Source organism: Superficieibacter sp. (assembly GCF_032071645.1).
Taxonomy (GTDB): domain Bacteria; phylum Pseudomonadota; class Gammaproteobacteria; order Enterobacterales; family Enterobacteriaceae; genus Superficieibacter.
Map to the genome: position 1 here is coordinate 166,624 of NZ_DAMAPU010000003.1, position 113,953 is coordinate 280,576.

General features: G+C 54.3%; 110 protein-coding genes, 3 tRNA genes and 1 other RNA gene (2 of these 114 running past the window's edge). 66 read left to right on the forward strand and 48 right to left on the reverse strand.

The window, feature by feature from the left end:
* From RT197_RS07545 to RT197_RS07590, 10 genes are all read left to right on the forward strand, one after another.
* A protein-coding gene (locus RT197_RS07545) for a hypothetical protein (RefSeq protein WP_312948868.1) crosses the window boundary here: on the forward strand, positions 1-137 show its final stretch. The gene continues 694 nt to the left of window position 1, outside the view; only the last 137 of its 831 coding nucleotides appear in the window; its start codon lies off the left edge, out of view; its stop codon occupies positions 135-137.
* Positions 119-664, forward strand: a complete 546-nt coding sequence (locus RT197_RS07550; RefSeq protein ID WP_312948870.1) for a hypothetical protein — start codon at positions 119-121, stop codon at positions 662-664. Before RT197_RS07545 ends, RT197_RS07550 begins: the two co-directional genes overlap by 19 nt.
* A 146-nt stretch (positions 665-810) precedes the next feature.
* Positions 811-2,190 carry an ATPase, T2SS/T4P/T4SS family gene (locus tag RT197_RS07555; RefSeq protein WP_312949472.1) on the forward strand — a complete coding sequence of 460 codons (1,380 nt, stop codon included), beginning with the start codon at positions 811-813 and terminating at the stop codon, positions 2,188-2,190.
* Complete coding sequence (locus tag RT197_RS07560) at positions 2,177-3,214, forward strand: type II secretion system F family protein (protein WP_312948872.1); 1,038 nt, start codon at positions 2,177-2,179, stop codon at positions 3,212-3,214. Before RT197_RS07555 ends, RT197_RS07560 begins: the two co-directional genes overlap by 14 nt.
* 21 nt (positions 3,215-3,235) lie before the next feature.
* A complete protein-coding gene (locus RT197_RS07565; RefSeq protein WP_312948874.1) occupies positions 3,236-4,054 on the forward strand; it encodes a prepilin peptidase in 819 nt (272 codons plus the stop codon).
* A 173-nt stretch (positions 4,055-4,227) separates the two neighbouring features.
* The gene (locus RT197_RS07570; RefSeq protein ID WP_312948876.1) at positions 4,228-4,857 is read left to right on the forward strand and encodes a M23 family metallopeptidase; all 630 of its coding nucleotides are present in this window, start codon (positions 4,228-4,230) and stop codon (positions 4,855-4,857) included.
* A gap of 155 nt (positions 4,858-5,012) precedes the next feature.
* Complete coding sequence (locus RT197_RS07575) at positions 5,013-6,089, forward strand: hypothetical protein (protein WP_312948878.1); 1,077 nt, start codon at positions 5,013-5,015, stop codon at positions 6,087-6,089.
* Positions 6,090-6,310: 221 nt separating this feature from the next.
* A complete protein-coding gene (ldtD, locus tag RT197_RS07580) occupies positions 6,311-8,116 on the forward strand; it encodes a L,D-transpeptidase (RefSeq protein WP_312948880.1) in 1,806 nt (601 codons plus the stop codon).
* 186 nt (positions 8,117-8,302) lie between these two features.
* Positions 8,303-8,854, forward strand: a complete 552-nt coding sequence (locus RT197_RS07585; protein WP_312948882.1) for a YcbK family protein — start codon at positions 8,303-8,305, stop codon at positions 8,852-8,854.
* 27 nt (positions 8,855-8,881) lie between these two features.
* Complete coding sequence (locus tag RT197_RS07590) at positions 8,882-9,529, forward strand: MBL fold metallo-hydrolase (protein ID WP_312948883.1); 648 nt, start codon at positions 8,882-8,884, stop codon at positions 9,527-9,529.
* A 61-nt stretch (positions 9,530-9,590) separates the two neighbouring features.
* Here the strand turns inward: RT197_RS07590 and RT197_RS07595 are convergent, their stop codons facing one another.
* The 4 genes from RT197_RS07595 to pncB all read right to left on the reverse strand — a co-directional run bounded on the left by RT197_RS07595 (position 9,591) and on the right by pncB (position 15,406).
* Positions 9,591-10,781 (reverse strand): amino acid aminotransferase, encoded by a 1,191-nt coding sequence (locus RT197_RS07595; protein WP_312948884.1) that lies wholly within the window; start codon positions 10,779-10,781, stop codon positions 9,591-9,593.
* 183 nt (positions 10,782-10,964) lie between these two features.
* The gene (gene ompF / locus RT197_RS07600; protein ID WP_312948886.1) at positions 10,965-12,038 is read right to left on the reverse strand and encodes a porin OmpF; all 1,074 of its coding nucleotides are present in this window, start codon (positions 12,036-12,038) and stop codon (positions 10,965-10,967) included.
* 591 nt (positions 12,039-12,629) lie between these two features.
* Entirely contained in the window at positions 12,630-14,030 is a 1,401-nt protein-coding gene (asnS, locus tag RT197_RS07605) for an asparagine--tRNA ligase (RefSeq protein WP_312948887.1), read from the reverse strand.
* 173 nt (positions 14,031-14,203) lie between these two features.
* The gene (pncB, locus tag RT197_RS07610) at positions 14,204-15,406 is read right to left on the reverse strand and encodes a nicotinate phosphoribosyltransferase (RefSeq protein WP_312948888.1); all 1,203 of its coding nucleotides are present in this window, start codon (positions 15,404-15,406) and stop codon (positions 14,204-14,206) included.
* A 265-nt stretch (positions 15,407-15,671) separates the two neighbouring features.
* Between pncB and pepN the strand changes: the two genes are divergently transcribed.
* Complete coding sequence (gene pepN / locus RT197_RS07615) at positions 15,672-18,284, forward strand: aminopeptidase N (protein ID WP_312948889.1); 2,613 nt, start codon at positions 15,672-15,674, stop codon at positions 18,282-18,284.
* 76 nt (positions 18,285-18,360) lie between these two features.
* On the opposite strand, the gene ssuE is transcribed toward pepN, so the two are convergent.
* Positions 18,361-18,936, reverse strand: coding sequence for an NADPH-dependent FMN reductase (ssuE, locus tag RT197_RS07620; RefSeq protein ID WP_312948891.1), 576 nt, complete (start codon positions 18,934-18,936; stop codon positions 18,361-18,363).
* 237 nt (positions 18,937-19,173) lie between these two features.
* Here ssuE and pyrD point away from each other — a divergent pair, with 237 nt between their 5' ends.
* A complete protein-coding gene (pyrD, locus tag RT197_RS07625; protein ID WP_312948893.1) occupies positions 19,174-20,184 on the forward strand; it encodes a quinone-dependent dihydroorotate dehydrogenase in 1,011 nt (336 codons plus the stop codon).
* A 161-nt stretch (positions 20,185-20,345) separates the two neighbouring features.
* Positions 20,346-20,885: a cell division protein ZapC gene (gene zapC, locus RT197_RS07630; protein ID WP_312948895.1), complete on the forward strand. Its 540-nt coding sequence runs from the start codon at positions 20,346-20,348 to the stop codon at positions 20,883-20,885.
* Here the strand turns inward: zapC and RT197_RS07635 are convergent.
* The gene (locus RT197_RS07635; protein WP_312948896.1) at positions 20,882-21,988 is read right to left on the reverse strand and encodes a YcbX family protein; all 1,107 of its coding nucleotides are present in this window, start codon (positions 21,986-21,988) and stop codon (positions 20,882-20,884) included. The two genes, zapC and RT197_RS07635, sit on opposite strands and share 4 nt — an antisense overlap.
* Before the next feature lie 101 nt (positions 21,989-22,089).
* On the opposite strand from RT197_RS07635, the gene rlmKL reads away from it, so the two are divergent.
* The 6 genes from rlmKL (at position 22,090) to rmf (ending at position 30,015) form a co-directional block, all read left to right on the forward strand.
* Positions 22,090-24,198: a bifunctional 23S rRNA (guanine(2069)-N(7))-methyltransferase RlmK/23S rRNA (guanine(2445)-N(2))-methyltransferase RlmL gene (gene rlmKL, locus RT197_RS07640; protein ID WP_312948898.1), complete on the forward strand. Its 2,109-nt coding sequence runs from the start codon at positions 22,090-22,092 to the stop codon at positions 24,196-24,198.
* A 12-nt stretch (positions 24,199-24,210) separates the two neighbouring features.
* On the forward strand, positions 24,211-26,118 hold the full coding sequence (locus RT197_RS07645) for an ABC transporter ATP-binding protein (RefSeq protein WP_312948900.1): 1,908 nt from the start codon (positions 24,211-24,213) through the stop codon (positions 26,116-26,118).
* Positions 26,119-26,131: 13 nt separating this feature from the next.
* Complete coding sequence (gene pqiA, locus RT197_RS07650; RefSeq protein ID WP_312948902.1) at positions 26,132-27,388, forward strand: membrane integrity-associated transporter subunit PqiA; 1,257 nt, start codon at positions 26,132-26,134, stop codon at positions 27,386-27,388.
* Between the two features lie 2 nt (positions 27,389-27,390).
* Positions 27,391-29,031: an intermembrane transport protein PqiB gene (gene pqiB / locus RT197_RS07655; protein WP_312948904.1), complete on the forward strand. Its 1,641-nt coding sequence runs from the start codon at positions 27,391-27,393 to the stop codon at positions 29,029-29,031.
* Positions 29,028-29,591 carry a membrane integrity-associated transporter subunit PqiC gene (gene pqiC, locus RT197_RS07660; RefSeq protein ID WP_312948906.1) on the forward strand — a complete coding sequence of 188 codons (564 nt, stop codon included), beginning with the start codon at positions 29,028-29,030 and terminating at the stop codon, positions 29,589-29,591. The genes pqiB and pqiC overlap by 4 nt, the downstream gene beginning before the upstream one ends.
* 256 nt (positions 29,592-29,847) lie before the next feature.
* Complete coding sequence (rmf, locus tag RT197_RS07665) at positions 29,848-30,015, forward strand: ribosome modulation factor (protein WP_312948908.1); 168 nt, start codon at positions 29,848-29,850, stop codon at positions 30,013-30,015.
* Between the two features lie 55 nt (positions 30,016-30,070).
* Here the strand turns inward: rmf and fabA are convergent, their stop codons facing one another.
* Entirely contained in the window at positions 30,071-30,589 is a 519-nt protein-coding gene (gene fabA, locus RT197_RS07670; protein WP_312948909.1) for a bifunctional 3-hydroxydecanoyl-ACP dehydratase/trans-2-decenoyl-ACP isomerase, read from the reverse strand.
* A gap of 68 nt (positions 30,590-30,657) precedes the next feature.
* The gene (locus RT197_RS07675) at positions 30,658-32,418 is read right to left on the reverse strand and encodes a Lon protease family protein (protein WP_312948911.1); all 1,761 of its coding nucleotides are present in this window, start codon (positions 32,416-32,418) and stop codon (positions 30,658-30,660) included.
* 183 nt (positions 32,419-32,601) lie between these two features.
* On the opposite strand from RT197_RS07675, the gene matP reads away from it, so the two are divergent.
* Positions 32,602-33,054 (forward strand): macrodomain Ter protein MatP, encoded by a 453-nt coding sequence (gene matP / locus RT197_RS07680; protein WP_312948913.1) that lies wholly within the window; start codon positions 32,602-32,604, stop codon positions 33,052-33,054.
* Positions 33,055-33,121: 67 nt separating this feature from the next.
* On the opposite strand, the gene ompA is transcribed toward matP, so the two are convergent.
* Complete coding sequence (ompA, locus tag RT197_RS07685) at positions 33,122-34,180, reverse strand: porin OmpA (RefSeq protein WP_312948915.1); 1,059 nt, start codon at positions 34,178-34,180, stop codon at positions 33,122-33,124.
* A gap of 352 nt (positions 34,181-34,532) precedes the next feature.
* Complete coding sequence (gene sulA / locus RT197_RS07690; RefSeq protein WP_312948916.1) at positions 34,533-35,042, reverse strand: SOS-induced cell division inhibitor SulA; 510 nt, start codon at positions 35,040-35,042, stop codon at positions 34,533-34,535.
* Between the two features lie 217 nt (positions 35,043-35,259).
* On the opposite strand from sulA, the gene RT197_RS07695 reads away from it, so the two are divergent.
* Complete coding sequence (locus RT197_RS07695; RefSeq protein WP_312948917.1) at positions 35,260-35,883, forward strand: TfoX/Sxy family DNA transformation protein; 624 nt, start codon at positions 35,260-35,262, stop codon at positions 35,881-35,883.
* 250 nt (positions 35,884-36,133) lie between these two features.
* Here the strand turns inward: RT197_RS07695 and yccS are convergent, their stop codons facing one another.
* Both yccS and RT197_RS07705 read right to left on the reverse strand, forming a co-directional pair.
* The gene (yccS, locus tag RT197_RS07700; protein ID WP_312948919.1) at positions 36,134-38,263 is read right to left on the reverse strand and encodes a YccS family putative transporter; all 2,130 of its coding nucleotides are present in this window, start codon (positions 38,261-38,263) and stop codon (positions 36,134-36,136) included.
* A complete protein-coding gene (locus RT197_RS07705; RefSeq protein ID WP_312948921.1) occupies positions 38,257-38,571 on the reverse strand; it encodes a hypothetical protein in 315 nt (104 codons plus the stop codon). Before RT197_RS07705 ends, yccS begins: the two co-directional genes overlap by 7 nt.
* Here RT197_RS07705 and helD point away from each other — a divergent pair.
* Complete coding sequence (gene helD / locus RT197_RS07710; protein WP_312948922.1) at positions 38,570-40,624, forward strand: DNA helicase IV; 2,055 nt, start codon at positions 38,570-38,572, stop codon at positions 40,622-40,624. The genes RT197_RS07705 and helD overlap by 2 nt on opposite strands.
* Here helD and mgsA read toward each other — a convergent pair whose 3' ends face one another.
* Positions 40,625-41,083 (reverse strand): methylglyoxal synthase, encoded by a 459-nt coding sequence (mgsA, locus tag RT197_RS07715; RefSeq protein ID WP_312948923.1) that lies wholly within the window; start codon positions 41,081-41,083, stop codon positions 40,625-40,627. It lies immediately after the preceding gene.
* Between the two features lie 178 nt (positions 41,084-41,261).
* Between mgsA and RT197_RS07720 the strand changes: the two genes are divergently transcribed.
* Positions 41,262-41,675 carry a CoA-binding protein gene (locus tag RT197_RS07720; RefSeq protein WP_312948925.1) on the forward strand — a complete coding sequence of 138 codons (414 nt, stop codon included), beginning with the start codon at positions 41,262-41,264 and terminating at the stop codon, positions 41,673-41,675.
* Between the two features lie 43 nt (positions 41,676-41,718).
* On the opposite strand, the gene hspQ is transcribed toward RT197_RS07720, so the two are convergent.
* Together hspQ and rlmI are read right to left on the reverse strand one after the other, a co-directional pair.
* Positions 41,719-42,036 carry a heat shock protein HspQ gene (gene hspQ, locus RT197_RS07725; RefSeq protein ID WP_312948926.1) on the reverse strand — a complete coding sequence of 106 codons (318 nt, stop codon included), beginning with the start codon at positions 42,034-42,036 and terminating at the stop codon, positions 41,719-41,721.
* 61 nt (positions 42,037-42,097) lie between these two features.
* Positions 42,098-43,288, reverse strand: coding sequence for a 23S rRNA (cytosine(1962)-C(5))-methyltransferase RlmI (rlmI, locus tag RT197_RS07730; protein WP_312948927.1), 1,191 nt, complete (start codon positions 43,286-43,288; stop codon positions 42,098-42,100).
* 149 nt (positions 43,289-43,437) lie between these two features.
* On the opposite strand from rlmI, the gene yccX reads away from it, so the two are divergent.
* Positions 43,438-43,731, forward strand: a complete 294-nt coding sequence (gene yccX, locus RT197_RS07735) for an acylphosphatase (protein ID WP_312948929.1) — start codon at positions 43,438-43,440, stop codon at positions 43,729-43,731.
* On the opposite strand, the gene tusE is transcribed toward yccX, so the two are convergent.
* Both tusE and yccA read right to left on the reverse strand, forming a co-directional pair.
* Positions 43,728-44,057, reverse strand: coding sequence for a sulfurtransferase TusE (gene tusE / locus RT197_RS07740; protein WP_312948931.1), 330 nt, complete (start codon positions 44,055-44,057; stop codon positions 43,728-43,730). The two genes, yccX and tusE, sit on opposite strands and share 4 nt — an antisense overlap.
* A gap of 89 nt (positions 44,058-44,146) precedes the next feature.
* A complete protein-coding gene (yccA, locus tag RT197_RS07745) occupies positions 44,147-44,806 on the reverse strand; it encodes an FtsH protease modulator YccA (RefSeq protein ID WP_312948933.1) in 660 nt (219 codons plus the stop codon).
* Positions 44,807-45,076: 270 nt separating this feature from the next.
* Here yccA and RT197_RS07750 point away from each other — a divergent pair, with 270 nt between their 5' ends.
* Positions 45,077-46,717, forward strand: a complete 1,641-nt coding sequence (locus RT197_RS07750; protein ID WP_312948935.1) for an ABC transporter substrate-binding protein — start codon at positions 45,077-45,079, stop codon at positions 46,715-46,717.
* A gap of 119 nt (positions 46,718-46,836) precedes the next feature.
* A tRNA-Ser gene (locus tag RT197_RS07755) sits at positions 46,837-46,924 on the forward strand.
* A gap of 74 nt (positions 46,925-46,998) precedes the next feature.
* Here RT197_RS07755 and RT197_RS07760 read toward each other — a convergent pair.
* The 4 genes from RT197_RS07760 to RT197_RS07775 all read right to left on the reverse strand — a co-directional run bounded on the left by RT197_RS07760 (position 46,999) and on the right by RT197_RS07775 (position 49,792).
* Positions 46,999-47,565, reverse strand: coding sequence for an antA/AntB antirepressor family protein (locus RT197_RS07760; protein ID WP_409529683.1), 567 nt, complete (start codon positions 47,563-47,565; stop codon positions 46,999-47,001).
* Between the two features lie 384 nt (positions 47,566-47,949).
* The gene (locus RT197_RS07765; RefSeq protein WP_312948939.1) at positions 47,950-48,429 is read right to left on the reverse strand and encodes a DUF2778 domain-containing protein; all 480 of its coding nucleotides are present in this window, start codon (positions 48,427-48,429) and stop codon (positions 47,950-47,952) included.
* Complete coding sequence (locus RT197_RS07770; RefSeq protein WP_312948941.1) at positions 48,426-48,908, reverse strand: Hcp family type VI secretion system effector; 483 nt, start codon at positions 48,906-48,908, stop codon at positions 48,426-48,428. Before RT197_RS07770 ends, RT197_RS07765 begins: the two co-directional genes overlap by 4 nt.
* Before the next feature lie 149 nt (positions 48,909-49,057).
* Complete coding sequence (locus RT197_RS07775; protein ID WP_312948943.1) at positions 49,058-49,792, reverse strand: metallophosphoesterase; 735 nt, start codon at positions 49,790-49,792, stop codon at positions 49,058-49,060.
* Between the two features lie 133 nt (positions 49,793-49,925).
* On the opposite strand from RT197_RS07775, the gene RT197_RS07780 reads away from it, so the two are divergent.
* The 3 genes from RT197_RS07780 (at position 49,926) to RT197_RS07790 (ending at position 51,992) form a co-directional block, all read left to right on the forward strand.
* Positions 49,926-50,024 carry a hypothetical protein gene (locus tag RT197_RS07780; RefSeq protein WP_312948945.1) on the forward strand — a complete coding sequence of 33 codons (99 nt, stop codon included), beginning with the start codon at positions 49,926-49,928 and terminating at the stop codon, positions 50,022-50,024.
* 142 nt (positions 50,025-50,166) lie between these two features.
* Complete coding sequence (agp, locus tag RT197_RS07785; protein WP_312948947.1) at positions 50,167-51,408, forward strand: bifunctional glucose-1-phosphatase/inositol phosphatase; 1,242 nt, start codon at positions 50,167-50,169, stop codon at positions 51,406-51,408.
* A 251-nt stretch (positions 51,409-51,659) separates the two neighbouring features.
* Positions 51,660-51,992, forward strand: a complete 333-nt coding sequence (locus RT197_RS07790) for a hypothetical protein (RefSeq protein ID WP_312948949.1) — start codon at positions 51,660-51,662, stop codon at positions 51,990-51,992.
* A 207-nt stretch (positions 51,993-52,199) separates the two neighbouring features.
* Here RT197_RS07790 and RT197_RS07795 read toward each other — a convergent pair whose 3' ends face one another.
* The 3 genes from RT197_RS07795 to RT197_RS07805 all read right to left on the reverse strand — a co-directional run bounded on the left by RT197_RS07795 (position 52,200) and on the right by RT197_RS07805 (position 53,775).
* Positions 52,200-52,427 carry a YccJ family protein gene (locus RT197_RS07795; protein WP_176920730.1) on the reverse strand — a complete coding sequence of 76 codons (228 nt, stop codon included), beginning with the start codon at positions 52,425-52,427 and terminating at the stop codon, positions 52,200-52,202.
* Between the two features lie 20 nt (positions 52,428-52,447).
* On the reverse strand, positions 52,448-53,044 hold the full coding sequence (gene wrbA / locus RT197_RS07800; RefSeq protein WP_312948952.1) for an NAD(P)H:quinone oxidoreductase: 597 nt from the start codon (positions 53,042-53,044) through the stop codon (positions 52,448-52,450).
* Between the two features lie 197 nt (positions 53,045-53,241).
* Entirely contained in the window at positions 53,242-53,775 is a 534-nt protein-coding gene (locus RT197_RS07805; RefSeq protein WP_312948954.1) for a helix-turn-helix transcriptional regulator, read from the reverse strand.
* 187 nt (positions 53,776-53,962) lie between these two features.
* Between RT197_RS07805 and RT197_RS07810 the strand changes: the two genes are divergently transcribed.
* A complete protein-coding gene (locus RT197_RS07810; RefSeq protein WP_312948956.1) occupies positions 53,963-54,244 on the forward strand; it encodes a helix-turn-helix domain-containing protein in 282 nt (93 codons plus the stop codon).
* Positions 54,245-54,537: 293 nt separating this feature from the next.
* Positions 54,538-54,714 (forward strand): general stress protein, encoded by a 177-nt coding sequence (locus RT197_RS07815; protein WP_312948958.1) that lies wholly within the window; start codon positions 54,538-54,540, stop codon positions 54,712-54,714.
* A 126-nt stretch (positions 54,715-54,840) separates the two neighbouring features.
* Here the strand turns inward: RT197_RS07815 and RT197_RS07820 are convergent, their stop codons facing one another.
* Together RT197_RS07820 and putA are read right to left on the reverse strand one after the other, a co-directional pair.
* The gene (locus RT197_RS07820; RefSeq protein WP_312948960.1) at positions 54,841-55,236 is read right to left on the reverse strand and encodes a lysozyme inhibitor LprI family protein; all 396 of its coding nucleotides are present in this window, start codon (positions 55,234-55,236) and stop codon (positions 54,841-54,843) included.
* Positions 55,237-55,292: 56 nt separating this feature from the next.
* A complete protein-coding gene (putA, locus tag RT197_RS07825) occupies positions 55,293-59,249 on the reverse strand; it encodes a trifunctional transcriptional regulator/proline dehydrogenase/L-glutamate gamma-semialdehyde dehydrogenase (RefSeq protein WP_312948962.1) in 3,957 nt (1,318 codons plus the stop codon).
* A 405-nt stretch (positions 59,250-59,654) separates the two neighbouring features.
* On the opposite strand from putA, the gene putP reads away from it, so the two are divergent.
* The 5 genes from putP (at position 59,655) to phoH (ending at position 65,926) form a co-directional block, all read left to right on the forward strand.
* Positions 59,655-61,160 (forward strand): sodium/proline symporter PutP, encoded by a 1,506-nt coding sequence (gene putP, locus RT197_RS07830; protein WP_312948963.1) that lies wholly within the window; start codon positions 59,655-59,657, stop codon positions 61,158-61,160.
* A 209-nt stretch (positions 61,161-61,369) separates the two neighbouring features.
* Complete coding sequence (gene efeU / locus RT197_RS07835; protein WP_312948965.1) at positions 61,370-62,194, forward strand: iron uptake transporter permease EfeU; 825 nt, start codon at positions 61,370-61,372, stop codon at positions 62,192-62,194.
* Between the two features lie 37 nt (positions 62,195-62,231).
* Positions 62,232-63,359: an iron uptake system protein EfeO gene (gene efeO / locus RT197_RS07840; RefSeq protein ID WP_312948966.1), complete on the forward strand. Its 1,128-nt coding sequence runs from the start codon at positions 62,232-62,234 to the stop codon at positions 63,357-63,359.
* 4 nt (positions 63,360-63,363) lie between these two features.
* Positions 63,364-64,650: an iron uptake transporter deferrochelatase/peroxidase subunit gene (gene efeB / locus RT197_RS07845; protein ID WP_312949474.1), complete on the forward strand. Its 1,287-nt coding sequence runs from the start codon at positions 63,364-63,366 to the stop codon at positions 64,648-64,650.
* Between the two features lie 487 nt (positions 64,651-65,137).
* Positions 65,138-65,926: a phosphate starvation-inducible protein PhoH gene (phoH, locus tag RT197_RS07850; RefSeq protein ID WP_312948967.1), complete on the forward strand. Its 789-nt coding sequence runs from the start codon at positions 65,138-65,140 to the stop codon at positions 65,924-65,926.
* Positions 65,927-66,035: 109 nt separating this feature from the next.
* Here phoH and RT197_RS07855 read toward each other — a convergent pair.
* From RT197_RS07855 to RT197_RS07865, 3 genes are all read right to left on the reverse strand, one after another.
* Positions 66,036-66,173, reverse strand: a non-coding RNA gene (locus tag RT197_RS07855) — RtT sRNA.
* Between the two features lie 47 nt (positions 66,174-66,220).
* Positions 66,221-66,308 (reverse strand) — tRNA-Ser (locus RT197_RS07860).
* A gap of 282 nt (positions 66,309-66,590) precedes the next feature.
* Positions 66,591-66,678 (reverse strand) — tRNA-Ser (locus tag RT197_RS07865).
* A gap of 265 nt (positions 66,679-66,943) precedes the next feature.
* On the opposite strand from RT197_RS07865, the gene ghrA reads away from it, so the two are divergent.
* From ghrA to RT197_RS07900, 7 genes are all read left to right on the forward strand, one after another.
* Positions 66,944-67,882: a glyoxylate/hydroxypyruvate reductase GhrA gene (gene ghrA / locus RT197_RS07870; protein ID WP_312948968.1), complete on the forward strand. Its 939-nt coding sequence runs from the start codon at positions 66,944-66,946 to the stop codon at positions 67,880-67,882.
* A 73-nt stretch (positions 67,883-67,955) separates the two neighbouring features.
* Entirely contained in the window at positions 67,956-68,693 is a 738-nt protein-coding gene (locus RT197_RS07875) for a phosphatase (protein ID WP_312948969.1), read from the forward strand.
* A gap of 21 nt (positions 68,694-68,714) precedes the next feature.
* Complete coding sequence (locus tag RT197_RS07880) at positions 68,715-69,269, forward strand: molecular chaperone (protein ID WP_312948971.1); 555 nt, start codon at positions 68,715-68,717, stop codon at positions 69,267-69,269.
* Between the two features lie 102 nt (positions 69,270-69,371).
* On the forward strand, positions 69,372-69,854 hold the full coding sequence (locus RT197_RS07885; RefSeq protein ID WP_312948973.1) for a DUF1097 domain-containing protein: 483 nt from the start codon (positions 69,372-69,374) through the stop codon (positions 69,852-69,854).
* 226 nt (positions 69,855-70,080) lie between these two features.
* On the forward strand, positions 70,081-70,398 hold the full coding sequence (locus RT197_RS07890; protein WP_312948975.1) for a hypothetical protein: 318 nt from the start codon (positions 70,081-70,083) through the stop codon (positions 70,396-70,398).
* Positions 70,399-70,494: 96 nt separating this feature from the next.
* Entirely contained in the window at positions 70,495-71,037 is a 543-nt protein-coding gene (gene ymdB / locus RT197_RS07895) for an O-acetyl-ADP-ribose deacetylase (RefSeq protein ID WP_312948977.1), read from the forward strand.
* Complete coding sequence (locus tag RT197_RS07900) at positions 70,970-72,457, forward strand: phospholipase D family protein (protein ID WP_312948979.1); 1,488 nt, start codon at positions 70,970-70,972, stop codon at positions 72,455-72,457. The genes ymdB and RT197_RS07900 overlap by 68 nt, the downstream gene beginning before the upstream one ends.
* 29 nt (positions 72,458-72,486) lie before the next feature.
* Here RT197_RS07900 and mdoC read toward each other — a convergent pair whose 3' ends face one another.
* Positions 72,487-73,647: a glucans biosynthesis protein MdoC gene (gene mdoC, locus RT197_RS07905; RefSeq protein ID WP_312948980.1), complete on the reverse strand. Its 1,161-nt coding sequence runs from the start codon at positions 73,645-73,647 to the stop codon at positions 72,487-72,489.
* A gap of 251 nt (positions 73,648-73,898) precedes the next feature.
* Here mdoC and mdoG point away from each other — a divergent pair, with 251 nt between their 5' ends.
* Genes mdoG through RT197_RS07920 form a run of 3 tightly spaced genes read left to right on the forward strand, consistent with a single transcriptional unit; the run spans position 73,899 to position 78,257 of the window.
* Complete coding sequence (mdoG, locus tag RT197_RS07910) at positions 73,899-75,452, forward strand: glucans biosynthesis protein MdoG (protein ID WP_312948981.1); 1,554 nt, start codon at positions 73,899-73,901, stop codon at positions 75,450-75,452.
* Positions 75,445-77,982, forward strand: coding sequence for a glucans biosynthesis glucosyltransferase MdoH (mdoH, locus tag RT197_RS07915; RefSeq protein ID WP_312948983.1), 2,538 nt, complete (start codon positions 75,445-75,447; stop codon positions 77,980-77,982). Before mdoG ends, mdoH begins: the two co-directional genes overlap by 8 nt.
* Positions 77,983-78,029: 47 nt before the next feature.
* On the forward strand, positions 78,030-78,257 hold the full coding sequence (locus RT197_RS07920; RefSeq protein ID WP_312948985.1) for a YceK/YidQ family lipoprotein: 228 nt from the start codon (positions 78,030-78,032) through the stop codon (positions 78,255-78,257).
* 28 nt (positions 78,258-78,285) lie between these two features.
* Here RT197_RS07920 and RT197_RS07925 read toward each other — a convergent pair whose 3' ends face one another.
* The 3 genes from RT197_RS07925 to RT197_RS07935 all read right to left on the reverse strand — a co-directional run bounded on the left by RT197_RS07925 (position 78,286) and on the right by RT197_RS07935 (position 81,078).
* A complete protein-coding gene (locus RT197_RS07925) occupies positions 78,286-78,663 on the reverse strand; it encodes a MysB family protein (protein ID WP_312948987.1) in 378 nt (125 codons plus the stop codon).
* A gap of 116 nt (positions 78,664-78,779) precedes the next feature.
* On the reverse strand, positions 78,780-80,009 hold the full coding sequence (gene mdtG, locus RT197_RS07930) for a multidrug efflux MFS transporter MdtG (protein WP_312948989.1): 1,230 nt from the start codon (positions 80,007-80,009) through the stop codon (positions 78,780-78,782).
* 148 nt (positions 80,010-80,157) lie between these two features.
* Positions 80,158-81,078 (reverse strand): Kdo(2)-lipid IV(A) acyltransferase, encoded by a 921-nt coding sequence (locus RT197_RS07935; protein WP_312948991.1) that lies wholly within the window; start codon positions 81,076-81,078, stop codon positions 80,158-80,160.
* 221 nt (positions 81,079-81,299) lie between these two features.
* Between RT197_RS07935 and RT197_RS07940 the strand changes: the two genes are divergently transcribed.
* Positions 81,300-82,349, forward strand: a complete 1,050-nt coding sequence (locus RT197_RS07940; protein ID WP_312948993.1) for a rhodanese-related sulfurtransferase — start codon at positions 81,300-81,302, stop codon at positions 82,347-82,349.
* Between the two features lie 38 nt (positions 82,350-82,387).
* Here the strand turns inward: RT197_RS07940 and RT197_RS07945 are convergent, their stop codons facing one another.
* The 9 genes from RT197_RS07945 to mdtH all read right to left on the reverse strand — a co-directional run bounded on the left by RT197_RS07945 (position 82,388) and on the right by mdtH (position 89,733).
* Entirely contained in the window at positions 82,388-82,963 is a 576-nt protein-coding gene (locus tag RT197_RS07945; RefSeq protein WP_312948995.1) for a YceI family protein, read from the reverse strand.
* A gap of 1 nt (position 82,964) precedes the next feature.
* Entirely contained in the window at positions 82,965-83,531 is a 567-nt protein-coding gene (locus tag RT197_RS07950; protein WP_312948997.1) for a cytochrome b, read from the reverse strand.
* 327 nt (positions 83,532-83,858) lie between these two features.
* Positions 83,859-84,977 (reverse strand): N-methyl-L-tryptophan oxidase, encoded by a 1,119-nt coding sequence (gene solA, locus RT197_RS07955; protein WP_312948999.1) that lies wholly within the window; start codon positions 84,975-84,977, stop codon positions 83,859-83,861.
* 113 nt (positions 84,978-85,090) lie between these two features.
* Positions 85,091-85,345, reverse strand: a complete 255-nt coding sequence (bssS, locus tag RT197_RS07960; RefSeq protein WP_312949477.1) for a biofilm formation regulator BssS — start codon at positions 85,343-85,345, stop codon at positions 85,091-85,093.
* 283 nt (positions 85,346-85,628) lie between these two features.
* Complete coding sequence (gene dinI, locus RT197_RS07965) at positions 85,629-85,874, reverse strand: DNA damage-inducible protein I (protein WP_312949001.1); 246 nt, start codon at positions 85,872-85,874, stop codon at positions 85,629-85,631.
* Between the two features lie 72 nt (positions 85,875-85,946).
* On the reverse strand, positions 85,947-86,993 hold the full coding sequence (pyrC, locus tag RT197_RS07970) for a dihydroorotase (RefSeq protein WP_312949003.1): 1,047 nt from the start codon (positions 86,991-86,993) through the stop codon (positions 85,947-85,949).
* Between the two features lie 138 nt (positions 86,994-87,131).
* A complete protein-coding gene (locus RT197_RS07975) occupies positions 87,132-87,692 on the reverse strand; it encodes a lipoprotein (RefSeq protein WP_312949005.1) in 561 nt (186 codons plus the stop codon).
* Positions 87,693-87,813: 121 nt separating this feature from the next.
* The gene (gene grxB, locus RT197_RS07980; protein WP_312949007.1) at positions 87,814-88,461 is read right to left on the reverse strand and encodes a glutaredoxin 2; all 648 of its coding nucleotides are present in this window, start codon (positions 88,459-88,461) and stop codon (positions 87,814-87,816) included.
* A gap of 63 nt (positions 88,462-88,524) precedes the next feature.
* Positions 88,525-89,733, reverse strand: a complete 1,209-nt coding sequence (mdtH, locus tag RT197_RS07985; RefSeq protein ID WP_312949009.1) for a multidrug efflux MFS transporter MdtH — start codon at positions 89,731-89,733, stop codon at positions 88,525-88,527.
* A 229-nt stretch (positions 89,734-89,962) separates the two neighbouring features.
* On the opposite strand from mdtH, the gene rimJ reads away from it, so the two are divergent.
* The 4 genes from rimJ (at position 89,963) to murJ (ending at position 93,778) form a co-directional block, all read left to right on the forward strand.
* Positions 89,963-90,547 carry a ribosomal protein S5-alanine N-acetyltransferase gene (gene rimJ / locus RT197_RS07990; RefSeq protein ID WP_312949011.1) on the forward strand — a complete coding sequence of 195 codons (585 nt, stop codon included), beginning with the start codon at positions 89,963-89,965 and terminating at the stop codon, positions 90,545-90,547.
* Positions 90,548-90,557: 10 nt separating this feature from the next.
* Entirely contained in the window at positions 90,558-91,205 is a 648-nt protein-coding gene (locus tag RT197_RS07995) for a YceH family protein (protein ID WP_312949013.1), read from the forward strand.
* A gap of 2 nt (positions 91,206-91,207) precedes the next feature.
* Positions 91,208-92,134: a Gfo/Idh/MocA family oxidoreductase gene (locus RT197_RS08000; protein ID WP_312949015.1), complete on the forward strand. Its 927-nt coding sequence runs from the start codon at positions 91,208-91,210 to the stop codon at positions 92,132-92,134.
* Positions 92,135-92,242: 108 nt separating this feature from the next.
* On the forward strand, positions 92,243-93,778 hold the full coding sequence (murJ, locus tag RT197_RS08005; RefSeq protein ID WP_312949017.1) for a murein biosynthesis integral membrane protein MurJ: 1,536 nt from the start codon (positions 92,243-92,245) through the stop codon (positions 93,776-93,778).
* A gap of 54 nt (positions 93,779-93,832) precedes the next feature.
* Here the strand turns inward: murJ and flgN are convergent, their stop codons facing one another.
* The 3 genes from flgN to flgA form a co-directional block, all read right to left on the reverse strand.
* Positions 93,833-94,255, reverse strand: coding sequence for a flagella biosynthesis chaperone FlgN (gene flgN / locus RT197_RS08010; protein ID WP_312949019.1), 423 nt, complete (start codon positions 94,253-94,255; stop codon positions 93,833-93,835).
* Between the two features lie 4 nt (positions 94,256-94,259).
* Positions 94,260-94,553, reverse strand: a complete 294-nt coding sequence (gene flgM / locus RT197_RS08015) for a flagellar biosynthesis anti-sigma factor FlgM (RefSeq protein ID WP_312949021.1) — start codon at positions 94,551-94,553, stop codon at positions 94,260-94,262.
* A gap of 92 nt (positions 94,554-94,645) precedes the next feature.
* Complete coding sequence (flgA, locus tag RT197_RS08020) at positions 94,646-95,305, reverse strand: flagellar basal body P-ring formation chaperone FlgA (protein WP_312949022.1); 660 nt, start codon at positions 95,303-95,305, stop codon at positions 94,646-94,648.
* 157 nt (positions 95,306-95,462) lie between these two features.
* Here flgA and flgB point away from each other — a divergent pair, with 157 nt between their 5' ends.
* The 11 genes from flgB (at position 95,463) to flgL (ending at position 105,345) form a co-directional block, all read left to right on the forward strand.
* Positions 95,463-95,879 carry a flagellar basal body rod protein FlgB gene (flgB, locus tag RT197_RS08025; RefSeq protein ID WP_312949024.1) on the forward strand — a complete coding sequence of 139 codons (417 nt, stop codon included), beginning with the start codon at positions 95,463-95,465 and terminating at the stop codon, positions 95,877-95,879.
* A gap of 3 nt (positions 95,880-95,882) precedes the next feature.
* The gene (gene flgC / locus RT197_RS08030; RefSeq protein WP_312949026.1) at positions 95,883-96,287 is read left to right on the forward strand and encodes a flagellar basal body rod protein FlgC; all 405 of its coding nucleotides are present in this window, start codon (positions 95,883-95,885) and stop codon (positions 96,285-96,287) included.
* An 11-nt stretch (positions 96,288-96,298) separates the two neighbouring features.
* The gene (gene flgD / locus RT197_RS08035; protein ID WP_312949028.1) at positions 96,299-96,985 is read left to right on the forward strand and encodes a flagellar hook assembly protein FlgD; all 687 of its coding nucleotides are present in this window, start codon (positions 96,299-96,301) and stop codon (positions 96,983-96,985) included.
* A 13-nt stretch (positions 96,986-96,998) separates the two neighbouring features.
* Positions 96,999-98,270, forward strand: a complete 1,272-nt coding sequence (flgE, locus tag RT197_RS08040; RefSeq protein ID WP_312949029.1) for a flagellar hook protein FlgE — start codon at positions 96,999-97,001, stop codon at positions 98,268-98,270.
* 20 nt (positions 98,271-98,290) lie between these two features.
* The gene (locus RT197_RS08045; RefSeq protein WP_312949030.1) at positions 98,291-99,046 is read left to right on the forward strand and encodes a flagellar basal body rod protein FlgF; all 756 of its coding nucleotides are present in this window, start codon (positions 98,291-98,293) and stop codon (positions 99,044-99,046) included.
* A 13-nt stretch (positions 99,047-99,059) separates the two neighbouring features.
* On the forward strand, positions 99,060-99,842 hold the full coding sequence (gene flgG, locus RT197_RS08050; RefSeq protein WP_312949032.1) for a flagellar basal-body rod protein FlgG: 783 nt from the start codon (positions 99,060-99,062) through the stop codon (positions 99,840-99,842).
* Positions 99,843-99,897: 55 nt separating this feature from the next.
* Positions 99,898-100,596 carry a flagellar basal body L-ring protein FlgH gene (locus RT197_RS08055; protein ID WP_312949034.1) on the forward strand — a complete coding sequence of 233 codons (699 nt, stop codon included), beginning with the start codon at positions 99,898-99,900 and terminating at the stop codon, positions 100,594-100,596.
* A gap of 11 nt (positions 100,597-100,607) precedes the next feature.
* Positions 100,608-101,702, forward strand: a complete 1,095-nt coding sequence (locus tag RT197_RS08060; protein WP_312949036.1) for a flagellar basal body P-ring protein FlgI — start codon at positions 100,608-100,610, stop codon at positions 101,700-101,702.
* Positions 101,702-102,652, forward strand: a complete 951-nt coding sequence (gene flgJ / locus RT197_RS08065; RefSeq protein WP_312949038.1) for a flagellar assembly peptidoglycan hydrolase FlgJ — start codon at positions 101,702-101,704, stop codon at positions 102,650-102,652. Before RT197_RS08060 ends, flgJ begins: the two co-directional genes overlap by 1 nt.
* A gap of 75 nt (positions 102,653-102,727) precedes the next feature.
* Complete coding sequence (gene flgK, locus RT197_RS08070; protein ID WP_312949040.1) at positions 102,728-104,377, forward strand: flagellar hook-associated protein FlgK; 1,650 nt, start codon at positions 102,728-102,730, stop codon at positions 104,375-104,377.
* Between the two features lie 14 nt (positions 104,378-104,391).
* Positions 104,392-105,345, forward strand: coding sequence for a flagellar hook-associated protein FlgL (gene flgL / locus RT197_RS08075; RefSeq protein WP_312949042.1), 954 nt, complete (start codon positions 104,392-104,394; stop codon positions 105,343-105,345).
* A 34-nt stretch (positions 105,346-105,379) separates the two neighbouring features.
* Here flgL and RT197_RS08080 read toward each other — a convergent pair whose 3' ends face one another.
* On the reverse strand, positions 105,380-106,585 hold the full coding sequence (locus RT197_RS08080; RefSeq protein ID WP_312949044.1) for an MFS transporter: 1,206 nt from the start codon (positions 106,583-106,585) through the stop codon (positions 105,380-105,382).
* 108 nt (positions 106,586-106,693) lie between these two features.
* Here RT197_RS08080 and RT197_RS08085 point away from each other — a divergent pair, with 108 nt between their 5' ends.
* The gene (locus RT197_RS08085) at positions 106,694-107,629 is read left to right on the forward strand and encodes a LysR family transcriptional regulator (RefSeq protein WP_312949046.1); all 936 of its coding nucleotides are present in this window, start codon (positions 106,694-106,696) and stop codon (positions 107,627-107,629) included.
* A gap of 46 nt (positions 107,630-107,675) precedes the next feature.
* Here the strand turns inward: RT197_RS08085 and rne are convergent, their stop codons facing one another.
* Complete coding sequence (rne, locus tag RT197_RS08090) at positions 107,676-111,008, reverse strand: ribonuclease E (protein ID WP_312949048.1); 3,333 nt, start codon at positions 111,006-111,008, stop codon at positions 107,676-107,678.
* A gap of 571 nt (positions 111,009-111,579) precedes the next feature.
* On the opposite strand from rne, the gene rluC reads away from it, so the two are divergent.
* Positions 111,580-112,533 carry a 23S rRNA pseudouridine(955/2504/2580) synthase RluC gene (rluC, locus tag RT197_RS08095; RefSeq protein WP_312949050.1) on the forward strand — a complete coding sequence of 318 codons (954 nt, stop codon included), beginning with the start codon at positions 111,580-111,582 and terminating at the stop codon, positions 112,531-112,533.
* A gap of 40 nt (positions 112,534-112,573) precedes the next feature.
* On the opposite strand, the gene RT197_RS08100 is transcribed toward rluC, so the two are convergent.
* Entirely contained in the window at positions 112,574-113,158 is a 585-nt protein-coding gene (locus tag RT197_RS08100; RefSeq protein WP_312949052.1) for a nucleoside triphosphate pyrophosphatase, read from the reverse strand.
* 143 nt (positions 113,159-113,301) lie between these two features.
* On the opposite strand from RT197_RS08100, the gene yceD reads away from it, so the two are divergent.
* Entirely contained in the window at positions 113,302-113,823 is a 522-nt protein-coding gene (gene yceD / locus RT197_RS08105) for a 23S rRNA accumulation protein YceD (RefSeq protein ID WP_312949054.1), read from the forward strand.
* 51 nt (positions 113,824-113,874) lie between these two features.
* Positions 113,875-113,953: the 5' portion of a 50S ribosomal protein L32 gene (gene rpmF / locus RT197_RS08110; RefSeq protein WP_058913977.1), read on the forward strand. It continues 95 nt past the right edge of the window; only the first 79 of its 174 coding nucleotides appear in the window; it begins with the start codon at positions 113,875-113,877; its stop codon lies off the right edge, out of view.

Below are 113,953 nucleotides of genomic sequence, written 5' to 3' on the forward strand. Positions count from 1 at the left end.
ACAAAAACATCAGCTTTACACAGCTAGTGTCTGTCCTTGCCAGACAAAAAATTGCACAAGCATTTGTGATTAAATCAATCGAACTTAAAGACAAATTTACACTGAGCGGGGAGCTGGTATGCAAAAAAGGACTTTAATCATTTCAGGACTGTTTATGGCTCCGGCTATTGTCATGGCTGAGGGAACATCAGCAGTAAAACCTGCTCAGGAAATCGTGGCTAAAGTTTTAGATGATGCTTCACAGCAAGGATCCGAGAATCAGTCCAGAATGCAGGATCATGTTATCACTTTGATGGAAGATGATTTTGCTTTCGAAAAACAGAGAAAAAAATTATCGAACGAACTCGCGCTGGAGAAGCTGCGTAGTGATATCCGTAAATTAAAAGGAGAAGGTAGCCGTATGGCAGCACCTTCAGTGCCATCTGGCAATCAAGCGGTGACTGAATCTACGGATACGGATGAACAGTCCGTTTCGGTTAATGCACCTGCATTACGTGCTTTACTCATCTCTGAAATCGCTGGACAGAAACGTGTTGCAGTAACGGGTGGAGGTGGTGGAATTAAAATGGTTCCTCTCAATCAACGTTTTAGCTATGCAGGCTACAATTACATAGCTCAATATGTTTCTGGTGATATTGTAAATATCAAGGAAGCTTCAAGGTGATATTAGATTATATCCAACTAGCTGATGAGAGCATTAATTCTGAAGAATGGCATTTTTTAGAGTTTGATGACTCTATACTCGTCGCTCAACGCGAAGAGGAATTTTGGCTTATTGAGTATACATTACTAATTGATAATTTGAGTTCAATGCAGGCGATCATTCATCGTCTGCAGGTCACTCATAACATAACCGTAAAGGGCATAGCGCAGATCAACGAAAGCGTTTATTTTAAAATTATTGAAAAAATAACGTCTACCGATCTACGCTTGCTTGAGCAAGATTCAAGTAATACTCAGGTTTATCTGGAGAGTTTATTACAGCGTGCCGTCGATATGGGGGCAAGTGATTTACATATCACACGAAATGACGTCGTCGCTCAGGTTGAACTCAGAATAAATGGTGTTTTATGTCCATTTATTCAAATGAAAGCTTTACGTTGCGATGAATTGGTTTTCGTTCTCTATAACGTTGAAGCCAGTACACGCGATACTACCTGGAACAGGCATATTTCTCAAAATGCGAATATTCTTTATAACTTAAAAGGCAGAAGCTATCGTTTTCGTTACGCACATTATCCGATCTTTGGTGAAAGTAGTGATTGCTACCACGCAGTTTTGCGTATTATTCCATCGGGGTTAGATAAGGCATCGGTGGCGAGCCTGGATAAACTAGGCATCACTGATGCAGAAATATCTGATCTTAAACGTATCCTCAGCAATCCCTATGGGGCATATATTATTGCGGGTACCACAGGATCGGGTAAATCAACGACACTGAAGAACTTGATGGAATGGATGCAGATTCATCGTTATGACGATCGTGGCTGTTTTTTGACGGTAGAAGATCCCGTTGAATATCAAATTTATGGTGCCAAACAGAGTTCCGTAGTGAGCGGTGAGTCGGGTGGGTTTCATTCTGCGATCAAATCATCACTTCGCCGTGATCCCGATGTTCTGATGGTGGGTGAGATAAGGGACAATATTTCTTCAAATGCACTGGCAGGGGCGGTAGAGAGTGGACACTACTGTTTCACGACGGTTCATGCCGGGAATATTGTTTCTTTATTACAACGTCTTTCCGCGTTGGGTATAACCAGTGACAAATTATCAACGCCTGGTTTTATCGCAGGATTACAATGCCAGAAGTTGATTCCGTTGTTGTGTCCTGATTGTAAACAATTAACATCACCTTTATCAGTGGGTAAGCGTGATTTCATTCGTTATAAAAAAAATAGCGACGGATGTGCTCGATGTAAGAATACGGGCATTGCGGGTAGACAATTGGTTGTTGAATATCTGCTACCTGTTTACGACGAACTGGAAGCAATTGCCGAACAAAAATGGTTAAAAGTATATAACATCTGGCGAAAGAAACGTTTCAATTCTCCAGCGCTGGCGGAGGGTTTTGATATCCGTGAGAAAACCCTGGCGACTGTGCTGCAAGGCAGAGTGTGTGCAGAATGGTTCCAGATGGAGTTTGGTCAGCTAGCGACAGAGGATTTGGAGGTATTGGTTGAAAAAATTTAGCAAGAATCAACGTGTCTATTTATATCAATTTTGTGCTGATATGATTAGTGCAGAGTTGCCCCTGTATGATGCTATTCAGAAATTACGGCATGAAGGGAAATCGTTACTGGGGGGCGGGTTTGTCAAAAAACTGGATGAACTGGTCTTACGCATGGCGAAAACAACTTCAATTGCTCAGGTTTTTGAAGGGGCTGTTCCTGATACTGAATTGAGTACAATCAATGCCGCAGAGCGAAGTGGGAGCCTGGACGATGGCTTTAAATCGCTGGTAAGTGTGATTAATTATAATAGTGAACTGCAAAAAAAACTCATTGGTGCAGTGACATTCCCGTTGATTATGTTGGCATTATCCCTTGTCGTCATTGCCGGTTACTCTTATAAGGTCTTCCCGGCATTCGCCAGCGTGCTGCCTGTAGAAAAATGGCCTAAAGTGACAAGTGTGTTATACACCTTTGGCATAGCATTATGCGAAGGCTTATGGGTATATATTTTGGTTGCCGCAGTGATGATTGTTTTTTTTATAAGATTTATTATGACGCAATTTTCGGGGGACATTCGCAACAAGATTCTTGACCGAATAATGCCATTTTCAACATACAAACAATTATCAGCCTCAGTTTTTTTGAACATATTGGCGTTGCAATTACGAAATGGCATCCCAATTCATGATGCGTTGACTATTATCTCCACGAATTCAACTCGCTGGTTACGTTGGCACATTTCTTATATGCAGAAAAAAATGACAACGGGGGCAACTTATGGTGAAGCGCTCAACTCGGGCCTTTTAGGTGCTGACGCGTTGCTTAATATTAGTCTTTACTCCTCATTGCCTTCATTTAACGAAGTATTGGCAGCGGTCTCTGAGAAATCACGAGAGCAGATTAAAGAGTATATGAACAAAATATCAAGTTTGCTTAAATCACTTTCGACCCTTGTTTTAGGGTTGACTGTTATATGGGTATTTGCTGCGCTATTTTCGCTTAGTGATAAACTCGCCACAATGGGCTCCAGTGGTTCTTTCTGATTATTTAAAGGGAACAATGATATGGATATTTTGCAACCCCTTATGCCATGGTTTCTTCTGATTATCGGCCTTTATTTTGGCAGCTTTGCAAATGTGGTTATCTATCGTTTGCCAATTATGATGGGGATCGTGGAGAGCACGGATGGACGGGGGATTAATCTCTGGTGGCCACCTTCACATTGTCCACATTGTAAAGCGGGAGTAAAACCCTGGGATAATATTCCCGTTGTCAGTTGGCTTCTTCTGCGAGGTAAATGTCGCCAATGCGCGCAGCCCATCGCTGTTATCTATCCTTTGTCTGAAGCGCTGGTTGGATTTGCGTGGTTTGCCCTTGCATGGTTTTTCCCCGATGCAAAAGATATCTATTTATTAACAGGATTGTGTAGTCTGTTCACTGTCTTTTATATTCTGGCAGTGATCGATTGCAAATTTTTATTACTTCCTGACAGCCTGGTATTTATGGCGCTGTGGGGCGGATTACTGCTTGCAGCCTCAGGCAAGACAACGGTGAGCATCCAAAGCGCTATATTTGGGGTCGCGCTGACCTGGCTCTTACTGTGGGGGGTAATGTATACCTGGCTTAGGCTGAGAAACTATCACGGACTGGGACAGGGCGATGTCAAACTCTATGCGGCTTGCAGTGCCTGGCTGGGCTGGGAATCACTGCCGGTGTTGCTGTTGGCCTCGGCTACGCTTGGGGGGCTATTTTGGCTGATTGTACGCTTCGTCGACAATAATAATGAATCCGATGATACTGATGCAACGCCATTTTATATTCCATTTGGTCCCTCCATTGCAGTGAGTGCTTTTTTGATGATTTTTATCACGGAGTATTGGTGATGTCTTTGTGCCTGATATGGAGTTTATGGCTGAGCGTTTCACCGCTGTCAATTCCAGACATGTGCGCATCACCTTCAAAAAGGGATGAGTTGCGTAATCCGATCTCTTTTATATTGAAAAAAAGAAATCGATATGCGGAACGTAAACCAATATATCTGGACCGGGATAACGACATGGTCCAGTTTGAGTCTCCGGTGAGTCACTATACAAAAATTTCTTCGGGATTTGGTATGCGTGATCATCCCATTCTGGGGAGAAAGATCCACCATAACGGTGTAGATTTTGCGCTACCTATTGGAACTTCAGTGCAGGCGGTTGCGAAGGGAAAAGTGATCTCATCTGGATTTAAACGCACCGCAGGAAAATATATTACATTGTACCACGCAGGAGGCTGGTATAGCCGTTATATGCATCTTTCGGCGATTAAAGTGATGCCTGGTCGTGAAATTGAAGCGGGTGAAACCATTGCCTTATCGGGTAATTCCGGGCGGTCAACGGGAGCACATTTGCATCTCGAAATTGGATATCGCGGTGTGCCTCTGGATCCTCTGGCATTTCTTGATGTTGGCGAGGATAACCCATTCAGAATGTTACCACGTAATATTCGCCAGCAAAAAAAAGCTAATGTAAAAGAAGAGGCCCAGCCCAGAATTATCCTGGTTTCCGGTGAGAAGACAAATACTCGTATCTCGGTAAAATGGAATCATCTTCGTAAAACGGTTACGCCGGGGTCAGTCGTATTTGGAAAATATCGCGTTATCTCTGGCCGTAACGGTCGTTATGAATTAGTTGTGGTGATATAAACATAAGGATATAAAATGAAAAAAACTCCGTCTTATACCGCTGCTTCTCTTTTTTTAGGGGGGCTTCTCTTAATAACCAGTCCGGGTTATGCGGCGTACAATGCAGAATTTGCTTCAATACGCGTACCCCTCCGCCATCGGAGCATTATCTTGTTGTGGATGTTTTTGCTGATCCCGGAACTCGCGGTAACAGTCAGGGGGCCGGTTATAATGTGTACTGGAAAGTTAAAGGGAACGATGCGAATAAAGGAAGGAAGGAAGTCAGAACAAATAATAATGGCGACTACAGATTTCTACGAAGCATTTTTGAGCCTAATTTTCCCGCTTCGGGCTGTGATTTCTATTCTGACAGTGCTTGCCATTATAAAAACAGCTCATATCCAATGAATCACGATCTGTCACACCAGGACCAGAACATAGAAGCCTTGTTCAGATACTCAATTGATATATCAAATGCACCAGTTCCGGTATTGGGGGAGTCGCTCAACTCTGATTTTTACCGGCACCGCTTCCCGGAGGCTACTTTAGCTAATTTCCGAAGCAGTAGTACTACTTGGGGGCCAGAAGATAACGAGGTATCGTTGTCTGGTTATTTTTTCGTGGAGTCTCATGATACCTGCAGGAATGCCGGAGAGTATTGTGGCGGCGATACTTCAACTAAGCAAAGTGGGCCAATTAAGCCTTTAAGAACTCAGGAGATATTCATCCCTTCCAATAATCTCGAGTTCCTGGTTATTGAAGTTTTTGGTTTTGAGTACAACGATGTTGTAATGGATAAAAAAGATTATTTTTATGATATGCCCGTGGCGGTCATTAAGTTTACTCCTGCGCCGACAAAGACACAGCCCTTCAGAATGTTGGCACGTCTGACACCTGAATTGAAAAGTGATCCAAATGAGCGTTATCCAGATGGGACTCCAGGCTTTAATGGATTCAGTAACTTTGTTGATGGGACAGGTTATCTGGACTTTAATATTTCTAACATAATCTACCATCCAGATAATTCAGAGACTACTGAAACCCGCACATTTAAAGAATGGGGTGATGGTCGATATTTTGATTTCGGGCAGACAGACAGAATCAGTGTCAGAACGTATCAGGGCAATGGCGTCCCAAGCTGGGGTGAGGATGGCTGGCGAGTATATGTTGAACAGAGCATTCTGAATTGTGCAGATCAATCAAAACTGTGCCCTTACCCACGGCAACCAGTACCGAGCATACCCGTGGAGTGACCTGTAGTCTGGGGGCCACTTGCTTATCTCTGTGACCTGCTGGCGCGGTGCTGTAAAAAGGCGACGATAATGTCGCCTTTCTCTTTTGCTCTTTATGGGTACTGTCAAGCGTAAAGTCTTTAATCTTCTTTACATTTGATCAGGCAAAAGTATTCTTGTCTTCATATACTAAGAGTAAGCCCCGGTTAGTGCGGGCAGCAATGAATAACAGGGGGCAAGGGATGTTGCTAATACGTAATTATGGTCGTCGATTGTCAGCGCTGAGTATCTGTCTGACTCTCGCATTTGCTCCACTGTTCAGCGTGCAGGCCGATGAGCCTGAAGTTGTTCCGACAGACAGCTCGGCAACGATGGGCGAAAACGCCCAGGCGTTCGCCACGCCTCTGGCTCAATCCAGCGCGGTGGTGATGCTAATGGGGGAACAGCCGTTCCCGGTAAATCGTTCGCCTGAAGCGGCGCGGGCCGATATTCAAAGCCAGCTTCCGGCGGGCTATACGCCCGTATACATCAACGCGCTTTCAGCGCTGTATGCCGCGCGTGACATGAAACCCATGTGGGATAACCGCGATGCGGTCAAAGCATTTCAGCAGCAACTGGTGGAAGTAGCGATTGCAGGCTTCCAGCCGCAGTTTACCGCCTGGGTGCAACATCTGACCGATCCGGCAGTGACCGGCATGGCGCGCGATGTGGTGCTTTCGGATGCCATGATGGGCTACCTGCATTTTGTCAGCAATATTCCGGTGAAGGGCAACCGCTGGCTGTACAGCACCAAACCTTATGCGCTGGCAACGCCGCCATTGTCGGTGCTCAATCAGTGGCAGCTGGCGCTGGATAACGGCTCCCTGCCGCAGTTTATCGGCGGGCTGGCTCCGCAGCATCCCCAGTATGACGCCATGCATCAGGCGCTGCTGGCCCTGACCGAAGATCGTCGTCCATGGCCGCAACTGACGGGTAAAGCCTCGCTACGTCCGGGGCAATGGAGCAATGACATCCCTGCGCTACGCGAAATACTTCAGCGTACCGGAATGCTGGACGGCGGACCGGACATCGTGCTGCCGGGCGACGACAGCGCGGCGGTGAGCACGTCGGCCGCACCTGCCACCAAACCGCAGCCCGTACGCGCCGCGTATGATAAAACCCTGGTTGAAGCCGTGAAGCGTTTCCAGGCCTGGCAGGGACTGGGGGCAGATGGCGTGATTGGCGGTGCTACCCGCGACTGGCTGAACGTCTCTCCGTCGCAGCGCGCAGGCGTGCTGGCGCTCAACATTCAGCGTTTGCGTCTGCTGCCGGGCAAACTTTCTACCGGCATCATGGTCAACATCCCGGCCTATTCGCTGGTCTATTATCAGAACGGCGATCCGGTACTGGATTCGCGCGTGATTGTCGGTCGACCGGATCGTAAAACGCCGATGATGAGCAGCGCGTTAAACAACGTCGTGGTTAATCCACCGTGGAACGTGCCGCCGACGCTGGCCCGCAAGGATATTCTGCCGAAGGTATGGAACGATCCGGGGTATCTGGAGCGTCACGGTTATACGGTGATGCGCGGCTGGAACAGCAACGAAACCATCGATCCGTGGAACGTTGACTGGGCGACCATCACCCCGTCAAACCTGCCGTTCCGTTTTCAGCAGGCACCCGGCGCGCATAACTCGCTTGGACGCTACAAATTTAATATGCCCAGCTCGGACGCTATCTATCTGCACGATACGCCGAACCATAATCTGTTCCAGCGTGACGCCCGTGCGCTCAGTTCCGGCTGCGTGCGCGTTAATAAAGCCTCGGAACTGGCTAACATGTTATTAACAGACGCGGGCTGGAACGACGCGCGTATTTCCGGTGCGTTAAAGCAGGGTGATACCCGCTACGTTAATATCCGTCAGGATATTCCGGTGAACCTTTACTATTTGACCGCCTTTATTGGCGCTGATGGTAAGGCGCAGTATCGTACAGATATTTACAATTACGATCTCACCGCGCGATCTGGCGCACAAATTATGGAAAAAGCCGAACAATTAATCAGGTAAATGAAGAAGTTCAGTCCAGGTAAGTGTCGAAAGTATCAGTAAAAAAACGGGCCTGCATCGCTGCAAGGCCCGTTTTTACTGGATTTGGCGGTATTGACGCCAGATGTAATGCCCGGTAAGGTGCCTTCGTGCGCCAGAAATGCATAAATTCCCGACACTAATACTTTTACTGTAGACCTGATTATCATGGACAAATTTGACGCTAATCGCCGCAAGCTGCTGGCGTTAGGTGGCGTTGCGCTGGGCGCAGCGGTCATCTTACCATCGCCAGCATTTGCCACCCTCTCGACCCCACGTCCGCGTATTTTGACGTTGAACAACCTGCATACCGGTGAGTCAATTAAAGCGGAGTTCTTCGATGGCAGAGGCTATATTCAGGATGAATTAGCAAAACTTAACCATTTTTTCCGTGACTATCGCGCGAATAAAATTAAGTCCATCGACCCAAAATTATTCGATCAGCTTTATCGCCTTCAGGCGTTACTGGATACGCGTAAACCCGTGCAGCTCATTTCCGGCTATCGCTCGTTAAATACTAACGATGATCTGCGCAAACGCGGCAGCGGCGTGGCGAAAAACAGCTACCACACCAAAGGTCAGGCGATGGATTTCCACATTGAAGGTCTCTCATTAAGCAATATTCGCAAAGCGGCGTTATCTATGCGCTCAGGTGGTGTAGGATATTACCCGAGTAGCAACTTTGTGCATATTGATACCGGGCCGGTCCGGCACTGGTAATCAGGCGCTTAATGAGACAGGAGCAGCATGAACTATCGCATTATTCCGGTAACCGCTTTTTCTCAGAACTGTTCATTAATCTGGTGTGAACAGACCAAACTGGCGGCGCTGGTCGATCCTGGCGGTGACGCCGAACGTATTAAACAGGAAGTCGCGGCGTCAGGCGTGACGCTGATGCAAATTTTACTGACTCACGGTCATCTGGATCACGTGGGTGCCGCTGCTGAACTGGCAGAACACTATGGCGTGCCGGTAATCGGACCGGATAAAGAAGACGAGTTCTGGCTACAGGGACTGCCTGCCCAGAGCCGGATGTTTGGCCTGGATGAATGTCTGCCGCTGACGCCGGATCGCTGGTTAAGCGAAGGCGACAATGTCAGCGTCGGCAATATCAGTCTTGACGTTTTACACTGTCCGGGGCATACACCAGGACACATTGTCTTTTTTGATGCGGCTTCCCGGCTGCTGATTTCAGGCGATGTCATTTTCAAGGGCGGTGTAGGGCGCAGCGATTTTCCGCGCGGCGATCACAGCCAGCTGATTGATTCCATCAAGCGTAAGCTGCTGCCGCTCGGTGATGACGTGACCTTTATTTCCGGGCACGGACCGATGTCCACCCTCGGTCATGAGCGTCTGCATAATCCTTTCCTGCAGGATGAATTGCCGGTCTGGTAATTAACGTCCCGCAATAAAAAAGGCCGCAACATGTTTGCGGCCTTTTGTCTTTATGATGTTATTACAGGACTGCGACAATAGCCTCGCACAGCGGGGACATATTGTCCGGCGTCATGCCCGCCACGTTCACGCGCCCGGAAGCGACGGCGTACACGCCAAACTCTTCGCGCAGACGCAGCACCTGCTCTTTGGTCAGACCGCTAAAAGAGAACATGCCATTTTGCCGGGTGATAAAGCTGAAGTCGCGATTCGCGCCTTTTTCCTGGAGCGTATTCACAAACAGCAGGCGCATACGCTGAATGCGCTGGCGCATATCGTTCAGTTCCTGCTCCCAGATGGCACGCAGGGCGTCGTTGCTCAGAATTGTTGCTACCACTGCCGCACCGTGAGCCGGTGGGTTAGAGTAGTTAGCGCGAATGGTGGACTTCATCTGGCTGAAGGCACGGTCGGCGGTGGCCGCATCTGCTGCAACCAGCGTACAGGCACCTACGCGCTCATTATACAGGCCGAAGTTTTTCGAGAAGGAGCTGGCAACAATCAGTTCCTGATGCAGCGCGGTGAACGCGCGCAGGCCTTCTGCGTCTTCTTCCAGACCACGGGCAAAGCCCTGATAGGCGAAGTCAAACAGTGGCAGCCAGCCTTTTGCAACAGAGAGCTGCGCCAGCTGTTGCCATTGCTCCAGCGTCGGATCGATACCCGTCGGGTTATGGCAGCAGCCGTGGAACAGAACCACGTCGCCCGCCTGGGCTTCATTCAGGCTTGCCAGCAGACCGTCAAAATCCAGCGCGTGGTTAGCGGCGTCATAATAGTTATACTCGCGAACCTCAAGGCCCGCCGCGTTGAATACGCCCTTATGGTTAGGCCAGCTCGGATTACTCACCCAGACGCGTTTAGCATCGGTATTTTTAGCAATAAAGTCGGCAGCGACGCGCAGTGCGCCCGTACCGCCCGGCGTCTGTGCCGTGCGCGCACGTTTGTCGCTGATAATGGCGCTGTCTTTACCAAATAACAGTTCCTGCGTGCAGCGGCCAAATTCCGGGATACCGTCAATTCCGAGGTAATTTTTTGTTGTCTCGTTTTCCAGCAGATATTGTTCTGCTTTTTTCACGCTGGTCAGCACCGGCGTCTTGCCAGTTTCATCTTTATAAACACCAATACCCAGATTGATTTTTCCCGGGCGGTCATCGGTACGAAACAGATCGGCGAGGCCCAGAATCGGGTCGGCAGGGGCTGCGGTAATGTTCTCAAACATGGCGACGTTCCATTATGATTACGAAGGGAGATCCGCTATCAGGTTAACGGGAGATGAGACAAATGCCAACCGTTTGCGACAAAAAGCGACGGTCTTTTTAAAAGAGAAAACTTTTTACTGGCAGGCATAAAAAAACAGGACCGAAGTCCTGTTTTTCAAGCATATACCAAAGGGATATAGCGATTAGAACTGGTAAACGATACCCACTGCAACAGTATCATCAGAACCAATGCCCAGCTCGTTGTCGCTGTCGATCTGGTTGATGATGTAGTCTACGTAGGTAGACATGTTTTTGTTGAAGTAGTAGGTCGCGCCCACTTCGAAGTAGTTCACGAGATCAACATCGCCCACGCCTTCGATGTCTTTGCCTTTAGACTTGGTGTAGCCCAGGGACGGACGCAGGCCGAAGTCGAACTGATACTGTGCAACCAGCAGCACGTCTTCAGTTTTGTTAGCGTAGCCGCCAGGGATACGGGTCGCGTTACGGGTTTCGCTGTAGGTACCGGCCAGGTAGATGTTGTTCGCATCATACTTAACGGAAGTTGCCCACTGTTCAGCGGTATCACCATGACCCCGCAGGGCAGGATTCTGCTGATCGTTAGTGCGGTCAGCGGCACCGTAGCCACCCACAACGCCGAAGCCGTCAACTTCGTAGCTCAGAGAGCCAGCCCAGCCGTCGCCGTTAGAACGGTTAACGGTAGAACGCTCGTTTTTACCCAGGTACTGGGCAGCGAAGTTCAGGCCGTCAACCAGACCAAAGAAGTTGGAGTTACGGTACGTTGCCAGACCGCCGTTACGACCAGCAAAGAACTGGTCAGCGCTTGCAGTGTCGCCGCCGAATTCTGGCAGCATATCGGTGTAACCCAGTGCGTCGTAAACCAGGCCATAGTTACGACCGTAGTCGAAAGAACCTGCATCGCCGAATTTCAGACCGGCAAACGCCAGACGGGTTTTGTTACCGTTCTGGGCATCAGCGCCTTCAGAGTTGTTACCGTTGAACTGATATTCCCACTGACCATAACCAGTCAGTTGGTCGTTAATCTGAGTTTCCCCTTTGAAACCAAGACGGGCATAAGTCTGGTCGCCGTTACCGCCGTAGCTGTTGTCACCATTGTCTTTAGAGAAATAGTGCAGACCGACCGCTTTACCGTAAATATCAACCTTGTTGCCATCTTTATTATAAACTTCGGCAGCGTTAGCTGCGCCCGCTACCAGCAGGGCAGGGATTACCACTGCCAGGATATTGCGCTTCATCATTATTTATTACCCTCATTGGTTTTTTTTGAACACCTGCCACTGCCGCCAATAAATTCTGTCAATATAAATTTACGGAACCATTGATGAGAGTTTGGTGTCTTTCTGTGTCTGAAGGCATCTTTCCATTCATAACAACGTTTCGCTAGCCTGAAAGTGCTACAAATGTCTTAAATAAGTAACAAAAAGAAATAATGTGTAAGAATTTATTAATTTTGAGGAACTTTGTGAGAGACCTCAAACTTCCGAACTAATCGATGACTAAATCGGCACTGTGTATCCTATATATATGAAATGCTTATATTTAATTTAGATAAAAGCCTTTCTTATCGTAAAGTCGGTCCAATCTCTGTTTTTCCTCTGTTTGCATTTAGCCATCTGGATTTCCGCAATAAGCTGAATTTTTCTGCTATGTATTAAGATTTAGCTTAACCGCAATAAGAATGTGGGGAATTTTTTGTACAGTTTTGTAACGCCGAAACAGAGTGTTACAGGCTGGGGGAGAAAGGGGGTTGAATGCGAGATTTACTGAAGGTTGACTGACAAAAGTTCACAAAGCGAAGAAAAAGCCAGCCGAAGCTGGCCTTGAGAATTTTAGAAGGTTGCGTTGCGCGGCGTGCGCGGGAACGGGATCACGTCACGTACGTTCTGAACACCGGTCACGTATGCGATCAGGCGTTCAAAGCCCAGACCAAAACCGGCGTGCGGTACGGTGCCATAACGACGCAGATCGCGATACCACCAGTAATCTTCTTTGTTAAGGCCCATTTCGGCCATGCGCGCGTCCAGGACGTCCAGACGTTCTTCACGCTGGGAACCCCCAATGATCTCACCGATGCCCGGCGCCAGCACGTCCATCGCGGCGACGGTTTTACCGTCGTCATTCAGGCGCATGTAAAACGCTTTGATCTCTTTCGGGTAGTTTTTAACCACTACCGGGGCCTTGAAATGTTTCTCGGCAAGATAACGTTCATGCTCGGAAGAGAGATCCACGCCCCAGTAGACCGGGTTTTCAAATTTCTGTCCGCAGTTTTCAAGGATGGTCACCGCGTCAGTGTAATCCACCTGGGCGAAATCGGCAGCAATGAAGCGCTCCAGTCGTTCAATAGCGTCTTTATCCACGCGTTCAGCGAAGAATTTAAGATCGTCCATTCGCTCGTTGAGCACTGCCTGGAAGACATATTTCAGCATGGCTTCTGCCAGACGGGCGTTATCCTCAAGATCGGCGAAGGCCACTTCCGGCTCCAGCATCCAGAACTCGGCCAGATGGCGGCTGGTGTTGGAGTTTTCCGCGCGGAAAGTAGGACCAAAGGTATACACTTTGGACAGCGCGCAGGCGTATGTCTCAGCGTTCAACTGGCCGGAAACGGTCAGGAACGCTTCTTTGCCGAAGAAGTCTTTATCGAAATCGATTTTACCCTGATCGTTACGCGGCAGGTTTTCCAGATCCAGAGTGGAAACGCGGAACATTTCGCCTGCGCCTTCGGTGTCCGAGGCGGTGATTAGCGGAGTAGAAACCCAGAAGAAACCCTGCTCGTGGAAGAAACGATGCAGCGCCTGCGCCAGGGTATGACGCACGCGGGCCACGGCACCGATCATATTGGTGCGCGGACGCATATGCGCGACTTCACGCAGGTATTCGATGCTGTGACGTTTTGCGGCCATCGGGTAGGTATCAGGATCGTCAACCCAGCCAGTCACTTCTACCGAGGTTGCCTGAAGCTCAAAAGCCTGGCCCTGACCCGGCGAAGCGGTCACCACGCCGGTAACGATGACGGAACAACCGGTAGTCAGACGCAAAACGTCATCATTGTAATTAGGCAGAGAATTATTAATGACGGCCTGTACAGGATCAAAGCAGGAACCGTCATAAACGGCGAGGAAGGAGATGCCAGCTTTTGAATCTCGGCGGGTACGTACCCATCCGCGCACGGTGACTTCACTGTCAACGGCAACGCGGCCCTGGAGTACGTCGGCTACAGGCACAACGCTCATAAATAGTCTCTCTGTTATCTGTTAAGTAGTCCAATATACACATGAATTCCCCCGCAGCGGGGGGACACCTATGTTACCTGTCATCGGCGGACAGACAAATAAAATTCGCAGTGTGGAGGTAAGAAATTGGAAAATAACAACAGCAAAGGGAGCGCGATGGCTCCCTTTTTGTACTAGCTGGCTTTTTTGACTTTGGGCAGGTCGAAGGCTTTGCGCAGGGCGCGGACAAAGGCTTTGTCGTGGCAGATGGTTTTGCCAGGACTGTCGGAGAGTTTTGCCACTGGCTTGCCGTTACATTCCACCAGCTTAATGACGATATTCAGCGGTTTCACCTGCGGGATGTCGCAGGTCAGACGCGTGCCGATGCCGAAGCCCAGATTCACCCGCGCCGCAAAATGGCGATAGAGATCGAAGGCTTTGTTTAAATCGAGATTATCTGAGAACACCAGCGTTTTGCTCAGCGGATCGATACCCAGTTTCTGGTAGTGGGCGATAGCCTTTTCTCCCCATTCTGCCGGGTCGCCGGAATCATGGCGCAGCCCCTGATAGCGGGTGGCAAATTCCGGGCCGAAATCGCGCAGGAAAGCGTCCATCGTAATGCAGTCAGTCAGCGCGATGCCCAGTTGATCCGGGTATTCATTGAGCCAGGCGGCAAGAGCTGCGCGCTGACTGGTGGCGAGATCCGGGCTAATTTGCTGGTGCGCCTGGAACCACTCATGCGCCTGGGTGCCCATCGGTGTCAGCGACAGCCGCCGGGCGAGATCGTAATTGCTGGTGCCGACAAACCACGGCTCCTGCTGTAGACGGTGGACGATAGCCTGCTGTACGTCGCGGGAGAAACGGCGGCGGGTTCCGAAATCCATCAGCCGGAAGGCGGACATATCGGTATCAGCGGTTAAGCGAGAAAAGGCCGCCAGCTTCTGCTCAAGGGTGTCGAGCGCCATCCGGGTGGTGGCTTCCGGGGAGCGGTAGCGATGAACCAGTTCACTGACCACGGCGAGCAGCGGGACTTCCCACATAATCACTTCCCGCCACGGCCCGCTCAGGCGAATATTCAGCCTGCCGTCTTCATTGCTGACGGTTACCTGGGTGGGGTCATAGCGAAAATCGCGCAGCCAGTCGAGATAATCTTTTTTAAAGAAGGGAAGGCCGGACAGCCACTGGTATTCGTCATCTTGCAGGCTGAGCGACTGCATCGCCTCAACCTGTTCACGAATGGCATCTGCATAAATACCGAGCAGATCGTCTCCACGGCAGCGGAATTCCGCAGCGACCTGAACATCATAGTAGTGGTGGAAAACCGCCTGCTGCATATGCAGCTTGTAGGCGTCCGTATCAAGCAGCGAGTGCAGAATAGGGGAAGCGAATTGTATCATGGTGCGCTGTAGCGTCCTCTCACAGGAGCGTTTCCATCTCAAACCAGGCAGATAAAAGACGCAGGAGTATACCCTGATTATCTGTTTATTAAACCCCGATCACAACACAAGCTGACAATTGGATCGAGAGCAATTTGTGCCTATGTTATATAAATGTAGCAATTAACGCCCTGGCTCCCGAAAAGATGATGATTCTGCATAGCGCGATCCTGGCAACAGGAATAGACTGGGGTCGATACATAACTGAAGATGCTAAAGGTTTTTTATGACACAACAGCCACAAGCCAAATACCGCCACGATTATCGTGCGCCTGACTACCTGATTAGTGATATTGACTTGACCTTTGACCTGGATGCCACAAAAACCGTTGTAACGGCGGTAAGCCAGGTGACTCGCCAGGGGGCGTCTGAGGTTCCACTAAAACTGGACGGCGAAGAGTTGACGCTGGTGTCCCTGCATATCAACGACCAGCCGTGGACGGATTACCAACAAGAAGACCGCCATCTGGTTATTTCCGGTCTGCCGGAGCACTTTACGCTGCGCATCGTCAATGAAATCAGCCCATCGGCCAATACGGCGCTGGAAGGTCTGTACCAGTCGGGCGAAGCGCTGTGTACCCAGTGCGAAGCTGAAGGTTTTCGCCATATTACCTGGTATCTCGACCGCCCGGACGTGCTGGCGCGTTTTACCACCAAAATAATTGCCGACAAAACCCTGTATCCGTATTTGCTCTCCAACGGTAATCGCATCGATCAGGGCGAGCTGGAAAATGGTCGTCACTGGGTGCAGTGGCAGGACCCGTTCCCGAAACCTTGCTATCTGTTTGCGCTGGTCGCCGGTGATTTTGACGTGCTGCGCGACTCCTTTACGACCCGTTCCGGGCGCAAGGTAGCGCTGGAGCTGTTTGTCGATCGCGGTAATCTTGACCGCGCGCCGTGGGCGATGACCTCGCTGCAAAACTCCATGAAGTGGGATGAAGACCGCTTCGGTCTGGAGTACGACCTCGACATCTATATGATCGTGGCGGTGGATTTCTTCAATATGGGGGCAATGGAGAATAAAGGGCTCAACGTCTTTAACTCCAAATATGTGCTGGCCCGTACCGACACCGCGACCGATAAAGACTATCTGGATATCGAACGGGTTATCGGTCATGAGTATTTCCACAACTGGACCGGAAACCGCGTTACCTGCCGCGACTGGTTCCAGCTAAGCCTGAAAGAAGGGCTGACCGTATTCCGCGATCAGGAATTCAGCTCCGATCTCGGCTCGCGCGCCGTGAATCGTATTAATAACGTTCGCACCATGCGCGGGCTTCAGTTTGCCGAAGACGCCAGCCCGATGGCGCATCCGATCCGCCCGGATAAAGTTATTGAAATGAATAACTTCTATACCCTGACGGTATATGAAAAAGGGGCGGAAGTTATCCGTATGCTGCATACGCTGCTCGGTGAAGAAAACTTCCAGAAAGGTATGCAGCTTTATTTCGAACGTCACGATGGCAGCGCGGCCACCTGCGATGATTTTGTTCAGGCGATGGAAGACGCGTCAAACGTCGATCTGTCTCATTTCCGCCGCTGGTACAGCCAGTCCGGTACGCCGGTTGTTACCGTACGCGATGACTACAACGCGGAAAACAGCCAGTACACGCTGACCATCAGTCAGCGCACGCCAGCAACCGCAGAGCAGCCGGAAAAAGCGCCGCTGCATATTCCGTTTGATATCGAACTTTACGACAGCGAAGGGAAGGTTATCCCGCTGCAGAAAGGCGGGCATCCGGTCCACCATGTGCTGAACGTTACCGAAGCGGAACAGAGCTTTATTTTCGATAACGTTGAGACGCCACCGGTGCCATCACTGCTGCGCGAATTCTCCGCGCCGGTGAAGCTGGAATACAAATGGAGCGATCAACAGCTGACGTTCCTGATGCGCCACGCGCGTAACGACTTCTCCCGTTGGGATGCGGCGCAAAGCCTGCTCGCGATCTGGATCAAACTCAACGTCGCCCGCTATCAGCAGGATCAGCCGCTGTCACTGCCCATCCATGTGGCTGACGCCTTCCGTGGCATTTTGCTGGATGAGCATATCGACCCGGCGCTGGCTGCGGAAATCCTGACGCTGCCTTCTGCAACCGAGATCGCCGAGCTGTTCGAGATTATCGATCCAGTGGCGATTGTGGCGGTACGTGAAGCGCTGACCCGCACGCTGGCCACCGAGCTGGCCGATGAATTCCTCGCCGTCTATAACGCTAACAAGCTGGCAGCGTATCGGGTGGATCACGGCGATATCGGCAAACGCACTCTGCGTAACGCCTGCCTGCGCTATCTGGCGTTTGGCGACGAAGCGCTGGCGGTGAAACTGGTCAGCGATCAGTATCATCATGCGGACAATATGACTGATGCGCTGGCGGCGCTCTCCGCTGCCGTCGCGGCCCAGTTGCCGTGCCGCGATGCGCTGATGCAGGAGTATGACGACAAATGGCATCAGGATGGCCTGGTCATGGATAAATGGTTTGTGCTGCAAGCCACCAGCCCGGCGCAGAATGCCCTGCAAACCGTGCGCAGCCTGCTGAATCATCGCTCGTTTACCCTTAGCAACCCGAACCGTATCCGTTCGTTGATTGGCGCATTTGCCAGCAGCAACCCGGCGGCGTTCCACGCGGAAGACGGCAGCGGCTATGCGTTTATGGTTGAAATGCTCACCGAGTTGAACAGCCGTAATCCGCAGGTGGCCTCACGGCTGATCGAACCGCTGATCCGCCTGAAACGCTACGACGAAAAACGTCAGGCGCTGATGCGTGCTGCGCTTGAGCAACTGAAAGGGCTGGAGAATTTGTCGGGTGATTTGTACGAGAAGATCGCCAAAGCGCTGGCCTGATCGTTATAAACTCACTGCAAGCCGGGCAACGTTCGCGTTGTCCGGCTTTTTTTATCCTTATCGGATGATCCGCAATTTATACCTGGACTACTCCGGCTGGCGCACCGAAGACGGGGACATGACTATCCCGGCGGTGCAGCGCCTGCCAGAAAGTGTCCAGCGCGTTATCCAGTCGGCTTTGCAGCCCCGGCGTAAAGCGCGGGCGGTGCTCGTAATCGGTGACCTGGGTATCGTCGGCAAATACGCCGTGTAAAATTTCCTGTGCTTTCAGCGCGCTTAGCACGGGTTTCAGGGCGTAATCCACTGCCAGCATATGAGCGATCGTTCCGCCGGTTGCCAGCGGCAGCACCACTTTGCCCTCCAGCGCTCGCTCCGGTAGCAGATCCAGCAGTGTTTTCAGCGCCCCGGAATAGGCGGCTTTATACACCGGGGTGGCAACAATCAGTCCCTCGGCACCCGCCAGTTGCTCATTGAGCGCCAGCAGCGCAGGGCTGTCAACGCGGGCATACAGTAAATCTTCGGGGGCGAAATTTTGCAGATGCCAGTGACAAACTTCAACGTTTACCGCCGACAGTTTCTCGCGGACATATTCCAGTAAAGCACTTGAGCGGGAAGGAAAGCGGGGGCTGCCCGCGAGGGTGACAATACGCATATCCACTCCTTATAACCAAAAGTTTGAATGGTTTGGGTGCTAATAACCGTGGAGAGGAGAGTCGCACAAGCCCGATGCGCAAAGAAATAATTTATCCGCCGATCAATACCCGGAAAACGCATAACCAGCGCCTTTTCAGGTAAACGTTTGCTTTTATTGCCGCAGGTCAATTCCTTTTTCGACGCGGATCGCCCATAATACGCCCCCGGTTTGCACACCGGGAATCCAGGAGAGTTCATGTACTACCCCTTCGTTCGTAAAGCCCTTTTCCAGCTCGATCCAGAGCGCGCTCATGAATTTACCTTTCAGCAATTACGCCGTATCACCGGAACACCCTTACAGGCGCTATTGCGTCAGAAAGTGCCGGCAAAACCGGTAACCTGTATGGGACTACAGTTTAAAAATCCGCTAGGGCTGGCGGCCGGGCTGGATAAAAATGGTGACTGCATCGATGCCTTTGGCGCGATGGGATTTGGTTCCGTTGAAATTGGTACCGTCACGCCGCGTCCGCAGCCAGGTAACGATAAGCCGCGCATTTTCCGCCTGGTTGACGCGGAAGGGCTGATCAACCGGATGGGTTTTAATAATCTCGGCGTAGATAACCTGGTTGAAAACGTTAAAAAAGCCCATTTTGATGGCGTCCTCGGGATTAATATCGGTAAAAATAAAGATACCCCGGTAGAGCAGGGAAAAGATGACTACCTGATTTGCATGGAAAAGATTTATCCCTACGCCGGATATATCGCCATTAATATATCTTCTCCTAACACTCCCGGCCTGCGCACGCTGCAATATGGCGAAGCGCTGGATGATTTATTACAGGCGATAAAAAATAAGCAGGCGGAACTCCAGGCGCGGCATCATAAATATGTGCCGGTGGCGGTTAAGGTTGCCCCGGATCTTTCCGTGGAAGAACTGATTCAGGTGGCTGATAGTTTAGTGCGCCATAATATTGATGGCGTTATTGCCACCAATACTACGCTGGATCGTTCTTTGGTACAGGGAATGAAAAACTGTGATCAAAGTGGCGGTTTAAGCGGGCGTCCTTTACAGCTAAAAAGTACGGAAATTATCCGTATGTTATCTGCGGAATTAAATGGACGTTTGCCCATCATCGGCGTGGGCGGCATTGATTCGGTCATCGCCGCGCGGGAGAAGATCGCAGCTGGCGCAACGCTGGTGCAAATCTATTCAGGATTTATTTTTAAAGGCCCACCGCTGATTAAAGAAATCATTTCTCACATCTAATCTCGCTATTGTAGCGCTCCAGGGCTTTATTTTCGGCCCTGGTTGATTTATATTCCCCTCTTGTTGCTTATTTAAACGTTATGGTCTTTTATTATTATGGCAACAAGCGAAGCGGCAAAAGGACGAGGCCGAAATCCAAATCTGAAGGGGACAGGAAAACAATGAGATTTAAACCCGACGATAACTGGCGCTGGTATTATGACGATGAGCATGACCGGATGATGCTCGATCTGGCGAATGGAATGCTTTTTCGTTCGCGCTTTGCGCGGCGGATGCTAACGCCGGATGCTTTTGAACCCTCCGGTTTTTGCGTTGATGATGCCGCGCTCTATTTCTCCTTTGAAGAGAAATGTCGCGACCTGGAACTCTCAAAAGAACATCGTGCTGAACTGGTGCTGAATGCGCTGGTGGCGATTCGCTTTCTGAAGCCGCAAATGCCCAAAAGCTGGCATTTCACCACCCATTCCTTCCGCTGGATGCCACAGACCGGAGACGCTGCCTGCGTCTGGTTGAGTGATACCCTGGAGCAGGTCAATCTGCTGGTGGTTGAGCCTGCTGAAAATGCCGCGCTGTGTCTGATTGCCCAGCCGGGAGTGGTGATAGCCGGGCGAACGATGCAACTGGGTGATGCTATTAAAGTGATGAATGACCGACTGCGTCAACACACCTGCATCGCCAGCTATCTGGAGCAGGCTGTTTAATTTTGCAGGCGTAACGCTGTTTTCGGTACGCAGCTACAGCACAGGATGGTTCCGTCCTGGGCGATAGCCCCTTTGCGTAATTCACTGACTTCTCCCTCTACCAGCCGGATACGGCAACTGCCGCACAGACCGGCCCGGCAGGAATAGGGGATCCGAATGCCCTGCTGTTCCAGTTGTTCAAGCAAGATCTGCTGATTGTTACCGCTGAAGCGCTGTCCCTGCCAGTCAATTTCCACTGCGGCATCCGCCGCTCGTTCGACCGCCACGTTTTCCACTACGCGACCCGCGCCGTAAGGTCGGGCAGGGCCGGTGGCAAGCACGCTGATTTCATCGCCAACGCGGATCACGCCGCTATTGCGCGCAATGAGATTTTGCCCGAAATCAACGTCGCCGTTGTCGGCCGTGCGAAAGGTTTGCAGCGTAGCCAGCGGTTCACCGGACGGATGCTTTTGCCCGCGCTCCGGGCTAACGGTCGTGAAAATACAGCGGCTACAGGGCTTGACGATATCAAATACCACCTCGCCGATGCGAATGGTTTTCCAGGTATCTTCCTCCCACGGCTGCGTACCCGCCACCACCAGATTGGGGCGAAACTGTTCCATTTTGATCCCTGCCGGGCAGCGCTGCTGAACGTCGCGCAGCGAGGCTTCACAGGTCAGCAAAAACGGAAAGCCATCGGCGAAGGAGAGCGGGACCGATTCAAAACGCTTGACCCGGCGCGTAGGCTCGGTGCCCACCCAGCGCAGCTGGACGTCGCGGGAAAAAAAGCCGGACAGCCAGCGGTTAATTTCCGCTGGCGCAATGAGTGCGGTAAAATGATTGCCCCACACTTCAGTGGGCTGCCCCTGTGGCGCGAAATCCGCATAGCGGACCAGCGCACTACTGCCATCGGGTGCGGTAAGATGCAGACCATCATGCAGCGGTGCTGGCGTAAAGCGCACCATCTGCGGATACTGACGTGCGGTAATGAACGTTCCATCGGGTTCGGTGAGCATAAAAATACGGTCACACGCCAGACCGCTGATATCCGCAAACGCGTGCGTCAGGCCAATGCCGCGCATGGATTTCACTGGATGGATAAAAAGTCTGGATAACGTAGCCACTACACCTGCCCCTTACGCATGAAAATAAGCCTTCAACTTTATGACATAGCGTTGATATTGGCTATAATGCGCAACAATTTTATTAGAGTAAAAGTGACATTATGAATTCTCTGTTTGCCAGTACGGCCCGTGGGCTGGAAGAGCTGTTAAAAACTGAACTGGAAGGACTTGGCGCGAGCAACTGCCAGGTGGTTCAGGGTGGCGTCCATTTTGAGGGTGACACGCGGCTCTTGTACCAAAGCCTGATGTGGAGTCGTCTGGCTTCGCGCATCATGATGCCGCTTAGCGAATGCAGCGTGTACAGCGATCTCGATCTCTACCTCGGCGTGCAGGCGATCCCATGGACGGAGATGTTCAGTCCTGACGCCACCTTTGCGGTCCACTTTAGCGGGCTGAATGACAGTATTCGTAATAGTCAGTACGGTGCGCTGAAAGTTAAAGATGCGATTGTCGATGCGTTCACGCGGAAAAATCTGCCGCGCCCGAATGTCGATCGTGAATCGCCGGATCTGCGCGTTAACGTCTGGCTGAATAAAGAAACCGCGCATATCTCACTCGATCTTAGCGGCGAAGGTCTGCACCTGCGCGGCTATCGCGATCGCACCGGCATTGCGCCGATCAAAGAAAACCTCGCCGCCGCCATCGTCATGCGCTCAGGCTGGCAGCCGGGCACGCCGCTGCTCGACCCGATGTGCGGCTCCGGTACGCTGCTGATTGAAGCCGCGATGCTGGCAACCGACCGCGCGCCGGGTCTGCATCGCGGACACTGGGGCTTTAATGGCTGGGCGCAGCACGACGATGCGCTGTGGAAAGAGGTAAAAGCCGAAGCGCAGACCCGCGCCCGTCAGGGGCTGGCGGATTACGGCTCGCGTTTTTACGGTTCGGACGTTGATAGCCGGGTGATTGAACGCGCGCGCAGTAACGCCCGCCGCGCCGGGATCGGCGAACTCATTTCCTTTGACGTTAAAGACGTGGCGCAACTGACCAATCCGCTGCCGAAAGGGCCCTATGGCACTGTCATCAGCAACCCGCCGTATGGCGAGCGTCTGGAAAGCGAACCCGCACTGATTGCCCTGCATAGCCTGCTGGGCCGCATTATGAAAAACCAGTTTGGCGGCTGGAATCTGTCGATGTTCAGCGCTTCCCCGGATCTGCTCAACTGTCTGCAACTTCGCGCCGATCGCCAGTTTAAAGCCAAAAACGGTCCGCTGGACTGCGTGCAGAAAAACTATCATCTGGCGGAAAACGACGGCAGCGGTAAACCGGCTACGGTGGCGGAAGACTACGCCAACCGCCTGCGTAAAAACCTCAAAAAACTGGAAAAATGGGCGCGTCAGGAAGGCATCGAATGCTACCGCCTGTACGATGCCGATCTGCCGGAATACAACGTGGCGGTTGACCGCTATGCCGACTGGGTCGTGATTCAGGAATATGCACCGCCGAAAACCATCGACGAGCATAAAGCACGTCAGCGCCTGTTCGATATTATCGCCGCCACGATTTCAGTGCTGGATATGCCGCCGAACAAGCTGATCCTGAAAACCCGCGAACGGCAGAAGGGCAAAAACCAGTATCAGAAGCTGGGCGAGAAGGGCGATTTCATCGAAGTGGGCGAGTATAACGCCCGGCTGTGGGTGAACCTGACCGACTACCTGGATACCGGCCTGTTTCTCGACCACCGTATTGCCCGCCGGATGCTGGGGCAGATGAGTAAAGGCAAAGATTTCCTGAACCTCTTCTCCTATACCGGCAGCGCCAGCGTTCACGCCGGTCTTGGTGGTGCTCGCTCAACAACTACCGTGGATATGTCGCGTACCTACCTCGAATGGGCCGAGCGTAACCTGCGCCTTAACGGGCTGACCGGGCGTCCGCATCGTTTGCTCCAGGCTGATGTGATGGGCTGGCTGAGCGAGGCCGATGAACAGTTTGACCTGATCTTTATCGACCCGCCGACCTTCTCTAACTCCAAGCGTATGGAAGAGACGTTCGATGTGCAGCGCGACCATCTGCGACTGATGAAAGATCTGAAACGTCTGCTGCGTAAAGGCGGCACGATTATGTTCTCCAACAACAAACGCGGTTTCCGCATGGATCACGACGGGCTGGCTGAACTGGGCTTAAAAGCACAAGAAATCACCCAAAAAACGCAGTCCCAGGACTTCGCCCGCAACCGTCAGATCCACAACTGCTGGCTGGTTACCGCCGCCTGAAAGGAAAAGTAAATGTCATTAATTAGTATGCACGGTGCCTGGCTGTCATTCAGCGACGCGCCGTTGCTCGATAACGCTGAACTGCATATCGAAGATAACGAACGCGTGTGTCTGGTCGGTCGTAACGGCGCGGGTAAATCAACGCTGATGAAGATCCTCAATCGCGAGCAGGGGCTCGACGACGGGCGCATTATTTATGAGCAGGATTTGGTCGTGGCGAGACTACAGCAGGATCCGCCGCGTAATGTCGAGGGCAGCGTATACGATTTTATCGCCGAAGGTATTGCAGAGCAGGCCGAATACCTCAAGCGCTATCATGACATTTCTCGCCTGGTGATGACCGATCCCAGCGATAAAAATCTTAACGAGATGGCGCAGGTGCAGGAACTGCTGGATCACCATGGCTTGTGGCAACTGGAAAACCGGATCAATGAAGTGCTGGCCCAGCTTGAGCTGGATGCCAATACCCCGCTGGCGTCGCTTTCCGGCGGCTGGCTGCGTAAGGCGGCGCTGGGACGCGCGCTGGTCAGCAATCCACACATCCTGCTGCTTGACGAACCGACCAACCATCTGGATATCGAAACTATCGACTGGCTGGAAGGCTTCCTGAAAAGCTTTAACGGCACGATAATTTTTATTTCGCATGACCGTTCGTTTATCCGCAATATGGCGACGCGCATTGTCGATCTCGATCGCGGCAAGCTGGTGACCTATCCTGGCAATTACGATCAGTATCTGCTGGAGAAAGAAGAGGCGCTGCGCGTTGAAGAGCTGCAAAACGCCGAGTTTGACCGCAAGCTGGCGCTGGAAGAAGTCTGGATCCGTCAGGGGATCAAAGCCCGTCGTACCCGTAATGAAGGCCGGGTGCGCGCGCTGAAAGCGATGCGCCGCGAGCGCGGTGAACGCCGTGAAGTGATGGGCAGCGCCAGAATGCAGGTCGAAGAGGCGACCCGCTCCGGTAAAATCGTCTTCGAAATTGAAAACGCGAATTATCGGATCGGCGAGAAAACGCTGGTGAAGGATTTTTCCTCCCAGGTACAGCGCAGCGACAAAATTGCGCTGATTGGTCCTAACGGCTGCGGTAAAACCACGCTGCTGAAACTGATGCTCGGTCAGCTTAAGGCCGACAGCGGGCGCATTCACGTCGGCACAAAGCTGGAAGTGGCTTACTTCGACCAGCACCGCGCGGAACTCGATCCCGATAAAACGGTGATGGATAACCTGGCGGAAGGTAAGCAAGAAGTCATGGTTAACGGCAAGCCGCGCCATGTACTGGGCTATTTGCAGGACTTTTTATTCCACCCGAAGCGTGCGATGACGCCGGTGCGCGCGCTGTCCGGCGGCGAGCGTAACCGCCTGCTGTTGGCGCGTCTGTTCCTCAAGCCCAGCAATCTGCTGATCCTCGATGAACCGACCAACGACCTGGACGTTGAAACTCTGGAACTGCTGGAAGAACTGATCGACGGCTATCAGGGCACCGTGCTGCTGGTCAGCCACGACCGTCAGTTTGTCGATAATACGGTGACGGAATGCTGGATCTTCGAAGGCGATGGCAAAATCGGCTGCTATATCGGCGGCTACCACGACGCGCGCGGTCAGCAGGCCCAGTCACTGACGCAAAAAACCGTGGCGCCGGGCAAAACGGCAGAGTCTGCTGCGCCAAAGGCTGAAAATGCTAAGCGTAATGCGGGTAAGTTAAGCTATAACCTACAGCGTGAGCTGGAACAGCTCCCGCAAAAGCTGGAAGCGCTGGAAGCCAACCTCGAATCTTTACAGGCGCAGGTCGCTGATGCCGCCTTCTTCAGCCAACCGCACGACCACACGCAAAAAGTGCTGGCCGATATGACCGCCGCTGAACAGGCGCTGGAAGAGGCTTTTGAGCGCTGGGAATACCTGGAAGCGCTTAAAAACGGCGCATAACTGAGGATCGAATATGTGCGATAGTCACCACGCGGGACGGCATATATTATGCTCGCAGTGCGATCTGCTGGTGGCCTTACCGCCGCTGGCTCACGGTCACAAGGCGGCGTGCCCCCGCTGCGGCACAACGCTGACGACGGAATGGTTTGCACCCAGACAGCGTCCTACCGCCTATGCGCTGGTGGCGCTGTTTATGCTGCTGCTGTCGAATCTGTTCCCGTTCGTGAACATGAACGTGGCGGGTCTGAAAAGCGAAGTGACGCTGCTGCAAATCCCGCGCGTGATGTTTTCTGAAGATTACGCCAGCCTCGGGACATTTTTTATTGTCTTTGTGCAGATGGTGCCAGCATTTTGCCTGATCGCCATCCTGCTGCTGGTCAACCGTGTAGCGATGCCGGAAAAGTTGACCGTTGCGCTGGCGCGCGTCCTGTTCCAGCTAAAAAGCTGGGGTATGGCGGAGATTTTTCTCGCCGGGGTGCTGGTCAGCTTCGTCAAGCTGATGGCCTATGGGGACATCGGTATCGGCAGCAGTTTCATTCCCTGGTGTCTGTTTTGCATCGTGCAACTGCGGGCGTTTCAGTGCGTTGACCGCCGCTGGCTGTGGGATGATATCGCCCCGATGCCAGCCGTGGCGCAGCCTTTAAAACCGGGCGTCACCGGGCTGCGGCAGGGGCTGCGTTCCTGCCCCTGCTGTACAGCGATTCTGCCCGCCGATCAACACATCTGCCCGCGCTGCCATACGGTGGGCCACGTGCGGCGTAAAAACAGCCTGCAATGGACGATGGCGCTGCTGGTAACGTCCATTCTCCTGTATTTACCCGCCAACATTATGCCGATCATGATCACCGATCTGCTGGGTGATAAAATGCCGTCCACTATTCTGGCGGGGGTGATCCTGCTGTGGAGCGAAGGGTCTTATCCGGTAGCCGGAGTGATTTTTATCGCCAGTATTATGGTGCCGACGCTAAAAATGCTGTCGATTGCCTGGCTGTGCTGGGACGCGAAAGGCCACGGAAAACGTGACCGGGAGAGAATGCACCTGATTTATGAAGTGGTGGAATTTGTTGGCCGCTGGTCAATGATTGATGTATTTGTAATTGCGGTCCTCTCTGCGCTGGTGCGCATAGGAGGGCTAATGAATATTTATCCTGCGATGGGCGCATTGATGTTTGCGCTGGTAGTGATAATGACCATGTTCTCGGCCATGACCTTCGATCCGCGTTTGTCCTGGGATCGGGAGCCGGAAGAAAGCCATGAGGAGTCGTTATAAGCATGGAAACGAAAAAGGGTGAGGCCCAGGTGCAGAAAGTGAAAAACTGGTCCCCTGTCTGGATATTTCCGATCGTCACCGCGCTCATTGGCGCGTGGATCCTGTTTTACCACTATAGCCATCAGGGGCCGGTAGTGACGCTGATCACTACCAACGCCGAAGGGATCGAGGGTGGAAAAACCACCATTAAAAGCCGCAGCGTCAACGTTGGGGTCGTGGAAAGCACGACGCTCACCGACGACCTGACCCACGTTGAGATCAAAGCGCGTCTTAATGCCGGAATGGAAAAGCTGCTGCATAAAGATACCGCGTTCTGGGTAGTCAAACCGCAGGTCGATCGCGAAGGTATCAGCGGTCTGGGGACGCTGCTGTCCGGTGCGTATATTGAGCTACAGCCGGGCAATAAAGGCAGCGAACCGGCGAGCTATGAGTTGCTGGATGCGCCACCGCTGGCACCCCCGGACGCGAAAGGTATCCGCGTGATCCTTGACAGCAAAAAGGCCGGTCAGCTTAGCCCCGGCGATCCGGTGTTGTTCCGTGGCTACCGCGTTGGCTCGGTGGAAACCAGCACCTTTGATACGCAAAAACGTTCCATGAGCTATCAGCTGTTTATCAATGCGCCAAACGATCGTCTGGTCACCAGCAACGTCCGTTTCTGGAAAGACAGCGGGATCGCCGTCGATCTTAACTCGGCGGGGATGCGCGTTGAAATGGGCTCGCTGACCACCCTGTTCAGCGGTGGCGTAAGTTTTGACGTGCCGGACGGGCTTGAACTGGGTCAGCCGGTGGCGGAAAAGAGCGAATTTAATCTGTATGACAGCCAGAAAAACATTCAGGAATCGCTCTATACCGATCACATTGATTATCTGATGTTCTTCAAAGATTCGATCCGTGGGCTTCAGCCGGGCGCACCGGTGGAATTCCGTGGTATCCGCCTTGGCACCGTTGGTGAAGTACCGTTCTTTGTACCGGGTCTGCGTCAGGCGCTGAATGACGATTACCGCATTCCGGTGCTGATCCGCATTGAACCTGAGCGTGTTGCCAGCCAGCTTGGAGAAAATCCGGACCTGGGGAGTCATCTGTCCGATCTGCTGAAGCGCGGCCTGCGTGGCTCGCTCAAAACCGGCAACCTCGTAACGGGCGCGCTGTACGTTGACATGGATTTCTATCCAAAAGCCACGCCGGTGACCGGTATGCGTGAGTTTGGCGGGTATAAAGTCATTCCGACCGAAAGTGGCGGGCTGGCGCAGATCCAGCAGCGTCTGATGGAGACGCTGGATAAAATTAATAATCTTCCGCTTAACCCGATGCTCCAGCAGGCGACCAACACGCTGACAGAAAGCCAGCAGACGCTGCGCCGCCTGCAAACCACGCTGGATAACCTGAACAAGCTGACCGCCAGTCAGTCGGCGCAGGAACTGCCTGCGGATATGCAGAAAACGCTGCGTGAGCTTAACCGGAGTATGCAGGGCTTCCAGCCTGGCTCTGCGGCCTATAACAAAATGGTGGCGGATATGCAGCGCCTGGATCAGGTACTGCGTGAGTTACAGCCGGTACTGAAAACCCTGAACGATAAGAGCAACGCGCTGGTCTTTGAAGCGAAAAGCAAAAAAGATCCTGAGCCGAAGAGGGCAAAACAATGAAAAAGTGGCTGATGGTCGCAATGGCGCTGGCGTTATCCGCGTGCAGCAGCAGTGAGGACGCAAAAACCTGGTATCAGTTGCCGTCGGCGCAGCACACCACCCAGAGCGTCGCCAGTCAGGGAAGCCGTCTGCTATGGGTTGAACAGGTGACGGTGCCGGATTATCTCGCCGGAAACGGCGTGGTGTATCAGACCACCGACGTGCAGTACGTTATCGCCAATAACAACCTGTGGGCCAGCCCGCTTGATCAGCAACTGCGTACCACGCTGGTGGCTAATCTCAGCAGTCAGTTGCCGGGCTGGGTGATCGCCTCCCAGCCGCTGGGTAACGATCAGGATACCCTCAACGTGACGGTGACGAGCTTCCACGGACGTTATGATGGTCACGTGATTGTCAGCGGTGAATGGCTGCTGAACCATCAGGGACAACTGATCAAGCGCCCGTTCCATGTGGAACTGGCGCAGCAAAAAGATGGTTATGATGAGATGGTGAAAGTGCTGGCACAGGCGTGGAATCAGGAAGCCACAGCCATTGCCAGTGAGATCAAACGTCTGCCATAAGTAAAATTAATAATGTTAAAGGCGCGTCGGAAATCTTTTCCGCCGCGCCTTTTTTTATTTTTATCATCAGTCCGTTACTGGCTTTACGTCACAATTTTTTCACAAATGAAAGTTTGCTTAGCTCACAAATATGACATCGGTATGAAATTTGCGCATTGACGATCAACTTTTTTCAGGTTATTCGTTACATGTGGTTGCGCGCTTTGTAGCCACTGTTTTCTTTTCCACCAGACCAAAAAGATGAGGGAAACGAGGCATGAAGAGACAAAAACGAGATCGCCTGGAACGGGCACATCAAAGAGGGTATCAGGCGGGTATTGCCGGACGCTCAAAAGAAATCTGCCCCTATCAGGCGCTGAATCAGAGGTCATACTGGCTTGGAGGCTGGCGAGAAGCCATGGAGGACAGGGCCGTTATCGCCTGATTCTGTCTCTTTAAACAAGAAACCTCCGCGCGCGGAGGTTTCGCCTGTTAACGCATCAGAACGCCGAAGTATCCTGGAACAGACCGACTTTAAGGTCGGTAGCCGCATAAATCTGACGACCATCAACCAGCACTTCGCCATCGGCGAGGCCCATAATCAGACGGCGGTTTACGATCCGCTTGAAGTGAATACGATAGGTCACTTTCTTCGCGGTCGGCAGAACCTGACCGGTAAATTTCACTTCGCCCACGCCCAGCGCGCGGCCTTTGCCTTCACCGCCGAGCCAGCCGAGATAAAACCCTACCAGCTGCCACATCGCATCCAGACCCAGACAGCCAGGCATGACCGGATCGCCGATAAAGTGGCAACCGAAGAACCACAGGTCAGGATTGATATCCAGCTCGGCTTCAACATAGCCTTTATCATAGTTGCCGCCCGTTTCGGTCATTTTGACCACACGGTCCATCATCAGCATATTGGGAGCGGGTAACTGCGGGCCTTTCGCACCAAACAGTTCACCACGGCCAGAGGCAAGAAGGTCTTCTTTTGTATAGGATTCGCGTTTATCTACCATGTTCTCAGTAAGCCTTATTTTAGTGAAGCACGCAGGATAGCTAACACGTGTACGCTGAACAAGTCCGATCAGTTTGAACCGAACCCGCCGAGCCAACGCAGCGGCCAGGGATAGCGATGACGCGCGTCCGGCTGAAGAGCCTGGGCTATCCGCTCCTGTATCGTTTGCAGAAGGGTGGTCTGCCCCTCACCGTCCCAGGGGAGCCGGGTCAGTAGAGGAAGCGCATCGGTAACATCATCGATCGCCCAGATAAAGAATTGTTCCGTCGCGACGGCGTCCAGAACCGGCTGTGCAAGGCTTAAGTGTCGCACATTGGCCGCCGGGATAATGATCCCTTGCTGCCCGGTCAGGCCGCGCTGCTGGCAAATCGCAAAAAAACCTTCGATTTTTTCGTTCAGGCCGCCCACCGGCTGGGCGCGACCAAATTGATCCACTGAACCGGTAATGGCCAGATTCTGACCAATTGGCGCATTTGCCAGCGCGCTAATAAGCGCGCACAGCTCGGCCATGGACGCGCTGTCGCCATCCACTTCGCTGTAGGATTGCTCAAAGGTCAGCGAAGCAGAGAAGGGGATTTGCTGATCGAGTTCCAGTTCTGTCATCAGAAACGCCTGCATGATCATCATGCCCTTGGCGTGAATGTTACCGCCCAGCTCGGCTTTACGCTCGACGTCGGTAAACTCGCCGTCGCCAACGTGAACCACGCAACTGATGCGTGATGGCTCGCCAAACGCGCGCGGATGGCCTGGGAATTCCACCACTGAAAGAGCATTAATTTGCCCGACCTGCTCGCCATCCGTTTCAATCAGGATTTGCTCCAGCAGAATTTCATCCTGAATGCGCTCGGCAAGGAACCCTTCACGCCATTCACGCTGAACCAGCATGGTCTGCAATTGCTCCGCATTAAAGACGTTACCGTCAGTAAAAGCAGACACTTCACGCAGCTGGCGGGTGATCCACAACGGACACAGCGGAAGCGTATCCCGATCACCGGTGTACCTCACCGCTTCGCGAATGAATATGGGCCACGCGTCGGCGGCAGGCGCTGGAAGCTGGCGATCGGCGGCAACCTGGCAAATCCACTGGCACCATTGCTGCATATCTTCCGCGTCAACGACCTGGAAGTTATCTTCAAATTCGCTGTAGATCGCGTTTTCAGCCAGCTCCGGCTCCATCTCCTGGAAGTCAGCCAGCGAGTCGCGCTCGCCCACGAGGATCACTTTCAGCGACAGCGGCATAGAGGGAACGCTGACCGGCAGCGGACGGGATTCGTCAAAGGCAACCCAGTCAAAACGCTGGAGGGCAACGATCATCTTCAGGCGCATCCACAGCAGCGGTTGTGCCAGCAGGGTGCGCAGCGAGACTATCAGTACGCCGCCGTTGGCCTGATGGACCAGACCCGGATGCAGAGAAATTTCACCATTGAACTGACGCACGCAGCCGAAAAGCTGCTCGGCCTCTATCCATTCCGCACACACGGTTTTACCGGTACCGGCAAAGTTATCGTCCGGCGAACGGGCTGGCTGAAAAGTGACGTGGCTCCCGTTTACCTGATACTGAACGCCGGTGAGTTTGCCCTGCGGCGGGTAAAGCTGCGTCGCTGTCGCCGCCAGCAGATGCAGATACTCGATCTCTTCCGGGGCTTTTACCAGCATAAAAGGGGATACCGACTGCGGACGCAGTAACTGCTCCAGCGCATAGAGCAGACGGTCCTGGGTGCCGTTTAACAAAGCGTCGTCTTCAGATGCAAAATCTGGCTGCGCAAACACATCCTGATAGCTTTCCGTATCGGGAGTCAGATCGCGCCATGCAAGTTTATTTATGGTCAAAGTCGATAGTTTTTAGTCAGATTCAAAGCGCGCGATTATACCGCATGGCGCAGTGGAGCACACGGAGAATAGATAACCAACGTGCGGTAAAACTGATTTCGAATTGTCGCAGGCGATTTCTGCTCAGCACATCCTGAAAAAACTGTTATCCTGAATGAGTTACACGGTCACATTGAGATCGCGATGAAATATCAACAACTGGAAAATCTTGAGAGCGGCTGGAAGTGGAAGTACCTGGTGAAAAAGCACCGGGAGGGTGAACTGATCACTCGTTATCTGGAAACCAGCGCCGCCAGAGAAGCCGTCGATTTATTGCTAAAACTCGAAAATGAACCGGTTCAGGTGAATAGCTGGATAGATCAGCATATTAATCCCACGCTGTTGAACCGCATGAAGCAAACGATTCGCGCGCGGCGCAAACGACACTTCAATGCTGAGCATCAGCATACGCGTAAAAAATCGATCGACCTGCAATTTGCGGTCTGGCAGAGGCTGGCGGGACTCGCCCAGCGACGCGGTAAAACGCTGTCGGAAACGATTGTGCAGCTTATCGAAGATGCTGAGAATAAAGAAAAGTATGCCAGCCAGATGAGTAGCCTGAAGAGCGATCTTAAGGCGCTGTTGGGAAAAGAATAGAACTTTTGATCGACGATCGACAGGCATAAAAAAACCCCGCAGGGCGGGGTTTTTTATTGACGATAACTTAAGCCTGCGGCTGAGTTACAACGTCTTTGATACCTTTAACTTCGATCTCAACGCGACGATCCGGAGCCAGGCAATCGATCAGGGCAGCGCGAGGTTTCACGTTGTCACAGGTGTTGCCAGTAACCGGGTTGGATTCGCCCATACCACGTGCGGAGATCTTGTTAGCCGGGATACCTTTGGAGATCAGGTAATCAACAACAGACTGAGCACGTTTCTCAGACAGACCCTGGTTGTAAGCGTCAGAACCGATGCGGTCGGTGAAGCCCAGAACCACGACAGAACCGTCTTTCGGATCCAGGTTGCTCAGCTGGCTGTACAGCTGATCCAGTGCCTGCTGACCTTCCGGTTTCAGAGTTGCTTTGTTGAAGGTGAACAGAACGTCAGACTTCAGAGTGAAGTGTTTGGTCTGTACTTCAGGTGCCGGAGCCGGTGCCGGAGCAACTACCGGTGCAGCATCTTCCTGCTGGCCGAAGCGGTAAGAAACACCCAGGCTCAGCAGACCGTTGTCCGGACGAGTACCAACGGTGTTAGCGTCGCCGATGTTGTTGGTCCACTGGTATTCCAGACGGGTAGCAACGTCACGCGTTACAGCCCATTCCAGACCACCTGCGAAGACCGGAGAAACACCGGTATCGTGATCTTTGAAGGTGTCGCCGCTTACGCGAGACTGAGCTTTAGCGTCTGCACGCCAAACCATACCACCCAGACGGGTATAAACGTCCAGATCGTCAGCTACCGGGTAGCTCAGTTTGGTGGTCAGCTGAATGCCCTGTGCTTTGAAAGCGCCATTAACATTGTCGCCTTTGTACGGCATACGGCCTAACCAGTCATAACCCAGTTCGAAACCAACGTACGGGTTAACCTGGTAACCACCGAAGGCACCAGCACCAAGCTGGCTTTCGTGGGTCGGACCATCGTTCGGGATAAACCCGGTGTCATGGTACTGGGACCAGCCCAGTTTAGCACCAGTGTACCAGGTTTCGTCTTTCGGAGCGGCCTGCGCTACGGTAGCGAAGCCAGCCAGTGCCACTGCAATCGCGATAGCTGTCTTTTTCATTTTTTGCGCCTCGTTATCATCCAAAAATCGCCATGAATATTCAAAGAAACTCACGGTTAAATCCTTCACCGGGGGCGTGTCTCAAAAATTACGCTGCCGATATTAACGGCTTAGGTCGAGCACCCCTGGCGATGTAAAGTCTACAACGTAGTTGGAAACTTACAAGTGTGAACTCCGTCAGGCATATGAAAAAAAAGAGTTGCTGAACATATTATGAAACATTTAAGCACGATTTTTGGACAGTGAAACAGCCCGGAAACCGCACCAGACAAGCATTGTCGCGAATTTTACCTGTATAATAAAAAGGTTGCTGACATATTAAAAAAAATGCCAGGAAAAGTCTTAAATGGGATTAATGATACAAATTTGAGTGAATTTTTAGCCCATTGAAGTGTCTGCCGCTTTGATTACTCCCCCTGATGGGACGCATCACAAAGCCCATTGCATGACCTTCCTCAGCCGCCATCACCAGGCGTGAATATTCTTCTTCGGTCAGCTCGTCTGTCAGCCAGCCAATAACCACGCTGTAGTTACCGGTACGCAATGCCCTGATCATGGATTCCAGGGTATTGCACGGTGACATTTGGCTAATTTGCATCACTTTGGTTAAGGGCAATCCGGCAGCCTGAACCCATTCCCGGCTCAGTTTTTGCTGCGGCGTCAGCCAGAGCTGCCAGCGCGATTGCTGACCGAGCTGCTGGAGCAGGGGCAGTAAAAGCAGTTGGGTCATCATGGGCTGGTCTTCACGATAGACAACTTCGCTGATTAAGCCGGTAGAGGTTTGCTCATTAGCAGCATAGACCCTGGGGCTTGCCGTTGACGAAAAAGAAGACCTGCGATTTGCATAACCTGAAGTGTACATAATCAATCCAGCCCTGTTGGTTACTGTATGCATATACAGTATCCCGGTTGCGTATAAAGATCAACCTCATTTTCTGAAAGCGACTCGCAAATTTGGACTTAAGTCATCCTGAAAACGAAATTCATCTTGCCGCGCGGCTCGAAGTTGCCTATTTTCCTGATTAGCGGATCCGTTAGTATAAGTAATGTTTTATCTACATGATTTTTAAGGATTAATCATGAACGATGTTTCTTACAAACGGATTTATCAGTCGCAAGAATACCTTTCATCTTTGGGGGATGTTCGTTATCGGGCGCTCTTTGGCGGTTATAGTCTGGCCATTGATAATACGGTCTTTGCCATGGTGGCTAAAGGGGAACTGTATCTGCGGGTGTGCGAAGAAAGCGCACCCTATCAGGTAAAACATGCAGCGTCACTGCTGACGCTGTTTAAACGCGGTCGTCCGATTTTACTTAACTATTATCGGGTCGATGAATCCCTCTGGCGAGATCCACAAACGCTTGTCCACCTCAGCTCTTTTTCACTACAGGCCGCCCGGCAGGAGAAAGTTCAGCGCCAGCATGAAAAAAGGCTTAAGGATTTGCCAAATATCACCTGTCATCTGGAAGTCATGCTGATGGAGGCCGGAATTGGCACTCAGGAAGAACTGCGTGCGCTGGGTGCGCAGCAGGCATGGCTTAGGATCAGAAAGAAGAAAAAATATTTATCGGTAAAGCTGCTTTATGCGCTGGAGGGGGCGATTGCTGGCGCACACGAAGCAACACTGCCGGTACAAAGACGACAGGAGCTCACCGACTGGCATAACAGCCTGCCTGCCGTTTTCGGTAACCCTTCGGATTAACATGATGCGCTAAACAGCGTAAATCCGCCCCTGTATCCCCATCGCGATCGGGATACAGGGGACACTGAATTTCAGAAGATAACGCCGCCATCAAAATCGGCATGGCCGGATTAACACTGAGTGCCGTTGAGGGTTAAAGCTGTCGCTACAATTTTTGCCCGGTCGTATACCTTCAGGATTTTGGCCTGCGCGTATTACAGAACGGGGTTGTGCAGCGTTAAGCAGGACACTTAACGCTGCCTGTACCGGGTTAAGGACGGGAAGGCGCGACCTGCTGTTGCAGATGGCTAATCTCTGGCAGGAGCGTCACCAGTAGCCCGATTTGTTGCAGTACCAGCGGTTCCGTACTGTGGGTATGAGGTTCAAGATGCCGGATACGCTGGATTAGCTCATCCAGCACCTGCCGCACGCGCGGTTTATCGGCTTCGTTATGATGAAAGGCGTCGTCAACGTAACATACCGCATCGTCCAGCAGCGCCAGCACCTCGTCATTACTGAGCTTTTCGCGGTGCGCGCCCAGCGCTGAAATATAGCTGGTGAAGGTGTGATTCAGGCACAGCAGGCGGAAGGCATTTTCAAGCGTTTCAGCGGAAACCTTCGGTTCAGTGGACATATTTGACACCACCGACGCCAGCTCCGCATTGCGGTTATAGGCATCACGGCGCGCGATTCGGTAAGAGAGACGGTTATCCCGGCCCTGATGATATTGCTCAAGAATGGCGTCCAGATAACGGCAGTTAGCGTTAATGGCTTGCTCCAGCACGCGCGGTAAATTGCGGAACTTCCAGTCCGGCCAGATAAAGCTCACCGCTGCCCAGGCGATGGCGCAGCCGATGAGGGTATCGAAAATACGCGGTAGCGCGACCTCAAAACCTTCGCCCAGCAGGTTAAAGCACAGCAGCACCAGCAGGGTAATAAACATGGTGGCGTGCGCATACTGGACGTTGCGAAAGGCGAAGAACAGCACCCCGGTCAGCACGATAAGGATCAGTTGCCCCTCAATGGACGGGACAAAAAACAGGACCGGCAGGCCAATCGCCACCCCGACCAGCGTACCGAGCACGCGCAGCGCGAGGCGATGACGGGTCGCGTTGTAGTTTGGCTGGCAGACGAACAGACTGGTAAGCAATATCCAGTAGCCGTGGTGCAGCCCGGTAAACTGAATAAACGCGTAGCCCACGCACAGCACCACAGACATCCTCACCGCATGGCGAAACAATGCGGATTCCGGGGAAAAGTTGCGGCTTAAGCGCAGGCGGATATCGCTAAACCCATGCAGGCTGTCATCCGCCAGCAAATTTTCGGTCTCGCTGCGCGGTTGCGGTTGACCTGATTCAATGGTCGCCAGTTGGGCGTCTATCGCCCGCAGATTATTAAGCAGAAAGCCCAGCGCTTTGATTTGATCGTCCGGCACGCCGGATGCCCGCACCCGATCGAGCGCCGCATCGAGATGAGTAAACGCTTTTTCAAAGCGCGGATCGTGCTGCCAGGGCGTACGCAGGCGTATTGCCTGGGCGAGCTGCTGGCAGGCCTGCGCCTGCATTGACAGCAGACGCTGAAAGCGAAACATCACGTCGCTGTAGCGGAAGCTGTCGCGCAGGGTCTGATACTGAATATGCGACGAACTGGCGCGTTCATGAATATCCTGGGCGACAAAATAGTAATGCAGCGTTTGCCGGGTACCGCGCTGTCCACGGTCACCGCGCAGGCGCGTGAGCAATGACGCTTTGGTCTGATTCAGGATCGCCACCAGTTGACCGTTTGCCAGCGCCAGATCATAGGTTGGAGCCTGGCTTTCATCTTCAATATCAGGATCAAAGAGGCGGGATTTCAGCTCCAGATAGTGCGCCAGCTGCTCATAGCTGCGGGCCAGATTATCCTGCAACGGGCGAATCGGAAAAATAAGGTGTCCGCTAAGCGTCAGCAGGTTATACCAGACCGCACCGGCCAGCAGCAGTAGCGGCTGCTGATACCAGTGCGCATAAAGCGAAACGCCAAGCATGGTGTAAATGGCGATCAGCAGCGCACCAAAGGCGATGGTCGCGTAGCGCTGGCCCAGCCCGCCCAACAAAATAAAGCTGCTGGTGGAAATCGTCAGGCCGAGGGCAAACAGCCACGGCCAGTCAAACAGCAATTCTACCGACGCCGAAGCGATAAAAAAGCTGACCAGGGTAATGGCGAGATTGCGCAGCCGCCCGGTAAGACGATCGTCGAGATCGGCCAGCGCAGCGGCGACCACGCCGAGCGTCAGCGGGATCGTGAGTTTCACCTCTCCCAGCCACCACGGCAGCGCAGTGCTGCCGCATAAAGCGATGAAAATTCTGACGTTATAAAGCCAGGCGCTATTCCCTGTATAGCGGCGGATCAGGGGGCTTAGCATAGCGATAATAATCCTGTTGACTGAAAGCAATAAGGTGCGGCGCAATCCATTTTGATGAAGACCGCGCGGCAATCTAAGGGCCAGAAAGCGGCTGGCGTTATTGTTATAAGCGTTGCCGGAAGCCAGACGAGCGGGCAGAAATGTTCTTCGGCATAAATTTCAGGATATTCAAAATGGTGCGCATACAGCCTCAATAATAATACGGGAATAACGCTTTGCGGCAATTGTAACGTTTTTTTGGCTGGAGCACCCGGTATCTGACGGTTAAACTGATGAGCAACAGGTACCGTCAGGATCAAATGTAGCATGGAACTGAAAGCAACCTCTTTAGGCAAACGCATGGCGCAGCACCCCTATGACCGGGTGGAAATCCTTAACGCCGGGGTCAAAGTGTCCGGGGAACGTCATGAATATCTCATTCCTTTCAATCAGCTCATTTCCGTTCACTGCAAGCGCGGGCTGGTATGGGGCGAACTGGAGTTTGTCCTGCCGGAAGATAAAGTTGTGCGGCTGCACGGAACCGAGTGGGGCGAAACCCAGCGCTTTCATAATCATCTTCTCGCGCTGTGGCAGCAGTGGAGCGCGCAAATGAGCGACATCGCTGCCGGGGTGCTGAACGAACAGCTTGAGGAAATTGCCCGCAGCAGCGCCGGGGGCACATGGCTGACCCGTCAGCAAACGACGGGGCTGCAAGAGAAAATTCTGCGTGCGCTGGATGCTCTGCCGGTGCCGACCAGCCGCCTCGACAATTTCGATAACTGCCGCGACGCCTGGCAGCAGTGTCAGGCGTGGCTGAAAGACAGCGAAAGCTGCCGACTGGCGCATAACCAGTCCTTTACTGAAACCATGCTCGCTGAGTATGCGGAATTCTTTGAACAGATCGAAAGTTCGCCGCTTAACCCGGCCCAGGCGCGGGCGGTGGTCAATGGCGAGCCGTCGCTGCTGGTGCTGGCTGGCGCTGGCAGCGGCAAGACTTCAGTGCTGGTGGCGCGTGCGGGCTGGCTGCTGGCGCGCGGTGAAGCGGCAGCGGATCAAATCCTGCTGCTGGCGTTTGGCCGTAAAGCGGCGCAAGAGATGGACGAACGCATTCGTGAGCGGCTGCACACCGAAGAGATCAGCGCGCGCACGTTCCATTCGCTGGCGCTGCATATTATTCGTCAGGGCAGTAAAAAAGTGCCGGAGGTGAGCGCGCTGGAAAACGACGCCGCCGCTCGCCAGAAGCTGCTTACCGATGTCTGGCAGCAGCAGTGCCAGGAGAAGAAAGCCCAGGCCAAAGGCTGGCGGCAGTGGCTGGAAGACGAAATGGCGTGGGAATTGCCGGAAGGAAGTTTCTGGAATGATAAAAAAGTGCTCCGGCGTATAGGCAGCCGCCTCGACCGCTGGGTCAGCCTGATGCGGATGCATGGGGGAGCGCAGGCGGAGATGATCGCCTCAGCGCCGGAAGAGGTGCGCGACCTTTTCAGCCGTCGCGTCAAACTGATGGCCCCGCTACTGAAAGCCTGGAAAACGGCATTGAAGGCGGAAAATGCAGTGGACTTCTCAGGTCTTATTCATCAGGCCATCAACGTGCTGGAGAAAGGGCGCTTTATCAGCCCGTGGAAGCACATTCTGGTGGACGAGTTTCAGGATATCTCGCCACAGCGTGCCGCGCTACTGGCGGCGCTGCGTAAGCAGAATACCCAGACCTCACTCTTTGCGGTGGGCGATGACTGGCAGGCAATCTATCGTTTCAGCGGCGCGCAAATGTCGCTGACCACCGCGTTTAATCAATATTTTGGGGAAGGCGACCGCTGCGCGCTGGACACGACCTACCGCTTCAACAGTCGCATCGGTGAGGTGGCGAACCGCTTTATTCAGCAGAATCCTCACCAGCTAAAAAAACCGCTTAACAGCCTGAAGGCGGGCGATAAAAAAGCGGTCACGTTAATGGCCGACGACCAGCTTGATGCCCTGCTGGACAAGCTCAGCGGCTATGCCCGCCCGGAAGAGCGTATTCTGCTGTTGGCTCGTTATCATCACCTGAAGCCAGCCACGCTTGAAAAAGCGGCAACCCGCTGGCCGAATCTGAATCTGACGTTTATGACGATCCACGCCAGTAAAGGACAGCAGGCGGATTACGTGATTATTTTGGGTCTGGAAGAGGGGCAGGAAGGTTTTCCGGCCCCGGCACGGGAATCGGTGATGGAGCAGGCGCTGCTGCCGCAACCGGAAGACTACCCGGATGCGGAAGAGCGCCGCCTTTTGTACGTGGCGATCACCCGTGCCCGGCAGCGCGTCTGGCTGCTGTTTAACAAACAACAGCCGTCTGATTTTGTCGAAGACTTAAAACAGCTCGACGTGCCGGTCGCGCGCAAGCCGTGATTATTTCAGGCGTTCGGCAAGATAGCGTTGATAATCGGGGATCAGGATCTCAATGCTGTCGCTGAACTGCGGCGACTGAATAATAAAGTCAGCGGTGGAGACGTTAGTGGCAACCGGAATATTCCACACCGTTGCCAGCCGCAGCAGGGCCTTGACGTCAGGATCGTGTGGGACGGCATTGAGCGGGTCCCAGAAAAAAATCAGCACGTCGATTTTGCCTTCGGCAATCAGCGCTCCGACCTGCTGATCGCCACCCATCGGGCCGCTTAACATTGCGTTTACGTCAAGCCCGGTCGCACGCTGGATCAGCTTGCCGGTCGTCCCGGTAGCATACAGTACATGCTGCGTCAGCAGCGGCTGGTGACGCTGGACCCATTTCATCAACATCTCTTTGCAGTGATCGTGCGCGACCAGCGCAATATGCTTACGCGGCGGTAGCGAGCGTGTCGTCAGTTCCATAATAAATATCCATCGTTTGATTTGGCTACAGATTACTGGAAGTGACTGCAGCTGCAAGGTGCGTCAGCAAAAAATGTGAATTCATCAGCCTCTCTTTTTCAGACCACCCGGCCTTGTGGGTTCGATGGTTGCTCTGCCAGGATTAGCGTACACTGGCTGAAACTGCCCGGAGGATAAGATGAAAGAGAACGATATTGCAGGCATCCTGACATCCACCCGTACCATTGCGCTGGTAGGCGCGAGCGATAAACCCGACCGTCCCAGCTACCGGGTGATGAAATATCTGCTGGATCAGGGCTATCACGTGATCCCGGTTTCACCGAAAGTGGCGGGGAGCACGCTGCTGGGTCAGCAGGGCTATGCGACGTTAGCCGAGGTGCCGGAAAAAATCGATATGGTTGACGTTTTCCGCAATTCCGAAGCCGCATGGGGCGTGGCCCAGGAAGCGATTGCCGTCGGGGCGAAAACGCTGTGGCTACAGCTGGGCGTCATTAACGAACAGGCGGCGGTGCTGGCTCGTGATGCCGGGCTGAATGTGGTGATGGATCGCTGTCCGGCGATTGAAATTCCGCGTCTGGGTCTGGCGAAGTAAATAAAAAAAGCCCGCCGGTAAAGCCGTGCGGGCTATTTTCAGATTAGTGACACAGTCTGGGTGACTGGAGCTGGCGGCGAATGGAACGGGCCAGTTCGTCCATTGAAGGCTGTTCCGGATGCTCTTCCAGCATTTCATTACTTAACTGCGCTTCAGCAAGATAGGTATGGACCGGTTGCCCGCTGTCATCCTCCATAACGACATGGTACCAGGGTGCGGCACGCAGTTCGTCTGTTACTTCAAGTTCCTCAGCATCTGGCTCGTCTAAAGAATACTCAGGATCGACATCCACAATAACGCCCAGATAGCCCAACAGGGTGTGGCGCACCTGCTGACCAATGCCGTATTTGCTGGCAATCATAGTCACCTCCAGGGGAAAATTGCTCTACCATCCATGTGGGGCTGATTTTCCCTTTTTCAAGTTACATGACGCGACAGGCAAACCCTTTCAGATAGAGTCCTTCCGGGTAGGTGGCGATCACCGGATGATCGGCGGCCTGACGGAACTGCTCTATAAATTGTATATCACGACCGGCATCTATTGCGGCATCGGCGACGATTTTCTGGAATAAATCGGTGGTCATCAGCCCGGAGCAGGAAAACGTCAGCAGCACGCCGCCGGGATTCAGCAGTTGGATCGCGAGCATGTTGATGTCTTTGTAACCCCGGCAGGCACCCTGCAACTGGCTTTTGTTTTCCACAAACTTGGGCGGGTCCATCACGATAACGTCAAACTTCTCGCCGTTGTCGCGGTATTTGCGCAGCAGCTTGAAGACGTCATCACGGACAAATTCCGCTTTGCTGAGATCCAACTGGTTCAGCTCCACGTTCTGCTTCGCCACATCGAGCGCTTCCTGAGAGGTGTCCACGCTAATCACCTGACGGCAGCCACCCATCAGCGCCGACACGGCAAAGCCGCCGGTATATGAGAAGCAGTTCAGCACCCGGGCATTCTCAACATAGCGGCGGGTCGCCAGGCGGCTGTCGCGCTGATCGAGATAGTAACCGGTCTTGTGCCCGGCTTTAATATCCACCAGCAGCTTCATGCCGTGTTCCTGAACAGGCAGCAGGGCAGGCGGTTGTTCACCCGTCACCGGTCCCTGAGTCAGCTCCAGACCTTCTTTCTTACGCACCGCGACATCGCTGCGATCGTAAATCGCGCATTCCGGCCACAGTGACTGCAACGCGGAGATTAACGCCGCGCGCTGGTACTCAGCGCCTGCACTCAGCAGTTGCAGCACCAGGAAATTGCCAAAGCGGTCAATGGTTATGCCCGGCAGACCGTCAGATTCCCCGGCGATCAGACGCCAGGCATCCAGTCCGTCACGTTTTGCCAGCCAGTCGCGCCAGACCTGCGCGCGTTGCAGGCGGCGCACGAAAAAGTCGATATCAACAGATTCCTGCTGATCGAACGTCCAGACGCGGGCGCGGATCTGTGAATCGGGAGAATACGCCCCGCGCGCCAGCCATTTACCCTGGTGATCGACAATATCAATCGTCTCGCCCTGGCTGGCTTTACCTTCCATACGGGCAACCGCGCCGGAGAAGATCCATGGATGGCGGCGCAACAACGATTTCTCGCGCCCTTTGGCTAACACTAAACGTACGCTCATAGTTTACTTTTCTGTCAAATGAAGGGATCGGGCGCATTTTCCCGACTTCGGCCGGGAAATGCAACGCGTTACGAAACACATCGTCGGTATCCTGGAGGAAGCGATGTGCTGTTAAACTTAGCCAGTGGTTCTTAAACAGTGAGGTTTTTATGTCTGATGCAACATCGGCCCGCTGCGTAAAATGTTGGGTTCACGGCAGGGTGCAGGGCGTCGGTTTTCGCTACACCACCCAGCACGAAGCGCAAAAGCTTGGGCTGACTGGCTACGCGCGTAATCTCGACGACGGCAGCGTGGAAGTCGTCGCCTGCGGTGAGGGCGAACAGGTCGAGAAACTATTGGCGTGGTTAAAAGCGGGCGGCCCACGCAGTGCCAGCGTGGAGAAGGTTCTGACGGAACCCTCCCAGGGCGATCCCACGTGGACCAGCTTTAAAATCCGCTATTAAATACATTTCACCGGTTTGGGCAGGCCCGCAATTTTAGTGGCCTGCTTAGCCGGGCCTTTCGGAAACAGACGATAAAGATAGCGGCTGTTGCCTTTCTCCTCGCCAAATTTATTGGCCATCGCCTTCACCAGCATACGGATCGCCGGGGAGGTGTTGAATTCCAGATAAAACTCGCGCACAAAGCGCACCACTTCCCAGTGTTCCGGGGAGAGGGTAATGCCTTCCTGTTCAGCAATTGCGCCCGCCAGCGCTTCACTCCACTGGTGGGTATCTTTCAGATAGCCTTCGCTATCGGTTTCAAACTCACGGCCTGCAAAATTCAGCATAATCTTTCACAACGTCATTAAACTGGCGGCAGTTTAGCAAAAAACAAAGCCCTGCATAAGCAGGGCTTCGGGAATGGCCTGGCGAACGGTTAGTCCCGGCTGGCAAATCCGAGGATGCTCAGCAGGCTGATAAAGATATTGTACAGCGAGACGTACAGGCTCACGGTCGCGCGAATATAGTTGGTTTCGCCGCCGCGAATGATATTGCTGGTTTCAAACAGGATCGCCCCGGATGAGATCAGGATAAATACCGCGCTAATCGCCAGGTGCAGCGCCGGAAGTTGCAGGAAGATATTGGCAACCATTCCGACCAGGACCACGACGATCCCTGCCATCAGCATCCCGCCGAGGAAGGACATATCTTTGCGGGTGGTCAGTACGTAAGCCGAGCAGCAGAAGAACACCAGCGCCGTACCGCCCAGCGCCATGCCGATCACATCTCCCATGCCCGCAGAGAGGTAGGCGTTGAGGATTGGGCCCAGGATGTAGCCCAGGAAGCCGGTGAAGGCGAAAGCGGCCAGAATGCCGGAAGGCTTATTCGCCAGTTTGTAGGTCAGGAACATCAGACCGTACATGCCGACCAGCGTCAGGATCAGCCCCGGAGAAGGCAGCGCCAGCACGGTGCTGGCGGTGGCGGTAATCGCCGAAAAAGCCAGCGTCAGGCTGAGCAGAAAATAGGTATTACGCAGCACTTTATGCGTGCTAAGCAGCGATGAACGATCGCGTGATGAGGTAATAATACGATCCATGAAATCACTCTCTTATAGACAGGTATAATTACCGAGAATAATAGGAAATTACAGCCCAGCGGCAAATCAGTTTTACCCATCTTTACTCACTTCATATATGCACTCCAGAATAAAATAACAAGAAATGCGCTGCTGGCAGAATGAACGTATGAACTTCAGGGCAGGCGAGATCAACGTCTTATAGGTCGTGAAAAATGATTGCTTTGCCTGCTAACTGCCGTTATGAGTGAAGAGGTCGTTGATAAATATTCACTGGATGAGGCAAAGGAAATGAATCTAACAAACAATAAATCATACAGATACACGTTACTGGCCGCAGCGGTAGCCTGCGCAGCTGCGCCTGCACTGGCGGCAACGGTGCCTGCCGGTGTTGAGCTGGCGGCCCGGCAGGAGCTGGTGAGGAATAATGGTAGCGAGCCTGCATCGCTGGATCCGCATAAAGTAGAAAGTGACGTTGAGTTTAATCTTATCAGCGATATGTTCGACGGGCTGGTGGGCGTAAAAGCTGATGGTACTATTGAGCCGCATCTCGCCCAGTCGTGGGAAAATAAAAATAATACGGTATGGATTTTCCATTTGCGTCCGGGCATAACCTGGTCTGATGGCACGGCGATCGTTGCGCAGGATTTTGTTTATAGCTGGCAGCGGCTGGTCGATCCTAAAACCACCTCACCTTACGCCAGCTATCCGGGCAATATGCACATTGTAAATGCTGCCGATATTGCGCAGGGTAAAAAAGCCCCTGACACGCTTGGCGTGAAGGCGCTGGACGATGCCACGCTTGAGGTAACGTTAACCCAGCCGACCGCCTCGTTCCTCGCAATGCTGGCGCACCCGTCGCTGGTGCCGGTCGATAAAGTGCTGGTTAACCGTTTTGGCGATCAATGGACCAAACCGGAGCATTTCGTCAGCAGCGGCGCGTACAAGCTTTCGGAATGGGTGGTTAACGAACGCATCGTGGCGCTGCGTAATCCGCGTTACTGGGATGATAAAAACACAGTCATTAATAAAGTGACCTATCTGCCGCTCTCCGCCGAAACTGCCGACGTGAACCGCTACCGGGCGGGAGAAATTGATATCACCTATACCGTACCGGTCAACCAGTTTAGCCAACTGAAAAAAACGCTGGGCGACCAGGTTAATGTCTCCCCGCAGCTGGCAACCTATTATTACCAGTTCAATACCACCAAAGCGCCGTTCAACGATCCGCGTGTGCGTCGCGCGCTGAATATGGCGCTCGATAAAGACATCATCGCCGAAAAAGTGATGGCACAGGGGCAGCGCGCCGCATGGGTGATTAGCCAGCCGGAAATCGGCGGCGTTAAACTTCACGGTCCGGACTACGCAAGCTGGCCGCGTGACAAACGTATTGCCGAAGCGAAGAAACTGTTGGCAGAGGCGGGCTTTGGTGACGGTCATCCGCTGTCGTTTAATCTGCTGTATAACACCATGGAAACCCATCAGCGCATCGCTATCGCTGCCAGTTCCATGTGGAAGAAAAATCTTGGCGTGGAGGTAAAACTGCAAAATCAGGAGTGGAAAACCATGCTGGACGCGATGCACACCGGCAGCTTTGACGTGGTTCGCTATGCGTGGATTGCCGATTACGACGATGCGGCGACCTTCCTGAACAATTTCCGTACCGGCGATAGCGAAAACACCAGTAAATACACCAACCCGGCTTATGACGAGGCGCTGGTCAATGCGGCGAAATCGGCTGATGTGAAAGCGCGGGGGAATTATTACCAGCAGGCAGAGGACATCCTGGCGCAGGACGTTCCGGCCATCCCGGTTTATCACTATGTTCGCACCCACCTGGTCAAACCGTGGATCGGCGGATTCGCCCCGGACAGCCTGGGTTATTACTACAGCAAAGACCTGTACATTAAAAAACACGAAGATAAGCGCTGATTAAATCGCCAGGCTGCTGTTATTTCAGGCGAATAAGCCTTTTTTGGCGGTTTTTCAGGCGATTGAACAGAATAGGGCTTTACACGGCGCATAGGGATGTTTATAGTGCGCCTCATTACGGAAGTGTGGCCGAGCGGTTGAAGGCACCGGTCTTGAAAACCGGCGACCCGAAAGGGTTCCAGAGTTCGAATCTCTGCGCTTCCGCCAGATTAAACAAGGGGTTATCGAAAGATAACCCCTTTGTTTTTTTGGCTGTTGGTATATCTTTCTGATTTATTGCCTCAAAAATCGTATTTTTCCGCCAATTCCTGACAGCTTTTTCTCACCCGATCACGTAGTTTTTTTGTCTCTTCCGCCACCAACCACAACTCATCCAGTGTCATTTTTCCCATCTCGTTACAGGGGATGATCACAAATCCACATCGCCTGACATGCTCTAAACAGGAATCGGGGTGCATCAAAATCTCACCATCAGCAATTGGTCGCCGGGCTACAGGAATATCGTTTTCATAATAAATTTCTTCACGGCGGGTGTTGACGACGGGCTTCGCTGGGGTTAGTGAGATAGATTGCTGGTGCAACTGCTTTTCGCATTCGATGAAATATCGGCGAATCTGACGCCCTTTGTCATTGCGCTCTACCATGGCCAGTTCTTTGGCGGTGACTAAGGTGAGGTGATAGTCTTTTCGATGGCGGCCCACGGTATTTTTTCCAGAATTGGAAAAAACTATAAAATCTTGATTTTCGGTAAAGCTGTAATCAGCGATCTCAGTATGGACGTAACAGGCGGCTACAGCATTATCTACATTGGGTGTTTTTTCGGAAGTGGTGAATTTTCCAGATGGCATCAACTCAAGCGATTTGAACGGGATTTCAGTCAGCATGAACACAGCTAAAACGTAATAATAATGACTGGAGCACACTATGATCGGTTTATCCCCGCAGGCGCGGGGAACACATCATCCCTTCTAATTTATTTCAAATATCCTGCTTCATTTTTATTCGGTACAAAGAACTAATGCAAAAAATCAATAAGCAGTTAAAAAGAACGGCAACAATCATGAGAATAGTTGTGAACCAGTTATACCACTGATTTTCCATCACAAAACCGTATTTATTTTCGTACCATGAAAAAAGTGCTTCATCGGGTACGAAGTAGCAAAGAAGGCTATAAATAACGGCCAGTGAAAGCAGCTCAATAAGCCATAAAAAAACGTGTCTGATTGGTTTCATTAATATACCTGGACCGTTCCGAATGCCTTTAATTGTGCAGTAATCATCACAGGTGGGGTGCTAATTAAAGCCTGAAGAAGTATTGCGTAATCCGCATGACTGGGTATCGTGATACATCCGTCACTGATGCCTGACTGTCCTGCTGGGTGCAATCGGAAATTTCCCCGCTCAACGCAATCTATAAACGACGTGTCGTCCAGTTGGTTGTCATCTCGATAAAGGGCAAACCACAAATCCCTGTTAGAGCCACTCTCAAGCTCTTTGATCATCGAATGCCAGTGCGTTTTGAACCCTCCTCGTGGGCGCGTGACAATGTAATATTTGCCCGGCGGTAATGGTCCCTTTCCCACCACAGCCACTGTATCGGGATTGTTACGGTATTTCCCGGTGTTTCCTGAGTAGGCCGAGAAGAAACCCACCCCAGCGCAGCTCAGTGTTGATAGCTGCCCACCATTCAGATGAAAGGTGCATTGGATCATCTGTCGTTCCATGCGTCAGAGAATTGAATATTGCCATCGCAATATTTCCATGTGATCCGCTCGTATCTCAGGGACACATTTTCCATGTGGTTATGCTTTTCGGTAGCCGGATTTTTTATATCGAGCATGTGGGGGCATGAGCTGACGACCTTTACGTTCTCCAGCAACATGTTGAAATATTCAACTTCCTGCTCGGCGTCATTGATGCGATACCACTTAAATTCGGCGCTCTTAAGTGTCTGGCCGGTAGCGATGGCTTTATAAATATAGGGGCTGGATGAGTCGAATTCTTTTTGAAAACTGAGCGGGGCATGTTGGCGGGTGCCAGTGATTTTGCCGGTGTTATTGTCCGTGGGTAAGTTCAATCCATGCCCAAACGACAGAACTTCAATACTGCCTTCGCGATCCCTGACATCGACTGAGCCTTTGATATCCGCGCCGCCGTCGTCCTTCAACCACAGGTATGCTGGTATTGCCATTTTAAATGTCCTTATTACTGGTTTTGTTACTAAAGTCCTTACTAATATTTAACTATAAACCCTAAACTCTTTAATGTTGTTAAGTAATACGTGCCATATAAATCGATGATAATTCAAGCTTTTAAAATTCACTGAGGCAATTGCTATTTTCAACCTGAATGAATGATTTTGCTGACAAACCAATCTCGCTGGATTTGTTTTTTTTGCTTTTTACCCTCTCTCATCCTGTTTCCCTGAATCTGCATCAGCGTTAAATGCCCGTTGAACACCGCACCCGTATCAATATAATGCTGATTCGCTATATGTAGCGGGGTGGACAATGGCGTATGCCCGAAGATAAACCCCTCCGCGCCGCTAATGTGCTGCGAGCGGCCTCGCTGCGCGGCGGTGATCCGTTCCCGGCTCCAGACGACTTTTTCTTCATCAATGGGTTGATCCATGGCGTAATGGTCAGCGGGATAATCCGCGTGGCAAATAACGTAGCGTTTATTCTGGCTCCTGACCTCCAGGATGAGCGGCAACGCGGCGACCTGTCGTAACAGCGACCGGACCCGCTGCTGATCTTCTCCCGCCAGCCGGAAATACCAGTCGCCGCCGTTAATAAGCCACAGGCTGGTATTACCGCCTCTGTGCAGTGCGTCGAGCATCATCTCTTCATGATTTCCGCGTATCGCCTGAAACCAGAGCTGGTTCAGCAGTTCCAGGCAGGGCAGATTTTCGCTTCCCCGGTCGGTTAGATCCCCAACGCTGAGCAGTAAATCTTCCTGCCAGGAAAAGCCGATGCCACTGAGTTTATTCATAAGCAGGCTATAGCAGCCGTGTAGATCGCCTGCCACCCAGATATTGCGCCAGTGCGTGCCGTTAATTTGTTGGTAAACGGCCATATTAACCTCCGCGATAAAAACTCATGATTAAGTATGGGCGCAGACCTTTTCGCGCGTGCCCGCTCTGGGATTAATCCTGGCTTATGCGGTGAGACACAGGGTTCCACGCCCATCGTCTATACTTATTATCCTGATGTTCCTGAAGGAGAGAAAAATGCTGAATATTGAAAAAGACGATCCGCGCGAAGCGCCGGAATCCGGTGATAAAAAACCGACCCCGGAAAAGAAATAAATCTCTCAGGTCGCTAAGGCGGCCTTTTTTTCGCCCTGAATACGCGCAAGGTCACAGATCGGAAATCACAAACGCAGCGAGAGTCCGGGTTCTGTCATAAATCTGTCACAATTAACGAACGATTAACCTTTGAGGGCAAGGTATGAAAAAGACATTTCTCGCAGCTGGCGTCGCCGCATCGTTGTTAATGACCGCAGGCGCACAGGCGCAGACGACGCCGGAAGGATATCAGCTCCAGCAGGTATTAATCATGAGCCGTCATAACCTGCGCGCGCCGCTGGCGAATAACGGCAGCGTGCTGGAGCAGTCTACGCCGCAAAAATGGCCGGAGTGGGATGTGCCGGGCGGTCAGTTAACCACCAAAGGCGGAGTCCTTGAAGTGTATATGGGACACTACATGCGCGAGTGGCTGGCGGAGCAGGGGATGGTCACCTCCGGCGAATGCCCGGCCCCGGAGACCGTTTACGCTTACGCTAACAGCCTGCAACGTACCGTCGCCACCGCCCAGTTCTTCATAACCGGCGCGTTCCCCGGCTGCGATGTGCCCGTCCACCATCAGGAAAAAATGGGCACGATGGACCCGACCTTCAACCCGGTGATCACCGATAACTCGCCAGCCTTCAGCCAGACGGCAACGACGGCAATGGACAAAGAACGCCAGCAGATGCAGTTAGCGGAGAGCTACAAGCTGCTGGAGCAGTTGACCGATTACAAAGACTCACCGTCCTGTAAAGAAAAACAGACCTGTTCGTTGACCGACGGGAAAGACAGCTTCAGCGCCAAATATCAGGAGGAGCCGGGCGTCTCCGGGCCACTGAAAGTCGGTAACTCACTGGTGGACGCCTTCACCCTGCAATATTACGAAGGCTTCCCGATGGATCAGGTGGCGTGGGGTGAAATTAAAACCGATCAGCAGTGGCGCGTGCTTTCCCGCCTGAAAAACGGGTATCAGGACAGCCTCTTCACCTCGCCGGAAGTGGCGCGCAATGTGGCAGCACCGCTGGTGAAATATATCGACAAAGCGCTGGTCAAAGAGGCGGATAAAACGCCAAAAATTACTCTGCTGGTGGGGCACGATTCCAACATTGCTTCACTGTTAACGGCGCTGGATTTTAAACCCTATGAGCTTCACGATCAGTATGAGCGCACGCCCATTGGCGGCAAAATTGTCTTCCAGCGCTGGCATGACAGCCAGAGAAATAGCGACCTGATGAAGATCGAGTATCTGTATCAGAGCAGTGAGCAGATCCGCAACGCTGATAAATTAACGCTTCAGGCACCCCCGCAGCGCGTAACCCTGGAGCTTACAGGCTGCCCGGTGGATGCTAACGGCTTCTGCCCGATGGATAAATTCACGGCGGTAATGGATGAAGCGGTGAAATAAGCATCGTCACCGCAGTAACAACTGACGGGAAGATGGATTCAGGCGATCTTCCCGTTTTTTTATTATTATTTTCAGACTAATTTATTCATGACGGTTATATTATGCAACTCCATAACAGTAACCGAAAGAATTAATGCCGATGAGAGTGTTTTACCCGTTCGCCTGGTGTTAAAATCCACCCGGTACAGATACGCGCGGCAATCAGGAACGGCGATAACGTATCGGCAAAATATTATCTTTGGGCGTTTGTAATGATTAAATTTGTTTATAAAAATCGCAATAACCATACTCACTGGGATCGCTGCGAAAAAGGCCATGCCCCTTTCATTGAACTGAGCAATGTTAATGATATGTACGTCAATATTTTCTATGACGTAACAAACTATCGTCTCGATCAGGAGCAGACCTCAGAGGATATCAAAAAAATCTATTTAGCCTATCTTGAATTCTTCAGCCTTAGTGAACCTTTTATTGATGATTTATTCGCCCAGTATTATTTCTTAAACCTGATTGTCCGTCGTGAACACGCGGAGTTTATTGCCGGAAGGTTGTATGATTATCTGCTGGGGAAAATAAAAGCATAGCCCGCGTAAGAACAGCAATTATTATTCAGCCGGGCATTTTTTATGCGCGCATAAACCTCATATTATTGGGCGCGAATTGACGCGTACTCTACAATGAGCTTCGTAGTATGCACAACGACGGGTATCACCCCCGGCACCGGGCCCTCCAGTCAATTCAAAATAACCCGACGGGCTAACGACCGGATGCCGGTGCGGAGGCTCAATGCATCAGACGTTCTTACGTTCGATAGTCTGTTCGCCCCAGAAGAGCGAATCTTTATCGGTTTTCTCAAAGGCGCGAATCAGCACTTCATCATTGCCTTCTTCCCAAATCTTCTCGACAAGCGTTTCATCATAGTCAGCCAGTTCAAAAATGGCCTCTGCAATTTCTGGCGAGGTATTACGTAAACTGGCCCATTCACCAACGCGATGAGCTTTAGCTTCCTGAGTAGGCATATCTGTTTCTCCTGAGAAAATTAGCCATTGAGTTTTACTGCCAGTCCTGCAACGTATTCGCCCTGATAACGGGCAATTGCCAGCTCTTCCTCGCTGGGCTGGCGGGAGCCATCGCCCCCGGCAATCGTGGTCGCCCCATACGGCGTACCACCGCGAACCTGGGAAATATCAAACAGTTCCTGTGCGCCGTAGCCAATCGGCACAATCACCATTCCGTGATGCGCAAGCGTTGTCCAGGTGGAGGTAATAGTTTGTTCCTGGCCGCCGCCGGTACCGGTCGAACTGAACACGCTGGCCACTTTGCCGCGCAGGCTGCCGTTCGCCCACAGGCCACCCGTTTGATCGAGGAACGTCCGCATCTGACCGGCCATATTGCCGAAGCGGGTGGGGGTGCCGAAAATAATAGCGTCATAGTCAGCCAGCTCCTGCGGCGTTGCCACGGGCGCATCCTGACGCTTACCGCCTGATTTCTCGAACAGTTCATTCGGCATGGTTTCCGGGACGCGTTTAATCACCACTTCCGTGCCGGAAACCTTTTTTGCGCCCTCGGCAATGGCGTTTGCCATCGTTTCAATGTGTCCGTACATGGAATAATAGAGCACCAGAATCTTTGCCATTTCCTCTTACTCCTTACGACTTCAGATTTATATATTCCTTTAACTCTATGTCGTGATGGCAAAAGTGCAAACCTGCGGCGGGATAATCAGAGCAGACTGAGAAGGGGAAAGCGCCGCGTTAACGACGCGCGGCACCGCTCACTGGCGGAAAGAGGCAGCAAAGAAAAAAACGCGTCACCGTGGTCACCGTGAAATGTTTACTCGTCGGTTGCCTGTCTAATGTCCGCAACCAGTTGAAGCGCCCTGGTGTAAAACTCGGTTTTTTGCCGGGGGCTTAACGTGTCAATATGTCTGGCGAGATCGTGACGCAGCAGATGTTCATGGAGGAGCCCGCCGACGCCAGCCTGATGAATACGTTGAAGTAAAGCGCCCCTTTCCTCGTGATTAAGCGATTGAAAAACCATTGACCACACCGAAATCAGCGAGTCTTCCGTCTGGGAAGGAACCTGGTACGGCGTGTCACATTCCTGCGCCGTGCGGGGCGGTTCGCTGTTGTGCATGCCGTATGCCAGCCACTCTACCGACACACCCTCCAGCCTGGCGATTTGCATTGCCACACTCAGCGACGGCTCAGTCCCACGGTTGATATAGTTGTTGAGGGTTGAATAAGAAAGCTGCCAGTCCTTCGCTGCCGCGCGCGTACTTCGGCTGCCGATTAAAAACCGTAGCCGATCGGCCAGTAACTCATCCTGGGCGTGTTGCGCGTCTGGATTGCCCACATTATTCGTCATTATTCACATCCCATTACTATCAATGCGATTGATTCAAATAGAGATCAAAATGATGTGATTTAAATCACATTCTGGTGTTTTAAGCCTTTGTATGATCTCAAAAGAGATCAAAACTATATGCGGTTTAGTAAATCGCAGTCATCCCGTGGGGTTATCCCAAAAAGTAATGGAGAAGGTTAATCGAAATATGGTCACAAATGAAGATAAACGCGCAGATTGGCACCGGATCGACATCGTCGCGGCTCTGCATAAACGGGGAGTATCTATACGCAAGCTGTCGGTGCGATCCGGCATGAAACCCGACACGCTGAAAAACGCGCTCTCGCGGTCCTGGCCGAAAGCGGAGCGTATCATCGCCGACGCCATTGGCGTAGCGCCGGAGCAAATCTGGCCCAGCCGCTATGCGCGTCACAATAATAACCCGCCGTTGCTCAGCCAGCAGCGCGAGCAGGCACCCAGACGGCCTTAATGCGGATGCGCTTCAAGTCGCCCATACTCTGGGCGCATCGACAAAATCAGACACATTTTTCTCCCTCCGCTTTTTTCCAAAAATAATAAAAACTTATCAAATACGGCGATGCCGAAGCCGTAAAAAATGCCGTGAATCGTTGCAGGATATTAATGCTGGCTGGTCAACAAATTCTGTTCCACTATGCTTATTTCTACACGGCGCAGTTGAAGATTCTTGCAGTTTGCCGTGAGGTGAAAGAATACTCTTTTACTGAATGCAGTATGATGTCTAATCAATAATGGAGGTCAGTAATGGCAAACCATCGTGGTGGTTCCGGTAATTTTGCAGAAGACCGAAACAGAGCATCAGAAGCAGGCCGTAAAGGTGGTCAGCAGAGCGGCGGGAATTTTAAGAACGATCCCCAGCGCGCCTCTGAAGCTGGCAAAAAAGGGGGAAAAAGCGGTCACAGCGGTAGTCGAAATAGTTAGCTGACCGTTCTCTCAGGAGTACGCAACATCAGTAGTACAAAGCAACTGTTCTCTGAAGTCGAAGTAAGTACCTGAAATCACCCCCTGACCGCCGGGTTTATACCTGGCGGTTTTTTATTGCGGCGATTATCTGGCGGGCGGCAAAGGACAGCTTAAATCCCCTTCCTCACATTGCAGCATTGAGCCGAGCCATGCGTTGCGCTCTTCCGTTTTTTCCGTCAGGCACTGATTGTGAATTAACGGCTGCACGCTGCCGCCTTCGGTGCCTGATGCAATCAGTTCGCAGTCAGCATCGCGCAGGGCGATCCACTTTTGCTGCGCTTTTTTCAGCAGTTCTTTCTGCGGCTCTTCGGCGCGTTTAAGCGCGGTATTCCACGTTTCATTCAGCTTTTTATCGGCCGCCTGGTATTGGGCCGCGCTGCACTGATTCATCGCGGCCTGCGTGGAGGCATCGCCGCATTCGTCAGCGAAAGCCGGAGCGCTTATCAGCATCGCCGCCATAAGTAAGGTCGTTTTTTTCATCTTTTACCTCAATAAATAAGGCTCCCGCGCAGGAGCCTTTACAGAGTAACCAGTGCTTAACCAATTGTCATCAGGCTGGCATTGCCCCCGGCGGCGGCGGTGTTGATACTGAGAGATCGCTCAAGATACAGACGTTCCAGCGCAATCTCCGTCTCGCCTCTGGCAAGGCCAATCACCGGGACGATCGCGCCTTCGCGCGCAGCAATATCGCTGCAAAGCTCGCGCAGCTTATCGGAATCACCGTGGAAGATAACCGCATCCAGCGCCTGGGTGGTCACGGGCTGGGCTGAGGTAAAGGTGATTCGCGCCTGGATTGGGGCAGGGAGCTTTGCAAAAAGATCGCGATGCAGCGGATCGTCATTCCACAGAATGCGACCGCCCACGGCCATCACCGCCGCCAGTTGTACCAGCGCGTCATCGTCGTTATCTGCGAGGCTCAGCACCGTCTCGCGCGGCAGCAGCGTCCAGCTATTGCGCTCCCCGGTAGGGCCGGGCAGGAGGCGCTGGGTACCCGCCTGCGCCAGTTCGCCATAGTGCTGGCACAGTGCCTGAAGGTCAGGTCGCGATGCCGCCCACTGCGTCAGCGCGGTCAGCGGCTGGGTGAGAAGCGCTTTCACCTGCGCGTCCACCGGGCGTTCCGCGTCGTGGCGGGCCAGCGTTTTACGTAGCGCGTCCTGCGGACGATTCGCCAGCAGGCGGTACAGATACAGCGGACCGCCCGCTTTTGGACCGGTGCCGGAAAGTCCCTCGCCACCAAACGGCTGCACGCCGACCACCGCGCCCACCATATTGCGGTTGACGTACAGATTGCCGACCTTCGCTTTGCCCGTCACCTGGGCGATGGTTTCGTCGATACGGGTATGCACCCCCAGCGTCAGGCCGTAGCCTGCGGCGTTAATCTGCTCAAGCAATTGCGGCAGTTCGCTGCGACGGTAGCGCACGACGTGCAGCACCGGGCCGAAGATCTCTTTGGTCATTTCATCGAAGCTTTCAAGCTCAATCAACGTCGGCATAATAAACGTGCCGCTTTGCCATTCGCGACGATCGCCGCTGACATCGCGCGCGGCCTGGAAGACGCGACGGCCTTTGGCGCGCATCTCCTGAATATGGCGCTCGATATTGGCTTTCGCTTCGGCATCAATGACCGGGCCAATATCGGTGGTCAGGCGACCCGGGTTGCCCATCCGGCATTCGGCCATCGCCCCGCGCAGCATGGTCAGCGTATGTTCCGCCGCGTCTTCCTGAATACACAGTATCCGCAGCGCGGAGCAGCGCTGTCCGGCGCTGTCAAAGGCCGAGGCCAGCACGTCGATGACGACCTGTTCCGTCAGGGCGGAGGAATCGACGATCATCGCATTCAGGCCGCCGGTTTCGGCAATCAGCGGCGTCTGGCGACCCTGCGCATCCAGCCGGGTGGCGACGCTGCGCTGGAGGAGGGTCGCCACGTCGGTTGATCCGGTAAACATCACTCCGCGCACGCGTTCGTCAGCGGTCAGCCGCGCGCCGACGGTTTCGCCCTGGCCTGGTAACAGTTGCACCACACCCGGCGGCACGCCGGCTTCCAGCAGGATCGCCACGCCCTGGGCGGCAATCAGCGGCGTTTGCTCCGCCGGTTTTGCCAGCACGCTATTACCGGCGGCCAGCGCTGCAGCTATCTGACCGGTAAAAATCGCCAGCGGGAAGTTCCACGGGCTGATGCAGACCACCGGACCGAGCGGGCGATGGGTTTCGTTATCAAAATCATCGCGCACCTGCGCCGCATAGTAGTGAAGGAAATCCACCGCCTCGCGCACTTCGGCAATCGCATTGCTAAAGGTTTTACCTGCCTCACGCACCAGAATGCCGATCAGCGTTTGCATCCGGCCCTCCATCAGCACCGCCGCACGTTGCAGAATGGCGGCGCGCTCCTGCGGAGGCGTGGCAAACCACACCGGGGCCTGGCTGACTGCGCTGGCCAGCGCACGATCCACTTCGTCTTCGCTGGCTTCCCGGACATAGCCGACGATATCGCCCGGCTCCGCAGGGTTTATCAGCGGCGTCATTTCGCCTTCCGGCACCGCCTCTTCGAGTACAGGCAGCGCCAGCCATTTCTGGGTGGCGCTGTTCAGCAGGGCCGAAGACAGCGATGCCAGCCGGTGTTCATTCGCCAGGTCCAGCCCGGCGGAGTTAGTGCGTCCTGCGCCGTACAAATCGCGTGGCAGAGGGATTTTAGGGTGTGGCAGACCGACTTCACCTTCCCGCGCCGCCAGTTGTTCCACTGCGGCTACCGGGTTCGCGACCAGCTCGTCAAGCGGCAGGGTGCTGTCGGCAATCCGGTTGACGAACGAGGTGTTCGCGCCGTTTTCCAGCAGGCGGCGCACCAGGTAGGCGAGCAGCGTTTCATGAGTGCCCACCGGGGCATAAATACGACACGGACGGTTGAGCTTGCCGTCGGCAATTTTACCCACCACCTGTTCGTACAGCGGCTCGCCCATTCCATGCAGGCACTGGAATTCATATTGCCCCGGATAGTAGTTTTGTCCGGCAAGATGATAAATAGCCGCCAGGGTATGCGCGTTGTGGGTGGCAAACTGCGGATAAATCAGGTTCGGCACCGCCAGCAGTTTCTTCGCGCAGGCAAGGTAGGAGACGTCGGTGTACACCTTACGGGTATAAACCGGATAACCTTCCAGCCCCTCCATCTGGGCGCGTTTAATTTCGCTGTCCCAGTACGCGCCTTTCACCAGGCGGATCATCAGACGGCGACGGCTACGGGTCGCCAGGTCGATCAGATAATCAATAACAAACGGACAGCGCTTCATGTAGGCCTGGATCACAAAGCCAATGCCGTTCCAGCCTTCGAGCTCCGGTTCAAAGCACAGTTTTTCCAGCAAATCGAGGGAGATTTCCAGACGATCGGCCTCTTCAGCATCAATATTAATGCCGATATCGTACTGGCGGGCCAGCAGCGTCAACGACTTCAGGCGCGGATAGAGTTCGTCCAGCACGCGGTCATACTGCGCCCGGCTGTAGCGCGGATGCAGAGCCGAAAGCTTAATGGAAATTCCCGGGCCTTCATAAATGCCGCGCCCGTTAGAAGCTTTGCCAATCGCGTGGATCGCCTGCTGGTAAGAAACCATATACGCCTGGGCGTCGGCTGCGGTTAACGCCGCTTCACCGAGCATATCGTAAGAGTAGCGAAAGCCCTTTTCTTCAAGCTTACGGGCATTGGCCAGCGCCGCAGAAATGGTTTCGCCGGTCACAAACTGCTCGCCCATCAGCCGCATCGCCATATCCACCCCTTTGCGGATCAGCGGCTCGCCGCTCTTGCCGATGATGCGGTTCAGCGAATGCGACAGACTGGATTCGTTATGCGTGGAGACCAGCCGCCCGGTAAACAGCAAACCCCAGGTGGCCGCGTTGACGAACAGGGACGGACTGCGACCAATATGCGACTGCCAGTTGCCGTTGCTGATTTTGTCGCGGATCAGGGCGTCGCGAGTGGCTTTATCAGGAATACGCAGCAGCGCTTCGGCGAGACACATCAGCGCGACGCCTTCCTGCGAGGAGAGAGAAAACTCCTGCAACAGCCCCTGCACCATACCCGCCCGCCCGCTGGCGTTTTTCTGTTCGCGCAGAGTTTGGGCCAGCCGGTATGCGAGCTGGTGCGACTGCTCATCAATGGCCTGCGGCAGGCGCGCCTGCTCCAGCAGCATCGGAACGGCATCCGTTTCGGCACGCCGCCAGGCAGCGGTGATCGCCGCGCGGTTAACCGACTGCGGCAAAATATTTTCGGCAAATTCGAGAAACGGCTGGGGCACATCTTCCACTGGCGGCACGTTTTCTTCCGTTTCTGCGGCATGATGCAGGGCAGGGATCTCCGCGATGGGTTCGTTGCTTTCCAGCCTTTCCAGGTAATTAAAGATCGCCTGCTTGATTAACCAGTGCGGCGTGCGGTCAATCCGGTTTGCCGCCGCTTTGATTCGCTCGCGGGTGGCGTCATCCAGTTTGACTCCCATTGTGGTCGTCCCCATGCCTTACTCCTGTTATTCGATAATTGATGTCCTGTGAATATCCGGCATGTTGCAACTTTGTGCAACCTTGTTAAATGTGACGGCGCTAACAGGGCTGAAAAGAGGGTGATTGTTAATTAAAAGTTATACAGGTTGCGGTGTGGATAATGATGCGGCGCGTTGTTCAGTGAGCGGGTTAACATTTTTTGCAGGTGCAACCGGCAAAAACGTGAGCGAGTGCAACCTTGATGAAAATCATATTTGTGCAGAGTGAAAAATGATGTGAATGCTGTGTTAAACCATTTGTGAATAACAAAAGGTTACGGCAGGATACGGTCGCCTGACGAGAAAAGTCTGGGGCCACCCCGTTCCGGTGGCGCAATAAGCGGCGATCAATACGCCGCTCAATCACTCTGGAGAAGTTTAATGGCTGTTAGCACCCCGATGCTGGTGACGTTCCTGGTTTATATATTTGGCATGATATTAATTGGTTTTTTTGCCTGGCGTTCCACCAAAAACTTTGACGATTATATTCTCGGCGGTCGCAGCCTGGGTCCTCTGGTGACGGCGCTGTCCGCTGGCGCATCGGATATGAGCGGCTGGCTGCTGATGGGGCTGCCAGGGGCCATATTTATTTCCGGGATCTCCGAAAGCTGGATCGCCATTGGCTTAACGCTTGGTGCCTGGATCAACTGGAAGCTGGTCGCCGGACGCTTGCGCGTTCATACCGAAGTCAACAATAACGCCCTGACGCTGCCAGATTATTTCACCGGTCGTTTTGAAGATAAAAGCCGCGTGCTGCGGATTATCTCCGCGCTGGTGATCCTGCTGTTCTTCACCATCTACTGTGCATCAGGCATTGTGGCGGGCGCACGCCTGTTTGAAAGCACCTTTGGTATGAGCTACGAATCTGCCCTGTGGGCAGGTGCGGCGGCGACCATCGTGTATACGTTTATCGGCGGTTTTCTGGCGGTGAGCTGGACCGACACCGTCCAGGCCAGCCTGATGATTTTCGCCCTGATCCTCACGCCGATTATGGTGGTGGTTTCGGTAGGCGGTTTTGATGATTCGCTGGAGGTCATTCGCCAGAAAAGCGTTGATAATCTCGATATGCTGAAGGGGCTTAACTTTGTCGCCATCATCTCGCTGATGGGCTGGGGGCTGGGTTATTTCGGACAGCCGCATATTCTGGCGCGTTTTATGGCGGCGGATTCCCATCACACCATTGTTCATGCCCGCCGTATCAGCATGACCTGGATGATCCTCTGCCTGGCCGGTGCCGTGGCGGTAGGGTTCTACGGCATTGCATACTTCAACAATAATCCGGCGCAGGCCGGTGCGGTCAATCAAAATGCCGAACGCGTATTTATTGAACTGGCGCAAATCCTGTTTAACCCGTGGATTGCGGGCGTGCTGCTTTCGGCGATCCTCGCGGCGGTCATGTCCACGTTAAGCTGTCAACTGCTGGTCTGTTCCAGCGCGATCACCGAAGATTTGTACAAAGCCTTTTTACGTAAAGGTGCCAGCCAGACAGAACTGGTGTGGGTAGGGCGCGTGATGGTGCTGGTGGTGGCGCTGGTCTCCATTGCCCTTGCGGCAAACCCGGAAAACCGCGTGCTGGGACTGGTAAGCTACGCCTGGGCCGGTTTCGGCGCGGCGTTTGGCCCGGTGGTGCTGTTCTCAGTGCTGTGGTCGCGAATGACCCGCAACGGAGCGCTGGCCGGTATGATCATCGGCGCGGCAACGGTGATTGTCTGGAAACACTTTGCCTGGCTCGATCTCTACGAAATCATCCCCGGCTTTATTTTTGGCAGCCTCGGCATTGTGATTTTCAGCCTGCTGGGTAAAGCCCCGTCGGCCTCAATGCAGCAGCGTTTTGCCGAAGCGGATGCGCATTATCACAGCCCGCGTCCTGCGCCTGTGACTGAATAATGACCTTCAGGCGAATAAAAAAGGCGGAGGAAACTCCGCCTTTTTTTTATGGTTCACTCATCACGCGGGTGACTGTGAACTGGCATATTAAATAATTGCCTGACTGACGCAAAATTCGCTTGTTTTTCTTCTTGCCGTAATGATAATCACTATCACTAGTATTTACGTTTCTTTTCATCCGTTGACCGTAATTTATATAAGGGCGTCTGATGTTTGTCCCATTTCTCATTATGTTGCGCGAAGGGCTGGAAGCGGCGCTGATTGTCAGCCTTATTGCCAGCTACCTGAAGCGGACGCAGCGAGGCCGCTGGATCGGCATCATGTGGATCGGTGTGCTGCTGGCGGCAGCCCTCTGTCTGGGGCTGGGGATTTTCATCAACGAAACCACCGGCGAGTTCCCGCAAAAAGAGCAGGAATTGTTTGAAGGGCTGGTGGCGGTGGTCGCGGTGGTCATCCTGACATGGATGGTGTTCTGGATGCGTAAAGTCTCGCGCAACGTCAAACAGCATCTGGAACAGGCGGTGGACAATGCTTTCCGGCGCGGGGGCAATCAGGGCTGGGCGCTGGTGGCGATGGTCTTTTTCGCCGTGGCGCGTGAAGGTCTGGAATCAGTTTTCTTTCTGCTGGCGGCATTCCAGCAGGATCTGGGGATGTGGCCGCCGCTGGGCGCGGTTCTGGGCCTGACCACCGCCGTGGTGCTGGGATTTTTACTCTACTGGGGCGGCATTCGCCTTAATCTCGCCGCGTTCTTTAAATGGACCAGCCTTTTTATCCTGCTGGTAGCGGCGGGCCTGGCGGCAGGAGCGATCCGCGCATTTCATGAGGCCGGATTGTGGAACCATTTTCAGGACGTTGCTTTCGACTTAAGCGGCGTGCTCTCAACGCATTCGCTGTCTGGCACGTTGCTGGAAGGCATTTTTGGCTATCAGGAAGCGCCCAGCGTCAGCGAAGTCGCGGTTTACCTGCTTTATCTGCTACCTGCGCTGGCGCTATACCTACTGCCGCCACGCCTGCAACCTGACGTCGTACAATAATGATATTAGTTACAACATACTTATTTAAGGATGGACTATGACAATCAACGTTAACCGCAGTGCCCTGCAACTGAGTCTGGCAGCGCTACTGATTTCGGCTTTTGCAGCGCAGGCGGCGGAGGTGCCGCAGGTCAAAATCACCGTTAATGATAAGCAGTGCGAGCCGATGAACCTGACGGTGAAAGCAGGCAAAACGCAATTTATCATCCAGAATCACAGTCAGAAGGCGCTGGAGTGGGAGATCCTCAAAGGGGTGATGGTAGTGGAAGAGCGGGAAAACATCGCGCCTGGCTTCACCCAGAAAATGACGGCTAACCTGCAACCCGGCGAATACGAAATGACCTGCGGCCTGCTCACTAACCCGAAAGGGAAGTTGACCGTGACTGGCGCGGCCACGGCAGATGCCGCGAAAGGCAATGCGCTGCTCGGCTTAAGCGGGGCGATCGCCGACTACAAAGCTTATGTCACTGTCGAAACGGACGCGCTGGTGAAAGGCACCAAAGCGTTTACCGATGCGGTTAAAGCGGGCGATGTCGAAAAAGCCAAAGCGCTGTACGCGCCGACCCGTCAGCATTATGAACGTATCGAACCGATTGCTGAACTGTTCTCCGATCTCGATGGCGCGATTGACGCCCGCGAAGATGACTACGAGCAGAAAGCGGCCGATCCGAAATTCACCGGTTTCCACCGCCTCGAAAAAGCGCTGTTTGCTGATAACAGCACCAAAGGGATGGAGAGCTACGCCGACGGCCTGTACACCGATGTCGTTGACCTGCAAAAACGCATCAGCGAGCTGGCGTTCCCGCCGTCAAAAGTGGTGGGCGGAGCCGCCGGGCTGATTGAAGAAGTTGCTGCCAGCAAAATCAGCGGTGAAGAAGATCGCTACAGCCATACCGACCTGTGGGATTTCCAGGCCAACGTCGACGGCGCGCAGAAAATTGTCGATCTCCTGCGTCCTCAGTTGCAGAAAGAAAACGCCGCGCTGCTGGCGAAAGTGGATGCCAACTTCAAAAAGGTCGATGGCATTCTGGCGAAATACCGCACTAAAGACGGTTTTGAAACCTACGATAAGCTCACCGATGCCGACCGTAACGCCCTGAAAGGGCCAATTACCACCCTGGCGGAAGATCTGGCGCAGCTGCGCGGTATTCTGGGTCTGGATTAGCATGATGTCTGATGACGATCGCAGCGGCGTGAACGAACCCTCTCGCCGACGTTTACTGAAAAGCCTCGGTGCGCTGGGAGGCGCGCTGGCGGTGGGCGGTGGCTGTCCGGTCGCTCATGCCGCTAAACCGCAAAGCGCGCCGGGGACGCTCTCCCCAAATGCGCGCATGGAAAAGCAGCCGTTTTATGGCGCGCATCAGGCAGGGATCCTGACGCCGCAGCAGGCATCAATGATGCTGGTCGCATTTGACGTGCTGGCGGGGGATAAAGCCGAACTGGAGCGTCTGTTGCGTTTGCTCACCCGACGGATCGCCTTTCTCACCGAAGGCGGTGACGCGCCCGATACGCCGAATCCGCAGATGCCGCCGCTGGACTCGGGGATCCTCGGCAAAACCATTGCCCCGGATAACCTGACCATAACGCTTTCGCTGGGGAATACGCTGTTTGACGAGCGCTTTGGCCTGGCCGCGCAGATGCCCAAAAAACTGCAAAAAATGCCGCGTTTTCCTAATGATTCGCTGGATGCCAGCCTGTGTCACGGCGACGTGCTGCTGCAAATCTGCGCCAATACCCAGGACACGGCGATCCACGCGCTGCGCGATATCATCAAGCACACGCCTGATTTGCTGAGCGTCCGCTGGAAGCGAGAAGGGTTCATCTCCGATCACGCCGCGCGCAGCAGGGGCAAAGAAACGCCAATTAATTTACTTGGTTTTAAAGACGGCACCGCTAACCCGGATAGCCAGAACGCTCCACTAATGGATAACGTGGTGTGGGTAACGGCAGAGCAGGGCGAGCCTGCATGGGCCACCGGCGGCAGCTATCAGGCGGTGCGCATTATTCAGTTCCACGTTGAGTTCTGGGATCGCACGCCGCTGAAAGAGCAGCAGACTATTTTTGGCCGCGATAAAGCTTCAGGCGCGCCGCTGGGGATGCAAAACGAGCGCGACGAGCCGAATTACGCTGCCGACCCTGACGGAGATATCATCGCGCTGGACAGCCACATCCGGCTGGCAAATCCGCGTACTCCGGAAACCCAGTCCAGCCTGATGATGCGTCGGGGTTACAGTTATTCGCTTGGCGTTACCCATTCCGGCCAGCTGGATATGGGGCTGCTGTTTGTCTGCTATCAGCATGATCTGGAGAAAGGTTTTCTGACCGTGCAAAAGCGGCTGAACGGCGAGGCGCTGGAAGAGTATATCAAGCCCATCGGCGGCGGATTTTTCTTCGCGTTGCCGGGGGTAACCAACCGCGAACGCTATCTCGGCCAGGGGTTACTGGAAGCAATCTGATGCACTTTTTGTTCGCCAGATCATAATTTTTTCCTCTTTCCAGGGCATTGATATAATTCTGTAATATAAATGTAAGAGGCTTACGCGTACGCAAAAGAAGGCTGTTTTTGTTATGTTAAAGTAAAAATAATGTTGCGTTTTTGCAAAGATTTGATTTACTTTTCATATGAGCGGTAGTCCACGACAGGATGTCACAACATCGGGAGATCGTGAATGGTAGCGTCCGGTACTGGACATTTAACATCGATAATCCATCCCTGTTTACGCGGAGGCCGCGCCTTCGTCACCTCTTTCTTTACCACCTTACTTACCCCTTCCAGGGCAGCTAACGAGTTTTCCGACGCAATGCGCGGTGCGTTCAGCCGCGCGTTGATGTCTGTTAAAACGCAAGTCATGGCTTACAAGGAAGCCAAACCTCAGATGTTTGTGTACATAATCGCGCCGAATGCCGCGCGTGGATGTTAATTAACAACTCAAGGTGCTATCCATGGGAAGACAAAAAGCAGTGATCAAAGCTCGTCGTGAAGCAAAACGTGTGCTGAGACGGGATTCGCGGAGTCATAAACAACGTGAAGAAGAGTCGGTCACATCGCTTGTGCAGATGAGTGGCGTTGAATCAATTGGTATGGCGCGGGATTGCCGGGATAATTCACCGATTGTGGCACGCAATGAAGCTCAGGCGCAGTACCTGAATGCTATTGAGACGAAGCAACTGATTTTCGCTACGGGTGAAGCGGGATGTGGCAAAACCTGGATTAGCGCGGCGAAAGCCGCTGAAGCACTGATTCATAAGGATGTGGAAAGAATTATCGTCACTCGTCCGGTGCTTCAGGCCGATGAAGATCTCGGCTTTTTACCGGGTGATATTTCGGAGAAGTTCGCGCCCTATTTCCGCCCCGTTTATGACGTACTGGTCAAACGGCTGGGCGCGTCCTTTATGCAATACTGCCTGCGCCCGGAAATCGGCAAGGTAGAAATCGCGCCGTTCGCCTATATGCGCGGACGTACCTTTGAAAATGCGGTTGTCATTCTCGACGAGGCTCAGAATGTGACCGCTGCGCAAATGAAGATGTTTTTAACGCGCCTCGGGGAGAACGTGACGGTCATCGTCAACGGTGATATCACCCAGTGTGACCTGCCTTCACACGTCAACTCCGGGCTAAGCGACGCGCTGGCACGATTTGAAGAAGATGAGATGGTGGGGATCGTGCGCTTCACAACGGACGACTGCGTGCGCTCAATGCTATGCCAGCGTACGCTGCAAGCCTATTACTGACACTTATACTGAATGCAAAGCCCGGGAAACCGGGCTTTGTTGTTTTTGGGGGCGGGGATATATATAAGAAAAGAGCCCGTACTTGCGCAGGGGCTCTCAACTTTAAATATGGCGGTGAGGGGGGGATTGACTCGCTGCGCTCGCCCTGCGGGCAGCCCACTCACTGCGTTCGTGGTCTGTCCAACGGGCTGTCGCCCGTTGTCGAACCCCGGTCGGGGATTCTCATCCCCCCCTTTCCGGGGATACATATAAGAAAAGAGCCCGTACTTGCGTACAGGCTCTCAACTTTAAATATGGCGGTGAGGGGGGGATTCGAACCCCCGATACGTTGCCGTATACACACTTTCCAGGCGTGCTCCTTCAGCCACTCGGACACCTCACCATATTGTATTGCTGCCTGACCTTGCGGGGGCAACGGGGCGCTACTATAGGGAGTTGCTTGAAAGTGGTCAAGCAGATTTTGAGGTTTATCAATCATCCGGTTAAGCATTAATCATTATTGTGGCTGAAGACGCGAAATTACTTTATCGCGCCATTGCGCTCGTCGTCTGTCCAACGGACTGTCGCCCGTTGTCGAACCCCGGTCGGGGATTCTCATCCCCCCCTTTCGGGGATACATATAAGAAAAGAGCCCGTACTTGCGTACAGGCTCTCAACTTGAATATGGCGGTGAGGGGGGGATTCGAACCCCCGATACGTTGCCGTATACACACTTTCCAGGCGTGCTCCTTCAGCCACTCGGACACCTCACCATATTGTCATTCCGGCGTCACCGGAACGGGCGCTAATGTAAGGAAATCCTTGGCCGCCGTCAACGCTCTTTTCATGTCACAAGGTGCGTTTAGACAAACTTCATCCAGGTTGCTTTCGGAATAAACGAAAAATGTCTTTTTTGTCGCCGACGGGGTTTTTTCAGGACACCCCTGCGGAATTTGGTATCCTCAAAAGCGGAAGAAAATAAAAATAAAGCATCGCGTCCGCACGCGGACGATCGTCTTACAACGTCAGGAGTTCTGTATGGATATCATCTTTTATCATTCCACTTTTGATTTTCACTTCTGGAAACAGGCGCTGGAAAGCAAGCTGCCCGGCGCGCAACTCCGCCAGTGGGAAGAGGGCGATAACCGTCCCGCCGATTATGCGTTGGTCTGGGAACCGCCGGTGGAAATGCTGAAAGGTCGCGATTTAAAGGCGGTGTTTGCCCTCGGCGCGGGCGTCGATTCAATCCTCAAAAAGCTTCAGGACCACCCGGATATGCTGGCGGCGTCCACCGAACTTTACCGTCTGGAAGATACCGGGATGGGCGAGCAGATGCAGGAATATGCGGTAAGCCAGGTGCTGCACTGGTTCCGCCGCTTTGACGAGTATCAGGCACTGAAACGTGAAGCTCGCTGGGAGCCGCTGGACGCCTTTGAACGCCAGGACTTTTCAATTGGGATCCTCGGCGCGGGCGTGCTCGGCGGTAAAGTCGCTGAAAGCCTGAAAGCATGGGGATTTCCGATTCGTTGCTGGAGCCGCAGCCGCAAATCCTGGCCCGGCGTCGAAAGCTTTGCCGGGCAGGACGAACTGGCCGATTTTTTAAGCGGAACGCGCGTGCTGATCAACCTGCTTCCCCATACCCCGGAAACCGTCGGCTTGATCAATTTTGCCCGCCTGAATCAGTTGCAGGATGACAGCTATCTGCTGAACCTGGCGCGTGGTGTTCATGTGGTGGAAGACGACCTGCTGCGTGCGCTGGAGAGCGGCAAGCTGAAAGGCGCGATGCTGGACGTTTTCAGCCGTGAGCCGCTGGAGCCGGAAAGCCCGCTATGGGCGCATCCGCGTGTGGCCATGACGCCGCATATCGCAGCGGTTACGCGGCCTGCGGAAGCTATCGACTATATCGCCCGGACTATTCGCGGGCTTGAACGTGGAGACGCCGTGACCGGGCGCGTCGATCGTCGTCGTGGTTACTAAAACCTGCCCGGTTTTAGTTAATATCGCCGGGTAATTCCTGTTATCCTTGCGCAAAATATCAGAGGAGAGAACGATGTATCCTGTCGATCTGCATATGCATACCGTCGCCAGCACCCACGCTTACAGCACGCTGAGCGACTATATCGCCCAGGCGAAGAGTAAAGGAATAAAGCTTTTTGCCATCACTGACCATGGCCCGGATATGGTCGATGCGCCTCATTACTGGCACTTTATTAACATGCGCATCTGGCCGCGCGTTGTCGATGGCGTCGGCATTCTGCGCGGCATCGAAGCGAACATCAAACCGACGCCCGGCGAGATTGACTGTACGGGTCCCATGCTGACCTCACTGGATCTGATCATCGCCGGTTTTCATGAGCCGGTTTTTGCGCCGCAGGATCAAGCCACTAATACCGAGGCGATGATCGCGACGATAGCGAACGGCACCGTGCATATTATCAGCCATCCGGGCAATCCGAAGTATCCGGTCGATATCCCCGCCGTCGCCGCTGCTGCCGCAAAACACAATGTGGCGCTGGAAATTAATAACTCGTCATTTACCCATTCCCGGCTGGGAAGCGAAGCGAATTGCCGTGCGGTCGCCGCCGCCGTTCGCGATGCCGGAGGCTGGGTGGCGCTGGGATCGGATTCGCATACCGCCTTTACGCTGGGAGAATTCACTGAATGCCGTAAGATCCTCGACGAAGTGAATTTCCCCGAGGATCGCATCCTCAACGTGTCACCCCGGCGTCTGCTTGATTTTCTGGAGTCGCGCGGCATGGCTCCCATCCCTGAATTTGCCGATCTTTAATTTTATTAATGGAATTTATGCATGAATGAGTTTTCAATCCTGTGCCGCGTTCTCGGTTCGCTCTATTATCGCCAGCCGCAGGACCCGCTACTGGCCCCGCTGTTTACGCTGATTAAAGACGGCAAACTGGCCGCCAGCTGGCCGCTGGAGCAGGACGAACTGCTGTCACGTTTGCAAAAAAACGTGGATGAAGACGCGCTTGCCAGCGACTACGCCGCGTTGTTCACCGGGCCTGACTGCCGGGTTACCCCTTTCCGCAGCGCGTGGGTTGAAGGCGCAACGGAAGCTGAAGTGCGCGTCTTTCTGAGCGCGCGCGGTATGCCTCTGGCAGAGACGCCGGCCGATCATTTCGGTACGCTGCTGCTGGCCGCTTCCTGGCTGGAAGATCAATCCACAGAGGACGAAAGCGAAGCCCAGGAAACCTTGTTTGCCGAATTTTTGCTGCCGTGGTGTGATACTTTCCTCGGAAAAGTCGAAGCCCATGCGGTGACCGCGTTCTGGCGCACGCTGGCACAAATCACCCGCGAGGCGATTGGCGCGATGTGGGAAGAGCTACAGGAAGATGAAGCGGAATAAATGTGATTTAAATCACAATTAAAATGTAATGACGTGCAAGTGATGACATTAATTGTGTAGCAGATCTCTTTTACCAGACGCGCATCTGCTATGATGCGCGTCATGAACATACTTCTCGCGATTGCTATTACAACGGGTATTCTCTCCGGTTTGTGGGGGTGGGTTGCCGTTTCTCTGGGGCTGTTAAGCTGGGCCGGATTCCTCGGCTCGACAGCTTATTTCGCCTGTCCGCAGGGTGGCCTTAAAGGGTTGCTCATTTCTGCCTGTACCTTAACGAGTGGTGTCATCTGGGCGCTGGTAATTATGTACGGTAGCGCGCTGGCTCCACAGGTTGAAATACTCAGTTATATAATGACCGGGGTTGTCGCTTTTTTAATGTGTATCCAGGCGAAACAACTGCTCCTGTCTTTTGTGCCCGGCACGTTTATTGGCGCCTGCGCGACGTTTGCCGGGCAGGGTGACTGGAAAATAATTGCGCCGTCTCTGGCATCAGGGCTTATTTTCGGTTACGCCATGAAAAATAGCGGCCTGTGGCTTGCGGCCCGCGCTCAGAAAAAAACGCTCACCTTTAATACCCCTGAATAAAAGCCGCGCGGCGGCTTTTATTTTTCCCACACTATAAAGTATTTCAAAAAACTATTAATCCATTTCTGCTGCCGTTAAATAATTCATCTCATGAATAATATATGGAAATATTTTGTGTTTTTATGACACAGGCGGTTTCTTTGTTTGTTGATAAGGAGTAAAGATTGTAATCAAAGATTAGCATTATTTATGGTTACAGGCCGTTTATGGCAAAGGAGAATGACTCATGGGTTTAACGTTACGCACTTTATTGAGTATATGGATTGCCCTGGTGGCCTTTATTTACTCCTCTAATTCCCCGGCTGAACAAAACGCGTCGGGAGGAGTCATTCATTTTCGGGGGCAAATTGTCGAAGGTCCCTGTGAGATCAAATCCGATGCCGGTCAGATCCAGCTAAATTGCCTGCGCGACGGAACAAAGCGGACAACTTATCATGACCTCACCCTGTTTCAGAAAGTAACCCACGGGACGACGGTTTCAACCAGGCTGGAGTATCTGGACTCGAAGCGCAATCAGGGACTCTATACCGTACATTATCGCTAAACGCACGGTGCGCTTTGCCATCCACTCAGGGCGCACCTTCTTCTCGGCACTGGATTAAGATAAACTGAATAACATTGATGCCAGCAGGAGAAAATTATGTCATCACGCATTCAGGTTATTCGGGGTGACATCACCACAATGCAGGTGGATGTCATTGTTAATGCAGCGAACTCCTCACTGATGGGCGGCGGTGGCGTCGATGGTGCAATTCACCGTGCCGCAGGTCCTGCCCTGCTGGAAGCGTGCAAAGTGGTGCGCCAGCAACAGGGAGAATGCTCGCCGGGCCATGCGGTCATTACCCTTGCCGGGGATCTTCCGGCGAAAGCAGTGATCCACACGGTGGGTCCGGTATGGCGCGGCGGCGAACACAACGAAGCGCGACTGCTGGCAGACGCTTACCGCAACAGCCTGCAACTGGCCCGCGACAACGATTTTCACTCTATCGCCTTTCCGGCAATCAGCACCGGCATCTACGGTTTTCCGAAAGCGGCAGCCGCTGAAATCGCATTTAATGCCGTTTCGGATTACATTACCCGGCGTCCTCAGCCAGAGCAGATATACTTGGTCTGTTATGATGAGGAAAATGCAGGACTTTATGAGCGATTACTCACCCAGCAGGGAGATGAGCCACTCGCATAGTACGCGGCTGGGGCGAGCAATCGCTCCGGCTCGTGCTGCGCATCCCGACCTTTGCGGTCTTTTACCCCTTGACGACAGCCTTGATGCCTTCGCGGCGCGTTACCGGCTGGCCCAGATGGCCGAACGCACTCTCGACGTGCAGTATTACATCTGGGAAGACGATATGTCGGGACGCCTGCTTTTCCGCGTCCTGCTTGAAGCCGCCGAGCGCGGCGTTAAAGTCCGTCTGTTATTAGATGACAATAATACGGTAGGGCTGGACGATACCCTCCGGCTGCTGGATGCCCACCACAATATTGAAGTTCGCCTGTTTAATTCCTTCTCCTTTCGCACGCTGCGCATTCTCGGCTATCTCACGGATTTTGCGCGTCTGAACCGGCGGATGCACAACAAAAGCTTCACCGTTGACGGGGAAGTGACCATTATCGGCGGGCGCAATGTGGGCGACGCCTATTTCGGCGCGGGCAAGGAGCCGCTGTTTACCGACCTTGACGTGATGGCGCTCGGCGAAGTGGTGAAGGATGTAGCGGAAGATTTCCAGCGCTATTGGGAGTGCAAATCGGTTTCCACGCTTCAGAAAGTGCTGGATATTGCCGAAGAAGATATTACCCGCAAGGTAGAGATCCCCGACGAGTGGCTGAACGATAAATACGCCCGGCTCTACCTGCACAAGCTCAAAACCACGTCGTTTGTTTCACGGCTGGAGGAAGGATCGCTTCCGCTGCTATGGGCGCATACTCGCCTGTTAAGCGACGATCCGCGTAAAGGGCAGGGGAAAGCCCGCAAGCGAACCCTGCTCCCCCAGCGCCTGATGAACGTGATGGGCACGCCGGAAAAACAAATCGATATTATCTCTTCGTATTTTGTTCCCGGGCGTGCCGGGGTGGCGCTGATCCTGCAACTGGTGCGTAAAGGCGTGAAGGTGGCTATTTTGACCAACTCGCTGGCGGCGAACGACGTGGCGGTGGTGCATGCAGGCTACGCCCGCTGGCGTAAAAAACTGCTGCGTCATGGAGTGGACATTTTCGAGCTAAAGCCAACCAACGGTAAGGCACCCGGTCTGCATGATAGCGGCCTGACGGGGAACTCCGGCTCCAGCCTGCACGCCAAGACCTTCAGCGTCGATGGCAATAAAGTGTTTATTGGCTCGTTTAACTTCGATCCGCGCTCGGCAATGCTGAATACTGAAATGGGATTCGTGATTGACAGCCAGCCGCTGGCGCAAAAAATTCACCATAATTTCCTGAAAAGTCAGCGGCACGCGGCCTGGCAGCTCACGCTCGATCGCTGGGGAAGGGTGAACTGGATTGAAGAAGAGGAGGGGAAAACGATCGTGCTGAAAAAGGAGCCGAAAACCCGCTTCTGGCAGCGGGTGCTGGTGCGGCTGGTTTACCGTTTGCCGGTAGAGTGGCTACTGTAATTTACCCCCTCATGCCTGAGGGGGCGCAATTATTTAACCGACACCGCTGATTTCTCTGCCTTAACCTGCGGCTTACCGGAGAACAGGAAGCGCAGCAACGGAATGCGCAGGTGAATCTCATACAGCACCAGCGCGCAGCCCACCACGAATACCAGCCCGGTAAAAAAGCCCAGCGTGTTAGAACTGATCTGCGGCGTGATCCACGCCCCGTAAAACAGCGTCAGCGGATGGTGAACCAGATAGATAAACAGCGAGGCGTTAACAAAATAGGTGACGCGCGCCGACTGGAAATTAAGCAGGCGATGACCAAATGAAAAAACGACGTTAACCATCCACAGACCGAAAACCATGGTGATCACCGATTCCGTTTCGTACATCCAGGCATCGCCGCTGCCGTAGCGCTGATTTAACAGGTAAGCGGCAAAGCCCACCACTGCACCTGCCAGGCACCACGGTGAAGGCGTGGTAAACAGATCTTTCAGTCGGGGATAAATAAATGCCAGCGCGCCGAGCACAAAGAAGGGAATATAGAACAGCGTCTGCATCACCACGAAATTAAATAACCCGTCGCTTAAAATCGGCGAATAGACAATCAGCAGCGTGCGGCGAATACAGGCATAAGCAATACCGAGCAGCAGGAAAATAATCGTCAGTTTGCCCATCGTCATATGGGCAAAAAACGCAGCCCGCTGCTGTGCCAGACGTTTACGCAGCAGGCTAAACAGTCCCAGTCCGACCGTGGTCAGAATGACCAGCACCAGCAAAAACCACAGGTGGGAAATCAGCTCCCACACCAGCGTATTATACTTTTCATACAGAGAGAGCGTATGCCAGGTCTCTGTTTTACCCTTCACATATTGCAGCATAATAAATTGCGGCAGCGTCAGAAGGGGAATGGCGGTGAGCATCGGAATACCGACGCGCTCAACGCGAACTTTCCACCATTTTTTGAGTGGATAACGCAAAAATAACATGTATGAAAAGTAACCGGATATAACGAAGAAAACCTGCATCCGAAAAGCATGAATAAAATCATTAAACAGGGTCAGCCACCAGGATGATTCGGCGCTATTAACGTGCCAGGTGTGACTGGAATAGATTAACGAGATATGGAAGGGGATCCCCAAAAGCATCAACCATGCGCGAATGGAGTCCAGGAAATATTCACGTTGTGCGGGTACTTTGTTCATATAATTCTTAGCATTCTCAGACTTTTCGTCTTATCACGAGGCGCGATAATGTTAACATCCGCTGCAACCCTACACCAAGTCCGAAAACCTGTCTCCAGGATAAGCACGTAAAGTGCAAACAGCGCTGGAAGTTGCTTTAACCCTAAGCCGCAAGCTGAACAAAACGGGGATTATGTTGTCGGATTGCCAAAGTTTCCATTAAAATGGATCGGATCGATTTAAGCACACAAAGGGGGAAGTGCTTACTTACTATGAAAAATAAATCACAGATGATAAAAATGCGCTGGTTAGGCGTAGCCATAACGTTGTCCCTGTGCACCTCATCTGCATGGGCGTTCTCCATTGATGATGTGGCAAAACAGGCCCAGTCACTGGCAGGTAAAGGCTATGAGGCACCTAAAAGCAATCTGCCCTCCGTCTTCCGCGAGATGAAATATGCGGACTATCAGCAGATCCAGTTCAACCACGACAAGGCTTACTGGGGAAAAATCAAGACTCCATTTAAGCTCGAATTTTATCATCAGGGGATGTACTTCGACACGCCGGTCGCCATCAATGAAGTCACCGCGAACGCCGTGCGTAAAATTAAATACAGTCCCGACTACTTCAATTTTGGCAATGTTCAGCACGATAAAGACACCGTCAAAGATCTGGGTTTTGCTGGCTTCAAAGTGCTTTACCCGGTTAACAGCAAAGATAAAAACGACGAAATCGTCAGTATGCTCGGCGCAAGCTATTTCCGCGTGCTGGGTCAGGGCCAGGTCTACGGCCTCTCTGCGCGCGGCCTTGCCATAGACACCGCGCTACCGTCCGGGGAAGAGTTTCCACGCTTTCGTGAATTCTGGATTGAACGACCAAAAGCGACGGATAAACGTCTGAATATCTATGCACTGCTGGATTCTCCACGCGCAACGGGTGCATACCGCTTTACCATCATGCCAGGCCGCGACACCGTGGTTGACGTGCAGTCGAAAGTCTACCTGCGCGATAAAGTCGGCAAACTCGGCGTCGCGCCGCTGACCAGCATGTTCCTGTTCGGGCCAAATCAGCCATCGTCCACCACTAATTATCGCCCGGAACTGCACGACTCGAACGGCCTGTCGATTCACGCCGGTAACGGCGAGTGGATCTGGCGTCCGCTCAATAACCCACGCCATCTGGGTGTCAGCAGTTTCGCGATGGAAAACCCGCAGGGCTTCGGCCTGCTCCAGCGCGGTCGTCAATTCTCACGTTATGAAGATTTAGATGACCGTTACGATCTGCGTCCAAGCGCATGGATCACTCCGAAAGGGGATTGGGGCAAAGGCAAAGTGGAGCTGGTGGAAATCCCAACCAACGATGAAACCAACGATAACATCGTCGCCTACTGGACGCCTGACCAGCTTCCTGAAGCCGGTAAAGAGATGAACTTCAGCTATGCCATCACTTTCAGCCGTGATGAAGATAAGCTGCACGCGCCGGATAACGCTTACGTGACCCAAAGCCGTCGTTCAACCGGTGACATCAAGCAGTCCAATCTGATCCGTCAGCCTGACGGCACGCTCGCCTTTGTGATTGACTTCGCCGGGGAAGAGATGAAAAAACTGCCTGCGGAAACCCCCGTCACCGCGCAGACCAGCATTGGCGACAACGGCGAAATCATCGAAAACACCGTGCGTTATAATTCCGTCACCAAAGGCTGGCGTCTGACGCTGCGGGTGAAAGTGAAAGATCCTAAGCAGACCACTGAGATGCGCGCCGCGCTGGTGAACGCTGACCAGACGCTAAGTGAAACCTGGAGCTATCAGCTACCTGCCAATGAATAATACAACGAAGTATATCGACGCACTGCCGCTCACGGACGCTGAAAGAGCGGCACTTCCAGCCGATAAGGATATTCAGGCGGTACACGAAGCGCTTGATGGCGATCATCAGCGCTTCAAACGGGAAGATGATTCACCGCTCGGCTCAGTCAAATCACGTCTGGAGCATAGCTGGCCTGAGTCTTTGCACAAAGATCAGCTGATGAAAGACGATCTCGGACGCACGCAGCTCAACGCGATGCCGAAGGCAAAACGTTCCTCAATGTTTCCCGACCCGTGGCGGACCAACCCGGTCGGACGCTTCTGGGATCGGCTGCGCGGACGCGAGCATCAGCCGCGCTATTTGTCGCGTCTGACCAAAGAGCAGCAGGCCAGCGAGCAGCAGTGGCGTATGGTCGGAAGCATCCGCCGTTACATCCTGCTGTTACTAACCCTCGCGCAGACCGTGGTCGCTACCTGGTACATGAAGACCATTCTGCCGTATCAGGGCTGGGCGCTGATCAATCCTGGCGATATGGTCGGCCAGGATCTGCTGGTCTCCTTTATGCAGCTTCTGCCGTACATTCTGCAAACCGGGATCCTGATCCTCTTTGCAGTGCTGTTTTGCTGGGTCTCCGCCGGTTTCTGGACCGCGTTGATGGGCTTCCTGCAACTGCTTATCGGGCGGGATAAATACAGTATCTCCGCATCGACAACCGGCAACGAACCGCTGAATCCAGAACACCGCACGGCGCTGATCATGCCGATCTGTAATGAAGACGTGGATCGCGTTTTCGCGGGCCTGCGTGCAACCTGGGAATCGGTAAAGGCGACCGGGCAACAGCAGCACTTCGACGTCTACATTCTCAGCGACAGCTATAACCCGGATATCTGCGTTTCTGAACAGAAAGCGTGGATGGAGTTGATCGCCGAAGTGCAGGGTGAAGGACAAATTTTCTATCGCCGCCGCCGCCGCCGCGTGAAGCGCAAAAGCGGTAACATCGACGACTTCTGCCGCCGCTGGGGTAGCCAGTACAGCTATATGGTGGTACTGGATGCTGACTCGGTAATGACGGGCGAGTGCCTGACCGGTCTGGTGCGCCTGATGGAAGCGAACCCGAACGCCGGGATCATTCAGTCTTCGCCGAAAGCCTCCGGCATGGACACCCTCTACGCTCGCTGCCAGCAGTTTGCCACCCGCGTTTACGGCCCGCTGTTTACCGCCGGGCTGCATTTCTGGCAACTTGGGGAATCGCACTACTGGGGCCATAACGCCATCATCCGCGTTAAGCCGTTCATCGAACACTGTGCGTTGGCCCCACTGCCGGGCGAAGGCTCCTTTGCCGGGTCTATCCTGTCGCACGACTTCGTGGAAGCCGCGCTGATGCGTCGTGCGGGCTGGGGTGTGTGGATCGCCTACGATCTGCCAGGCTCCTATGAAGAGCTGCCGCCAAACCTGCTTGATGAACTGAAGCGTGACCGCCGCTGGTGCCACGGCAACCTGATGAACTTCCGCCTGTTTTTGGTGAAAGGGATGCATCCGGTTCACCGTGCGGTGTTCCTGACCGGCGTGATGTCCTACCTGTCTGCGCCGCTGTGGTTTATGTTCCTCGCGCTTTCCACCGCCTTGCAGGTGGTCCACGCGCTGACTGAACCGCAATACTTCCTTCAGCCCCGACAGCTGTTCCCGGTCTGGCCGCAGTGGCGTCCCGAACTGGCGATTGCGCTGTTTGCCTCAACGATGGTGCTGCTGTTCCTGCCGAAGCTGCTCAGCATCATTTTGATCTGGTGCAAAGGCTCGAAAGAGTACGGCGGCTTTATCCGCGTCACGCTCTCGCTGCTGCTGGAAGTGTTGTTCTCGGTGCTGCTGGCTCCGGTGCGTATGCTGTTCCACACCGTGTTCGTGGTCAGCGCCTTCCTCGGCTGGGAAGTGGTCTGGAATTCGCCGCAGCGTGACGACGACTCTACCTCCTGGCTGGAAGCCTTTAAACGTCACGGCTCGCAGATGCTGCTGGGTCTGGTATGGGCGGTCGGAATGGCATGGCTGGATTTGCGTTTCCTGTTCTGGCTGGCACCGATTGTGTTCTCACTGATCCTTTCGCCGTTCGTGTCGGTGATCTCCAGCCGTTCCACGGTCGGGCTGCGCACGAAACGCTGGAAGCTGTTCCTGATCCCGGAAGAGTATTCGCCGCCGCAGGTGCTGGTCGATACTGACCGTTTCCTGGAGCTTAATATTCAGCGTTCGTTAAAAGATGGCTTCATGCATGCAGTCTTTGATCCGTCCTTTAATGCGCTGGCGACCGCGATGGCGACCGCTCGCCACGGCAAGGGGAATATCCTCGAAATTGCCCGCGACCGTCACGTTGAGCAGGCGCTTAATGAAACGCCGGAAAAACTCAACCGCGACCGCCGTCTGGTACTGCTAAGCGATCCGGTTACGCTCTCGCGTCTGCATTATCGCGTGTGGAGCGCGCCAGAGCGCTACTCCTCGTGGGTAAATTACTATCAGCAACTGGCGATTAACCCGCTGGCGCTGAAGGTGAAATCATCCTGATCGAATACCGGCCATCTGGCCGGTATTTTTTTATGTGGGGAAGGGCGATGAGAATTGTGCTGGTGATTGTAATGACCATTCTGCTCAGCGGCTGCGGCAGTATTATCAGCCGTACCATTCCCGGACAGGGGCATGGCAATCAATATTATCCTGGGGTGCAGTGGGATGTTCGCGATTCCGGCTGGCGCTGGCTTACGGTCCTGGACCTGCCGTTTTCACTGATCTTCGACACGCTGTTACTGCCGGTGGATGCGAGTCATGGGCCGTATGAGTAACGGCCCACAACGCATTTGCGGTTAAGCGTCAGTCACGCACGTCCCACTCGTCAGCCGCCGCGCGGCCTTCTTCGGTATCCAGCGGGGGCGCAAGCTGAAACTCGCCTTCATCCCACTCGTGCAGCGTATTTTCTTCCAGCCACTCCTGACGAAGTTCAATTTCGTCGTAGTCGTCGTCAAACACGCTTTGCGCCGCTTCACCGTTTAAAATGGGCAGACATTCGCCATTTTCGCCTTCCTCAGCAAAAAATTCGGCCTGCCACATAATGTCCCCATCCTGTAACACATACTTCTGAATACTCAGCTGCTGGATGCTGGCATCCTCTTCTTCCACTTCCGGGCTGTTGGCGAGGAATTCTTCGCGCGCCGCATCAATGGCTTCTTCGAGTGTGGCGTACATGGTCATGCGTGTCTCCCTGTGATTCGACGTAATGTTCAGGAAAGAATAGCTGAATATTTGCCGGTGCAAGCCTGAAGCGAAAAAAATCATCCTTCTGAGGGATATGTATGATGAAACCCAGCTTATTCAGTTGGTTGCTTCAGCGGGGGTGTACGTCGCCGACGCAGGCTCAGCGAAGAATAGATCACGTTAATCAGCACTACCCCCGCCGTCACGCAGAAAACCGCGCGAAAGCCGTAGCTGGCAGAAACCGCCGCGCCAATCAGCGGACCGGTGACGTTGCCAATGTCGCGGAAAGACTGGTTGTAGCTGAAGATCCGCCCGGCAATCTGATTGGTTGAGTTGTACACCAGCAGCGTCTGCACTGCGGGCAGCAGCGCGCCATCGGCTGCGCCCAGCAGGAAGCGCAGAATGCCCAGTTGCAGCGGCGTTTGTACGAATGACATCGGGATCAGCAGCAGCACGGAAGCCACCAGCGCGGCGATTAAGATTTTCTCCGGGCCGATCCGGTCGCCGAGCTTGCCGAGGCGCGGCGCACTCAGCAGCGCCGCCACGCCGGGCACCGAGGCTATCATCCCGCTAATAAACGCGATATTACTGACGTTACCCGCCAGCTCGCGCACGTAGAGCGTGAGGATCGGCGCGATCGATCCGGTCGCCACCTGAATAATCAGGGTGGTAATAAACAGACTGAGTACCAGACGGGGATTTTTCAGCGAGCCAAGCACTTCGCGGGCGTGAAGCATTTCTTTTTTGTTCACCGGGGTAAAGCGCTCGTGGATAAAAAACAGCGTCAGCAGAAAGCAGAGAAACAGCACGCTGGCGGTGATAAAAAATACCGGGCGTAAACCGTAGCTGTCCGCCAGCAGACCACCCGCCAGCGGGCCAAGCAGCGCCCCGCTGACGCCGCCAGTCGACAGCGTCCCCAGCGCCCAGCCGCTTTTATTACGCGGCATCTGAGTGGCGATGAGCGCGTTGGCATTAGGAATAAAACCGCCAAGCAGCCCGAGCAGGGCGCGCAGGATCAAAAATTGCCAGATATTCTGCGCCATTCCCATCAGCAGCATGACGATGGCCATGCCCAGCGCGGAACGCAGCAGCATAATTTTTCGCCCCTTGCGGTCAGCAAGCCCGCCCCACAGCGGCGAAGCAAAAGCGGAAAACAAAAAGGTAATACTGAAGACCAGCCCCGACCACATATTCAGCTCGCTGTGATCGGTAATGCCGAGTTGCTCGACATACAGCGGCAGGAAGGGCATCACAAGGCTAAACGCGGCACCGGTCAGGAAGCAGCCAAACCAGGTGACTGCCAGATTACGTTTCCAGTTTATCGGGGTGTCTGAAGAGGGCATAGGCTCCCGTTAGGTTGCGTTGCGTTATATAAACATAGCCAAAAATCATAAGGGTGCTAATTATGCGCCGCAGGCAGGGAGAGAACAATCGGGACAGCTTTTATCGCTAACGCAAAAAAATGCAGCTCGCGGAGAGCTGCATGGGCGGTCAGTAGCGGGAAGGCATCCCTTCCGGGCGTGTTTTAAAGCGCCGGTGCAGCCACATATATTGCTCCGGGGCCATCATGATGCACTTCTCGACAACTTTGTTCATCCATGCGGCGGTCACTTCCGCGCTCTCCAGCGGCGGATTGCACTCCGGCTCAAGAGCGATCAGTTCATAACCTTTGCCATCGGGCTTGCGGCGCGGAACGAAAGGCGCAATACAGGCTTTCGAGGTACGCGCCAGCATCCAGGTTCCTGAGGTTGACGCCGCCTGTTCGACGGCGAAAAAGGGCACGAAAACGCTGGTGCGCGGGCCGTAATCGTGATCCGGCGCGTACCAGATCACATCGCAGTTTTTTAGCGCGCGGATCATTCCCTTCACATCTTTGCGGTCGATCATATCTTTATTAGAGCGCAGGCGGCCCCACGTTTGCAGCCAGTCCAGCACCGGATTGTCATTCGGGCGATAAACGCCAATCCCCGGCAGATGCATACCAAAAATGCGCGCGCCCATTTCCAGGGTCAGAAAATGCACGCCGATCAGCAAAATTCCCCGTCCCTGAGCGATTTGCTCTTTGATCGCATCCATCCCACGCTCTTCGGTCCAGCGCGCCATTCGGCGATCGGACCAGAACCACGCCATGCCGGTTTCCAGCAGGCCCATACCGACAGATTCGAAATTTTTGCTTACCAACTCGTCGCGCTGTGCGGTGCTCATTTCAGGAAAGCAGAGTTCCAGATTACGCTCGGCGATTTTCGCCCGGCGTTTCATTGCGCGCCGGGCCAGATGCCCGAGGCTGTGTCCGAGGCGGTAAAGAACCGGGTAGGGTAGCTGAACCACCAGCCATAAAGTGCCAATACCCAGCCAGGTTAACCAGTAGCGCGGATGAAGCAGCGCTACGGTGAATTTTGGTAAATGCGTCATGTCATTCCTGTTATTCGATCTACAACTCCCTCTATTGTCGCATTTTTTTATCACTTGCCAACATAACGGGCGACAGGGAGCGTAGAAAAAAAGCAATTGTAGATTGTAAGTGTTTAAGATGAGTGAAATGTAGCTAAAAATGTGGGGATGTAAATTGGCGGTTATTGCTATATCATGCCGACCGCTTATGACATTCACTCACGATTGCAGGAACGTACACCATGCCAGTGTTACACAACCGCATTTCGAATGAGGAACTGAAGGCGCGGATGCTGGCCGAAACCGAACCGCGCACGACGATCTCATTCTACAAGTATTTTACTATCGCCGATCCCAAAGCTACGCGCGACGTGCTGTACACCGCGCTGACGGCGCTGAACGTTTTCGGGCGCATTTACCTGGCGCACGAAGGGATTAATGCACAAATCAGCATTCCACAAAGCAACGTTGACGCCCTGCGGACATTACTGGATAGCGTTGACCCGGCGCTTCAGGGGCTGCGCCTGAACATTGCGCTTGATGACGACGGCAAATCTTTCTGGGTGCTGCGCCTGAAAGTGCGCGACCGTATCGTCGCGGACGGTATTGACGATAGCAGTTTTGACGCCAGCGATGTGGGTCAGTATCTGAAGGCCGCGGAAGTGAACGCCATGCTTGACGATCCCGACGCCCTGTTTATCGATATGCGCAATCACTACGAGTACGAAGTGGGGCATTTCGAAAACGCGCTGGAAATCCCTGCCGATACCTTCCGCGAGCAACTGCCCAAAGCGGTTGAGATGATGCAGGAACATAAAGACAAGAAAATCGTAATGTACTGCACCGGCGGCATCCGCTGTGAAAAAGCCAGTGCGTGGATGAAACATAACGGTTTCAGTAAGGTCTGGCACATTGAGGGCGGGATTATTGAATATGCCCGCCGCGCCCGCGAACAGGGGCTGCCGGTACGTTTTATCGGTAAAAACTTTGTCTTCGATGAGCGCATGGGCGAACGCATCTCCGACGAGGTGATTGCGCACTGCCATCAGTGCGGCGCGCCCTGTGACAGCCACACCAATTGTCTGAACGACGGGTGTCACCTGCTGTTTATCCAGTGTCCTGCCTGTGCGGAAAAGTATGCCGGATGCTGTAGTGAAACCTGCCAGAGCGAACGCGCGCTCCCGGAAGAAGAGCAGCGCCGCCTGCGGGCCGGGCGGGAAAATGGCAATAAGATCTTTAATAAATCGCGGGGCCGTCTGAATACCCGCCTGGGTATCCCCGACCCGGAATAAGAGTCGTAAACCCGGCGGCAAACGCCGCCGGATACAGGTTATTTCTGCTGTACGCCTTCCACCGAAATGATCAGCTCAACATCCTGCGATGCCGGGCCCAGATCGGTTTTAATATTAAATTCTTTCAGGCTGATTTTGCCCGCCGCTTCAAACCCGGCGCGTTTGCCGCCCCACGGATCGTCGCCCTGGCCGATCATCTTCGCCTTCAGCGTGACCGGTTTCGTCACGCCGTTAAGGGTCAGATCGCCGGTGACATCCAGTCCGTCACCCGCCGCTTTCACAGCTGTCGACGTAAATGTCGCCTGCGGGAATTTTGCGACGTTGAGGAAATCCGCGCTGCGCAGATGTTTATCACGCTCGGCGTGGTTGGTGTCCACGCTGTTGGTGTTCAGGGTCACGTTCACTTTATCGGCGGCAGGATTTTTCTCGTCAAAAGTAAAGGTCCCGTCGAAGTCGCGGAACGTGCCGTACAGCCAGCTATAGCCAAGATGCTGGATGCGGAAATTCACGAAGGCGTGTTGACCTTCCTTGTCAATTTTGTAATCGGCGGCAATGGCGGAACCGGCGGTCAGCAACAGACTTCCGAGTAATAATCCTTGCAGGCTTTTTTTCATTTTACGCTCCAGAGTCAGGCGACGATTTTCCCAGCATACGGCGCAGGGTATCGTCTTTATCGATGAAATGGTGTTTGAGGGCGGCGAGGGCGTGCAGTACGGAAAGTCCTACCACGCTCCAGGCCAGCCACAGGTGCAGAGTGCCCGCCAGATCGGCCTGCGTACCGGCATCGGTTAGCGTCGCGGGGACGTTAAACAGACCAAATACGCTGATGGGCTGACCGTCGGCGGTCGAGATCAGATAGCCGCTGATGACAATGGCTATCAACAGAACATAAAGCGCGATATGCGCCAGCACTGCGCTAACGCGGGTCAGTCGGGAGTAGTGCGCCAGCGGCGCGGGCGCGGGGGAAATCACTCGCCAGACAAGCCTGATCACCAGCGCCATCATGAGCAGGATGCCGATGCTTTTATGTAATTCCGGGGCTTTGTGATACCAGCCGTCATAATAGCTCAGCGTCACCATCCACAGACCCAGCGCAAACATGCCGTAAACGGCAATAGCCACCAGCCAGTGCAGGGCGATTGAGACAAATCCATAGCGATGAGATGAATTTTTCAGGTTCATTCCCGGAGTCCAGGTTGTAATTATGTCGACTTACAATGCTGGCCGGGAAAATATATTGCAACATCAATTTCACATATTTCATAACTATTTAAACTTACTCAATAAATTTGAATTTATTATCGTTTTTTATTCATGATATTCGGGCTTTATACCTCAATTGTTGCATCATGGCGGGATTGTGACAGCGAAAAGTCATTCAAAAATTTGGCGCTAATTTTAAGATTTATTAAGTTATGTCAGCTTTTGTCAATGCAGGGGGCACGCTGGCGAATATAAGTACAAAATATGAGTCAGCTAATAATTAATGCGGCCCGCAGGCCGCAAACATTATTGCCGGAAGCGGGAAAGGGAGAATGGCGTTAAATCGAATTCGCTGGTTTTATCCTGCGCAAACAGCGCGGCAATTTCCCCCAGCGCCGGGGCGAATTTGAAACCGTGACCGCTAAGGCCGGTAATGAGTAGCGTATTTGGCTGACCGGGCAGGGTATCAATAATAAAATCTTCGTCCGGGGAATTATCATAGGTGCAGGCCGCGCCGTACAGACAGCCGCCAATGCCGGGAAGAATATTGCGCAGGAAAGAAAATGACTCCGAACCGTCGCTGGCAACCGTGCCAAACGCTTTACGTTCCTCAGGAGAGCGGATCGTCTGGCCGCCGTTATGCCTGCCGATTTTCAGCTCATTGTTTTCTGCCGGGAAGCCGTAAAACTGATCGCCATTGGGCATCTCACCGGTAAAGGCCGGAAAGTGATTCTTGCTGCTGTAGCGCCCGTCGGCCTGATGCCAGGCAAAAATTTTGCGTACCGGCTGTAGCGGCAGGTCCGGGAGCAGCTTCGTCACCCAGGTTCCCGCGCTGATCAACGCTTTGCGCGCGTGGTATTCGCCATCGGCAGTTTCGATGCTCACGCCGTCGGCATGATGGCGGATCGCCGTTACCGGACAATTAAAAAGCTGCGCACAGCCCGCGTCACGCGCCATCTGCACCCAGCTTTTGATCGCCAGCTCGCTGCGCAGTACGCCAGAATTTGCTTCGAAGAGACCGGTAAAATTATCGGGAATGCGAATTTCCGGCCAGCGGGCCATGACCGCCTGCGCGTCCAGCTGTTCGACATCCAGACCGAAGCGCCGGGCGCTGCTGGCGACGTTTGCCAGAAAGGAGGAATCCGCCGGACCGAGGTTGATCACGCCGGTGCGCTCAAATACCGCTTCGCCGGACGCTTCGGCAAAGGCGTCCCATAGCGCCTGGGCGCGGAGCACCAGCGGAACGTATTTTTCCCCTTCGCCATAGGCATGGCGCATCAGGCGCGTGTCGCCGTGGTGACTTCCTTCCGTATGCGGAGGCAGATGGGCATCGGTCATCAGCACCTTCAGCCCGGCACGCGACGCGTAGTAGCCAGCGGCAGCGCCAACGGAGCCACTGCCAATGATTAATAGATCGTATTGCATAATGCCTCTGTAAATTAGCTAACCTGACAAGAATTAGCATACGTTTATTATCCGGCAGCGCAAATAAGAAAGGCACCCGGAGGGTGCCTGTTGAGTGAATTTTAAGCATTAAACTAATGCCTGCGATACTCATTTTCCTGGTAGTCACCGGATTCTATTTTCGCGATACCGGCTTCTAATATTGAAATAAACTGACGGGCGACGTCAGTTGTCAGCCACAGGGTCTGACCAATTTCTGCTTCATTGGTCTCAGGCTGATTGGGGGTCTGGTAATGTAAACGCAGCATCAGTGCATCGTAGCTGTCTACGGTGCTGATGTCCCATCCGACGAGGGGATGGGTCTGGATGACTTCATTATTTTTTTCCATCATGACCCCTTTCTGTGCGTTAAAAGATAATAGCTCTCGGGTTCAATGCGTTTTTCTGAAGCAACTTAAGTATATCAATGATCGGGTAAAATGTTCCATTAAAACTATTTAACCAGAAATATTTCTTCGCAGGCACGTCTTTTTTGAACAATTAAGCGTGAGCTTGTTCGCTAATTTTTATTAAGTCAGCAGATCAATAAGATATTGACTAAAAAAGCAACAGACATCAGATGAAAAAAAAAGCCGGGGCGACCCGGCAAACATGCACAATGAGGGAGCAAAATTACTCAGTAATGAACCAGTCGTCCGCGCTCTCCCAGGTTTCCTGGAGAATTTCACTGATACGGTCTTTGTCTTCTTTCAGCCCGCCGAACACCGACAGGTTATTGGCGGCAGCGTAACGTACGCTGACGTTACCATCACAATCAGGAAAATGAGTGAGAACGCGTCGGGACAGCTCGCCCGCAAGGGCGTCCAGCGCACCGGGCGGTAACGTGGTGGTTCTGGCGATAGTGACTTCAATACGCATAATTGCCCCCTGTGAATGCACTGTATGTTTATACAGTTTAACGCATTGAGATACAACAGGGGGCGCAAAAAATTATTTTTTTACCGTCCAGCGCACCGTCTCACCGGCGAGGAACGGGATGAGGGTATCGTCGGAGAGGGCAATGGACTCAGCCACCGTGCTTTCCTCGCGCACCAGCTCAATGAAGGTGTCGTTAACCGGCAACTGATAAAAGCGTGGGCCGTTCAGGGAGCAGAACGCTTCGAAGTGGGCTAAGGCATTCATCTCTTCGAAAACGGTGGCGTAGCTGGCAAGCGCGGTCGGCGCGTTAAAGCAGCCCGCGCAGCCGCAGCTCGCTTCTTTGCGATGACGGGCGTGCGGGGCGGAATCCGTGCCGAGAAACGCGCGATCAAAACCGCTGGCAACCAGCTCACGCAGCGCCTGCTGGTGAATATTACGCTTGAGGATCGGCAGGCAGTAAAGATGTGGACGCACGCCGCCGACCAGCATGTGGTTGCGGTTAAACATCAGGTGCTGCGGGGTAATGGTGGCGGCGAGGCGCTCATTACCTTCGCGGACATAATCCGCCGCATCTTTCGTGGTGATGTGTTCGAAAACCACTTTCAGTCCCGGCAGACGCTGGCGCAGCGGCTCCATCACCGTGTCAATAAACCGCGCTTCACGGTCGAAAATATCGATATCCGCATGAGTCACTTCGCCGTGAACCAGCAGCGGCATCCCCAATTTTTCCATCCGTTCCAGCACCGGCATTATGGCATCAATATGGGTCACACCGTGGCTGGAGTTAGTGGTGGCGTTCGCCGGGTAGAGTTTGGCGGCGGTAAATACCCCTTCGCGATAACCGCGCTCCAGCTCAGCCGGGTCAAGCGAGTCAGTGAGATAACAGGTCATCAGCGGGGTAAAGGTATGGTCGGCAGGCACCGCATCCAGAATGCGCTGGCGGTAGGCAATGGCGGCATCCACAGTGACTACCGGCGGCGCAAGATTGGGCATAACGATCGCCCGGCCATAGACTTCACTGGTATAAGGCACTACGGTTTTCAGCATTTCACCGTCACGCAAATGAAGATGCCAGTCGTCAGGGCGGCGGATTTTAATAACTTGCGGTTGTTCTGTCATGGAAGCGCTCCGGCAGGTGAGAGTCAGTCATCAGGGCTGTTTTTGCCGGGCACTAAGAATAGGCGGAAACGTTTTCGTTTGCACTCTTTTCTTCAGCATCGTCGGATTTCGCCGGGCAGAAAAGTGCCCGGCGGCGCGTTAATGGGTAAAAGGAATGACGATCTCGCCAGGTTTGACTTCGAGACCTTTAGCGTATTTTTTCGCCAGCGCTTCGCCCTTGCTGCTGTCTTCACGCAGCACATACGCGGGCTGGTGGTTGAAGTAATTGCGCAGCGACTGGTTAAGATAAGGCAACAGCGTCTGCACGACCGGCTGCATTTTCTCCGGCTTAACGCTGGCGTCGATCACTTCCATTTCCTGTAAATAAATCGCGCCCTGCTCTTTATTGAAAACAGGAAGGGCTTTGAGTTTCAGGACGATGGTTGCTTTCTGGCTGCCAAACAGTGAATTCATATCCAGTGCGGCATCGCCATTCAGCGTAACTTTATTGGCCTCTTCCCGACCAATGGCGCTGGTAAGATTATTTAAGACAATGTGCGCGTCCGCCACTCCCGGCAGACCGATGTCTTTGGCGAAGTTATTTCGTTTTTGCAGGGCCTGGTTAATTTCATTTTCGCTCACCGTGTACTGGGTAAGCTGATTACAACCTGCCAGCACGCCGCTGATAACAAGCGCTGCGGCAACAACAATCTTCTTCATGGGTTTCCTCTGCATTACGCAATGATGCTCATCCTGGCATAATCCAGCATGTACTGTCAGCAGCGAATTGAACAGGGGAAAAGGCTTAAAAAGCGGGCGGACGCGAACGTCCGCCCGAGGATCAGGATGCAATGGACGTCAGCAGGTTAATTTGCGTCTGCTTCGCCATATTATCGCGGTAATCCGCCACCCTGGTGGGCCAGGTGATACCGGCGACAATCGTCAGGTTGCGCAGCAGCGGGAACAGGTGAATGTCATCTTCGGACAGCTCGCCGTTAACCGCGTTCGGCTGCACGATAAGCTTATCGAGATCGCGCAGTTCATTACTGATTTTTTTAATCAGTCCTTCTGAATGGGAAAGGTGATCGGCAAAGCTGCCAAGGGTCGCCTCTTTTTTCTCCGTAAAATAACGTCGTGCTTCGGGCGTGGAGAATTCATCAAACGGCGATTTTGCAAAACGCGGGATCAGCAGCCGGTTAACATAGGTATTTACCTTGCGCAGCCACTCTTCAATCGCCGGATTGCGTGCGCCGGTCAGCAGGGGTTTCCCATCGACTTTATCGACATAGTGAACGATATCAAGACTTTCCGGCAGATAGCGGCTGTCGTCTTTTTGCAGGATAGGGGCCATCTTCTGGCCGATCATTTTGATCGGCGTGGCCTCATCGTCGCTGAGCAGCGTAATAAGCTCCACAGGGATATTTTTGAGGCCGAAGATCATACGGGCTTTTACACAGTAAGGGCAGTGGTCGTAGATATATAGCTTCACGTTTCTCCTCCAGGTATTACCGTCCAGATGTTCAGTATGGAAGAGAAACAGACGCTTATCAAATCAGGTGCGCGGCTCGAGCATCCCGGGAGCGGCGCGTTTCTGGCTGAACTGCCACCACAGCGCCAGCAAGGTCATCAGGCCAATGACCCCCAGCATAAACCACGGCAGCTCGGCCTGGCCGGAGGCTTTCCCGGCATCAAACAGCCAGCCTCCGCCCGCGTAACCCAGTGCGCCACCAAAGGCTAACCCCAGCCGACTGAAGCCCATATAGCTCCCGCGTGCGCGTGCATCGGCCAGCTCCGCGCTGAGGGTTTCGCGCGCCGGTTCAGCGATAATCGAGCCGATATAAAAGGTGCAGATGAGTGTAAAGAGCTGCTGCAAATTGCCCACCAACCCGATGGGCAACATGCTGAGCGTCATAATCAGCAGCCCGGCCATCAGACGATGTTCGAGGCGAAAGCGTTTTTCGCTCCAGCGGGCCAGCGGATAAAGCAGACTGAGCGACAGCGTGGCTTCAATGGCGTACATCCATTTCACCGCTGAAGGCGTGCCCGCAATATCGTTAACCATAATCGGCAGCATTAACATCACCTGCACCGCCAGCATGTAGTAGCCGGTGAGGGTTAATACATAGGTTACAAAGCGTTTGTCGCGCAGCACTCGCGTCAGCCCCTCGCGCACCGGCGTTTTCACCGTGGACAGTTTCCACGCGGGCAGATACCAGGCGTTAAACGCCGCGCAAACCACAAACAGTACTGCGCCGACGCTACATACAAGGCTGAAGTCATACTGTAGCAGCCAGCTTCCCAGCAGCGCGCCGATCACCGCCCCGGCGCTGTCCTGCATCATCAGCAAGGAGAAAAAGCGCCCCCGTTGATGGGGACGCACCAGCTTGACCACCAGCGCCGAGCGCGGCGGGTCAAACAGCGTTCCGCCCAGCCCGGAAAGCAGGCAGGAGCACCACAGCATCCACGGCTCCTGGGCTATTGCCATCGTGGCAAACCCCGCCGCACGCATCAGCATCCCGGTGACAATCATCGGTTTCGCGCCGAAGCGGTCAGCGATCGCCCCGCCAAAAATGCCCAGACCCTGCTGTACTAACTGGCGCAGGCCGAGCGCAATCCCGACCATCAGCGCGGCCCAGCCCATTTGATCGACAAAGCGAATCGAAATCAGCGGAAAGACGACGAAAAAGCCGAGCACTACCAGCATGTTATCGATGAGCAGGAAATATTTACCCAGGCTCCTTGCCTGCGAGATACGTGACATTTCCCCTCCGGGAAATTAAAAAGGCGAGTACCCGGTTATTCTGCGGCGCGGGGCGCTTTTTTCCCACCCTCACCGCGACAATATTTTTTTATCAAAAGAACGCTTTGATTGATGCTTTTCATCGAAAAAGGGATGTAGCGCAGAAAATGGTATGTTGTTGTTTTCACACCGACCCCGACGACAGGTATAGTTAAATGACCAGGGCAAGAAGTAGAAGAAGGAGTGGGGAATGTTTGGCTATCGCAGTAACGTGCCGAAAGTACGCCTGACCACGGACCGGCTGGTCGTGCGTCTGGTTCACGACCGTGACGCCTGGCGGCTTGCTGATTACTACGCGGAGAATCGACAGTTTTTAAAACCCTGGGAGCCGGTACGCGATGATAGCCACTGCTATCCGTCAGGCTGGCAGGCGCGGCTGGGCATGATTAACGAATTCCACAAGCAGGGCTCAGCCTTTTATTTTGCGCTGCTTGACCCGGACGAGAAAGAGATCGTCGGCGTTGCCAACTTCTCAAACGTGGTGCGCGGCTCGTTTCACGCCTGTTATCTTGGCTACTCCATCGGGCAGAAATGGCAGGGGCAGGGGCTGATGTTTGAAGCGCTGACGGCGGCAATCCGCTATATGCAGCGCACCCAGCACATCCACCGAATTATGGCCAACTATATGCCGCACAATCAGCGCAGCGGCGGCCTGCTGGCGCGTCTGGGATTTGAAAAAGAGGGTTACGCCAAAGACTATTTGTTGATTAACGGCGAGTGGCGTGACCATGTACTGACGGCGCTGACGACTCCGCAGTGGATCGCAGGCCGATAAGGAGAATGCAATGAAGTATCAGTTATCCGTGACGGAAGCGCGCGTCATCGGCAGCCTGCTGGAAAAGCAGGTTACGACGCCTGAGCAGTATCCGCTGTCGGTTAATGCGGTGGTGACCGCCTGTAATCAGAAAACCAACCGCGAGCCGGTGATGTCGCTAAGCGAGCAGGCGGTGCAGGAACTGCTCGACGCCCTGGTGAAGCGGCACTACCTGCGCACCGTCAGCGGGTTTGGCAATCGGGTGACAAAATACGAACAGCGTTTTTGTAATTCGGAATTTGGCGATCTGAAACTCAGTTCTGCTGAAATCGCGCTCGTTACCACGCTGCTGCTGCGCGGTGCGCAAACGCCGGGCGAGCTGCGTAGCCGCGCCCAGCGAATGCACGAATTCAGCGATATGGCAGAAGTGGAAAATACGCTGGAGAAACTGGCGACCCGCGAAGACGGGCCGTTTGTGCTACGCCTGCCGCGTGAAGCCGGGCGACGTGAAAGCCGCTATATGCATCTTTTCAGCGGCGATGCCGACAGTGCAATAGCGGTGGCGGAGCCTTCCGCGCTGCCCGCCGACGATTTGAGCGCCCGCGTTGAGGCGCTTGAAGGGGAAGTCGCTGAACTTAAACAGCGGCTGGAATCGCTGCTGGCACATTTGGGAGAATAACAGTGACGGCAAAATTACGAATTGGCGTGGCGGGACTGGGCGGCATCGCCCAGAAAGCGTGGCTGCCGGTACTGAGCGCGGCGAGCGACTGGACGCTACAGGCAGCCTGGTCGCCGACGGAAGAAAAAGCACGGCGCGTTTGTGACAGTTACCGCTTGCCGTATGCCAGCTCTCTCTCCATGCTGGCAAGCCAGTGTGACGCGGTTTTTGTCCATACCACCACGGCTTCTCACTACGCTGTGGTCAGCGAACTGCTGAATGCCGGGGTCCACGTCTGCGTTGATAAACCGCTGGCGGACGATATCGACGATGCCGAACGGCTGATTGCGCTGGCCGCGCGTAAAAACCTGACCCTGATGGTCGGTTTCAATCGGCGCTTTTCGCCGCTGTACCGCGAGCTTAAGGCGCAGTTGCCCACCGCCACCTCGCTGCGGATGGATAAACACCGCACCAACAGCGTCGGTCCGCAGGATCTGCGCTTCACCCTGCTGGACGATTATCTGCACGTTGTCGACACCGCGCTGTGGCTGGCGGGCGGCAACGCTATCCTGCAATCCGGCACCCTGCAAACCACCGAGCGGGGCGAGATGCTGTATGCCGAACACCATTTCAGCCATCAGCATGTACAGATCACGACCAGTATGCACCGACGCGCGGGCAGCCAGCGTGAATCGGTGCAAGCCGTCACCGACGGGGCGCTGTATGACATCACCGACATGCGTGAATGGCGCGAGGAGCGGGGCGCAGGCGTGGTGACGCGCGCGATCCCCGGCTGGCAGAGCACCCTTGAGCAGCGCGGTTTTGTCGGCTGCGCCCGGCATTTCATTGAGTGCCTGCAAAATCAGACCGTTCCGCAAACGGCGGGGGAGCAGGCGATTCTGGCGCAGTATGTTGTTGAAAAATTGTGGCGCGCACAGGCAAACCAATAATCCGCTGTAACATCTGACAGTAGTAATTCATGGTAATCCAGGTAGACTAATCGCCTTTTCCAGCGCCTGCGATGCAGGCGTTCTGCCCTGTGTTGGGAAAACACGTTAATGAACCTATTAAAATCGCTGGCTGCCGTCAGCTCTATGACCATGTTTTCTCGCGTGCTGGGATTTGCCCGCGATGCTATCGTGGCGCGCGTTTTTGGCGCAGGCATGGCAACGGACGCCTTCTTTGTCGCTTTTAAGCTGCCCAACCTGCTGCGGCGTATTTTCGCCGAAGGCGCGTTTTCACAGGCGTTTGTGCCGATCCTCGCGGAGTACAAAAGCAAGCAGGGCGAAGACGCGACTCGCGTATTTGTCGCTTATGTCTCCGGGCTGCTGACGCTGGCGCTGGCCATTGTCACCGTCGCCGGGATGCTGGCGGCCCCCTGGGTGATCACCATTACCGCGCCGGGCTTTGCCGATACCGCCGATAAATTCCTGCTCACCACCCAGTTACTGAAGATCACCTTCCCCTATATTTTGCTGATTTCGCTGGCCTCGCTGGCGGGTGCCATTCTGAACACCTGGAATCGATTTTCAGTGCCGGCATTTGCGCCGACCTTCTTAAACGTCAGCATGATCGGCTTTGCGCTGTTTGCCGCGCCGTATTTCCATCCGCCGGTGCTGGCGCTGGCATGGGCGGTGACGGTAGGCGGGGTGCTGCAACTGGTGTATCAACTGCCGCATCTGAAAAAAATCGGCATGTTAGTGCTGCCGCGCCTGAGTTTTAAAGATGCAGGTTCCATGCGGGTCATTAAGCAGATGGGACCCGCCATTCTCGGCGTCTCAGTCAGCCAGATTTCACTGATTATCAATACTATTTTTGCCTCGTTTCTGGTCTCTGGCTCGGTTTCGTGGATGTACTATGCGGATCGCCTGATGGAGTTCCCCTCCGGCGTGCTGGGCGTGGCGCTGGGGACCATTCTGCTGCCTTCGCTGTCAAAAAGTTTCGCCAGCGGCAATCACGATGAATACAACCGGTTGATGGACTGGGGACTGCGGCTGTGCTTTTTACTCGCTCTGCCGAGCGCGGTGGCGCTGGGGATTCTGGCTAAACCGCTGACCGTTTCGCTGTTTCAGTACGGTAAATTCACCGCCTTTGATGCCGCAATGACCCAGCGTGCGCTGGTGGCCTATTCGGTCGGCCTGATGGGGCTTATCGTGGTGAAGGTGCTGGCACCCGGCTTTTACTCGCGTCAGGACATCAAAACGCCGGTGAAAATCGCTATCGTCACGCTGATTGTCACCCAGTTGATGAACCTGGCGTTTATTGGTCCGCTGAAACATGCCGGGCTGTCGCTGTCTATCGGGCTGGCGGCCTGTCTGAACGCTGGTCTGCTCTACTGGCAACTGCGCAAGAAAAAGATTTTTACCCCGCAGCCGGGCTGGGGCAGCTTTTTATTACGGCTGATCGTGGCGGTACTGGTGATGGCAGCGGCGCTGGTCGGCGTGATGTACCTGATGCCGGATTGGTCACTGGGCACGATGCCGCTGCGTATTCTGCGTCTGTTTGCGGTGGTGATGGCAGGGGTTATTGCCTATTTTGCCACTCTGGCGGTGCTGGGATTTAAAGTGAAAGAATTCGCGCGCCGGACGGCGTAAAGACAGATCAGGGGAGCGGCCTGCGCGGAGGCTGCTCCCGCATATTCAACGCATTCAGATAGAAAACTTTTTCCCGCCGCGACTGGCGGTCGAGGCCTGGCCATCCGCGCCGTACAGTCCCGGCTCCTGGTGCGGTTTTAGCACCTCAAGCGCCTGCTGGTTGCGCACAAGCTGCCCTTCCAGAAGCCAGCCGTTATGCTGGTTTAACTCACGCAAATGCTGCGTTTTTTCGGTGATCGTGCTCCAGCGCTGTGCCACGTCATCATTGGCGCTGCGTTGCGCGTTTTGTTCATCGCGCCGCTGCTGCTCAAGATAATCCAGGGTTGCCAGAAGCGAACTTTTTTGTTCGGTAATGCGTTGTAGCGCGCTGCCGTTAACGCTGCCAGCGGAAAGCTGCTGCTGCTCGGCATCCATCACGTCTTTCAGCGCGGTAAGCGTGACGGTCATTGTGTCCAGTATTTCTGGCAGACGACTCATACGGTTAATTACTCTGCAAAAAACTCTGTGCGTCGCGGATCAACGCGTCGGCAATTTTACCGGTATCCATCTTCAGCTCGCCGTTGCGAATCGCGGTTTTCAGCGATTCGATGCGTTCAACGTTGATATCGTCTTTACCCGCCTGGGTCAGTTTCGCCTGCGCATCGCTGAGCGTGACGCTGGTACTGTTCGCCGCCGTTGATTTCTCCGCGCGCGTTTTCGGCGTGGTGAGTTCGCTGGCTTCGCGAGGTTGTACGGTGCTAACTGGTTTCAGGGGCGATGTACGATCAATGCTCATTCTTTTGTCCTCATCGAGGGGTTGTGGCGCGGCTGCCCGCCATCATCGTTTGTTAACACTCTATCGGCAGGAGCCGCGATTTCTTTAAAATATTATAGGCTAATCAGAACATTCCCGTCCGCATTCACAATTCCACTCACCACCTGGCCGGAAGACATCCGCACTCGGGCGTTCTGGGCAATGGCGGCATTATTAAGTGCCTGACCTTCGCTGTTCACGCTAAAACCGTCGCCGCTGGCAATCACCTGCACCCGCTGTCCGGCTTTAATCCGCCATGACTGGCGCAGCATAAATTGCTGGATCGGCTGATTAACGGCCAGATCGCGCAGGCTGACGGCCTCCTGCACCTGATTGAGATCCAGTAACGTGCGCGGCGGAAGCTGGTCGAGGCGACCGCGTTTTAGCATCACGCTGCGGGTAGAAAGCGTACTGCCACGCGCCACCGGGGCGGCGGCTACCACATAATTTCCCGTCGCCTGCACCTGAACCTGGATATAGCGTTTTTCGCTGCCGCACTGCGCCAGCACGTTCACGTTGCCCCAGAGCTTTGCATTGCCCTGCACGCTAAGCGCGGGCTGTTCGCACTGCGGCAGAAGCGTGGCGGCACTCTTTACCTGCACCACGACTTCATCGCTGAATCCCGCCAGCCGCTGGGCGAAAAAAGCCGAAAGCTGCGCATTGAGATCGCTGGCCCCGGCAAGCGGAGACAGGAACAGCAGGGCAGCAGCAAAGGTGCCTTTCAGAGCGGGCATGGCAAACTCCGGTCGATTCAGGAATAGAGGGATTCTAACCGTTGTCACCGTCTATCAACGCAACAAATAGCGACGCATTATGCGTTTATTCCGTCGATAACGCGCGCGTAAGGGGAATTAAGCTGTTGCCTGAAACTTTGCCACCAGCGGAGGAGACATGCTCGATAAACTCGACGCCGCGTTACGCTTTCAGCAGGAAGCCTTAAATTTACGCGCGCAGCGTCAGGAAGTGCTCGCTGCCAATATCGCCAATGCGGATACCCCAGGGTATCAGGCGCGCGACATGGATTTTGCCAGTGAACTGAATAAAGTGATGGAACGTGGGCGCGTTGAAACCTCCGGGGTTCAACTGGCGCTCACTTCTGCACGTCATATACCTGCCCAGACGATTTCTTCACCCTCTGTTGACCTGATGTACCGCATCCCCGATCAGCCTTCGCTGGATGGCAATACCGTCGATATGGACAGAGAGCGGACGCAGTTCGCCGATAACAGCCTGCAATACCAGACCGGGCTGACGGTACTGAGCGGGCAAATCAAAAGCATGATGAGCGTGCTGCAACAGGGTAACTAATGTATGGCTTTACTCAATATTTTTGACATCGCCGGTTCCGCGCTTAACGCGCAGTCCCAGCGTCTGAACGTCGCCGCCAGTAACCTGGCTAACGCCGACAGCGTGACCGGGCCTGACGGCGAACCGTACCGCGCTAAGCAGGTGGTGTTTGAAGTGAACGCTGCGCCCGGCGCGGCAACCGGTGGGGTGAAAGTCTCCGGCGTCGTTGAAAGCCAGGCTGAAGACAAACTGGTCTACGAGCCGGGCAATCCGCTGGCGAACGCCCAGGGTTATGTGCGGATGCCAAACGTGGATGTGGTGGGCGAGATGGTCAACACCATGTCCGCCTCGCGCAGCTACCAGGCGAACGTCGAGGTACTGAATACCGTCAAAACCATGATGCTGAAAACGCTGACGCTTGGCCAGTAAAGGAGAGGCAAATGTCTATTGCTGTTAATTTAAACGATCCAACCAATACCGGTGTCAGTTCCACCAGCACCGGAACCAGCACCAATGCCGTCACCGGCAACAGCGCCTCCGACTTACAAAGCAGTTTTTTAACCCTGCTGGTCGCGCAGTTAAAAAATCAGGATCCGACTAACCCGCTACAGAATAATGAACTGACCACCCAACTGGCGCAAATCAGCACCGTAAGCGGAATTGAAAAACTGAATACCACGCTGGGATCGATCTCCGGGCAGATCGACAGCAGCCAGTCATTACAGGCCAGCACGCTGATTGGCCACGGGGTGATGATCCCTGGCACCACCGTGCTTTCCGGTAACAAAACCACCACCCCGTTTGGCGTGGAGCTACAGCAGGCCGCTGATAAAGTCACCGCCACCATTACCGATAAAAGCGGCAAAGTGGTGAACACGATTGATATCGGCAACTTAACCGCTGGCGTCCATACCTTTAGCTGGGATGGCACCATGACCGACGGCACCGCAGCACCGGAAGGCTCCTACAACGTCAGCATCGCCGCCAGCAACGGCGCGACACAGCTGGTGGCCCAGCCGCTGCAATTTGCACTGGTACAGGGGATCACCCGCAGTGATAAAGGCAATACGCTGGATCTGGGCACCTACGGCACCACCACCCTCGACGAAGTTCGGCAAATTATTTAATCAGGAGTAAGTTATGGCCTTTTCTCAAGCGGTTAGCGGTCTGAATGCTGCGGCCTCTAACCTCGATGTCATCGGTAACAACATCGCCAACTCCGCCACCTATGGCTTTAAGTCGAGCACGGCGTCGTTTGCGGATATGTTCGCGGGCTCCAAAGTCGGGCTGGGCGTCAAGGTGGCGGGGATCACCCAGGATTTTAACGACGGCACCACCACCAATACCGGACGCGGCCTTGACGTGGCGATCAGCCAGAACGGTTTTTTCCGTCTGGTCGACACTAACGGCTCGGTGTACTACAGCCGTAACGGTCAGTTCAAACTGGATGAAAACCGCAACCTGGTGAACATGCAGGGTTTACAACTGACCGGCTATCCGGCGACCGGCACCCCGCCGACGATTCAGCAGGGCGCGAACCCGACCGGCATCTCCATCCCGAATACGCTGATGTCGGCGAAAACCACCACCACCGCCGCGATCCAGATCAACCTGAACTCGTCGGATGCCATTCCCACGAAAACCACGTTCAACATTTCCGATGCGGATACCTACAACAAAAAAGCGGCAATCACCGTTTTTGATACCCAGGGTAACGCGCACGATCTCAACGTCTATTACGTTAAGACGGCGGACAACAAATGGGATGTCTGGACCCAGGATTCCAGCGTGGCCGATGCGCCCGTGGTTAAAGCCGCGCAGATGAATTTCGATAACAACGGCCAACTGGAAGGCGTGTATAACTACACCGCCAGCACCACCGCGCCAGGCACCTGGACGCTGAGCAATACCGCCAACGCGCAGCCGCAAATTAATGTCACCACCGGCGCAATGAACGGCGCGGCTCCGGCGACCTTTGCGCTGAGCTTCTTTGACTCCATGCAGCAAAATACCGGTGCAAATAACATCGTTGCCAGCTCGCAGAATGGCTACAAGCCGGGCGATCTGGTGAGCTATCAGATTAACGATGACGGTACCGTAGTCGGTAACTACTCCAACGAGCAGTCGCAGGTGCTGGGACAGATCGTGCTGGCGAACTTCGCCAACAATGAAGGACTGGCGTCTCAGGGCGATAACATCTGGGCAGCGACCCAGGCATCCGGCGTTGCGCTGCTGGGCACCGCCAACAGCGGTAACTTCGGCAGCCTGACCAACGGCGCGCTGGAGGCTTCCAACGTCGATTTGAGTAAAGAACTGGTGAATATGATCGTCGCCCAGCGTAACTATCAGTCTAACGCGCAGACCATCAAAACCCAGGATCAGATCCTCAACACCCTGGTTAACCTGCGCTAAGCGCCTGACGGGATAGCTTAATGGATCACGCAATATATACCGCGATGGGCGCGGCAAGCCAGACGATGAATCAGCAGGCGGTGACCGCCAGCAACCTCGCTAACGCGTCCACGCCGGGCTTTCGCGCCCAGCTTAACGCGCTGCGGGCGGTGCCGGTTGAGGGTCTGTCCCTCGCCACCCGCACGCTGGTGACCGAGTCCACGCCGGGTGCCGATATGACGCCGGGGCAGCTCGATTACACCTCACGTCCGCTGGATGTGGCTTTACAGCAGGAAGGCTGGCTGGCGGTGCAGACCGCTGACGGCGGCGAAGGATATACCCGCAACGGTAGCATCCAGGTCAGCCCAACCGGGCAACTGACCATTCAGGGGCATCCGGTGATCGGCGAAGCTGGCCCCATCGTGGTGCCGGAAGGCGCGGAAATTACCATCGCGGCGGACGGCACGATTTCCGCCCTCAATCCGGGCGATCCGGCAAATACCATTGCGCCGGTCGGCCGACTGAAGCTGGTAAAAGCCGAAGGAAATGAAGTGCAGCGCGGCGATGACGGCATGTTCCGTTTAAGCGCGCAGGCGCAGCAGACCCGTGGCCCGACGCTGCAGGCCGATCCGACCATCCGCGTGATGTCGGGCGTACTGGAAGGCAGTAACGTAAAACCCGTCGCGGCGATGACCGATATGATCGCCAGCGCCCGGCGTTTTGAAATGCAGATGAAGGTTATCAGCAGCGTGGATGAGAACGCGCAGCGGGCTAACCAGTTGCTGTCAATGAGCTAATAACAGGATAACCATGAACAGTTCATTATGGATCGCCAAAACCGGTCTTGATGCCCAGCAAACCAATATGGACGTGATCGCCAACAACCTGGCGAACGTCAGCACCAACGGTTTTAAGCGTCAGCGCGCGGTATTTGAAGATTTACTTTATCAAACGATTCGTCAGCCGGGCGCGCAGTCGTCCGAGCAGACCACGCTGCCTTCCGGTTTGCAGATTGGTACGGGCGTGCGCCCGGTTGCTACCGAGCGTCTGCATAGCCAGGGCAACCTGTCGCAGACCGACAACAGCAAAGACGTGGCGATCAAAGGGCAGGGCTTCTTTCAGGTGATGTTGCCGGACGGCACTTCTGCCTATACCCGCGACGGCTCTTTCCAGGTCGATCAGAACGGTCAACTGGTGACGGCAGGCGGCTTTCAGGTCCAGCCTGCGATCACCATTCCGGCCAATACCCTGAGCATCACCATTGGTCGTGACGGGGTAGTGAGCGTGACCCAGCAGGGCCAGGCCGCGCCGGTGCAGGTGGGACAGCTAAACCTGACCACCTTTATGAACGATACCGGTCTGGAAAGTATTGGTGAGAACCTGTACACCGAAACGCAGTCGTCCGGTGCGCCGAATGAAAGCACGCCGGGACTGAACGGCGCTGGCTTGCTGTATCAGGGCTATGTTGAAACCTCTAACGTCAACGTGGCGGAAGAGCTGGTCAGCATGATCCAGGTGCAGCGCGCGTATGAAATCAACAGTAAGGCCGTGTCCACGACCGACCAGATGCTGCAAAAACTGACGCAACTCTAAGGTGCGGCTGGTGCGGTTTTGCCGCACCAGCGCCCTGACTTTGAAGATGAAAGCAATGCAAAAACACGCGGCGTACCGTTATCCGCTTTTGGCTGTACTGGCGATCTCCCTCAACGGGTGCGCGCTGATCCCCTCCACGCCGCTGGTGCAGGGGGCGACGAGCGCACAGCCCGTTCCCGGACCGCTGCCGGTGGCCAACGGCTCCATTTTTCAGTCCGCCCAGCCGGTGAACTACGGCTATCAGCCGCTGTTTGAGGACCGTCGTCCGCGTAACGTCGGCGATACCCTGACTATCGTGTTGCAGGAAAACGTCAGCGCGAGCAAAAGCTCGTCGGCTAACGCCAGCCGCGATGGCAAAACCAATTTCGGCGTTGACACCACGCCGCGCTATCTGGAAGGACTGTTTGGCAACGCCCGTGCGGATGTCGATACTTCCGGCGGCAATACCTTTAACGGTAAAGGCGGTGCCAACGCCAGCAATACCTTTAGCGGCACGCTGACGGTGACGGTGGATCAGGTGCTGGTCAACGGCAACCTGCATGTGGTCGGTGAGAAGCAGATCGCCATCAACCAGGGCACCGAATTCATCCGCTTCTCCGGGGTGGTTAACCCACGGACTATCAGCGGCAGCAACACCGTCGCCTCGACGCAGGTCGCGGATGCGCGCATCGAGTACGTCGGCAACGGCTACATCAATGAAGCGCAGAATATGGGCTGGCTCCAGCGTTTCTTCCTTAATTTATCGCCGTTGTAAGCGAGGTGATCATGTTTAAATCCCTGATTGGCATTGCCCTGATCCTGATGGCAGGCGCAGTACAGGCCGAGCGCATTCGTGACCTGACCAGCGTGCAGGGCGTGCGTGATAACTCACTTATCGGCTACGGGCTGGTGGTGGGGCTGGACGGGACCGGTGACCAGACGACCCAGACGCCGTTTACCACCCAAAGCCTGAATAACATGCTCTCGCAGATGGGCATCACCGTGCCAGCGGGCACCAATATGCAGCTTAAAAACGTGGCGGCGGTGATGGTCACGGCGAAATATCCGCCGTTTGGCCGCCAGGGGCAGGCGATCGATATCGTCGTCTCCTCAATGGGTAACGCCAAGAGTTTGCGCGGCGGCACGCTGCTGATGACGCCGATGAAAGGCGTGGATAACCAGGTTTATGCCCTGGCGCAGGGCAATATTCTGGTCGGTGGTGCGGGCGCGTCGGCGGGCGGCAGCAGCGTTCAGGTCAACCAGCTAAACGGGGGGCGTATTACCGGCGGTGCGGTGATCGAGCGTGAAATCCCGACCCAGTTCGGCACCGGTAACACCATTAACCTTCAGCTTAATGAGGAAGATTTTACCCTCGCCCAGCAGATCGCCGACACCGTTAACCGCAACGGCGGCTACGGTGCTACCGCGCTGGATGCCCGTACTGTGCAGGTGCGCGTCCCGGCAAGCAACAGTTCGCAGGTGCGGGCGCTGGCCGATATCCAGAATATGCAGGTCAACGTGGCGGCGCAGGATGCGAAAGTGATCATCAACTCGCGCACCGGCTCGGTGGTGATGAACCGTGAAGTTACGCTGGATAGCTGCGCGGTCGCGCAGGGCAATCTGTCGGTGACGGTTAACCGCCAGGCAAACGTCAGTCAGCCGGATACGCCGTTTGGCGGCGGGCAGACGGTGGTGGTGCCGCAAACGCAGATCGATCTGCGTCAGAGCGGAGGCTCATTGCAGAGCATCAACGCCAGCGCCAACCTGAATAACGTGGTGCGGGCGCTGAACGCGCTGGGGGCCACGCCGATGGAACTGATGTCGATTATCCAGTCGATGCAAAGCGCGGGCTGCCTGCGGGCGAAAGTGGAAATCATCTGATGCTAAGCGATAGCAAACTGCTGGCGAGCGCCGCGTGGGATGCGCAGTCGCTCAACGACCTGAAAAGCAAAACCGGGAAAGATCCGCAGGCTAACCTGCGCCCGGTTGCCCGTCAGGTCGAAGGGATGTTTGTGCAGATGATGCTGAAAAGTATGCGTGAAGCGCTGCCGAAAGACGGCTTGTTCGGCAGCGACCAAACGCGTCTTTATACCAGCATGTACGACCAGCAAATTGCCCAGCAGATGACCGCCGGTAAAGGGCTGGGCCTGGCCGATATGATGGTGAAGCAGATGGCCGCAGGGCAGGGCCAGCCGTCAGAAGAAACGGCGCAGGTGCCGATGCGTTTCGACCTCGAAACCGTCACCAGCTATCAGAATCAGACCCTGACCCAGATGGTGCGTAAAGCGCTGCCCAAAACGCCGACGGCAACTGACCAGCCGCTGTCCGGCGACAGCAAAGACTTCCTGGCGCAGCTTTCGCTTCCGGCGAGACTTGCCAGCGAGCAGAGCGGCATCCCGCACCATTTGATTCTGGCGCAGGCCGCGCTGGAGTCAGGCTGGGGCCAGCGGCAGATTAAGCGCGAAAACGGCGAGCCAAGTTTTAACCTGTTCGGCGTGAAGGCCACGTCCAGTTGGAAAGGCCCGGTGACGGAAATCACCACCACCGAATATGAGAACGGCGAAGCGATAAAGGTGAAGGCCAAATTCCGCGTTTATAGCTCCTATCTCGAAGCGCTTTCTGACTACGTGGGGCTGTTAACCCGTAATCCACGCTACGCGGCGGTGACCAGTGCCTCCACGGCAGAGCAGGGCGCGCAGGCGTTACAGAACGCCGGGTATGCGACCGATCCGGGCTATGCCCGTAAGCTCACCGGCATGATCCAGCAGCTAAAAGGCATGAGTGAAAAAGTCAGTAAAGCCTACGGTAACGATCTCGAAAATCTGTTCTGAAACCTCTCAAGTTCGCAGACGTCCTGCCGATAACTGTTAGCAGGACCCATGTCTGAAAGTGTAAAAGGAACCTTCATGTCCAGTTTGATTAACAGCGCCATGAGCGGGCTTAGCGCAGCGCAGTCCGCACTGAATACCGTCAGTAACAACATCTCCAGCTATAACGTTGCGGGCTATACCCGTCAGACAACGGTATTTGGCCAGGCGAACAGTACGCTGGGGGCAGGCGGCTGGGTCGGTAACGGCGCGTATGTTTCCGGGGTGCAGCGTGAATATGACGCATTTATCACCAATCAGTTGCGTTCTGCCCAGAATCAGAGCGCGGGGCTGACCACGCGCTATGAGCAGATGTCAAAAATCGACGATATGCTCTCCAGCAGTACCAATACACTTTCAACGACGTTGCAGGGTTTCTTCTCGGCGATGCAAACGCTGGTCAGCAACGCGGAAGATCCGGCGGCGCGTCAGGCGTTGCTCGGTAAAGCCGACGGGCTGGTGAACCAGTTTAAAGTGACCGATCAGTATCTGCGCGACCAGGATAAGCAGGTCAATATCGCGGTCGGCTCCAGCGTCGAGCAGATCAATAATTACAGCAAGCAGATCGCCAATCTTAACGATCAGATTTCACGTCTGACCGGTGTCGGCGCGGGCGCGTCGCCGAACGATCTGCTGGACCAGCGCGATCAGCTGGTCAGCGAACTGAATAAAATCGTTGGCGTGGAAGTGAGCGTTCAGGACAGCGGCACGTTTAACGTGACGATGGCGAACGGCTATACCCTGGTGCAGGGTTCCACCGCACGTCAACTGGCGGCCGTACCGTCAAGCGCCGATCCGTCGCGCACTACTGTCGCCTACGTGGATCCGACCGCCGGTAAAATCGAAATCCCGGAGAAGCTGCTGAATTCCGGCTCGCTCGGCGGTCTGCTGACGTTCCGCTCGCAGGATCTGGACCAGTCCCGTAACACCCTCAACCAGCTGGCGCTGTCCTTTGCCGATTCGTTCAATCAGCAGCACGCGAAGGGTATCGACGCTAACGGCGACGCGGGCGGTGATTTCTTTAACATCGGCAAACCGGCAGTGACCAGCAACAGCCGCAATACCGGCGGTGCCACCTTAAGCGCGGCGGTCAGCGACAGCAGCAAAGTCCAGGCGACCGACTATAAAGTGGTTTACGACGGCAGCAACTGGCAGGTGACGCGACTGGCGGATAATACCTCCTTTACCGCGGCGCTGGACAAAACCGATAACTCCCTCAGCTTTGACGGACTCAAAGTGACGGTTGGCGGCACGGCGGCGAAAGCGGACGACAGTTTTATCGTCAAGCCGGTGAGCGACACCATCGTCAACATGAGCACCGCGTTTAAAGATGAAGCTAAAATTGCGCTGGGTATTGATGATAAAGATACCGGCGAAAGCGATAACCGTAACGGCCAGGCGCTGCTGGATTTACAGAACGCCAAAAAGGTCGGCGGGACGAAAACCTTTAATGATGCTTACGCTACGCTGGTCAGCGATATCGGTAACAGAACGGCTACGCTCAAGACCAGTAGCACCACCCAGAGTACCGTGGTCACCCAGCTGAGTAACCAGCAGCAGTCTGTCTCCGGGGTTAACCTCGATGAAGAGTACGGCAACCTGCAACGTTTCCAGCAATATTATCTGGCTAACGCCCAGGTGATGCAGACCGCGTCGTCGCTGTTTGACGCGCTACTCAATATTCGCTAAGGGAACGATGAATCATGCGTGTTAGCACTCAAATGATGTACGATCAGAACATGCGCGGCATCACCAGTTCACAGAGTGAATGGCTGAAGTACGGTGAGCAGATGTCTACGGGCAAGCGGGTAAATAAACCTTCCGATGACCCGATTGCCGCCTCGCAGGCCGTGGTCGTTTCTCAGGCGCAGGCGCAAAACAGCCAGTATGCGCTGGCGCGAACCTTCGCCACCCAGCGCGTGTCGCTGGAAGAGAATATCCTCGGCCAGGCCACCACCGCGATCCAGTCTGCGCAGGAAAAAATCGTCTATGCCGGTAACGGCACGTTAAGCGACGATGACCGCGCGTCTCTGGCGACGGATTTGCAGGGCATCCGCGACCAACTGATGAATCTCGCCAACTCAACCGACGGCAACGGTCGCTATATCTTTGCGGGCTACAATACCGATAAAGCGCCGTTTACCCAGCAGGACGGCAGCTACACCGGCGGAACCACCAATGTTGTCCAGCAGGTTGACTCCGCGCGCTCGATGGTAATAGGTCACACCGGCGATCAAATTTTTGCCAGCCTGACCAGCAACGCGGTGAAAGAACCGGATGGCTCGGCGTCAGAGAAAAATGTCTTTGCCATGCTGGACAGCGCCATCAGCGCGCTGAAAACGCCGGTAGCGGACGATGAAGACGCGCAGGCGCTGGCAAAGGCGGCGGTGGATAAAACCAACCGTGGTCTGAAAAACGCGCTCAACAACGTGCTAAGCGTGCGTGGGGAACTGGGAACGCAGTTAAGTGAACTCGGCACGCTGGACACGCTGGGCGATGACCGGGCGTTGATTCAGACCCAGCAGATGAGCGATCTGGTGGATGTTGACTGGAACGCGGCCATTTCCTCCTACGTGATGCAGCAGGCCGCGCTTCAGGCATCTTATAAAGCGTTCAGTGATATGCAGGGCATGTCGCTATTCCAGCTCAATAAATAATCGCCATTTTTACTCCGCTTCGGCGGAGTTTTTTTTAACGCTGCGCTGGCTGGGGGTGACCGTTGCCGACGCTGCGAATAACCAGCGCGCTAATGCCCATCACCGTTGCCAGGGTGACAACCCCGGTCCAGCCTGCAAGAGAATAAAGTTTACTGCCCAGCACCGATCCCAGCGCCATGCCGATAAAAACCACGGTAAAGAGCAGCGCATTCAGCCGCCCGCGCGCTTCTGGCTCCAGGCTATAGACCAGATTCTGGTGCGCCACGAGACAGGACTGTAACCCTAAATCAAAACCCACGGCAGAGAGCGCAATCAGCGCCAGCTGATAGTGCACCGGCAGCGTTGGCAGCAAAAACATCAGCGCGAAGGAGGCGGTCACCAGCGCGGCACCCAGCAGGGTCACTTTATCCGCGCCAAGTTTGTCTGCCAGTCCGCCCGCCAGGGGAGCCGCCAGTGCGCCCGTCGCGCCCGCAATGCCGAAGCCGCCCGCCACCGCACTGCCCATCCGGTAATGTTCAAGCAGCATGACCGCGAGAGTTGACCAGAACGCGCTGAATGCGACCGATAATGCCCCTTGCGCCAGCGCGGCCCGGCGGAGGGTCGGGTAGCGCATCCACAGCTGGATCATTGAGCGCAGGAGCGTCGGATAGCCCAGACGCGAATGCGCCGGAAAGCCCGGCAGCGTTTTCCACAATAGCCCGCCAATCAGCGCGATACTGACCGCCGCCGCCTGATACATCATCCGCCAGCCAAATACTGCGCCGATCACGCCGCTCACGGTGCGGGAGAGGAGAATACCGAGCAGCAGGCCGGTCATCACCGTGCCGACCATTTTGCCCTGTTTGCCGACGGGCGCGAGGATCGCCGCCGCCGGAACGATATCCTGGGCCATGGTCGCCGCCATGCCGATGATAAGGCTAATCGTTAACAGGGAGTGGAGGCTATCACTCAGGCTACACAGCCATAACAGAATCGCCAGCGCCGCGCTTTTCAGTAGGATAAGGTGACGCCGATCGTAGCGATCCGCGAGCGGCAACAGAAACAAAATCCCCAGCGCATAGCCCGCCTGGGTCAGGGTAGGGATCAGCCCCATACCGTTAACCGTCAGCCCAAGATCGCCGCCGATAAGCGGCAGAAGCGGCTGGGCGTAATAAATCGCCGCCACGCTAAATCCCGCGCCCAGCGCCAGAATAAAGAGCAACCCGTGCATCGGGTTACGGGGTGAATTGCCTGCTTTCATCAGATATTCCTCAATAAAGTCTGTGCGCATTGTTGACGGCTTCGCGCTGGCGTGGAAGTGGGGGAAGTGATAAAACGGTTATACGTGTGATGTATAGCTGATGGCAAAATGATGAAAAGTGAGCGTATAGACAGAGTGGAATTGATGCGCACGTTTGTACGCATTATTGAGGCGGGATCGCTCTCAGCGGCGGCCGTCCAGCTCAACACTACCCAGGCCACCGTCAGCCGTCGTTTGCAATCGCTGGAAACGCTACTCAACAGCAAACTGCTGTTGCGCACCACCCATGCGATGAAACTGACCGATGACGGGGAACGATGCTATCAGCACGCCCGCAGGGTGATTGACGCGTGGCTGGCGCTGGAAGATGACATGCACGCGGCGGATGATGAACCGCCGGGCGTGCTTCGGGTGCGCGCGCCGCACGCGTTCGGGCAGCAACAGCTTCTGATGCCGCTGGTGCATTTTCTTGAGCGCTACCCCACGCTGACAGTGGAGTGGATGCTTAATGATAAGATCGTCGATTTTCTGAGTGATAACATCGACTGCGCTATCCGCGTCGGGGTGGAGGTCGATCCTGCTACGGTTTCGGTGCTGCTGGCAGAAGTGCCGCGCAGCCTCGTCGCCGCGCCCGGCTTACTGGCGCGTCATCCCCCGATTAGCGAGCCTCAGCAGTTGTCTGCCGTGCCGTGGGTCGCCATCAGCACCTTTTATCAGCATGAGGTCACCCTCTCACACGTCACGCAGGGCTGGCGGGAGACGTTCAGTATCCAGCCACGGCTGAGTACCGACAGCCTCTACGTTGCGCGGAATACGGCGCTGGCCGGGCTGGGAATGGCGCTGGTATCAAGCTGGACCGTGGAGGAAGATATTGCGGCAGGAAGGCTGGTTGAAGTGCTGCCGCAGTGGCAGGCTTCGGCGCTGCCGGTACATCTGGTTTATCCGTGGGCGCGCTATTACCCGACCCGGCTGCGTAAGTTTCTTGATTTGATGCGCGAGGTGATGCCGCAGGTGACAGGAATGCGCATACCGCAAGCAAAATAAAAAAGCCGACCCGGAGGTCGGCTTAATTTAGCGAGGCGGGTGCAGATTATTCCGCGGACTGCGGACGCGTCGGTGCGGCAGTCGCGCGATGGGTAGCGCTATGGCCTCCCGCTGCGCCTTTACCGTCGAAGCTGAACTCCGGGCGAACCCAGTCACTGTGACGCGGTGCTTCCGGCACGTATTCCGGCGCAGGTGCGCGGGTCATCGGTGCGGTTGCGTGGCGAACGGCTTTCACCTCTGCGGCAACGGGTGCCTGCACAGGTTTAGCAACCGGCGCTGGCGTTTCTGCAACTGGCGTTTCAGCGGCTGGTTCAGCCGCGACCGGTGCCGGTACGGCTGGCTCGGCGACTACCGGCGCTTGTTGTTCCACAGGCTGGGCAGCAACTGGTTCAGCGGTCGTCGCGGGCTGAGTTTCTTCCACAGGCTTAGCGTCTGCAACAGGTTTAGCGTCCTCTGCAACAGGCTCCGCTTCGCTAACCGGAGCTGGCGCAGAAACAGGTTCGGCGTCGGTTACCGGCTCTTCAGAAACAGGCTGCGCTGCCGCCGCAGTTTCTTCTGCGATGGCTTCATCAGCATCAGCGATGATTTGCGGCTGCTCATCCACCGGTGCGGCGATGACTTCCGGGTGCGTGGTTTCAATTACTTCCGGCTGTAGCTCGCTCACCGAAGCCTCGGGTTCAACCACCTCAACGGCTTGCGCACGTTCGTCAGTGGTGTTTTCTTCGATCACCGCCACGATAGCCTGCTCAACTTCAGCCACAATCGGCGCTGCCGTTTCCAGTTCTTCCGTTACGCTGTCCTGCGGACGGGCAACCGGGTAGCGGATCCACACTTTACCGGAAGCCATTTCCGGCGAAGCGCAGGCGACGGTTAACGGCATCGGGGACTGGGTCGGATAACGCTCATCGCGATAGCGACGACGGCGCTGACCGCTGACGCGCAGATGACGCGGTGAACGGCGCGAGCGACGCGGCATCCCGTTGTTATCGCGCTGTTCAGCGTTTTCATCCTGCGGCTGTTCAGCCGGGGCATCAACAACGGCAGGCAGATCGATTTTCGCCAGATCGGTACGCGGAGACGGCGTGCTCTGCGGCTGTTCTTCAACGGCGGCGATCGGCGCGATGCTCTCTGCGGCTTCCGGTGCGGCGCCAAAACGGATTTTCTGGTTAAGCTGGCGCGGCTTACGACGCTGGCTAACCTGAGTCCGTTCTTCCTGCTCTGTCTCCTGAACCGGTTGCTCTTCGCGATTGACCTGAGCCTGCTGCGGCTGACGCTTATCATCGTTGCGACGACGATTACGCTCACGACGCTGCGGCTGCTCGTCACGCGATTTCAGTTTATCGGCTTCTTCAACGACCGCAGGCTGACGCACTTCGCGCGTTTCGGCGTTCTGCGTTTTTTCACGACGGTTGCGGCGGTTGTCTTCGCGCGCTTCGCCGTTTTCATTGCGTTCGTTACGTTCACCGCGCTCGCTGCGGTTATCGCGGCGGTCATTGCGGTCGCGGTCGTTGCGGTCACGACGGTTGTTCTGACGCGGTTTACGTCGCTCCTGCGGGCGTTCCTGCTTCTCTTCTTCCACTTTAACCAGCGGCTGCTCAACCGGTTTAGTTTGCTCATCGCCAGCAAACAGTTTTTTCAGCGCGGTCAGGAAGCGGGAGATCAGGCCCGGACCTTCAGCACTCTGGCGGACGGCAGGGGCGGCAGGCGCAGTCTGCTGAGGCGCGACAGGCGCGCTAACCGGCGTTTCCGGCACCGGCGGGGCAGGCGGAATATCCGGCATGGCAAACGTGGCCAGTGCAGGCTGTTCCGGGCGCTTACGCTCCGGCGTTTCTTCTTCCGACGGCAGCGCCATCGCTTCTTCGTGCAGTTTCGGCAGCAGGTAGCTGAGCATCGGCATTTCTTCGCCTTTGCGCACGCGCAGAACCGAATAATGCGGGGTTTGCATTTGATCGTTCGGCACGATCACGCAGCGCACGCCGCCCTGACGGGTTTCGATGGCATTCACCGCGTTGCGTTTTTCGTTCAGCAGATAAGAGGCAATCGGCACCGGCACAATGGCGTGGACTTCCTGGGTATTCTCTTTCAGCGCTTCTTCTTCAATCAGACGCAGAATGGAGAGCGACAGCGATTCGTTATCACGCACGGTGCCTGTACCGCTACAGCGCGGGCAGACGTGATGGCTGGACTCACCCAGCGATGGGCTGAGGCGCTGACGGGACATTTCCAGCAGGCCAAAGCGCGAGATATGGCTGATCTGGATACGCGCACGATCCTGACGCACCGCTTCACGCAGACGGTTTTCAACCGCGCGCTGGTGGCGCACCGGCGTCATATCGATAAAGTCGATAACGATCAGGCCGCCAAGGTCGCGCAGACGCAGCTGGCGGGCGATTTCATCTGCCGCCTCAAGGTTGGTGTTGAACGCCGTTTCTTCGATATCACCACCGCGCGTCGCGCGTGCGGAGTTGATATCAATCGCGGTCAGTGCTTCGGTGGAGTCGATAACAATGGACCCGCCTGACGGCAGACGCACTTCGCGCTGGAAAGCGGATTCGATTTGCGACTCAATCTGGTAATGGCTGAACAGCGGGATTTCACCGGTGTACAGTTTAATTTTGCTGCTGAAATCCGGGCGACCCAGTGCAGCGATATGCTGGCGCGCCAGCTCCAGCACTTTGGGATCATCAATGAGGATTTCGCCGATATCCTGACGCAGATAGTCGCGGAACGCGCGCACGATCACGTTGCTTTCCTGATGGATCAGGAACGGAGCAGGGCGGCTGTCAGCGGCTTTTTTGATCGCTTCCCAGTGCTTCAGACGGAAGCTGAGATCCCACTGCAGCGCTTCGGCAGATTTCCCGACGCCAGCGGTACGCACGATAAGTCCCATGCCGTCCGGGAGTTCAAGACTGGCCAGCGCTTCTTTCAGCTCGGTACGGTCGTCACCTTCGATACGACGGGAGATCCCGCCCGCACGCGGGTTGTTCGGCATCAGCACCAGGTAGCTGCCCGCCAGACTGATAAAGGTGGTCAGCGCAGCGCCTTTATTGCCGCGCTCTTCTTTATCAATCTGGACGATGACTTCCTGGCCTTCGCGTAACACATCTTTGATGTTTGGACGGCCGTGAGAGTTGTAGCTGGCAGGGAAATACTCGCGAGCAATCTCTTTGAGGGGGAGGAAACCGTGCCTTTCAGCGCCATAATCAACAAATGCGGCTTCGAGGCTGGGTTCAATACGGGTAATTTTGCCTTTATAGATGTTTGCTTTTTTCTGTTCGTGGCCCGGACTTTCAATATCCAGGTCGTACAGGCGCTGCCCATCTACGAGGGCGACACGCAACTCTTCTTGCTGAGTTGCGTTGATTAACATTCTTTTCATCGTAACTTACTCATTATTCTTACATTGACGACTAAGCTACGGGCAGAGTATTGCCTTTCCGGGTATGACCGATGGCCTCGTGACTGTTCACGTCGCCAACCTCACGGTTGTCGCTCGCTTAAGAGGCGCAGAGTGTCGGTTGCCTGTATTTCATACGGAAACACAGCGCAATTAACTGGGAAACAGCCTGGGTATTACTCTCCAGAGAAGATTCCATTTACCGGCAAGGACTACAACCCGTAGCCCGCTAACTGCCTGAATGATCAATACGTCTTACGCCATTGCTGCGTTGATGACCGGACAGACAAAACTGGTAATTCCGCAAAATTCCTTGTTTTAACAAGATGCAACACGGAAAACGGCACCATTATTCCATTGCTAACCTTATTATAGCAAGCTGGCATTTACCATTTATCACCCGGTTACTCACAGTTTCTTCACTTCTGCGTTGAGATTGTTCTAATAACAACCGGTCGGCAGCGCTTCAGGCACCGTCAGCCAGGGTAATGATAAATATAAGCACAGAAAAATGAGTGGCGCTAATCAGACGGGCTAATTAAAATCGCCCGCTATGAAAACTGAGAATCCGTCTGTAAAAATGGTTGCCATTTCCGCTGATGAAGCCGGGCAACGTATCGATAACTTTTTGCGCACCCAGCTTAAAGGGGTGCCAAAGAGCATGATTTACCGCATCCTGCGTAAAGGCGAGGTGCGGGTGAATAAAAAGCGCGTGAAGCCTGAATACAAGCTGGAAGCGGGAGATGAAATCCGTATTCCGCCGGTGCGGGTTGCCGAACGAGAGGAGGCTGCCGTTTCGCCGCGCCTGCAAAAAGTCGCCGCGCTGACGGACGTCATCCTTTATGAAGATGAGCATATCCTCGTGCTGAATAAACCGTCCGGCACGGCGGTACACGGCGGCAGCGGCCTGAGCTTTGGCGTGATTGAAGGGCTGCGTGCGCTGCGCCCGGAAGCGCGTTTCCTCGAACTGGTGCATCGTCTGGACCGCGATACCTCCGGCGTGCTGCTGGTGGCAAAAAAGCGCTCGGCGCTGCGTTCTCTGCATGAGCAACTGCGCGAGAAGGGAATGCAAAAAGATTACCTGGCGCTGGTGCGCGGGCAATGGCAGTCGCACGTTAAGTCAGTTCAGGCTCCCCTGCTGAAGAACATCCTGCAAAGCGGCGAGCGCATTGTGCGGGTGAGTCAGGAAGGTAAACCCTCGGAAACCCGCTTTAAAGTGGAAGAGCGTTATGAGCACGCGACTCTGGTCCGCTGTAGCCCGGTAACGGGACGTACCCACCAGATCCGCGTGCATACGCTTCATGCCGGGCATCCTATTGCCTTTGACGACCGCTACGGCGACCGCGAATTTGATAAACAGCTTGCGGGAACGGGCTTAAGTCGCCTGTTCCTCCATGCGGCGGCGCTGAAGTTTACCCATCCGGGAACGGGCGAGGTGCTGCGGATCGAAGCGCCGATGGACGACGAGCTGAAGCGCTGTTTGCAGGCGCTGCGCGAGGCGAAGTAACCCTTTGATATGTCCGGCGGCATCGCGCTGCCGGACACTATCATGCCCGGAGCGGGTTCAGCTCTTCCCGGCGCAGCATCTGGCAGAGCGCAATTAAAGGCAATCCAACCAGCGCATTGGGATCGCGTCCTTCCAGTCGTTCAAACAGCGCAATGCCCAGCCCTTCGCTTTTAAAACTGCCCGCACACTGGAGCGGATTCTCTTTACGTAAATAATCGTCGATTTCCGGCTCGCTCAGATGACGGAAATGGACATCGAAAGGTTCACATTCAGTTTGTAAATGTCCGGTGGCGGAATTATAAAGTGCCAGCCCGGTATAGAAGGTTACGATATTTCCGCTGGCCTGCTTTAATTGCTGGCGCGCTTTCTCCTCGGTCAGCGGTTTACCGGTAATTTCCCCGTTTAACACGCACACCTGATCGGAACCTATTATTAAATGTTGCGGATAGCGTTCCGCCAGCGACTGCGCTTTCGACTGGGCAAGACGCAGCACCAGATGGCGCGGCGTCTCGCCCGCCAGCGGCGTTTCATCGGTATCAGGCGCGGCGCATTCGAAAGCGATACCGAGTTTTTCCAGCAGCATCCGCCGCCAGGGTGACGTTGAAGCGAGAACAAGATTTGGCATATATTTTTTCAGTCACATATAGCGTATTGGATGGCCTCATTTTAAACTACAGACCGCAATGTGTGCGAATTATTGGCAAAAGGCATCCTGAGGTTGCCTTTTTCTTTGACTCTACGACGTTACAAAGTTAATATGCGCGCCCTATGCAAAAGGTAAAATTACCCCTGACTCTTGACCCGGTTCGTACGGCTCAAAAACGCCTTGATTACGAGGGTATTTATACACTCGATCAGGTTGAGCGTGTCACCGAGTCTGTAGTCAGTGTGGATACTGACGTGGAATGCTCCATCTCTTTCGCTATCGACAACCAGCGCCTCGCGGTCATCACCGGTGATGCAAAGGTTACGGTAACGCTCGAATGCCAGCGTTGCGGCAAGCCGTTTACCCGTCATGTTCACACAACGTATTGTTTCAGCCCTGTCCGTTCAGACGAGCAGGCTGAGGCACTCCCGGAAGCGTATGAGCCGATTGAGGTTAACGATTTCGGTGAAATCGATCTGCTGGCGATGGTTGAAGATGAAATCATCCTCTCCTTGCCGGTAGTTCCGGTGCATGATTCTGAACACTGTGAAGTGTCCGACGCGGACATGGTCTTTGGTGAACTGCCTGATGAAGCGCAAAAGCCAAACCCATTTGCCGTATTAGCCAGCTTAAAGCGTAAGTAATTGGTGTTTCCCGCGCGAGCGGGGAGAAGCCGTAATTAAGGAGTAAGGTCCATGGCCGTACAACAAAATAAACCAACCCGTTCCAAACGTGGCATGCGTCGTTCTCATGACGCTCTGACCGCAGTCACCA

Bases quoted from the DNA above. Each gene is read 5' to 3' on its own strand.
- bssS (WP_312949477.1), bottom strand. From the start codon at position 85,345: ATGGAAAAAAATAATGAAGTCATCCAGACCCATCCCCTCGTCGGATGG.
- ompA (WP_312948915.1), bottom strand. From the start codon at position 34,180: ATGAAAAAGACAGCTATCGCGATTGCAGTGGCACTGGCTGGCTTCGCT.
- asnS (WP_312948887.1), bottom strand. From the start codon at position 14,030: ATGAGCGTTGTGCCTGTAGCCGACGTACTCCAGGGCCGCGTTGCCGTT.
- sulA (WP_312948916.1), bottom strand. From the start codon at position 35,042: ATGTACACTTCAGGTTATGCAAATCGCAGGTCTTCTTTTTCGTCAACG.
- pqiC (WP_312948906.1), top strand. From the start codon at position 29,028: ATGAAAAAGTGGCTGATGGTCGCAATGGCGCTGGCGTTATCCGCGTGC.
- RT197_RS07780 (WP_312948945.1), top strand. From the start codon at position 49,926: ATGTTCCTGAAGGAGAGAAAAATGCTGAATATTGAAAAAGACGATCCG.
- flgB (WP_312949024.1), top strand. From the start codon at position 95,463: ATGCTCGATAAACTCGACGCCGCGTTACGCTTTCAGCAGGAAGCCTTA.
- RT197_RS07890 (WP_312948975.1), top strand. From the start codon at position 70,081: ATGGGTTTAACGTTACGCACTTTATTGAGTATATGGATTGCCCTGGTG.
- mgsA (WP_312948923.1), bottom strand. From the start codon at position 41,083: ATGGAACTGACGACACGCTCGCTACCGCCGCGTAAGCATATTGCGCTG.
- RT197_RS07585 (WP_312948882.1), top strand. From the start codon at position 8,303: ATGGACAAATTTGACGCTAATCGCCGCAAGCTGCTGGCGTTAGGTGGC.
- RT197_RS07765 (WP_312948939.1), bottom strand. From the start codon at position 48,429: ATGATCCAATGCACCTTTCATCTGAATGGTGGGCAGCTATCAACACTG.
- yceD (WP_312949054.1), top strand. From the start codon at position 113,302: ATGCAAAAGGTAAAATTACCCCTGACTCTTGACCCGGTTCGTACGGCT.
- rmf (WP_312948908.1), top strand. From the start codon at position 29,848: ATGAAGAGACAAAAACGAGATCGCCTGGAACGGGCACATCAAAGAGGG.
- ompF (WP_312948886.1), bottom strand. From the start codon at position 12,038: ATGATGAAGCGCAATATCCTGGCAGTGGTAATCCCTGCCCTGCTGGTA.
- mdoH (WP_312948983.1), top strand. From the start codon at position 75,445: ATGAATAATACAACGAAGTATATCGACGCACTGCCGCTCACGGACGCT.
- RT197_RS07995 (WP_312949013.1), top strand. From the start codon at position 90,558: ATGAAGTATCAGTTATCCGTGACGGAAGCGCGCGTCATCGGCAGCCTG.
- RT197_RS07950 (WP_312948997.1), bottom strand. From the start codon at position 83,531: ATGAACCTGAAAAATTCATCTCATCGCTATGGATTTGTCTCAATCGCC.
- yccS (WP_312948919.1), bottom strand. From the start codon at position 38,263: ATGCTAAGCCCCCTGATCCGCCGCTATACAGGGAATAGCGCCTGGCTT.
- tusE (WP_312948931.1), bottom strand. From the start codon at position 44,057: ATGCTGAATTTTGCAGGCCGTGAGTTTGAAACCGATAGCGAAGGCTAT.
- RT197_RS07760 (WP_409529683.1), bottom strand. From the start codon at position 47,565: ATGCCATCTGGAAAATTCACCACTTCCGAAAAAACACCCAATGTAGAT.
- flgK (WP_312949040.1), top strand. From the start codon at position 102,728: ATGTCCAGTTTGATTAACAGCGCCATGAGCGGGCTTAGCGCAGCGCAG.
- RT197_RS07820 (WP_312948960.1), bottom strand. From the start codon at position 55,236: ATGAAAAAAACGACCTTACTTATGGCGGCGATGCTGATAAGCGCTCCG.
- flgL (WP_312949042.1), top strand. From the start codon at position 104,392: ATGCGTGTTAGCACTCAAATGATGTACGATCAGAACATGCGCGGCATC.
- matP (WP_312948913.1), top strand. From the start codon at position 32,602: ATGAAATATCAACAACTGGAAAATCTTGAGAGCGGCTGGAAGTGGAAG.
- RT197_RS07945 (WP_312948995.1), bottom strand. From the start codon at position 82,963: ATGAAAAAAAGCCTGCAAGGATTATTACTCGGAAGTCTGTTGCTGACC.
- RT197_RS07695 (WP_312948917.1), top strand. From the start codon at position 35,260: ATGAACGATGTTTCTTACAAACGGATTTATCAGTCGCAAGAATACCTT.
- RT197_RS07875 (WP_312948969.1), top strand. From the start codon at position 67,956: ATGTATCCTGTCGATCTGCATATGCATACCGTCGCCAGCACCCACGCT.
- agp (WP_312948947.1), top strand. From the start codon at position 50,167: ATGAAAAAGACATTTCTCGCAGCTGGCGTCGCCGCATCGTTGTTAATG.
- yccX (WP_312948929.1), top strand. From the start codon at position 43,438: ATGTCTGATGCAACATCGGCCCGCTGCGTAAAATGTTGGGTTCACGGC.
- phoH (WP_312948967.1), top strand. From the start codon at position 65,138: ATGGGAAGACAAAAAGCAGTGATCAAAGCTCGTCGTGAAGCAAAACGT.
- fabA (WP_312948909.1), bottom strand. From the start codon at position 30,589: ATGGTAGATAAACGCGAATCCTATACAAAAGAAGACCTTCTTGCCTCT.
- RT197_RS08060 (WP_312949036.1), top strand. From the start codon at position 100,608: ATGTTTAAATCCCTGATTGGCATTGCCCTGATCCTGATGGCAGGCGCA.
- flgE (WP_312949029.1), top strand. From the start codon at position 96,999: ATGGCCTTTTCTCAAGCGGTTAGCGGTCTGAATGCTGCGGCCTCTAAC.
- RT197_RS07940 (WP_312948993.1), top strand. From the start codon at position 81,300: ATGCCAGTGTTACACAACCGCATTTCGAATGAGGAACTGAAGGCGCGG.
- ymdB (WP_312948977.1), top strand. From the start codon at position 70,495: ATGTCATCACGCATTCAGGTTATTCGGGGTGACATCACCACAATGCAG.
- ghrA (WP_312948968.1), top strand. From the start codon at position 66,944: ATGGATATCATCTTTTATCATTCCACTTTTGATTTTCACTTCTGGAAA.
- RT197_RS08085 (WP_312949046.1), top strand. From the start codon at position 106,694: ATGATGAAAAGTGAGCGTATAGACAGAGTGGAATTGATGCGCACGTTT.
- putP (WP_312948963.1), top strand. From the start codon at position 59,655: ATGGCTGTTAGCACCCCGATGCTGGTGACGTTCCTGGTTTATATATTT.
- RT197_RS07880 (WP_312948971.1), top strand. From the start codon at position 68,715: ATGAATGAGTTTTCAATCCTGTGCCGCGTTCTCGGTTCGCTCTATTAT.
- ldtD (WP_312948880.1), top strand. From the start codon at position 6,311: ATGTTGCTAATACGTAATTATGGTCGTCGATTGTCAGCGCTGAGTATC.
- RT197_RS07555 (WP_312949472.1), top strand. From the start codon at position 811: ATGCAGGCGATCATTCATCGTCTGCAGGTCACTCATAACATAACCGTA.
- rluC (WP_312949050.1), top strand. From the start codon at position 111,580: ATGAAAACTGAGAATCCGTCTGTAAAAATGGTTGCCATTTCCGCTGAT.
- flgM (WP_312949021.1), bottom strand. From the start codon at position 94,553: ATGAGCATTGATCGTACATCGCCCCTGAAACCAGTTAGCACCGTACAA.
- pqiA (WP_312948902.1), top strand. From the start codon at position 26,132: ATGTGCGATAGTCACCACGCGGGACGGCATATATTATGCTCGCAGTGC.
- RT197_RS07775 (WP_312948943.1), bottom strand. From the start codon at position 49,792: ATGGCCGTTTACCAACAAATTAACGGCACGCACTGGCGCAATATCTGG.
- putA (WP_312948962.1), bottom strand. From the start codon at position 59,249: ATGGGGACGACCACAATGGGAGTCAAACTGGATGACGCCACCCGCGAG.
- RT197_RS08100 (WP_312949052.1), bottom strand. From the start codon at position 113,158: ATGCCAAATCTTGTTCTCGCTTCAACGTCACCCTGGCGGCGGATGCTG.
- solA (WP_312948999.1), bottom strand. From the start codon at position 84,977: ATGCAATACGATCTATTAATCATTGGCAGTGGCTCCGTTGGCGCTGCC.
- RT197_RS07810 (WP_312948956.1), top strand. From the start codon at position 53,963: ATGGTCACAAATGAAGATAAACGCGCAGATTGGCACCGGATCGACATC.
- pyrC (WP_312949003.1), bottom strand. From the start codon at position 86,993: ATGACAGAACAACCGCAAGTTATTAAAATCCGCCGCCCTGACGACTGG.
- wrbA (WP_312948952.1), bottom strand. From the start codon at position 53,044: ATGGCAAAGATTCTGGTGCTCTATTATTCCATGTACGGACACATTGAA.
- yccA (WP_312948933.1), bottom strand. From the start codon at position 44,806: ATGGATCGTATTATTACCTCATCACGCGATCGTTCATCGCTGCTTAGC.
- flgC (WP_312949026.1), top strand. From the start codon at position 95,883: ATGGCTTTACTCAATATTTTTGACATCGCCGGTTCCGCGCTTAACGCG.
- efeO (WP_312948966.1), top strand. From the start codon at position 62,232: ATGACAATCAACGTTAACCGCAGTGCCCTGCAACTGAGTCTGGCAGCG.
- RT197_RS07920 (WP_312948985.1), top strand. From the start codon at position 78,030: ATGAGAATTGTGCTGGTGATTGTAATGACCATTCTGCTCAGCGGCTGC.
- ssuE (WP_312948891.1), bottom strand. From the start codon at position 18,936: ATGCGTATTGTCACCCTCGCGGGCAGCCCCCGCTTTCCTTCCCGCTCA.
- efeB (WP_312949474.1), top strand. From the start codon at position 63,364: ATGTCTGATGACGATCGCAGCGGCGTGAACGAACCCTCTCGCCGACGT.
- RT197_RS08080 (WP_312949044.1), bottom strand. From the start codon at position 106,585: ATGAAAGCAGGCAATTCACCCCGTAACCCGATGCACGGGTTGCTCTTT.
- RT197_RS07645 (WP_312948900.1), top strand. From the start codon at position 24,211: ATGTCATTAATTAGTATGCACGGTGCCTGGCTGTCATTCAGCGACGCG.
- RT197_RS07795 (WP_176920730.1), bottom strand. From the start codon at position 52,427: ATGCCTACTCAGGAAGCTAAAGCTCATCGCGTTGGTGAATGGGCCAGT.
- RT197_RS07925 (WP_312948987.1), bottom strand. From the start codon at position 78,663: ATGACCATGTACGCCACACTCGAAGAAGCCATTGATGCGGCGCGCGAA.
- RT197_RS07935 (WP_312948991.1), bottom strand. From the start codon at position 81,078: ATGACGCATTTACCAAAATTCACCGTAGCGCTGCTTCATCCGCGCTAC.
- RT197_RS07975 (WP_312949005.1), bottom strand. From the start codon at position 87,692: ATGAAGAAGATTGTTGTTGCCGCAGCGCTTGTTATCAGCGGCGTGCTG.
- RT197_RS07900 (WP_312948979.1), top strand. From the start codon at position 70,970: ATGATGAGGAAAATGCAGGACTTTATGAGCGATTACTCACCCAGCAGG.
- pncB (WP_312948888.1), bottom strand. From the start codon at position 15,406: ATGATACAATTCGCTTCCCCTATTCTGCACTCGCTGCTTGATACGGAC.
- RT197_RS07565 (WP_312948874.1), top strand. From the start codon at position 3,236: ATGGATATTTTGCAACCCCTTATGCCATGGTTTCTTCTGATTATCGGC.
- pqiB (WP_312948904.1), top strand. From the start codon at position 27,391: ATGGAAACGAAAAAGGGTGAGGCCCAGGTGCAGAAAGTGAAAAACTGG.
- helD (WP_312948922.1), top strand. From the start codon at position 38,570: ATGGAACTGAAAGCAACCTCTTTAGGCAAACGCATGGCGCAGCACCCC.
- mdoG (WP_312948981.1), top strand. From the start codon at position 73,899: ATGAAAAATAAATCACAGATGATAAAAATGCGCTGGTTAGGCGTAGCC.
- murJ (WP_312949017.1), top strand. From the start codon at position 92,243: ATGAACCTATTAAAATCGCTGGCTGCCGTCAGCTCTATGACCATGTTT.
- mdtG (WP_312948989.1), bottom strand. From the start codon at position 80,009: ATGCCCTCTTCAGACACCCCGATAAACTGGAAACGTAATCTGGCAGTC.
- zapC (WP_312948895.1), top strand. From the start codon at position 20,346: ATGAGATTTAAACCCGACGATAACTGGCGCTGGTATTATGACGATGAG.
- RT197_RS08045 (WP_312949030.1), top strand. From the start codon at position 98,291: ATGGATCACGCAATATATACCGCGATGGGCGCGGCAAGCCAGACGATG.
- RT197_RS08055 (WP_312949034.1), top strand. From the start codon at position 99,898: ATGCAAAAACACGCGGCGTACCGTTATCCGCTTTTGGCTGTACTGGCG.
- RT197_RS07815 (WP_312948958.1), top strand. From the start codon at position 54,538: ATGGCAAACCATCGTGGTGGTTCCGGTAATTTTGCAGAAGACCGAAAC.
- flgD (WP_312949028.1), top strand. From the start codon at position 96,299: ATGTCTATTGCTGTTAATTTAAACGATCCAACCAATACCGGTGTCAGT.
- rlmKL (WP_312948898.1), top strand. From the start codon at position 22,090: ATGAATTCTCTGTTTGCCAGTACGGCCCGTGGGCTGGAAGAGCTGTTA.
- efeU (WP_312948965.1), top strand. From the start codon at position 61,370: ATGTTTGTCCCATTTCTCATTATGTTGCGCGAAGGGCTGGAAGCGGCG.
- RT197_RS07885 (WP_312948973.1), top strand. From the start codon at position 69,372: ATGAACATACTTCTCGCGATTGCTATTACAACGGGTATTCTCTCCGGT.
- RT197_RS07805 (WP_312948954.1), bottom strand. From the start codon at position 53,775: ATGACGAATAATGTGGGCAATCCAGACGCGCAACACGCCCAGGATGAG.
- RT197_RS07705 (WP_312948921.1), bottom strand. From the start codon at position 38,571: ATGCTACATTTGATCCTGACGGTACCTGTTGCTCATCAGTTTAACCGT.
- RT197_RS07590 (WP_312948883.1), top strand. From the start codon at position 8,882: ATGAACTATCGCATTATTCCGGTAACCGCTTTTTCTCAGAACTGTTCA.
- pyrD (WP_312948893.1), top strand. From the start codon at position 19,174: ATGTACTACCCCTTCGTTCGTAAAGCCCTTTTCCAGCTCGATCCAGAG.
- hspQ (WP_312948926.1), bottom strand. From the start codon at position 42,036: ATGATTGCCAGCAAATACGGCATTGGTCAGCAGGTGCGCCACACCCTG.
- mdtH (WP_312949009.1), bottom strand. From the start codon at position 89,733: ATGTCACGTATCTCGCAGGCAAGGAGCCTGGGTAAATATTTCCTGCTC.
- flgA (WP_312949022.1), bottom strand. From the start codon at position 95,305: ATGCCCGCTCTGAAAGGCACCTTTGCTGCTGCCCTGCTGTTCCTGTCT.
- rne (WP_312949048.1), bottom strand. From the start codon at position 111,008: ATGAAAAGAATGTTAATCAACGCAACTCAGCAAGAAGAGTTGCGTGTC.
- flgJ (WP_312949038.1), top strand. From the start codon at position 101,702: ATGCTAAGCGATAGCAAACTGCTGGCGAGCGCCGCGTGGGATGCGCAG.
- RT197_RS07770 (WP_312948941.1), bottom strand. From the start codon at position 48,908: ATGGCAATACCAGCATACCTGTGGTTGAAGGACGACGGCGGCGCGGAT.
- RT197_RS07790 (WP_312948949.1), top strand. From the start codon at position 51,660: ATGATTAAATTTGTTTATAAAAATCGCAATAACCATACTCACTGGGAT.
- pepN (WP_312948889.1), top strand. From the start codon at position 15,672: ATGACACAACAGCCACAAGCCAAATACCGCCACGATTATCGTGCGCCT.
- RT197_RS07550 (WP_312948870.1), top strand. From the start codon at position 119: ATGCAAAAAAGGACTTTAATCATTTCAGGACTGTTTATGGCTCCGGCT.
- RT197_RS07750 (WP_312948935.1), top strand. From the start codon at position 45,077: ATGAATCTAACAAACAATAAATCATACAGATACACGTTACTGGCCGCA.
- dinI (WP_312949001.1), bottom strand. From the start codon at position 85,874: ATGCGTATTGAAGTCACTATCGCCAGAACCACCACGTTACCGCCCGGT.
- RT197_RS07720 (WP_312948925.1), top strand. From the start codon at position 41,262: ATGAAAGAGAACGATATTGCAGGCATCCTGACATCCACCCGTACCATT.
- flgN (WP_312949019.1), bottom strand. From the start codon at position 94,255: ATGAGTCGTCTGCCAGAAATACTGGACACAATGACCGTCACGCTTACC.
- rlmI (WP_312948927.1), bottom strand. From the start codon at position 43,288: ATGAGCGTACGTTTAGTGTTAGCCAAAGGGCGCGAGAAATCGTTGTTG.
- RT197_RS07595 (WP_312948884.1), bottom strand. From the start codon at position 10,781: ATGTTTGAGAACATTACCGCAGCCCCTGCCGACCCGATTCTGGGCCTC.
- flgG (WP_312949032.1), top strand. From the start codon at position 99,060: ATGAACAGTTCATTATGGATCGCCAAAACCGGTCTTGATGCCCAGCAA.
- rimJ (WP_312949011.1), top strand. From the start codon at position 89,963: ATGTTTGGCTATCGCAGTAACGTGCCGAAAGTACGCCTGACCACGGAC.
- mdoC (WP_312948980.1), bottom strand. From the start codon at position 73,647: ATGAACAAAGTACCCGCACAACGTGAATATTTCCTGGACTCCATTCGC.
- RT197_RS07570 (WP_312948876.1), top strand. From the start codon at position 4,228: ATGGTCCAGTTTGAGTCTCCGGTGAGTCACTATACAAAAATTTCTTCG.